The 115,343-nt window shown below is 70.8% G+C and carries 96 protein-coding genes and 1 pseudogene (2 of these 97 cut by a window edge); 40 read left to right on the forward strand and 57 right to left on the reverse strand.

Annotated features, from left to right (window positions below):
• The 4 genes from ACFP2T_RS01780 to ACFP2T_RS01795 form a co-directional block, all read right to left on the reverse strand.
• Positions 1 to 315, reverse strand: the 5' end (the start) of a protein-coding gene (locus ACFP2T_RS01780) for an isoprenyl transferase (RefSeq protein ID WP_377416513.1). Its footprint begins 456 nt before the window's first position; only the first 315 of its 771 coding nucleotides appear in the window; the start codon lies at positions 313 to 315; the stop codon falls past the left edge of the window.
• Between the two features lie 17 nt (positions 316 to 332).
• Complete coding sequence (locus ACFP2T_RS01785) at positions 333 to 1,481, reverse strand: geranylgeranyl reductase family protein (protein WP_377416515.1); 1,149 nt, start codon at positions 1,479 to 1,481, stop codon at positions 333 to 335.
• A gap of 11 nt (positions 1,482 to 1,492) precedes the next feature.
• Complete coding sequence (locus tag ACFP2T_RS01790; RefSeq protein WP_377416517.1) at positions 1,493 to 2,461, reverse strand: hypothetical protein; 969 nt, start codon at positions 2,459 to 2,461, stop codon at positions 1,493 to 1,495.
• Positions 2,462 to 2,558: 97 nt separating this feature from the next.
• A complete protein-coding gene (locus ACFP2T_RS01795; protein ID WP_377416519.1) occupies positions 2,559 to 4,418 on the reverse strand; it encodes a phosphoenolpyruvate carboxykinase (GTP) in 1,860 nt (619 codons plus the stop codon).
• Positions 4,419 to 4,855: 437 nt separating this feature from the next.
• Between ACFP2T_RS01795 and ACFP2T_RS01800 the strand changes: the two genes are divergently transcribed.
• The 3 genes from ACFP2T_RS01800 to ACFP2T_RS01810 all read left to right on the forward strand — a co-directional run bounded on the left by ACFP2T_RS01800 (position 4,856) and on the right by ACFP2T_RS01810 (position 6,833).
• Positions 4,856 to 5,404, forward strand: a complete 549-nt coding sequence (locus tag ACFP2T_RS01800) for a GtrA family protein (protein WP_377416521.1) — start codon at positions 4,856 to 4,858, stop codon at positions 5,402 to 5,404.
• Positions 5,405 to 5,466: 62 nt separating this feature from the next.
• Entirely contained in the window at positions 5,467 to 6,324 is an 858-nt protein-coding gene (locus tag ACFP2T_RS01805; RefSeq protein ID WP_377416523.1) for a GtrA family protein, read from the forward strand.
• A gap of 8 nt (positions 6,325 to 6,332) precedes the next feature.
• A complete protein-coding gene (locus ACFP2T_RS01810; RefSeq protein ID WP_377416525.1) occupies positions 6,333 to 6,833 on the forward strand; it encodes a MaoC/PaaZ C-terminal domain-containing protein in 501 nt (166 codons plus the stop codon).
• Between the two features lie 65 nt (positions 6,834 to 6,898).
• Here ACFP2T_RS01810 and ACFP2T_RS01815 read toward each other — a convergent pair whose 3' ends face one another.
• Both ACFP2T_RS01815 and ACFP2T_RS01820 read right to left on the reverse strand, forming a co-directional pair.
• On the reverse strand, positions 6,899 to 7,492 hold the full coding sequence (locus ACFP2T_RS01815; protein ID WP_377416527.1) for a PH domain-containing protein: 594 nt from the start codon (positions 7,490 to 7,492) through the stop codon (positions 6,899 to 6,901).
• Between the two features lie 166 nt (positions 7,493 to 7,658).
• Positions 7,659 to 8,573, reverse strand: a complete 915-nt coding sequence (locus ACFP2T_RS01820) for a biotin--[acetyl-CoA-carboxylase] ligase (protein WP_377416529.1) — start codon at positions 8,571 to 8,573, stop codon at positions 7,659 to 7,661.
• A 114-nt stretch (positions 8,574 to 8,687) separates the two neighbouring features.
• Between ACFP2T_RS01820 and ACFP2T_RS01825 the strand changes: the two genes are divergently transcribed.
• Complete coding sequence (locus ACFP2T_RS01825) at positions 8,688 to 10,280, forward strand: acyl-CoA carboxylase subunit beta (RefSeq protein WP_377416531.1); 1,593 nt, start codon at positions 8,688 to 8,690, stop codon at positions 10,278 to 10,280.
• A gap of 418 nt (positions 10,281 to 10,698) precedes the next feature.
• Complete coding sequence (locus tag ACFP2T_RS01830; protein WP_377416533.1) at positions 10,699 to 11,784, forward strand: FG-GAP repeat domain-containing protein; 1,086 nt, start codon at positions 10,699 to 10,701, stop codon at positions 11,782 to 11,784.
• A gap of 67 nt (positions 11,785 to 11,851) precedes the next feature.
• Here ACFP2T_RS01830 and ACFP2T_RS01835 read toward each other — a convergent pair whose 3' ends face one another.
• The 5 genes from ACFP2T_RS01835 to ACFP2T_RS01855 form a co-directional block, all read right to left on the reverse strand.
• Positions 11,852 to 12,928, reverse strand: coding sequence for a ketopantoate reductase family protein (locus ACFP2T_RS01835; RefSeq protein WP_377416535.1), 1,077 nt, complete (start codon positions 12,926 to 12,928; stop codon positions 11,852 to 11,854).
• A 34-nt stretch (positions 12,929 to 12,962) separates the two neighbouring features.
• Positions 12,963 to 13,697: a M50 family metallopeptidase gene (locus ACFP2T_RS01840; RefSeq protein ID WP_377416537.1), complete on the reverse strand. Its 735-nt coding sequence runs from the start codon at positions 13,695 to 13,697 to the stop codon at positions 12,963 to 12,965.
• A 175-nt stretch (positions 13,698 to 13,872) separates the two neighbouring features.
• Positions 13,873 to 14,043: a hypothetical protein gene (locus ACFP2T_RS01845; protein WP_377416539.1), complete on the reverse strand. Its 171-nt coding sequence runs from the start codon at positions 14,041 to 14,043 to the stop codon at positions 13,873 to 13,875.
• 184 nt (positions 14,044 to 14,227) lie between these two features.
• Positions 14,228 to 14,488 (reverse strand): hypothetical protein, encoded by a 261-nt coding sequence (locus ACFP2T_RS01850; RefSeq protein WP_377416541.1) that lies wholly within the window; start codon positions 14,486 to 14,488, stop codon positions 14,228 to 14,230.
• Between the two features lie 59 nt (positions 14,489 to 14,547).
• Positions 14,548 to 16,590 carry a protein kinase domain-containing protein gene (locus tag ACFP2T_RS01855; protein WP_377416543.1) on the reverse strand — a complete coding sequence of 681 codons (2,043 nt, stop codon included), beginning with the start codon at positions 16,588 to 16,590 and terminating at the stop codon, positions 14,548 to 14,550.
• A gap of 91 nt (positions 16,591 to 16,681) precedes the next feature.
• Between ACFP2T_RS01855 and ACFP2T_RS01860 the strand changes: the two genes are divergently transcribed.
• The 6 genes from ACFP2T_RS01860 to ACFP2T_RS01885 all read left to right on the forward strand — a co-directional run bounded on the left by ACFP2T_RS01860 (position 16,682) and on the right by ACFP2T_RS01885 (position 21,477).
• The gene (locus ACFP2T_RS01860) at positions 16,682 to 16,903 is read left to right on the forward strand and encodes an acyl-CoA carboxylase subunit epsilon (RefSeq protein WP_377416545.1); all 222 of its coding nucleotides are present in this window, start codon (positions 16,682 to 16,684) and stop codon (positions 16,901 to 16,903) included.
• A gap of 92 nt (positions 16,904 to 16,995) precedes the next feature.
• Positions 16,996 to 17,448: a hypothetical protein gene (locus ACFP2T_RS01865; RefSeq protein ID WP_377416547.1), complete on the forward strand. Its 453-nt coding sequence runs from the start codon at positions 16,996 to 16,998 to the stop codon at positions 17,446 to 17,448.
• Positions 17,441 to 18,814 carry a hypothetical protein gene (locus ACFP2T_RS01870; RefSeq protein WP_377416549.1) on the forward strand — a complete coding sequence of 458 codons (1,374 nt, stop codon included), beginning with the start codon at positions 17,441 to 17,443 and terminating at the stop codon, positions 18,812 to 18,814. Before ACFP2T_RS01865 ends, ACFP2T_RS01870 begins: the two co-directional genes overlap by 8 nt.
• Positions 18,811 to 19,962: a type VII secretion-associated serine protease mycosin gene (mycP, locus tag ACFP2T_RS01875; protein ID WP_377416551.1), complete on the forward strand. Its 1,152-nt coding sequence runs from the start codon at positions 18,811 to 18,813 to the stop codon at positions 19,960 to 19,962. Before ACFP2T_RS01870 ends, mycP begins: the two co-directional genes overlap by 4 nt.
• Positions 19,963 to 20,036: 74 nt before the next feature.
• Entirely contained in the window at positions 20,037 to 20,708 is a 672-nt protein-coding gene (locus tag ACFP2T_RS01880; protein WP_377416553.1) for a Maf family protein, read from the forward strand.
• A 115-nt stretch (positions 20,709 to 20,823) separates the two neighbouring features.
• Complete coding sequence (locus tag ACFP2T_RS01885; protein ID WP_377416555.1) at positions 20,824 to 21,477, forward strand: O-methyltransferase; 654 nt, start codon at positions 20,824 to 20,826, stop codon at positions 21,475 to 21,477.
• 146 nt (positions 21,478 to 21,623) lie between these two features.
• Here ACFP2T_RS01885 and ACFP2T_RS01890 read toward each other — a convergent pair whose 3' ends face one another.
• The 3 genes from ACFP2T_RS01890 to ACFP2T_RS01900 form a co-directional block, all read right to left on the reverse strand.
• A complete protein-coding gene (locus tag ACFP2T_RS01890) occupies positions 21,624 to 22,379 on the reverse strand; it encodes an ABC transporter permease (protein ID WP_377416557.1) in 756 nt (251 codons plus the stop codon).
• A gap of 38 nt (positions 22,380 to 22,417) precedes the next feature.
• Positions 22,418 to 23,374, reverse strand: coding sequence for an ATP-binding cassette domain-containing protein (locus tag ACFP2T_RS01895; RefSeq protein WP_377416559.1), 957 nt, complete (start codon positions 23,372 to 23,374; stop codon positions 22,418 to 22,420).
• A gap of 124 nt (positions 23,375 to 23,498) precedes the next feature.
• A complete protein-coding gene (locus tag ACFP2T_RS01900) occupies positions 23,499 to 24,194 on the reverse strand; it encodes a PadR family transcriptional regulator (protein ID WP_377416561.1) in 696 nt (231 codons plus the stop codon).
• A 380-nt stretch (positions 24,195 to 24,574) separates the two neighbouring features.
• Here ACFP2T_RS01900 and ACFP2T_RS01905 point away from each other — a divergent pair, with 380 nt between their 5' ends.
• A complete protein-coding gene (locus ACFP2T_RS01905; protein WP_377416563.1) occupies positions 24,575 to 26,356 on the forward strand; it encodes an acetyl/propionyl/methylcrotonyl-CoA carboxylase subunit alpha in 1,782 nt (593 codons plus the stop codon).
• Between the two features lie 147 nt (positions 26,357 to 26,503).
• Positions 26,504 to 27,943: a GuaB1 family IMP dehydrogenase-related protein gene (locus ACFP2T_RS01910; protein WP_377416565.1), complete on the forward strand. Its 1,440-nt coding sequence runs from the start codon at positions 26,504 to 26,506 to the stop codon at positions 27,941 to 27,943.
• 13 nt (positions 27,944 to 27,956) lie between these two features.
• Here ACFP2T_RS01910 and ACFP2T_RS01915 read toward each other — a convergent pair whose 3' ends face one another.
• The gene (locus ACFP2T_RS01915) at positions 27,957 to 28,553 is read right to left on the reverse strand and encodes a TetR/AcrR family transcriptional regulator (RefSeq protein ID WP_377416567.1); all 597 of its coding nucleotides are present in this window, start codon (positions 28,551 to 28,553) and stop codon (positions 27,957 to 27,959) included.
• 97 nt (positions 28,554 to 28,650) lie between these two features.
• Here ACFP2T_RS01915 and ACFP2T_RS01920 point away from each other — a divergent pair, with 97 nt between their 5' ends.
• A complete protein-coding gene (locus ACFP2T_RS01920; protein WP_377416569.1) occupies positions 28,651 to 29,100 on the forward strand; it encodes a DoxX family protein in 450 nt (149 codons plus the stop codon).
• 130 nt (positions 29,101 to 29,230) lie between these two features.
• Here the strand turns inward: ACFP2T_RS01920 and thrS are convergent, their stop codons facing one another.
• From thrS to ACFP2T_RS01970, 10 genes are all read right to left on the reverse strand, one after another.
• A complete protein-coding gene (thrS, locus tag ACFP2T_RS01925) occupies positions 29,231 to 30,442 on the reverse strand; it encodes a threonine--tRNA ligase (protein ID WP_377416571.1) in 1,212 nt (403 codons plus the stop codon).
• A 268-nt stretch (positions 30,443 to 30,710) separates the two neighbouring features.
• Positions 30,711 to 31,574: a transglutaminase family protein gene (locus ACFP2T_RS01930; RefSeq protein WP_377416573.1), complete on the reverse strand. Its 864-nt coding sequence runs from the start codon at positions 31,572 to 31,574 to the stop codon at positions 30,711 to 30,713.
• A 52-nt stretch (positions 31,575 to 31,626) separates the two neighbouring features.
• Positions 31,627 to 32,580: an alpha-E domain-containing protein gene (locus ACFP2T_RS01935; protein ID WP_377416575.1), complete on the reverse strand. Its 954-nt coding sequence runs from the start codon at positions 32,578 to 32,580 to the stop codon at positions 31,627 to 31,629.
• Positions 32,574 to 34,217 carry a circularly permuted type 2 ATP-grasp protein gene (locus ACFP2T_RS01940; protein ID WP_377416577.1) on the reverse strand — a complete coding sequence of 548 codons (1,644 nt, stop codon included), beginning with the start codon at positions 34,215 to 34,217 and terminating at the stop codon, positions 32,574 to 32,576. The genes ACFP2T_RS01935 and ACFP2T_RS01940 overlap by 7 nt, the downstream gene beginning before the upstream one ends.
• A gap of 81 nt (positions 34,218 to 34,298) precedes the next feature.
• Positions 34,299 to 35,369 carry a hypothetical protein gene (locus tag ACFP2T_RS01945; RefSeq protein ID WP_377416579.1) on the reverse strand — a complete coding sequence of 357 codons (1,071 nt, stop codon included), beginning with the start codon at positions 35,367 to 35,369 and terminating at the stop codon, positions 34,299 to 34,301.
• The gene (locus ACFP2T_RS01950; protein ID WP_377416581.1) at positions 35,366 to 35,710 is read right to left on the reverse strand and encodes a PadR family transcriptional regulator; all 345 of its coding nucleotides are present in this window, start codon (positions 35,708 to 35,710) and stop codon (positions 35,366 to 35,368) included. Before ACFP2T_RS01950 ends, ACFP2T_RS01945 begins: the two co-directional genes overlap by 4 nt.
• 74 nt (positions 35,711 to 35,784) lie before the next feature.
• Entirely contained in the window at positions 35,785 to 36,870 is a 1,086-nt protein-coding gene (locus ACFP2T_RS01955) for a hypothetical protein (RefSeq protein WP_377416583.1), read from the reverse strand.
• Entirely contained in the window at positions 36,867 to 37,211 is a 345-nt protein-coding gene (locus ACFP2T_RS01960; RefSeq protein ID WP_377416585.1) for a PadR family transcriptional regulator, read from the reverse strand. The genes ACFP2T_RS01955 and ACFP2T_RS01960 overlap by 4 nt, the downstream gene beginning before the upstream one ends.
• Positions 37,212 to 37,251: 40 nt before the next feature.
• Entirely contained in the window at positions 37,252 to 37,488 is a 237-nt protein-coding gene (locus tag ACFP2T_RS01965; RefSeq protein ID WP_377416587.1) for a hypothetical protein, read from the reverse strand.
• Between the two features lie 97 nt (positions 37,489 to 37,585).
• On the reverse strand, positions 37,586 to 37,969 hold the full coding sequence (locus ACFP2T_RS01970; RefSeq protein WP_377416589.1) for a hypothetical protein: 384 nt from the start codon (positions 37,967 to 37,969) through the stop codon (positions 37,586 to 37,588).
• 321 nt (positions 37,970 to 38,290) lie between these two features.
• Between ACFP2T_RS01970 and cutA the strand changes: the two genes are divergently transcribed.
• The gene (gene cutA / locus ACFP2T_RS01975) at positions 38,291 to 38,623 is read left to right on the forward strand and encodes a divalent-cation tolerance protein CutA (RefSeq protein ID WP_377416591.1); all 333 of its coding nucleotides are present in this window, start codon (positions 38,291 to 38,293) and stop codon (positions 38,621 to 38,623) included.
• On the opposite strand, the gene ACFP2T_RS01980 is transcribed toward cutA, so the two are convergent.
• Entirely contained in the window at positions 38,568 to 39,791 is a 1,224-nt protein-coding gene (locus ACFP2T_RS01980) for a helix-turn-helix domain-containing protein (protein WP_377416592.1), read from the reverse strand. The two genes, cutA and ACFP2T_RS01980, sit on opposite strands and share 56 nt — an antisense overlap.
• 361 nt (positions 39,792 to 40,152) lie before the next feature.
• Positions 40,153 to 41,556: an NAD(P)H-quinone dehydrogenase gene (locus ACFP2T_RS01985; RefSeq protein ID WP_377416594.1), complete on the reverse strand. Its 1,404-nt coding sequence runs from the start codon at positions 41,554 to 41,556 to the stop codon at positions 40,153 to 40,155.
• Positions 41,557 to 41,662: 106 nt separating this feature from the next.
• On the opposite strand from ACFP2T_RS01985, the gene ACFP2T_RS01990 reads away from it, so the two are divergent.
• Complete coding sequence (locus ACFP2T_RS01990) at positions 41,663 to 42,118, forward strand: gamma-glutamylcyclotransferase (RefSeq protein WP_377416596.1); 456 nt, start codon at positions 41,663 to 41,665, stop codon at positions 42,116 to 42,118.
• Between the two features lie 16 nt (positions 42,119 to 42,134).
• On the opposite strand, the gene ACFP2T_RS01995 is transcribed toward ACFP2T_RS01990, so the two are convergent.
• Positions 42,135 to 44,090, reverse strand: coding sequence for a sensor histidine kinase (locus ACFP2T_RS01995; RefSeq protein ID WP_377416598.1), 1,956 nt, complete (start codon positions 44,088 to 44,090; stop codon positions 42,135 to 42,137).
• Positions 44,091 to 44,221: 131 nt separating this feature from the next.
• On the opposite strand from ACFP2T_RS01995, the gene ACFP2T_RS02000 reads away from it, so the two are divergent.
• Together ACFP2T_RS02000 and ACFP2T_RS02005 are read left to right on the forward strand one after the other, a co-directional pair.
• Positions 44,222 to 44,959, forward strand: coding sequence for an ABC transporter ATP-binding protein (locus ACFP2T_RS02000; protein ID WP_377416600.1), 738 nt, complete (start codon positions 44,222 to 44,224; stop codon positions 44,957 to 44,959).
• A gap of 48 nt (positions 44,960 to 45,007) precedes the next feature.
• Positions 45,008 to 45,823, forward strand: a complete 816-nt coding sequence (locus ACFP2T_RS02005; protein WP_377416602.1) for an ABC transporter permease — start codon at positions 45,008 to 45,010, stop codon at positions 45,821 to 45,823.
• Between the two features lie 110 nt (positions 45,824 to 45,933).
• On the opposite strand, the gene ACFP2T_RS02010 is transcribed toward ACFP2T_RS02005, so the two are convergent.
• The 3 genes from ACFP2T_RS02010 to ACFP2T_RS02020 all read right to left on the reverse strand — a co-directional run bounded on the left by ACFP2T_RS02010 (position 45,934) and on the right by ACFP2T_RS02020 (position 48,520).
• The gene (locus ACFP2T_RS02010) at positions 45,934 to 46,692 is read right to left on the reverse strand and encodes an SCO6745 family protein (RefSeq protein ID WP_377416604.1); all 759 of its coding nucleotides are present in this window, start codon (positions 46,690 to 46,692) and stop codon (positions 45,934 to 45,936) included.
• Between the two features lie 99 nt (positions 46,693 to 46,791).
• On the reverse strand, positions 46,792 to 47,871 hold the full coding sequence (locus ACFP2T_RS02015) for a coiled-coil domain-containing protein (protein ID WP_377416606.1): 1,080 nt from the start codon (positions 47,869 to 47,871) through the stop codon (positions 46,792 to 46,794).
• Between the two features lie 19 nt (positions 47,872 to 47,890).
• Entirely contained in the window at positions 47,891 to 48,520 is a 630-nt protein-coding gene (locus ACFP2T_RS02020; RefSeq protein WP_377416608.1) for an MBL fold metallo-hydrolase, read from the reverse strand.
• Between the two features lie 135 nt (positions 48,521 to 48,655).
• Here ACFP2T_RS02020 and ACFP2T_RS02025 point away from each other — a divergent pair, with 135 nt between their 5' ends.
• Entirely contained in the window at positions 48,656 to 49,609 is a 954-nt protein-coding gene (locus ACFP2T_RS02025; RefSeq protein WP_377416610.1) for a DUF4349 domain-containing protein, read from the forward strand.
• A gap of 83 nt (positions 49,610 to 49,692) precedes the next feature.
• Here the strand turns inward: ACFP2T_RS02025 and ACFP2T_RS02030 are convergent, their stop codons facing one another.
• The gene (locus ACFP2T_RS02030; protein ID WP_377416612.1) at positions 49,693 to 50,946 is read right to left on the reverse strand and encodes an amidohydrolase; all 1,254 of its coding nucleotides are present in this window, start codon (positions 50,944 to 50,946) and stop codon (positions 49,693 to 49,695) included.
• A gap of 461 nt (positions 50,947 to 51,407) precedes the next feature.
• Positions 51,408 to 52,991, reverse strand: coding sequence for an acyl-CoA mutase large subunit family protein (locus tag ACFP2T_RS02035; RefSeq protein WP_377416614.1), 1,584 nt, complete (start codon positions 52,989 to 52,991; stop codon positions 51,408 to 51,410).
• Positions 52,992 to 53,239: 248 nt separating this feature from the next.
• On the opposite strand from ACFP2T_RS02035, the gene ACFP2T_RS02040 reads away from it, so the two are divergent.
• Positions 53,240 to 55,210, forward strand: a complete 1,971-nt coding sequence (locus ACFP2T_RS02040) for a protein kinase domain-containing protein (protein ID WP_377416616.1) — start codon at positions 53,240 to 53,242, stop codon at positions 55,208 to 55,210.
• Positions 55,211 to 55,275: 65 nt separating this feature from the next.
• Positions 55,276 to 56,970, forward strand: a complete 1,695-nt coding sequence (locus ACFP2T_RS02045; RefSeq protein ID WP_377416618.1) for a phospho-sugar mutase — start codon at positions 55,276 to 55,278, stop codon at positions 56,968 to 56,970.
• A gap of 52 nt (positions 56,971 to 57,022) precedes the next feature.
• On the opposite strand, the gene ACFP2T_RS02050 is transcribed toward ACFP2T_RS02045, so the two are convergent.
• Complete coding sequence (locus tag ACFP2T_RS02050; protein WP_377416620.1) at positions 57,023 to 57,700, reverse strand: GOLPH3/VPS74 family protein; 678 nt, start codon at positions 57,698 to 57,700, stop codon at positions 57,023 to 57,025.
• Between the two features lie 157 nt (positions 57,701 to 57,857).
• Positions 57,858 to 58,490 carry a uracil phosphoribosyltransferase gene (gene upp, locus ACFP2T_RS02055; protein ID WP_377416622.1) on the reverse strand — a complete coding sequence of 211 codons (633 nt, stop codon included), beginning with the start codon at positions 58,488 to 58,490 and terminating at the stop codon, positions 57,858 to 57,860.
• Between the two features lie 130 nt (positions 58,491 to 58,620).
• Between upp and deoC the strand changes: the two genes are divergently transcribed.
• The 5 genes from deoC to ACFP2T_RS02080 all read left to right on the forward strand — a co-directional run bounded on the left by deoC (position 58,621) and on the right by ACFP2T_RS02080 (position 64,720).
• Complete coding sequence (gene deoC / locus ACFP2T_RS02060; RefSeq protein WP_377416624.1) at positions 58,621 to 59,691, forward strand: deoxyribose-phosphate aldolase; 1,071 nt, start codon at positions 58,621 to 58,623, stop codon at positions 59,689 to 59,691.
• A 2-nt stretch (positions 59,692 to 59,693) separates the two neighbouring features.
• Positions 59,694 to 61,124, forward strand: a complete 1,431-nt coding sequence (locus ACFP2T_RS02065; RefSeq protein ID WP_377416626.1) for an aldehyde dehydrogenase family protein — start codon at positions 59,694 to 59,696, stop codon at positions 61,122 to 61,124.
• 16 nt (positions 61,125 to 61,140) lie between these two features.
• Complete coding sequence (locus ACFP2T_RS02070) at positions 61,141 to 61,983, forward strand: aldehyde dehydrogenase family protein (RefSeq protein WP_377417837.1); 843 nt, start codon at positions 61,141 to 61,143, stop codon at positions 61,981 to 61,983.
• A 33-nt stretch (positions 61,984 to 62,016) separates the two neighbouring features.
• Positions 62,017 to 62,817: an AAC(3) family N-acetyltransferase gene (locus ACFP2T_RS02075; RefSeq protein WP_377416628.1), complete on the forward strand. Its 801-nt coding sequence runs from the start codon at positions 62,017 to 62,019 to the stop codon at positions 62,815 to 62,817.
• A gap of 85 nt (positions 62,818 to 62,902) precedes the next feature.
• Positions 62,903 to 64,720: an HEXXH motif domain-containing protein gene (locus ACFP2T_RS02080; RefSeq protein WP_377416630.1), complete on the forward strand. Its 1,818-nt coding sequence runs from the start codon at positions 62,903 to 62,905 to the stop codon at positions 64,718 to 64,720.
• Here ACFP2T_RS02080 and fxsT (ACFP2T_RS02085) read toward each other — a convergent pair.
• The 3 genes from fxsT (ACFP2T_RS02085) to fsxC all read right to left on the reverse strand — a co-directional run bounded on the left by fxsT (ACFP2T_RS02085) (position 64,717) and on the right by fsxC (position 70,874).
• Positions 64,717 to 68,640 carry an FxSxx-COOH system tetratricopeptide repeat protein gene (gene fxsT, locus ACFP2T_RS02085; RefSeq protein WP_377416632.1) on the reverse strand — a complete coding sequence of 1,308 codons (3,924 nt, stop codon included), beginning with the start codon at positions 68,638 to 68,640 and terminating at the stop codon, positions 64,717 to 64,719. The two genes, ACFP2T_RS02080 and fxsT (ACFP2T_RS02085), sit on opposite strands and share 4 nt — an antisense overlap.
• Positions 68,627 to 69,463, reverse strand: a complete 837-nt coding sequence (locus ACFP2T_RS02090) for a TIR-like protein FxsC (protein WP_377416634.1) — start codon at positions 69,461 to 69,463, stop codon at positions 68,627 to 68,629. Before ACFP2T_RS02090 ends, fxsT (ACFP2T_RS02085) begins: the two co-directional genes overlap by 14 nt.
• 223 nt (positions 69,464 to 69,686) lie before the next feature.
• Positions 69,687 to 70,874 (reverse strand): FxsC protein, encoded by a 1,188-nt coding sequence (gene fsxC, locus ACFP2T_RS02095; RefSeq protein WP_377416636.1) that lies wholly within the window; start codon positions 70,872 to 70,874, stop codon positions 69,687 to 69,689.
• 472 nt (positions 70,875 to 71,346) lie between these two features.
• Between fsxC and ACFP2T_RS02100 the strand changes: the two genes are divergently transcribed.
• Together ACFP2T_RS02100 and fxsT (ACFP2T_RS02105) are read left to right on the forward strand one after the other, a co-directional pair.
• The gene (locus tag ACFP2T_RS02100) at positions 71,347 to 72,609 is read left to right on the forward strand and encodes a TIR-like protein FxsC (RefSeq protein WP_377416638.1); all 1,263 of its coding nucleotides are present in this window, start codon (positions 71,347 to 71,349) and stop codon (positions 72,607 to 72,609) included.
• 13 nt (positions 72,610 to 72,622) lie between these two features.
• Positions 72,623 to 76,537, forward strand: coding sequence for an FxSxx-COOH system tetratricopeptide repeat protein (gene fxsT / locus ACFP2T_RS02105; protein ID WP_377416640.1), 3,915 nt, complete (start codon positions 72,623 to 72,625; stop codon positions 76,535 to 76,537).
• Between the two features lie 4 nt (positions 76,538 to 76,541).
• Here fxsT (ACFP2T_RS02105) and ACFP2T_RS02110 read toward each other — a convergent pair whose 3' ends face one another.
• From ACFP2T_RS02110 to ACFP2T_RS02125, 4 genes are all read right to left on the reverse strand, one after another.
• On the reverse strand, positions 76,542 to 77,675 hold the full coding sequence (locus ACFP2T_RS02110; protein WP_377416642.1) for an FxsB family cyclophane-forming radical SAM/SPASM peptide maturase: 1,134 nt from the start codon (positions 77,673 to 77,675) through the stop codon (positions 76,542 to 76,544).
• Between the two features lie 73 nt (positions 77,676 to 77,748).
• Complete coding sequence (fxsA, locus tag ACFP2T_RS02115) at positions 77,749 to 77,928, reverse strand: FxSxx-COOH cyclophane-containing RiPP peptide (RefSeq protein ID WP_192766891.1); 180 nt, start codon at positions 77,926 to 77,928, stop codon at positions 77,749 to 77,751.
• 210 nt (positions 77,929 to 78,138) lie between these two features.
• Complete coding sequence (locus tag ACFP2T_RS02120) at positions 78,139 to 79,728, reverse strand: alkaline phosphatase D family protein (protein ID WP_377416645.1); 1,590 nt, start codon at positions 79,726 to 79,728, stop codon at positions 78,139 to 78,141.
• 117 nt (positions 79,729 to 79,845) lie between these two features.
• On the reverse strand, positions 79,846 to 80,943 hold the full coding sequence (locus ACFP2T_RS02125; RefSeq protein ID WP_377416647.1) for an aldo/keto reductase: 1,098 nt from the start codon (positions 80,941 to 80,943) through the stop codon (positions 79,846 to 79,848).
• Positions 80,944 to 81,032: 89 nt separating this feature from the next.
• Between ACFP2T_RS02125 and ACFP2T_RS02130 the strand changes: the two genes are divergently transcribed.
• The 7 genes and pseudogenes from ACFP2T_RS02130 to cydC all read left to right on the forward strand — a co-directional run.
• Positions 81,033 to 81,695, forward strand: coding sequence for a TetR/AcrR family transcriptional regulator (locus tag ACFP2T_RS02130; protein ID WP_377416649.1), 663 nt, complete (start codon positions 81,033 to 81,035; stop codon positions 81,693 to 81,695).
• A gap of 58 nt (positions 81,696 to 81,753) precedes the next feature.
• A complete protein-coding gene (locus tag ACFP2T_RS02135; protein ID WP_377416651.1) occupies positions 81,754 to 82,149 on the forward strand; it encodes a BlaI/MecI/CopY family transcriptional regulator in 396 nt (131 codons plus the stop codon).
• A gap of 4 nt (positions 82,150 to 82,153) precedes the next feature.
• Positions 82,154 to 83,074 (forward strand): M56 family metallopeptidase, encoded by a 921-nt coding sequence (locus ACFP2T_RS02140; RefSeq protein ID WP_377416653.1) that lies wholly within the window; start codon positions 82,154 to 82,156, stop codon positions 83,072 to 83,074.
• Between the two features lie 142 nt (positions 83,075 to 83,216).
• Entirely contained in the window at positions 83,217 to 84,476 is a 1,260-nt protein-coding gene (locus ACFP2T_RS02145; RefSeq protein ID WP_377416655.1) for a cytochrome ubiquinol oxidase subunit I, read from the forward strand.
• A gap of 12 nt (positions 84,477 to 84,488) precedes the next feature.
• Complete coding sequence (locus ACFP2T_RS02150) at positions 84,489 to 85,538, forward strand: cytochrome d ubiquinol oxidase subunit II (protein WP_377416657.1); 1,050 nt, start codon at positions 84,489 to 84,491, stop codon at positions 85,536 to 85,538.
• On the forward strand, positions 85,490 to 87,292 hold the full coding sequence (gene cydD, locus ACFP2T_RS02155) for a thiol reductant ABC exporter subunit CydD (protein ID WP_377416659.1): 1,803 nt from the start codon (positions 85,490 to 85,492) through the stop codon (positions 87,290 to 87,292). The genes ACFP2T_RS02150 and cydD overlap by 49 nt, the downstream gene beginning before the upstream one ends.
• Positions 87,211 to 89,061 (forward strand): annotated as a pseudogene (gene cydC / locus ACFP2T_RS02160) (thiol reductant ABC exporter subunit CydC); the annotation flags it as partial. The gene cydD and the pseudogene cydC, both read left to right, overlap by 82 nt.
• A gap of 29 nt (positions 89,062 to 89,090) precedes the next feature.
• Here cydC and ACFP2T_RS02165 read toward each other — a convergent pair.
• Entirely contained in the window at positions 89,091 to 89,432 is a 342-nt protein-coding gene (locus ACFP2T_RS02165) for a PadR family transcriptional regulator (protein ID WP_377416661.1), read from the reverse strand.
• Between the two features lie 154 nt (positions 89,433 to 89,586).
• On the opposite strand from ACFP2T_RS02165, the gene ACFP2T_RS02170 reads away from it, so the two are divergent.
• The 3 genes from ACFP2T_RS02170 (at position 89,587) to ACFP2T_RS02180 (ending at position 94,566) form a co-directional block, all read left to right on the forward strand.
• Positions 89,587 to 90,561 (forward strand): DNA primase, encoded by a 975-nt coding sequence (locus ACFP2T_RS02170; protein WP_377416663.1) that lies wholly within the window; start codon positions 89,587 to 89,589, stop codon positions 90,559 to 90,561.
• A 37-nt stretch (positions 90,562 to 90,598) separates the two neighbouring features.
• Entirely contained in the window at positions 90,599 to 92,971 is a 2,373-nt protein-coding gene (locus ACFP2T_RS02175) for a transposase (RefSeq protein WP_377416665.1), read from the forward strand.
• 383 nt (positions 92,972 to 93,354) lie between these two features.
• Positions 93,355 to 94,566 (forward strand): ABC transporter substrate-binding protein, encoded by a 1,212-nt coding sequence (locus ACFP2T_RS02180; RefSeq protein WP_377416667.1) that lies wholly within the window; start codon positions 93,355 to 93,357, stop codon positions 94,564 to 94,566.
• A 396-nt stretch (positions 94,567 to 94,962) separates the two neighbouring features.
• Here the strand turns inward: ACFP2T_RS02180 and ACFP2T_RS02185 are convergent, their stop codons facing one another.
• From ACFP2T_RS02185 to ACFP2T_RS02215, 7 genes are all read right to left on the reverse strand, one after another.
• On the reverse strand, positions 94,963 to 95,550 hold the full coding sequence (locus ACFP2T_RS02185) for a GTP-binding protein (protein ID WP_203864376.1): 588 nt from the start codon (positions 95,548 to 95,550) through the stop codon (positions 94,963 to 94,965).
• Position 95,551: 1 nt separating this feature from the next.
• Entirely contained in the window at positions 95,552 to 95,929 is a 378-nt protein-coding gene (locus tag ACFP2T_RS02190) for a DUF742 domain-containing protein (RefSeq protein ID WP_192772060.1), read from the reverse strand.
• 106 nt (positions 95,930 to 96,035) lie between these two features.
• Positions 96,036 to 96,440, reverse strand: coding sequence for a roadblock/LC7 domain-containing protein (locus ACFP2T_RS02195; protein ID WP_130465005.1), 405 nt, complete (start codon positions 96,438 to 96,440; stop codon positions 96,036 to 96,038).
• On the reverse strand, positions 96,437 to 99,883 hold the full coding sequence (locus ACFP2T_RS02200) for a sensor histidine kinase (RefSeq protein WP_377416669.1): 3,447 nt from the start codon (positions 99,881 to 99,883) through the stop codon (positions 96,437 to 96,439). The genes ACFP2T_RS02195 and ACFP2T_RS02200 overlap by 4 nt, the downstream gene beginning before the upstream one ends.
• 534 nt (positions 99,884 to 100,417) lie before the next feature.
• The gene (locus ACFP2T_RS02205) at positions 100,418 to 101,494 is read right to left on the reverse strand and encodes an adenosine deaminase (RefSeq protein ID WP_377416671.1); all 1,077 of its coding nucleotides are present in this window, start codon (positions 101,492 to 101,494) and stop codon (positions 100,418 to 100,420) included.
• Between the two features lie 68 nt (positions 101,495 to 101,562).
• Positions 101,563 to 102,255, reverse strand: coding sequence for a response regulator (locus ACFP2T_RS02210; protein WP_377416673.1), 693 nt, complete (start codon positions 102,253 to 102,255; stop codon positions 101,563 to 101,565).
• A complete protein-coding gene (locus ACFP2T_RS02215; RefSeq protein ID WP_377416675.1) occupies positions 102,252 to 103,505 on the reverse strand; it encodes a sensor histidine kinase in 1,254 nt (417 codons plus the stop codon). Before ACFP2T_RS02215 ends, ACFP2T_RS02210 begins: the two co-directional genes overlap by 4 nt.
• Positions 103,506 to 103,707: 202 nt before the next feature.
• Here ACFP2T_RS02215 and ACFP2T_RS02220 point away from each other — a divergent pair, with 202 nt between their 5' ends.
• Together ACFP2T_RS02220 and ACFP2T_RS02225 are read left to right on the forward strand one after the other, a co-directional pair.
• The gene (locus ACFP2T_RS02220) at positions 103,708 to 105,846 is read left to right on the forward strand and encodes an MMPL family transporter (protein ID WP_377416677.1); all 2,139 of its coding nucleotides are present in this window, start codon (positions 103,708 to 103,710) and stop codon (positions 105,844 to 105,846) included.
• 65 nt (positions 105,847 to 105,911) lie between these two features.
• Positions 105,912 to 106,796, forward strand: coding sequence for a putative RNA methyltransferase (locus ACFP2T_RS02225; protein WP_377416679.1), 885 nt, complete (start codon positions 105,912 to 105,914; stop codon positions 106,794 to 106,796).
• 25 nt (positions 106,797 to 106,821) lie between these two features.
• On the opposite strand, the gene ACFP2T_RS02230 is transcribed toward ACFP2T_RS02225, so the two are convergent.
• From ACFP2T_RS02230 to ACFP2T_RS02260, 7 genes are all read right to left on the reverse strand, one after another.
• Complete coding sequence (locus tag ACFP2T_RS02230; RefSeq protein WP_377416681.1) at positions 106,822 to 107,502, reverse strand: DUF4272 domain-containing protein; 681 nt, start codon at positions 107,500 to 107,502, stop codon at positions 106,822 to 106,824.
• 197 nt (positions 107,503 to 107,699) lie between these two features.
• Entirely contained in the window at positions 107,700 to 108,980 is a 1,281-nt protein-coding gene (locus tag ACFP2T_RS02235) for a thymidine phosphorylase (protein WP_377416683.1), read from the reverse strand.
• Positions 108,981 to 109,175: 195 nt separating this feature from the next.
• Positions 109,176 to 109,880 carry a cytidine deaminase gene (locus tag ACFP2T_RS02240; RefSeq protein WP_377417839.1) on the reverse strand — a complete coding sequence of 235 codons (705 nt, stop codon included), beginning with the start codon at positions 109,878 to 109,880 and terminating at the stop codon, positions 109,176 to 109,178.
• A 30-nt stretch (positions 109,881 to 109,910) separates the two neighbouring features.
• Positions 109,911 to 111,191, reverse strand: a complete 1,281-nt coding sequence (locus tag ACFP2T_RS02245) for an ABC transporter permease (RefSeq protein ID WP_377416685.1) — start codon at positions 111,189 to 111,191, stop codon at positions 109,911 to 109,913.
• A 5-nt stretch (positions 111,192 to 111,196) separates the two neighbouring features.
• Entirely contained in the window at positions 111,197 to 112,438 is a 1,242-nt protein-coding gene (locus tag ACFP2T_RS02250; protein ID WP_377417841.1) for an ABC transporter permease, read from the reverse strand.
• Between the two features lie 257 nt (positions 112,439 to 112,695).
• Entirely contained in the window at positions 112,696 to 114,291 is a 1,596-nt protein-coding gene (locus ACFP2T_RS02255) for an ABC transporter ATP-binding protein (protein WP_377417843.1), read from the reverse strand.
• A 180-nt stretch (positions 114,292 to 114,471) separates the two neighbouring features.
• Positions 114,472 to 115,343: the 3' portion of a BMP family lipoprotein gene (locus tag ACFP2T_RS02260; protein WP_377417845.1), read on the reverse strand. 193 nt of this gene lie beyond the right edge of the window; 872 of the gene's 1,065 nt are visible here — the last part of the coding sequence; the start codon falls outside the window, past its right edge; its stop codon occupies positions 114,472 to 114,474.

The raw sequence follows: 115,343 nt of genomic DNA on the forward strand, positions 1-115,343 counted from the left end.
GGCCAGCTCGACGACCAGATCCTCGATGATCTGCACCAGCGGATCCAGCTCACTGGCCGGCCGGCGCAGATTGTCGGTGGCGAGCAGGTAGAGCGTGACGTGCCCGATGCCGGCCTGGTCACACCAGCCCAGCACGTCTTTGATCTTGGCTGCGCCGACCCGGTGCCCGTCGTTGGGGTCGACGAACCCCATCTCCCTGGCCCACCGCCGATTGCCGTCGCACATCACCCCGACGTGCTTCGGCACGGGCTTACCGGCGAGCGTCGCCGTCAGACGTCGCTCATACACCGAGTAGATAAGGTCCCGGAGACTCATCCCCTGCAGCGTACCGATCAAATTCGCTGACGGAAGTGCCGGGAGACCGAGCCGGCCGCGACACCGGCGATCCTGGTCAATGTCCGGACGTCCAGCCGGCCGTCGCCGAGCCCCAACTCGACCAGGACCCGGAAGACCCGGGCGTCCCGTTCCGCGGATCGGACCACCGCGTCGACGACCGGTCGTCGACGGGCCAGCGAGGCCACCGCCGAACTGTGCCGCAGGTGCCGGCCCAGCCGCTGGCGCAGCGCGCTGGCGTACCGGTCGGCCGCCGTGTCCGGAAAGCCCGCGGCGGCCGCACCGGCCAGGGAGCCGGACAGGACCGCGTAGAAGATTCCCTCCCCGGTGAACGGGTTGATCAGTGACAGCGCGTCCCCGGCCAGGAGGATCCGACCCCGGCCCGGCGCCGGACGATGGGTCGACAGCGGTAGGTGGTGTGCCCGCAGTTGGGTGACGGTGTCCGGTTCCACCTCGGGCAGTAGGGCGGTCAGCCGGTCCAGCAGTTGTGCCCGGCGCAGCGGCCGACCGGCCAACACCTCGCCGTAGCCGACGTTCGCCCGCCCGTCGCCGATCGGGAACGACCAGGCGTAGCCCGGCCAGTGCGCCGCCGACGTGATGATCCGCTGCTCCATCGGGCCGCCAGCCGTCGGCGCGTACCCCCGGATGGCCAGCGCCAGATGCCCGTCCGGGTTCGCGCCGTGGCCCAGCGCCCGGCGGACCACCGAGCCGGCACCGTCGGCGCCGACCACGGCGCGGGCCGCCAGCGTGCCGTCGAGCACCACCAGACCGGCCTGGCACTCGATCCGGCGTACCGTGTGCCGGCGCAACCGGGCCCCGGCCGCCAGCGCCGCCGCCACCAGCCGGGCGTCGAAGACCCGCCGGGGCACCGTGTACGCCGGGCGGGGCAGCGCCCGCGCCACCTGGCCGCCGCCGGGCGCGACCAGCCGCAGTGCCGGCACCGGCCGGTAGCCGGCCACCGCGTCGGAAACCCCCAGTTCCGCCAGTACGTCGAGCGCGTGCGCGGCGATGCCGTCCCCGCACGCCTTGTCCCGGGGAAAGTCGGCCCGGTCCAGCACCAGCACGTCCGCCCCGGCCCGCCGGGCCGCCAGTGCGGCGCTGGCTCCGGCCGGACCCGCACCGACCACCGCGACGTCGACCGTCTCCACGGTCGCTCACCTCATCCGGGCCGGGCGGCGACCGGCGAACCCGTCGGCGCCGCGCCGGCATCCGGCGGACCCGTACCCGTCGAGCCCGTACCCGGTGAGCCGCCCGCGGTGCCGTCCGCCTCGGCGGCCCTGCCGGCCTGGTTGGCCCGGTTGGCCCGGTGCAGCGCGTACAGCGTCAGCGCCGCTGCCGCCACCAACGGTCCACCGTCCCGGACCAGCCCGTCGACGCCCAGTAGCGCCCAGCACAGCGGCAGATCGACCAGCAGCACCAGTACGGTGATCAGCACCAGCAGCCCGCCAGCCCATCGCTTGCCCCGGAGCAGGAAGAACGTGCTGAACAGCACCGCGTAGCTGACCCCGATGCCGACGACGAACCACAGCACCACCGTAGGCGCGGCGACCAGCCGGCCGTCGAGGATCGTGCCGATTGCCACCAGAGCGGGCACCAGGGTCAGCGGGGCGTAGGTGAAAGCCGCGACCCGAGCGGTGAGCAGCCAGCCCGCGACCGGGGGCCGACGCGGGGCGACCTCCTGCCACGAGACGCCGCGCCGGTCCACCACCAGCCGGTTGGGGTGCCGGACCAGGTACTCCCGTACCGACGCCGACCGGTACAGCAACCACACCACCCCGGCGCAGAGCGCGGTCAGTGCGGCGAAGCCGAGCAGTCCCGGCAGGGCGGGCACACCGGCCCGGGGAACGATCAACCGGCCGACCGCGAACACCGTGGTCACCGCCAGGATCAGCCCGAGCGGGCGAGCCCCGGCCCGGGCCCGCCGGACGTGCCAGATCAGGATCAGGAAGCCGAGCGTACGCAGCAGGGCCCAGCCGCTGCGTACCGCCAGACCGAAGCCGCGGTCCGGGGCGTACCACCAGTTGATCAGGTCGACCACGACGGTGGCCGCGGCGGTCGCCGCGAGCAGCCAGGTCAGGACGCGAACGGCGGACGGCCGCCGGACGGTGGTCTCGGCGGCCGTCGTCATGCCCTCGATGATGCCCGGTACGGGCGAGCCGCACACCCGGGCGACGTGTTAGGAAGGGGCCCTTCTACAACCGAAAACGATAATAGGGGGCCCTTCCTTACCTCTGGTCCACTCCGACGCGGATGGCTTCGTCGTCCAGGCGGGCGCGGAGGGCGTCCAGTTCGGCCCAGAGGACGCCCGGCAGTTTGTCACCGAACTTCTCGAACCACTCGTTGATCATGGGCAGTTCGTCGCGCCACTCCTCGACGTCGACCCGCATGGCGATCCGGAGGTTCTCCATGTCCATGTCGAGCCCGTTGACGTCCAACGCGTCGACCGTGGGTACGAAACCGATCGGCGTCTCGACCGCGTCGCCCCGGCCCTCCAGTCGCTCGACGATCCACTTGAGTACCCGCGAGTTCTCACCGAAGCCGGGCCAGATGAAGTCGCCGTCGGCGTTCTTGCGGAACCAGTTGACGTAGTAGATTTTCGGCAGCTTGGCCTCGTCGCCGTCGGTGCCCTTGCCCATCTCGATCCAGTGCCGGAAGTAGTCCCCGGCGTGGTAGCCGATGAACGGCAGCATCGCCATCGGGTCCCGGCGGACCACGCCGACCTCGCCGGAGGCCGCGGCGGTGGTCTCCGAGGAGAGCGTCGCTCCCATGTAGACGCCGTGCACCCAGTCCCGGGCCTCGGTGATCAGCGGGATGGTGTCCTTACGCCGCCCGCCGAACAGGATCGCGTCGATCGGTACGCCGTGCGGGTCGTTGAACTCGTCGGCCACGATCGGGCACTGCAGCAGCGGGGTGCAGAATCGGCTGTTCGCGTGCGAGGAGAGTTCGCCGCTCTCCGGCGTCCAGTCCCGACCCTTCCAGTCGACGAGGTGGGCCGGCGGCTCGCTCATGCCCTCCCACCAGATGTCACCGTCGGGGGTCAGACCCACGTTGGTGAAGATGGAGTTGCCCAGGTCGATGGTGCGCATCGCGTTGGCGTTGGTCTTCCAGCCGGTGCCCGGCGCGACGCCGAACAATCCGAACTCGGGGTTGACCGCGTAGAGCCGGCCGTCCTCGCCGAACCGCATCCAGGCGATGTCGTCGCCGATGGTCTCGACCTTCCAGCCGGGGATGGTCGGTTCCAGCATGGCCAGGTTGGTCTTGCCACAGGCGGACGGGAACGCCCCCGCGATGTAGTGCACCCGGCCTTCGGGCGAGGTGAGCTTCATGATCAGCATGTGCTCGGCCAGCCAGCCCTCGTCCCGGGCCATCACGCTGGCGATCCGCAGCGAGTAGCACTTCTTGCCGAGCAGCGAGTTCCCGCCGTAGCCGGAACCGAAGGACCAGATCTCCCGGCTCTCCGGGAAGTGCGAGATGTACTTGGTGTCGTTGCAGGGCCATGCCACGTCCGCCTGGCCCGGCTCCAGCGGGGCACCGATCGAATGCAGCGCCTGGACGAAGTCCGCGTTGTCCCCCATCCCGGTCAGCACCTTCGTGCCCATCCGGGTCATGATGCGCATGGACGCGACCACGTACGGGCTGTCGGTGATTTCCACCCCGAACATGGGCTTCTCCGCCTCCAGCGGGCCCATGCAGAACGGAATGACGTACATCGTGCGGCCGCGCATCGAGCCTCGGTAGAGGTCCGTCATGACGCGCTTCATCTCGGCCGGCGCCATCCAGTTGTTGGTGGGGCCGGCGTCCGCCTCGTCCACCGAGCAGATGAACGTCCGGTCTTCCGCCCGGGCCACATCGGAGGGATCGGTACGTCCCCAGAAGGAGTTGGGCTTGCGGGCCGGGTCGAGTCGTACCAGGGTGCCGGCGTCGACCAGTTCGTCGGTCAGCCGCTTCCATTCCGCTTCCGAGCCGTCGACCCAGACGACCTGGTCGGGGCTGGTGAGTTCGGCGACCTCTTTGACCCAGGCGAGTAGTTTCGAGTGCCTTGTCGGAGCTTGATCGAGACCCCGGATGGTAGCCGGAGCGGCCATGAGATATCTCCTTTGGTCGACGCTGACCGATTACAGGGCGCGCGGTGCCTGCGGGCCGGCGACCGCGTCGCCGTCGAAAGCCTGGGATTTCCGTCAGCGTAAACCGAATGGAGGTTGACGGCAGCGAGACTGGTTGTGAAGAACTGCACAAGATGCGGGTGCGCTGCGGCAATTCGATTTTTTCCCCGCTCCCACGCGCAGTTTCACGCAAATCCTTCAGGGTCATTGCATTGCGTCACGACATCCTCACGGTGTTTCCGCGGCGCCAACCGACCCTGGTGTCACACCCGAAACTCCCGCGCGGCCCGGGCGTCGTCCGTGGACGGACCCGGATCGCCACTACTGCCCGTACGGGCGGTTCGTCCGGTGGGGCGGCCCCGCCCGCGAGTCGCCCGTAGCGGGCCGTGAGGAGGACCCTCAACCGGTAGGCTCAACCCGTGTCCTCGACCGCCACCGGCGAACAACCTTCCCCTCCGGGCGCACGGCACGGCTTCTTTCGGACCCTGTTGGACCGTTTCGGCCACCTCATCCACGAGGTGGGCAAGTTCGGGATGGTCGGCGGCGTGGCCTTCGCGGTGGACTTCGTGCTGTTCAACTACGCCAACGCGAGTCTCGGCTGGGAGACGCTGACCGCGAAGACGTTCTCCACCGTCATCGCGGCGACCGTCGCCTTCGTCGGCAACCGGTTCTGGACCTGGCGACACCGGGAACGGTCCGGGATGGCCCGCGAGTACTCGTTGTACTTCCTCTTCAACGCCGTCGGTCTGGGGATCGGCCTGGCCTGCCTGGCCATCAGCCACTACGGGCTGGGCAGCATCTGGCCCGGCGTGTTCAAGTCACTGGTCGCCGACAACATCGCGGCGAACTTCGTCGGCGCCGCGCTGGGCACGTTCTTCCGGTTCTGGTCGTACCGGCGGTTCGTCTTCGTCGGCCCGGCGGCGTCGGACGCGCCCGAGGTGATCACGCAGAGTCACAAAAGGCCGTGACCGGGGACCCACCGTCGAACGGTCGGCGCACCCGGCCCGCCCGTCTGCCCTAAGGTGTTCGAATGCGTTTCGTCCGTCTGTTGCCTGAACGCTGGCAGAGGCTCCTCCGTGAGGTGCTGAAATTCGGCGCCGTGGGCGGCGTGAACGCCGTCATCAACTACGCGGTGTTCAACGCTCTCGCGCTCACCGTGTTCGCCGACGGGCAGCTGAAGGCGAACGTCATCGCCACCGTCGTCGCCGCCTGCTCGTCCTATTTGCTGAATCGGCACTGGACGTACCGCGACCGGCCGAAATCGGCGATGCGGCGCGAATACTTCCTCTTCTTCGTGTTCAACGCCACCGGCCTGGCCATCGAGCTGGGAGTGTTGGCGGTCGCGAAGTACGGGCTCGGGATCAGCGGACTCCTCGCGCTCAACGTCGCGAAGACCGTCGGTGTGGGGCTGGCCACGATCTTCCGGTTCTGGTCGTACCGCACCTTCGTCTTCCGGAGCACGCCGCCCACGTCGCTCGACCCCAGCTCGAACGCGACGGCGGTGAAGACGACGACCTGGCCCGACTCGGACAAGCGGCCGGACGGGGAGTTCCTGGCCGAGCTGGACCCGGTGGCCGAACTGGTCGAGGCGGTAACCGAGCTGACCGAGTCCGACGACAGCCACGACCGGGAACGGAAGACGGCGACCGGCCAGGCTGGAGCCGGCGTACCGGCCGTCAACGGCGTACCGGCCGTCAACGGCGTACCGGCCGTCAACGGCGTACCGGCCGTGAACGGCGTACCGGCGGGAGCGGGATCCGGGACCGGACCGGCCGCCGATGCCGGACAGCCACTCGAAGTCCAGTTCGCCGAGACGATCGATGTCGCGCTGGAGACGGAACTCGCCGCCGAGCTGAACGCCGCCCCTCGGCGTTCCTCGGCTCGTTGAGCCTCACCGTGTCGCGCTCGGGAACCGGTGCGACCGCCGAGTTGTTCTTCGAGGACCTGCCCCCGGGCCGGTCGTTCGACCTCGGCGTCACCGTCGTCGACCGGCAGGAGATGCTCGACTTCGCCCGGCGCTTCGACCCGCAGTGGTACCACGTCGACGAGGAGATGGCCCGGCAGAGCCACCACGGCGGCCTCATCGCCAGCGGCTTCTTCACCGTGAGCCTGTTCATGCGCGCCTACGTCGACCACGTGCTGTCCCGGGCCGCCGGCGACGCCTCACCGGGCCTGGAGGAGTTGCGCTGGCTGGCCCCGGTACGCCCCGGCGACCGGCTCGCGGTCCGGCTCGTCGTACTGGCCAACAAGCCGTCCACGGCCCGGCCCGGGTTCGGCACGGTCACGTTCAGCGCCAGCATGGATCGGTTGGGCGCGATGAACCAGGCGGAACGTGAGGTACTGCGGACCCGCTTCCGTGGCTGGTTCGTCATGCGGGAGCCCGGCACCGCCAGCTGAGCAGGTACCCGTCCACGCCGGCCCGATCGCTCGGGCCGGCGTCCGGAACGCCACCTGGGCGGTGCCTACTTCGACTGCTGCGCCTGCTTCGACTGCTGCTCGCGCAGCGGCTTGCCCTCGCTCATGTCGGCGAGCATCTCGCGCATCTCGCCGTCGCCGAGCGAGTGCTTGTCGTGGTTGGCATCCACCAGCTCGTACAGGGTGGTCTGCACCTTCTCCACGTCCGGGATGTCGACCAGCACCGACTGCCCACGCTCGCCGGCCGACTCGATCGTCAGCGTGCCACAGCCGAGCAGCCGCTCAAGGAAGCGCTGGTTCATCGAGTGGTCGTTGATCCGGCCCAACGGGATGTCCCGGCGGTCGCGGGAGAAGACGCCGTGCTGCAACAGCACCCGCTCGTTCGTGAACAAATAGTGTGTGGTCCGCCACACCAGGTACGGCCAGACGCTGAACACCACCACCAGCACCAGCGCGATCGCCGCGATCACCCAGCCGCCGATGGTCCCCGCACCGGTCGACGGCAGGAAGACGAGGCCGGCGACCACGGCGGCGATGGCCAGGACCAGCACCACGACCGGCCGGATCAGCGCCTTCCAGTGTGGGTGCAGGTGCGATACGACATGCTCGTCCTGGGTGAGCACGTCCTCAGGGAAAGCCACCCCAACCTCCTCGTCCAAACACGAATGTCCGCCGGTGACCGTAGCGGTTGCACGCTACGAAAGCGGCATCCGGTATCGACTCTTTACCGGCCGGTCATGCCAATCTTCACCCAGCGGTCGTGCCGACCGCCTCTGTCGTGGGGTCGTGGGGTGGCGGGGTGGACGGTCAGCGCAGGTGCAGGACGTCACCGGCGGCGATCCGGCGCTCTCCGGCCCCGGCGTCGAGCACCAGTTGACCGTCCGGGTCGATCGTGCGCGCCGTGCCGACCAGGTCGGTTCCGCCCGGCAACAGGACCCGCACCTCCCGACCGAGGGTCGCGCAGTGCCGCAGGTAGGCCTCGTGCAGCCCACACGCCTGGGCGTCGCCACCGGCGCTACGCCAGCGGTCGTACCAGCGGGCGGTCCCGCGCAGCAGTGCCCGCAGCAGCGGGTCCCGGTCGGTGGCCGCCGCACCGGCCAGTTGCAGCGAGGTGGCGGGCAGGCCGGTCGGGTTGACCGGCAGTTCGTCGGCCCGCAGCGTCACGTTCAACCCCACTCCGAGCACCACCGCTGGTGGCTCTCCGGCGGTCCCGGCCACCCCCTCGGCCAGGATGCCGGCGCATTTCGCCTCGCTCGGAACCGAATCCGGCACGCTGTCCGGTTTCGGGTTCGACCAGACCAGTAGGTCGTTGGGCCACTTGAGTGCTGAATCCAGCTCGGCGAGCAGGTCGACCGTCTCCACCAGCGCGACACCGGCCAGCAACGGCAGCCAGCCGTACCGGTGCGGTGGCGCCGCCGGCCAGCCGCGCTCCGGGTCGGCCAGGCCCGGTCGGAGCAGCACGCTGACCGCGATTCCGGCCCGCGCCGGGGACTCCCAGGATCGCCCGCGCCGCCCGCGCCCGGCGGTCTGCCGCTCCGCGACCATCACCAGGCCCTCCGGTTCGCCGGATCGCGCCGCCTCCGCCGCGTCCGCGTTGGTGGACCCGGTCTCCACGCGCAGGACCAACCGCTTCCACAGGCCGTCCGGGGTGATCAGGGCCCGTTCCAGCCGCCGCGCGTCGAGCGGCGGGCGGTCCAGATCGGTGTACGGCGACCCTGGCATCCGCCCAGCGTACGGGCTCGGCACCGGCGTACCGACAACCCCGCCGGGTGGTACGCCACTCCCCGTACGCCACCGGCGGCGCCGAGGTCACCGGCCGTCGTTACGATCGCGGACGTGACTGGGCAGGAGAGCAGCACCGAGGTCAACCCCCACAGCACCGCCGGTCGCCTGGCGGACCTGGACCGGCGGGTGGACGAGGCGGTGCACGCCGGATCGGCGCGGGGTGTGGAGAAGCAGCACGCCCGGGGCAAGAAGACCGCGCGCGAGCGGATCGACCTGCTCCTCGATCCCGGCTCCTTCGTCGAACTGGACGAACTCGCCCGGCACCGGTCGACCAGCTTCGGGCTGGAGCGCACCCGCCCGTACGGGGACGGGGTGGTGACCGGGTACGGCACGGTCGACGGCCGGCAGGTGTGCGTCTTCGCCCAGGACTTCACGGTCTTCGGCGGCTCCCTCGGCGAGGTCTTCGGCGAGAAGATCGTCAAGGTGATGGACCTGGCGATGAAGATCGGCTGCCCGGTGATCGGCATCAACGACTCCGGCGGGGCCCGGATCCAGGAGGGTGTGGTCAGTCTCGGCCTCTACGGCGAGATCTTCTTCCGAAATGTCCGTGCTTCTGGCGTGATCCCGCAGATCTCGCTGGTGATGGGCCCCTGCGCGGGCGGCGCGGTCTACTCTCCCGCGGTAACCGACTTCACCGTGATGGTCGACCAGACCTCGCACATGTTCATCACCGGGCCCGACGTGATCAAGACGGTGACCGGCGAGGACGTGGCGATGGAGGAGTTGGGCGGGGCCCGGACCCACAACACCAAGAGCGGCAACGCGCACTACCTCGCCACCGACGAGGACGACGCGATCGACTACGTCAAGGCGCTGCTGTCGTACCTGCCGGCGAACAATCTCGACGAGCCACCGGTGCTCGACGCTCCGGCCGATCTCGCGATAAGTGACGCGGATCGTCAGTTGGACACCCTGATTCCGGATTCGGCGAACCAGCCGTACGACATGCACCAGGTGATCGAGCACGTGCTCGACGACGGCGACTTCCTCGAGGTGCAGCCGCTCTACGCGCAGAACATCGTGGTGGGCTACGGTCGGGTCGAGGGTCGGCCGGTCGGGGTGGTGGCCAACCAGCCGATGCACTTCGCGGGCTGCCTGGACATCGCCGCATCGGAGAAGGCGGCCCGGTTCGTCCGCACCTGCGACGCCTTCAACATTCCGGTACTCACCTTTGTGGACGTTCCGGGGTTCCTGCCCGGCACCGGACAGGAGTGGGACGGCATCATCCGGCGCGGCGCGAAGCTGATCTACGCGTACGCCGAGGCCACCGTTCCGAAGGTCACCGTGATCACCCGGAAGGCGTACGGCGGAGCGTACGACGTGATGGGCTCCAAACACCTCGGCGCGGACCTCAACTTCGCGTGGCCAACTGCGCAAATCGCGGTCATGGGCGCACAGGGTGCGGTGAACATCCTCTACCGCGGCGAGCTGGCCGCCGCCGAGAATCCGGCCGCCGTCCGGGCGGAGAAGATCGAGGAGTACGAGGACGCCCTGGCCAACCCCTACATCGCGGCCGAGCGGGGCTACGTCGACTCGGTGATCCGGCCGTCGGAGACCCGTGGCCAGATCGTCCGGGCCCTGCGGGTGCTGCGTACCAAGCGGGAGACGCTGCCGCCGAAGAAGCACGGCAACATCCCGCTCTGAGCGTGCCGGCAGGTTCTCGCTGACGGCGGTCGGCGGCGGGACGCTGACCTGCCCCGCCGCCAATCCGTGATTTCAACGCGACGGTATCGGCGATCTGCTCCAGATCCGCCCCAATGGTGACGTCGTCGTCTTCTGGAACACGGCCAGCACCCGAACTATTCTTGCCGGAACAACCGGCTCGTCCTCGGTGGCGCCAACGACCCTGGGCAATGGCGGGTCGGACACATCGTCGTCGCTTGGAACTCGGGCCAGAACCCCACCTTCTCCTGGCAAAGACAACCGCCTCGGGCGCTCCCCCAACCCCCGCGCCCCCTGGCCACGCCCGTCACACGGAGCACGCACGCGTTCGAGTCGCCGGATACCGCCGAGTTCCTCCGGCACCCCTCACCCCTTCGCCGGGATTGAACGGACGGAACACATGACAGCAGCACCTGTTGGCCGTTCGACTCGTACGATCATCAGCCTCGGTCTGGCCGTCGCGTTCGTCACAGCCGGTACGACGGCCCTGACCGACTCGCCGGCCGCCGCCGCGCCCCCACCGACTCCCTCCTTCGGCCGGGCCATCGAAGCGCACGCCGCACTCGTCAGTCAGAGCACCTGCGACCCCTCGAACAAGCCGGGCGTCGTCGGCTTCAAGGACCTGCTGAACAGCCACTATGGACAGCACACCTGGGGTATCGGCCGGGCGTGCAGTTCCGGCGGCGTCAGCGAGCACAAGGAGGGCCGGGCCCTCGACTTCCACCTGAACGTCAACAACGCCACCCAGCGCGCCCGCGCCGACGAGATCACCAACTGGCTCCTCGCCACCGACGGCTACGGCAACACCAACGCACTGGCCCGGCGTTTCGGCATCATGTACATCATCTGGAACAAGCGGATCTGGACTGCCAGCCGGGCGTCCGAGGGCTGGCGGACGTACCCGTGTGACGGCAGCCCGGGTGACTGCCACACGGACCACATCCACTTCAGCTTCAGTTGGGCGGGCGCTCGTAAGGAGACCAGTTGGTGGACCGGAGGCACCGGTGCGGCGGATGCGGGGCGGGTGCAGTTCGGTGACTTCAACGGCGACGGCATCGACGATCTGCTCCAGATCCGTCCCAACGGTGACGTCGTCGTCTTCTGGAACAACGGCCAGAACCCCAACTTCTCCTGGCAGAACAACCGCCTCGTCCTCGGCGGCGCCAACGATCCCACCGAGTGGCGAGTCGGTGACTTCAACAGCGACGGCAGCGACGACCTCGTACAGGTACGCGACAACGGCGACGTCGTCGTCTTCTGGAACTCGGGCCAGAACCCCAACTACTCCTGGCAGAACAACCGCCTCGTCCTCGGCGGGATGGACGACACCTCCGAAGTCCGCGTCGGCGACCTCAACAACGACGGCAACGACGACCTCGTACAGATACGCGACAACGGCGACGTCGTCGTCTTCTGGAACTCAGGCCAGAACCCCAACTACTCCTGGCAGAACAACCGCCTCGTCCTCGGCGGCATGTACCTCTGACCCCGGACAGCATCGAACCCGGGGCACGGGTTGAGCTTCCGTGCTCCGGGTTCGTTGCGCCGAACCGTCAACCGAGCAGTGCGTCAAGCTCCGCCCTGGGGAAGCCACCGGCCGGTATCCGCTCACGTACGGCCCGGCGCATCGCCCGCTGCACCGCCGCGTTGACCGGCGTCGGCACCCTGTGCAGCCGGCCCAGCAGCACGATCTCGCCATTGAGGTAGTCCGTCTCGGCCGAGCCCGCGTCCCGGGCCAGGCTCTGCCACGTCGAGCCGCCCTGCCGCTGCCCCCCGCCCACCGGGACCGCCTGGACCTGGTCGCCGCGTTCGGCCGCCTCCTCGGCGCCCGAGGTGTACGAGATGCCGGCCGCCGTCAGCACGGCCTCGCCCTCCACCCGTACCGCCTCGAAGAGGTCGGCGTGCGGCGCCGGGCCGGCGCCGGTCGACCGGCCGAACAGCGCCTCGATCCCGTTGCCGAGGTTGCGGAGCAGTTTTCCGTACTTCCATCGCATCGCATCGGCCCGGACCGGCGCGAGGATCCGGCTGGCCACCAGGTCCGCACCGATCTTGTCGGCGGTTTCGTCCGTACCGGACGGAAAGACCCCGAGATGCAACATGCCGGAGTACGGGTGCCCGCTGGCGACGACCCGCCCCGGTTCCAGGTGCGTCGCCGGCAGCCAGACGGTGACCGGATAGACGCGGTCGAAGAGTCGCGCGGCGGCCCGCTCGTTCGCCACTCCGTTCTGCGCCGTCAACAGCGGTAGCCGCTGTCCGGCCGTCCCGCCCCCGACCACGGGCAGGTCTGCCCAGCTCCGCAGCGCCGCCTCGGTGTCCTGCGACTTCACGGCGAGGATCAGCACGGTGTCCGGAGTCAGCCGTAGTCCCGGCTGCCCGTTCCAGGAGGCGTCACCAGCCGCCGGTTCAGGCGCTGCCGCGCTGGTGGATCCCGTCCCAACGGACGCCGGGTCTCCGATGGCGGGCAGCCGGGCGGTGTACTCCCCGTCGGGCGTGGTCAGGGTCAGCCCGTGCGCGCGGATAGCGTCCAGGTGCGGTCCACGGGCCACCAGGGTCACGTCGTGGCCGGCCTCGCTCAGCCGTACGCCGATGGTGCCGCCGACCGCGCCGGCGCCGATGATCACGTAACGCATGCTGTCCCCCGCAGTCCCCGCTCTTTCCCGCTGCTCACCCGGGCAGGTTCGCGCTATTGAGTATCGGTCCGGTGAGCAGGGCCGCGCCGGCCAGTAGCGCGATCAGGTTGATCGCTCCGAACAGCCCGACCCAGACCAGACCCGGTACCCGGGTGAGCCAGGCGAGCTGGTCGGCATCCGACTGCGGCAGTTGTCCGCGGCGACGCAGCGTCTGCAGCTCGCCCACGGGCCGTACCCCACCGAGCAGCAGGAACCACACCCCGGTGTACGCGAACGCGGCCTGAACCTGCGGCGACGCCGCCCACGAGACCCCGAGTACGACCGCGGTGGTGACGACGATCGAAATGATCCCGAAGACGTTGCGGATCATCACCAGCATGGCGAGCAGCAGCGCGACGGCCACCCAGAGCAGCAGGGTGATCCGGTTTCCGCCGAGCACCCAGGCGCCGGCAAGCCCGATCAACGATGGGGCGAGATAGCCCGCCAGCAGCGTGAACACCATCCCGGGACCGGTCGGCCGGCCCGCCGAGAGGGTCAGCCCGGAGGTGTCCGAGTGCAGCCGGATGCCCTGTAGCCGGCGACCGGTGAGCAGCGCCGCCAGTGCGTGTCCGCCCTCATGGGCGATCGTGATGGCGTTCCGCCCGATCCGCCACGGCAGCCGGGTCAGCACCACGGTCAGCGCCACCAGCCCGGTGATCAGGACCAGCAGCGGAGGTGGATCCGGTTGCGCCCCGAGAAGCCGGTCCCAGAGGTCTATCAGTCCATCCATCGACACAGCGAGCGAGCCTAGCCCACGTCAGGCTGGTCGCCGACGTCCCGGAAGGTCAGCAGTCCGGGCAAGGCCCGGCGGTACGCCGACCGTCAGGGGCGGCCGGCGTACGGATGCCGACGTCAGCGAGCCGGATCACCGGCTCGGACGGGTCCGGTGGGAGGACGGGCCGGCATCAGGGCTGGACGGTGAGGTCCGGGCCGATCACGATGCAGATCCGCTGGATCGGATCCCACTCCGTACCGGGCGGGCACGGTGCCGCCGACGACGGCGCGACCAGTGGCCCGGCCAGCAGTCCGAAGCCGATGGCCAGAACGGCGACGCCTCTCGACGCACGTCGAATCATCATTTCTCCCCCGCTTGGAGTGATCGTGGTAGATATCGTAGAGCGACCCCTCGATCACGTCCACGCACCGCCAGCGACCATCCACCATGACGCGATGGGGGGTGGACGAGTTAGCGGCAGCGGGGCCCGTCGTCACCTACGCGGCTGATGACTGACCCGGCTGCCGCTAACGTCGCAAGCTGGTTCACCGATACTGGCGTGCGGCTCCGGTCCTCGGTCGGGCCGATACCGGCACCGCCATCCGGGCCGGCACCATGTTCCGGTTCGCCATGCCTCGTCGCAGCAACAGCCACCCGCCGACCGTACCGACGGCCACGATAACGACGCTAGCGAGCGCGACCAGCGCGACCATGCCAACGCTCGCGACGAGCAGGGCCAGGTCGCCGATGGCGACCACCATCCACAGTGCAATGCTCGGCTTCGTCGCGTGATGCCGGGAACGCATCAGTCGTACCTCCTTCCGTCGAGATCACCACTACCCCGACGGATGGCGGGTCATGCGTGTCAACTCCGGGCGGGTTGGAAGCCGTCCGCGATGAGCTGGAAGTTGGGAAGGTTGGCGTCCCATTCGTCCTCGGCGGTGTCCCAGCGGATCGCGTACGCCTTGTCAGGAGCGGTGACGAAGCCCCGGTTCCGGACGTGGACCCGTACGCCGTCCACGGTCTCCAGCCAGTCCCAGTCCGCGCACTTGTCCCAGTAGTCCACTGCGCGAATCTGCCCGACCCGCTTGTAGTCGACGGTGTTCGCCTTTCGGTGGTCTTCCTTGCTCTTCCAGTCCTTTACGGGATCGGCCTCGGGTGTGTTCGTCTGGTCGATGAGCAACTGTCCCGGACCGTTCGGGTCACGGAACCAGACCCGGACCTGATCCGCCGACTCTCCCGTCTTTTCCCGAGTCATCTTCCAATCTGCGGGAACCGGCACAGAGAACTTGGTCGGATCCTTGTGCATGATCCAGCCGGCGGGTAGCGGCAAGGCAGGTTGACCAGTGGGGGTGGCAGAAGGCTGGGCCGTCGCGGCGGTCGTCGGAGCCGGTGTGGGCGACGGGGCGCCGGTGGTGGCAGGCGGCGGGGTGCCCGCAGGCTGGCTGGTGGGGTTGTTGCCCGGAGCGGCTCCGGGGTCGTTGTCCGAGCCGCCGTTGGCCAGGGGCACGATCACGACGAGAGCGATCAGGAGCAGGACGACCACCCCGCCGATCAACCACACTCTGCGGTTGCCGGCGGTGAGTGCGGCCAGTGGTCCACTTCCGGGCTGGTCATCGTCGTGCCCAGTGTCCCGTTCGGCGGGGACCGTCGCCCGACCCGCCGGCTGTACCGCGGGCACGACCAGTTCGGTCGGCGCCGCGCCAGGCGTCGACTGCACCGCCGTCGGCTCCAGAGCCGGCGTCGGCTCGGCGTCTTCGTCACCATCACCGGGTACGACGACGACAGTCGGCTCGGCCGGCGCAGGAGCGACGTCCGGAGTTGCGGATTCGGCCACAGACTCCGTCGGCGTCGACTCCGGTGCTGCCGGTGCCTCGGCGTCGCTGGTCGACGAGCTGGGCAACTTCGTCGTCTCCGCCGCTGGCGGAGCAGCCGGAGACGGCGTCGGCTGGGTAACCGGAGGCTGCTCCTGAGCGGGGCGGGGCGCCGGCAACGGCACGATCCTCGTGCGCGGCTCTCCCGGTTCGCGCGGGCCGTTCGGCCCGGGTCGCCGTACGCCGTCAAGCAGTGACATCCCGGGGCTTCGACGCCGGCCGGACGCGCGGCGGAGTAGTCGCTCCGCTACATCCGCAGTGATCCGCTGCGCCGGGTCCTTGCGCAACAGTCCGGCGAGCACCGCCTTCATCGGCCCGGCCCGGCGCGACACGGGCGGAGGCTCGGTAGCCAGCGCGGCCAAGGTCGCGATCGCGGACGGCCGGGCGAAGGGCGACTGCCCCTCCACGGCGGCATAGAGCGTCGCGCCCAGCGACCAGAGGTCACCCTCGGGCCCGGCGGTACCGTCCCGCGCCCGCTCGGGTGCGATGTAGGCGGGCGAACCAAGCACCAGGCCGGTACGGGTCACGTTCGGGTCACCCGGCACGGTCGCCAAGCCGAAGTCGGTCAGTACGACCCGACCGTCGTCGCCGAGGAGCACGTTGCCAGGCTTCACGTCCCGATGCATCACGCCGGCCCGGTGCGCAGAGTTCAACGCGCCGAGTACCCCGAGCCCGATCTCGGCCGCCCGGGTTGCGGAAACCGGCCCGTCAGATGCCAGTACATCCTGTAGCGAACGCGAGGGGATGTACTCCATGACGATCCAGGGATCACCGTCCGTACGCAGCACGTCGAAGACGCGGACCACGTTCGCGTGATTGAGCCGGGCAATCGCCCGGGCCTCGCGCAGCGAACGCTCGCGCATTTCGCGACGCTCGTCCTCGGTCAGGCCTGGCGGCGGGACCAACTCCTTGATCGCAACGTCCCGGTGCAGGACTTCGTCGCGTGCTTTCCAGACACGACCCATCCCGCCCTGGCCTAGCGGCTCAACAAGCCGGTATCGGTCAGCGATGAGTTGTGGGGGCGCACTGGACACCCGTGGACGGTACCCAACGGCAACCTGAGTCACACCTGCGGCACGCCTATCTGAGACGTCCGCCAACCGATGACGACGTACCCTCGAGCCCATGGCTGACGAAGAGAGGCTGCTCCGGGTGGTCCGAGGTGCTCCGACCCCGGAAGAGTTGGCCGCGCTGGTCGGGGCCATCTTCCTTCGCGCCCGACCGGCCACTTCGGCCCGACCGGCTCCCGTGTCAACCTGGGCACAACGCGCCCGGCCCGGTTCGGTGTCCGGCATGCTGGCCCGAAGTGGCCGTGACGGCTGGCGGGTCTCCGGCCTTCCCCACTGACCCGCCCTAAAGGCCACCAAACGGGGCTGCCCACGCGGGCCCGGACCCACTAACCTTGACGTGGGGCAGTACGTAGTACCTGGGGAGAAGACGTGATACCTGAGGAAGACCGCGGCCCTGCGTGGCTGCGTGACTATGGCGGCTCCATCGAGGCCGACATCCAGCGGATGGAAGAGTTCGCCAAGCAGCTGACGGCTGAGGTGCAGAAGAACTACGTCCCGCACATGGAGGAAGTCCAGTCGGACATGCTGCCCGACCTGCCTGGGCCGGTTGACTATCCGGAGTTGTTCGAGTTCATGAAGGCACACCGGACCGTGCAACAGGACACCTCCACTCGGGTTTGGGAGGTCGGCGACGGCACGGGCGGCCTCGCGACCGCCGCCGAGACCGTCAGCAAGAACTACGGCCAGGCTGACGCGTTCTCCCAGGCTCGGGTACGCGACGTCGAGAACGCCTTGAACCAGACCAACGCGGCGCCACCGCCGCCAGCCGGGACGCAGACTCCGCAGGGCGGCACGGACAACTCGGGGGGTTCGGATGCTTGACGGAGGCGGGACCGGCGGAGTCTCCGGCACGACCAACTGGGTCGGGCAGAACGTCGACCAGATGTGGCCGAAGCTCGCGAACCAGCAGACCGACACGCACTGGCAGCATGTCAGCGGCTGGCAGAAGACGTCGGAACTGAGCTCGATGCACCTGTGGCGCCTCAAGCAGTACCGCGAGGGCCTGATCGAGGCATGGCCCCCAGAAAAGAGCGAGGCTTCGCGGGCGTACGTTGCGCGGCTCGATTTCCTCATCGAGACCGTGCAGGGCGTCCACGACACGGCGGTCGCCAACCACCAGACCTTCAAGAGCGTCACTCAGGCGATCTGGGAATCGCGTAGAAACCTCGAGAAGGTCTACAACGACTACCAGGTCAAGAAGCAAGCCAAGCAGCGGTACGACGCCGATGTCGCGGCGAACAACGGACGCCCGCCGTCCGGTCAGACGCCGACGACTGACGCCGATCTCGAGGATCTGAACTGGCAGGCCCGCCACATCATGTACGGGCTCAGCAGCGAGCTTGCCACGGCCCAGATGCAACTCCGGCAACCACCGAAGTACCGGAACGAGAAAGGGGGAATCGACGATCCCCCGGGAGGTGGCGGCGGGAGCGAGGCGATGGGCGGTTCCACTCCACCCGTCCTTTCGCCGGTCGTGCCGATCTCGACCGGCGGTGGCGGCCCGAGCTACACGGCCTCGCCAACCCCAGCCATCCACACCGTCGTCCCGACGACGTCCCCGTCTGGTGTCGGTCCGATCCTCGGCAGTACGGCGCCGATAGCGCCTCCGCCAGTCACGCCGACGCCTCCAAGCGTCATACCGCCCGCGCCTCCGCCTACCACCGGCCCTGGCCTGCCGCCCCCGATTGCACCCCCCGGATTGCCGCCCGCAGCCAAGCCTCCGGTCGGGGGCTATCCCATTTCATCAACTAACACCGGCCTCAACAAGGCGACAGGATTTGGACCCCACGCTGGCATGACGCCACGGGCGATGCCTCCAGGCGGAATGATCGGGGGTGCTCCTGGCGGTGGATTGGGGCAGCCGGGCGCCGGAGCCGGAGCAGCCCGGCGGATCAATCCGGTAGGCGGCGTCATCGGCGGTGCTGGTGGAAACGCGGGCACGACGCCACTTGGCGGCGCCGGACAGCGACCAGGCTCCGGAATGGGTCGGGGTCCAATGGGTAGTGGCCAGACCCTCGGGATGGGACCGGGCGGACGCGGTGGCAATCAGAGCAAGGATGAGCAGGGCGTCCAGCACTGGGATCCGGACAACCCCTGGGAGACCGACGAGGGAGTTGCACCGGTCATGATGCCGGGCCGTGACAATCGTCGGATCGATCCTGGCCCGGCGATTGGCTACAACCGGTGACTTCTCGCACGACCCGCGCGGCCGTGGCGCTCCTGTGTGCCACGGCCGTCGCCGTTCTACCTGCGGTCCCGGCGCATGCTGATCAGGCTCGTGATAACCAATGGCACCTGCGCTTCCTCAAGGTCACCGAAGCCCACAAGATCAGCCAAGGTGCTGGCGTGACCGTCGCGGTCATTGACACCGGGGTCGATCCCCACCCCGACCTACGCAACAATCTCTTGACAGGTACCGTCACTTATACCGGCGGATCTGGCAACGGACGACAGGACGGCGATCCAAACGGCCACGGAACCGGAATGGCCGGCCTCATCGCCGCACATGGTCGAGGCGCGAACGGAGCCCTCGGCATCGCACCACAAGCCAAGATCGTTCCCATTCAGGACGAGAAGGGCAGTGGAGGCAGTGCTGACGACCTAGCTGAGGGAATCGAATGGGCAACGTCTAAGGGCGTAGACGTAATAAGCATCTCCTCCAACGCTGGCGGCACCGCTCGCCTACGAGCAGCGGTAGAGGCTGCGATCGAGGCGAATATTATCGTCGTCGCTGGCGTCGGTAACCGACCCCGCAGCTTCTTAGTAGGATTCCCTGCGGGATTCCCTGGGGTTCTAGCGGTTGGAGCAACTGACCGCAAAGGAGAGCATGCCGAGATCTCGGTAACAGGCGATAGAGTGGCTATAACCGCGCCAGGTGTTGACATCTATAGCACGTCAGTCGATGGACGTTATCGCAAGGGGACCGGAACTTCAGATTCAACGGCCATCGTTGCCGGGGCGGCTGCGTTGGTACGGAGTAAGTTCCCGGATCTGTCTGCGGAGGAAGTCGTACATCGGCTCACGGCGACCGCTGTCGACAAGGGTGCTCCCGGACGGGACGAGGAGTACGGCTATGGCGTAGTCGACCTCGTCGCCGCGCTGACGGCAGACGTACCGCCGTTGGAGGGGAGTGCCGGCGCGAGCACAGGGGCCACGCCCAGTTCTACAGCGACCGGGCCTGACGCCGACGCAGCACCGGACCCGGACGACAGGTCGAACGTCGGCTCGACGGTCCTGGTGATCGCCCTCACCGCGCTCGTCGCCCTCGGGCTTCTGGTCACCCTGCTGGTGCTGCTGCTGGTGCGCAAACGTCGACGTCAACCGGGTGCCTACTGAGCCGGACGAGCCGGGCCGCTGAGGCGACACCCGGGCACGGCTGGCCGCTCCCACGGCGGGTAGCGTAGGTCGCCGTGCGTACGACAAAGCGACTGCGCCTAGTGCTCGCCTCGGCAAGCCCCGCCCGCCGTAAGCTGCTCCGGGCTGCGGGGATCGAGCCGGAGGTGCTGGTCAGCGGCGTTGACGAGTCGACGGTGGACCACTCGACACCGGAGGCACTCAGCCTCACGCTGGCCCAGATGAAGGCACGGACGGTAACCGAACGCCTCGGCCAACCAACCGGCAACGGGTCGGTGCCCGAGTCGACCGATCTCCAGACTCTCGTGCTCGGTTGCGATTCCGTACTCGCCTTCGACGGGAAGATCCTGGGCAAGCCGGTCGACGCCGACGAGGCAACCCGCCGCTGGCGGGAGATGCGGGGCCGGAGCGGGGTCCTGCACACCGGGCACTGCCTGATCGACCTGTCCAGCGGGCGCGAGGTGGGTGCGGTCGCCCACACGGCCGTGCACTTCGCGGCCATCACCGACGAAGAGATCGCCGCGTACGTCGCGACGGGTGAACCCATGCAGGTGGCCGGCGCCTTCACGATCGACGGTCTGGGTGGCCCGTTCGTCGACCGGGTCGACGGCGATCCCGGCACGGTGATCGGACTGTCCCTGCCGCTGTTGCGTGCTCTGCTCGGCGAACTCGGCCTGCGGATCACCGATCTCTGGACAGCGGCCCCTGCCTCGTCGACCAGCAACTGACCGCCCCGAGCGATAGGGCGAGGTGCCGTCGACGGCATCCGAGCCCGGGCGGCGACTGCTCGGGCACATTGATGAACTACCAGGTCCGGTGACCATGATGGGCTAGCGTCTGGACGTGTCCACAAAATCGATTCCGCTCACCGAAGACCTGTACGCGTACGTCCTGGCGCACGGTTCCCCGCCGGACGAGCTCGTCCGCGAACTGATCGACGAGACGTTGTCAGTCCTGCCGGCGGACGCCGAGATGCAGATCGCCCCGGAGCAGGCCGGACTGCTCACCTTCCTGACCCGACTGGTGAATGCCCGGCAGGCGGTCGAAGTCGGCACCTTCACCGGCCTGTCCTCGTTGGCCATTGCCCGTGGCTTGCCGGCGGACGGCCGGCTGACCTGCTTCGACATCTCGGAGGAGTACACCGCGATCGCCCGACGGTACTGGGCGCGGGCCGGGGTCGACGGCAGGATCGATCTGCGCATCGGTCCGGCCGCCGAGATGCTGCGGTCGTTGCCGACGGAACCGCATCTCGACCTGGCGTTCATCGACGCCGACAAGACGGGTTACCTGACCTACTGGGCCGAGTTGGTGCCGAGGATGCGTACCGGCGGCCTGATCCTGGTGGACAACGTGCTGCGGGTTGGTCGGGTCCTGGCGCCGGAGAACCCGGGCGACCGGGCGATCGTCGAGTTCAACGAGGCCGTTCTCGAGGATGACCGGGTCGACCTGGTGATGCTGCCGATCGCGGATGGGCTGACCCTGGCCCGCCGCCGCTGAGTGCAAACGTCCCGCCCGGGCGGGCGGGACGTCGTACTGGAAACGAGACCGCGCGGCGGGCGGGCGCCGGATCGCCTCTGGCGGCAGGCAGACGGCCCGCCGCTGCTGGTCGATGCCGACCCCCGCCCGTCCCCGTCGGGCACCCGTCAGCGGACGCTGCGGGCGAATTCGCGGGCCGCCCAGGTCACCGCCAGCGCGGTGATGACCGCCATCACGGACAGCCCCTGCCAGACGGCGTCGTTGCCCAGGTCTCCGGCGAAGAGCGCCCGAGCACCGTCCACGGCCCAGGAGAAGGGGTTCCAGTCGGCGATTCCCTGCAGCCAGCCCGGCGCGAAGGTCAGCGGCAGCAGGATCCCGGAGAGCAGCAGCACCGGCTGGGCGATCGTGTTCATCAGCGGCGCGAGCGCGTCCTCGCTCTTCACGACCAGTGCGATGCCGTACGACAGCGCGGACGTCATCAGCGCGATGAGTGCCAGCAGCAGGTACGCGAGCAGCAGGTCCCCGATGAACACGGACAGCCCGAAGGCCAGCGCGAGCAGGGTGATGATGATCGCCTGGGCGATCAGCGACACCACGTCCCGCAGTGACCGGCCGAGTAGCAGAGCGAGCCGGCTGACCGGGGTGACCCGGGACCGTTCGATCACCCCGGCACGGAGCTCGGCGATCAGGCCGAAGCCCTGGAACAGGCCGCCGAAGATGGCGAGCAGCACCAGCAGGCCGGGGACGAAGATGCGGTACGCCTCGGCGTTGCTCGACGCCTGCAACGCGGGTTTGAGCAGCGGCGCGAAGAGCAGTAGGTACATCACCGGCTGGAAGATGCCGACGAAGAGCCAGACGGGCTGGCGGACCAGCAGCATGAACTGCCGCTGGAAGATCAGCCAGGTGTCGCGGGCGAATTTCATTGCAAGGTCTCCTGTTCGGCGGACGCGGCGGGGGGCGGTCAGGACTCGCGCAGCGAGCGGCCGGTCTTGGTGAGGAACACGTCGTCGAGGCTGGGGCGGTGCAGCTCGATGGAGCTGAGCGCGATGCCGGCGGTGTCGAGGGCGCGCAGGATCTGGGGCATGTCCCGGGCACCGTCGTTGACGTAGAGCCGTAGCCCGCTCTCGTCCGAGGTTTCCAGCCTGGTGACGTACGGCTCGGTTTCCAGCACCTTGGCGGCGTCCTGTGCCGATCCTTCGATGGTGACCTGCACCACGTCTCCGGAGATCTCCCGCTTCAGTTCGGCCGGGGTGCCCTCGGCCACGATCTCGCCGTGATCCATGATCGCGATCCGGTCGCAGAGCGCGTCGGCCTCGTCGAGGTAGTGCGTGGTGATGAAGACGGTCATGCCCTCGGCGCGCAGCCGGCGGATCTCGTCCCACATGTGTGCCCGGCTCTGCGGGTCGAGGCCGGTGGTCGGCTCGTCCAGGAAGACGATCTTCGGTCCGTGGATGATGCCGAGCGCGATGTCCACCCGACGGCGTTGGCCGCCGGAGTACGTCTTGCACTTGCGGTCGGCGTACTCGGTGAGCTGGAACGCCTCCAGGGCGCGTTCGGCACGCTGCTTCGCCTCCGCCTTGCTGATGCCGTACATCCGGGCGTGCAGTACGAGTTCCTCCCGGGCGGTCGACTCGTCCCAGGTGCTGCCGCCCTGGGCCACGTAGCCGATGCGGCGCCGTACCTCGCCGGGGTTGGTCCGGAGGTCGGCGCCGGCGAGGTTCGCTTCACCACCGTCCGGCTCGATGAGGGTGGCGAGCATCCGCAGGGTCGTGGTCTTGCCCGCGCCGTTCGGACCGAGGAATCCGAAGATCTCCCCCTCGGCGACGACGAGGTCGACGCCGCGGACCGCGTCGACGGCCTTCTTACTTCTGCCCTGTCGGGAGCGGAACGACTTCCGCAGCCCTTTTGTCTCGATCATGCCTGCTCCTGGTCTGCCGGGTCGGCATCCCCACCGACCCATCCCCCGGGGCCCGCCAGAAGGCGCCCACCCCAACGCTTCCGGGAGGCTAACGCGATATAGCTCATCTAGTCAACGTTGATTATTACTCGTTGGACGAAGACTCCTCGGCGGCCTCGGGCGGCTCCATCCGCTCCGGCCGACCCAGCTGCTCCGGCCACCCGCCCTCCGCACCCCTGTCGATCAGCGTGCCGAACTGGTCCCATCCGGGCATCTGCGCGAACTCCTCCGGTATGTACGGCACGCCCGCGTCGATCAGATCGGCGATCCGCTCGCACCAGGCGATCTCGCCCTCCGCACGGGCGATCGACAACTGCCACATCCAGGCCACGTGGGTGGGCTTGCCCTGCTTCATCCATCCGGATTCCATCGCCGCCCGCAGGCTGTCGTTGGTGGAGCGCAGCAGGCGAGCTCGGTTACGCAGCGCCGCCGACGCCTCGTCCCGAGGTAGTGCCGGCAGGAACGAGAAGGCGGCGAAGAAGGGGTCGACCACCTCGCCGAGGTTCCACCAGAGGCCACGGAGCAGGTTCTGGAACTCGTCCTCGCCCTTCGGCGTGATCTCGTACGTGATCCGCGCCGGGCGCGCACCGACCTGCTCGGTGGCCACCTCCCGCAGCTGTCCCTCCTCGGCCAGTTTGCGCAGCGCGTGGTAGATCGACCCGGGCTGGACGTTCGCCCACTTGTCGGCGCTCCAGCTCAACAGCTCACGACGTACGTCGTAGCCGTGAACCGGTTGCATCCACCGGACCAGGCCGAGAATCATCATTCGGGTAGCTGACACAGATGAAGCGTAATAACCAAAATTGACTAACGCCCAACGGCACCCCGTAGCGCGGGCGGGTCCGCCGGGCCGCAACGCCCGCCCGCTGGCCCGGCCCGGTGCCGTCGTCGGGCTCGGCCATCACCGCCCACCGGGACAAACCGCTCCCGGTCGGTCGGCAGGACCCGGGACGAAGCACCCCCGCCAGTCGGCAGGGCAGCAGGACAGACCGCACCCGCCCGTCGGCGGGACCACCGCCGTCGTCGACAATGTTCCTGCAAGAACGCCGGCCGATCGACGGGCGGTGGGCGTGTCGGGTCCCCGGTGAGCGTGCCGGCCGGTCCCGACAGCCGTACCGGCGCCCACCGCTGGCGGGGAGCAACCTGAGGAGGAGCAGCCGCGTGCGCAAGGTACTGATCGCCAACCGGGGCGAGATCGCCGTCCGGGTCGTCCGCGCCTGCCGGGATGCCGGACTGGCCAGCGTCGCCGTGTACGCCGACTCCGACCGCGACGCGCTGCACGTCACCCTCGCCGACGAGGCGTACGCGCTCGGCGGACAGACCGCGACCGAGACGTACCTGCGGATCGACAAACTGCTCGACGTCGCCGCCCGGTCCGGGGCCGACGCCGTACATCCGGGTTACGGGTTTCTGTCCGAGAACGCGGACTTCGCGGCGGCCGTGATCGACGCGGGGCTGACCTGGATCGGGCCGACCCCGCAGGCGATCCGCGACCTGGGTGACAAGGTCACCGCCCGGCACATCGCGCAGCGCGCCGGTGCTCCCCTGGTGCCCGGCACCCCCGACCCGGTGAACGGACCGGACGAGGTGCTGGCGTTCGCCGTCGACCACGGGCTGCCGGTAGCGATCAAGGCAGCGTTCGGCGGCGGCGGCCGTGGCCTCAAGGTGGCCCGGACGATGGAGGAGATCCCCGCGCTCTTCGAGTCGGCCACCCGGGAGGCGCTCGCGGCCTTCGGCCGGGGCGAGTGTTTCGTCGAGCGGTACCTGGACCGGCCCCGGCACGTCGAGGCGCAGGTCCTGGCAGACCAGCACGGCAACGTCGTGGTCGTCGGCACCCGGGACTGCTCGCTGCAACGCCGGCACCAGAAGTTGGTCGAGGAGGCACCGGCGCCGTTCCTGACCGAGGCACAGCGGGCACAGATCCACTCCAGCGCCAAGGCGATCTGCCGGGAGGCCGACTACCACGGTGCCGGCACCGTCGAGTACCTGGTCGGCGCCGATGGCACGATCTCGTTCCTGGAGGTCAACACGAGGCTTCAGGTCGAGCATCCGGTGACCGAGGAGACCGCCGGCATCGACCTGGTCCGCGAGCAGTTCCGGATCGCGGCCGGGGAGAAGCTCCGGCTCGAGGCCGATCCGGTACCGCGCGGACACTCGATCGAGTTCCGGATCAACGGCGAGGACCCGGGCCGGAACTTCCTGCCGGCGCCCGGCACGGTGACCGCGCTGCGGCTACCGAGCGGCCCTGGCGTACGGGTGGACACCGGGATCTCCGCAGGTGACGTGATCGGCGGCAACTTCGACTCCCTGCTCGCCAAGGTGATCATCACCGGTGAGACCCGTACCGAGGCGTTGGAGCGCGCCCGTCGGGCCCTCGACGAGATGGTGGTCGACGGGATGGCCACCGCGCTGCCGTTCCACCGCCTGGTCGTCCGGGATCCGGCGTTCACGAGCGCCCCGTTCGCCGTACACACCCGGTGGATCGAGACCGAGTTCGACAACACGGTCCCGCCGTACACCGTGCCCGCGGACTCAGACGCGGAGCCGGGCGGCGGCGAGCGGGAGACCGTCGTGGTCGAGGTGGCCGGCAAGCGGCTGGAGGTCAGCCTTCCGGCCGGCTACGGCCCGGGTGCGGCCGGCGGTGGCCCGGGTACGCCGGGTGCAGGCGTCCGGCGTCCGACCCGGCGCGGCTCCCGGGCCGGCGCGACGGCCGGGGCCGGCGGTGCCGGTGGCGACGCGCTGACCTCGCCGATGCAGGGCACGATCGTCAAGATCGCGATCTCAGACGGGGACACCGTCGCCGAGGGTGACCTGGTCCTGGTGATGGAGGCGATGAAGATGGAGCAGCCGCTGCACGCGCACAAGGCCGGGGTGGTGACTGGGCTCTCCGCCGAGGTCGGCGGGGTGCTCACGGCCGGCGCCGTCATCTGCGTCATCAGCTGACCCGGCCGGCGCCGTCATCTGCGTCATCAGCTGACCCGGCCGGGTCGGACAACGGCGCCCGCCCGCCCGGCCTGGCCTCGGCTGGTCGGTCGGTCGTCCCGGGCGCGACTGCCGGCCGGGCGGATCTTCGTCGGGCATGATGGCCAGGTGCAGTTCATCACCGGTACGACACCCGCGCAGGACCTGACCTACAACGACGTCTTCCTGGCCCCGGCCCGGTCCGCCGTGGAGTCCCGGCTCGACGTCGACCTTTCCAGCAGCGACGGTACCGGCACCACGATCCCGATCGTGGTCTCCAACATGACCGCCGTGGCGGGCCGCCGGATGGCCGAGACGGCGGCCCGGCGCGGCGCGCTCACCGTACTGCCGCAGGACATCCCGATCGACGTGGTGACCGAGGTCGTCTCCTGGGTCAAGCAGCGGCACCTGGTACACGACACCGCGATCACGCTCGGCCCCACCGACACCGTCGGCGACGCCATCCACCTGCTGCCGAAGCGGTCCCACGGGGCGGTGATCGTCGTCGACGCCGAGCGACGACCAGTCGGCGTGGTGACCGAGGCGGACACCCTCGGGGTGGACCGGTTCGCGCAGTTGCGGCATGTGATGTCCACCGAACTGCACACGGTGCCCGCCGAGGCGGATCCCCGGACCGGATTCGACCGGCTCTCCCGGGGTCGCCGCCGGCTCGCTCCCGTGGTCGACGTCGACGGGCGGCTGGTCGGGGTGCTGACCCGGCAGGGAGCGCTGCGGGCCACCCTCTACCGGCCGGCGCTGGACGCCAAGGGCCGGCTGCGGATCGCCGCCGCGATCGGCATCAACGGCGATGTCGCCCGGAAGGCCGCCGCGCTCTTCGACGCCGGGGTGGACACCCTGGTGGTGGACACCGCGCACGGCCACCAGGAGCGGATGATCAGGGCACTGCGCGCGGTACGGGCACTCGACCCGCCCGTACCGGTGGTCGCCGGGAATGTGGTCACCGCCGAGGGCGTACGGGATCTGGTCGAGGCCGGAGCGGACATCGTCAAGGTCGGCGTCGGCCCGGGGGCGATGTGCACCACCCGGATGATGACCGGGGTGGGTCGGCCGCAGTTCTCCGCCGTCCTCGACTGCGCGAGCGCCGCCGCCCGGCTGGGTCGGCACGTCTGGGCCGACGGCGGGGTACGTCATCCGCGCGACGTCGCGCTCGCCCTCGCCGCCGGGGCGTCCAACGTCATGATCGGTACCTGGTTCGCCGGCACGTACGAGTCACCGGGGGACCTCTACACCGACGCCGACGGTCGCCGTTACAAGGAGAGCTTCGGCATGGCGTCGGCGCGTGCGGTCAGTGCCCGTACCGCCGAGGACAGCCCGTACGACCAGGCCCGGAAGGCGGTGTTCGAGGAGGGCATCTCCAGTGCGCGGATGTACCTCGACGGAGCCCGGCCCGGCGTCGAGGACCTGATCGACGAGATCGTGGCGGGCGTACGCAGTGCGTGCACGTACGCGGGCGCGGCCGACCTGGCGGAGTTCCACGCGAACGCGGTGGTCGGGGTACAGAGCGCCGCCGGTTACACCGAGGGGATGCCGTTGCCGACGAGTTGGTGACGGGCACGCGGCGTTAGCCGTCCTGGCCCGGGGTGAAGAGCAGCCGGATCACCGCTCTGGATGCCGCCTCGGGGTCGGTGCCGACCTCGGGCGGGAGCGCCCCACCGAGCCACAGCGTGGCGAAGCCGTGCACGATGGACCAGGCGGCCAGTTGGGCGTTCGCCGCCTCCGGCCCGGCCGTCGTGTCGGGCAGCGTGGCGACGCCGGCCCGGAGTGCGTCGGAGGCCCGCCGCTTCGCCGCCGCCAGTGCCGGGTCCTCCGGGCCGAAGAGTTCGGGCCGGAACATCACCTCGAAGTGGGCCCGGTGCGCGACGGCGAATCCGACGTAGCCGACCCCGAGTTCCAGCAGGCTGTCGGTTTCGGCCCGGATCCGGTTCAGGCTGTCCGCCAGCATTTCGAAGCCCTCGGTGGCGAACGCGGTGAGCAGGCCGGCCTTGTCGCCGAAATGATGTGCGGGTGCGGCGTGGGAGACGCCGGCCCGGCGGGCCAGGTCGCGCAGACTGAGCGCCGTCGGTCCGGACTCCTCGATCGCCTCGGCGGCGGCGGTCAGCAGCGCACGCCTGAGATCTCCGTGATGGTACGGCCGCCCTGCGGCACTCTCCTCGATCATGCAACCAGCATAACTTGTCATTGACAAGATGTCCTGTCGGCGTGCAGTCTTGACGACGTCAAGTTCCCCCCTCTCATCTCATCGAACGGACACCGACATGATTCCGCTGATCGCCCTGCTCGCCGGCACGTTCGTCGCCCGGATCGTCGGCTTCCTCGGCGTCGACGCCCTGGACGGCTGGCACCCCGCACTCCGGATCGGGCTGGCCATGATGTTCCTGCTCACCGGCTACGCGCACTTCGCCGCCACGCACCGCCGCGATCTCATCGCGATGGTCCCGCCGGCACTGCCGCGACCGGATCTGCTGGTGACGGTGACCGGTGTGCTGGAACTGGTCGGCGCGGTCGGTCTGCTCGTCCCGGCCACCGCCCGCTGGGCGGCGGCCGGGCTCGCGCTGATGATGCTCGCCATGTTCCCGGCCAACATCCACGCCGCGCGTCGGGAACTGGCCCTGGCCGGCCGTCCGGTGGAGCCACTCGGCATCCGGACCGCCATCCAGGTGGTCTTCGTCACCGCCGCCCTCGTGGTGCTCCTCCTTCCGGCGTGAACGGAGCCGAACCTCCTTCCGGCGTGAACGGAGCCGAACCTCCTCCCGGCGTGAACGGAGCCGAACCCGAACCGCCGCGCGGAACCCACTCGGGCGGCCGGCCCGGAACTCCTGCCCGCACCGTCGGGGATCAGGGCAGGAGTTCCGCCGAGTGGGCAGCCACGATCCCGGCGATCATCCGCAGCGCGTCCGGCGCCGCCATCGGCTCCACCGCCCGACCGTCCCGCAGCCGCAGCGCCACCTGACCTGCCGCCACCTCCCGGGCACCCAGCACGGCCGCGTACGGAACCCGGCGCTGGGCGGCAACCCGGACCCGGGCGCCCAACGAGCCGTCGCCGACCAGTTCCGCCCGCAGCCCGGCCCGTACGCAGTCCCGCCGGAACGCCTCCGCCGCGTCGAACTGCTCCGGGCCGACCGGAAGGACCTGCACCTGCACCGGCGCGTACCAGGCCGGGAAGGCACCGGAGTGCACCTCGATCAGGTACGCGAACAGCCGTTCCATGCTGCCGACCAGGCTCCGGTGCACCATCACCGGTCGGCTGCGCCCGCCGGAGGAGTCGGTGTAGGAGAGGTCGAACCGGGCCGGTTTGTCGAAGTCGAGCTGGATGGTGGAGATGGTCGACTCCCGACCGGCCCCGTCCAGGATCTGGATATCGATCTTCGGACCGTAGAACGCCGCCTCGCCGGCCGCCTCGACGTACGGCAGTCCGGACAGCGCCTCCCGGAGCAGGTTCTCGGCGCGGTTCCACATCTCGTCGTCGCCGACGTACTTCTCTCCCGGACCGCGCAGGGAGAGCCGGAACCCGGCCGGTCGTACGCCGAGCGCCGCGTGTGCGGTCCGGATCAGGTCGAGGATCTCGGCGACCTCGGCTCCGACCTGCTCGACGGCGCAGAAGTTGTGTGCGTCGTTGAGCGAGATCGCCCGGACCCGGCTGAGTCCGCCGAGCACGCCGGACCGCTCGGGCCGGTACATCCCGCCCAGTTCGGCGATCCGCAGCGGCAGTTCCCGGTAGGACCGTCCCCGGGCCCGGTAGACGAGGGCGTGGTGCGGACAGAGTGCCGGGCGGAGCACGAATTCGTCGTCGGCGGAGAGCCGCAGCACCGGGAACATGTCGTCGGCGAAGTAGCCGAGGTGCCCGGAGAGTTCGAACAGCTCGCGCTTGCCCAGCGGGGGCGAGTAGACGTGCTGGTAGCCGGCCTGGCGCTCCAGCTCACGGACGTATTCCTCGACGCTGTGCCGGGCGGCGGCACCGGCCGGTAGCCAGATCGGCAGGCCGGCACCGGACAGCGGATCGGCGTGGAACAGCTCAAGCTCGCGGCCGAGCCTGCGGTGGTCAACCATGTCGTTCTCCTGAAGATCGGGAACCCGCGGCGACGATTCCGGTCCCGGAGTACGACGAAGCCCCGGAGCGGATCGCCCCGGGGCCTGTCGACGAAGTGTTCGCGTCAGTGCGGCACGCCGGGGTCTCCCGGCGTGGTCGTCACGTTCGCGCTGTACATGGCGGCCACCGTACGCCGCCGCCCCCGATCCACGCACCGCATTTCCGTACCGGCTCCGTGCCTGCCCGCTCCGTAGCGGCTGCACCCCGGTTCCGCGCCCCTGGTCGGGGTCAGCGCAGCCGGGTGATGGTCACCTCGACACCCTGTCCGGTGTTGGCGGGCCCGGCGTAGACGCCCTTCAACGGCGGTACGTCGCCGTACTCCCGGCCACGGCCGACCACGACGTGCCGCTCGCCGACCGGTACGCCGTTGGTCGGGTCGAAGGCCGTCCACCGGCCGACCCACCACTCGACCCAGGCGTGGCTCTGCCCGACGACGCTGTCCCCGATCCTCGCGTCCCGGACCGGGTGCAGGTATCCGGAGACGTACCGGGCGGGAATGCCGATGCTGCGCAGCAGTCCGACCGTCAGGTGGCTGATGTCCTGGCAGACGCCCTTGCGCTGCCGCCAGGCCTGTACGGCGTCGGTCTGCACCCCGGTCGCGCCAGAGGTGTACGCGACCTCGTCGCGCACCTGCTCGCACAGCGCCATCGCGGCCGCGTACGGGGTCGGCTGTGCGGCCCGGACGGACTCGGCCAGTTCGGTCAACTCCTCGTCGAGCGCGGTACGTGGGGTGGGTAGCAGCAGTTCGTACCAGCGGTCCCGGCTCTCCGGCCCGCGCAGGTCCGCCCAGCCGGCCCCGTCGGTCGCGGCCAACTGGTCGCCGGGGCCCAGGGTCTCCACCGTGGAGGACGCCGTGACCCGCAGCGACTCGTGCGCCTCGTGCAGGTCGAAGGCGGTCACCACGGTCCCCCAGTAGTCCTCGTACCGGTAGGTCCGGGCCGACGGCCACACCTCCACCCGCGCCTCCAGCACCGCCTGGCGGGCATCGTTGCGCGGCGACATCCGCGCCTCGTTGTAGGACCCGGCGACCGTTCCGGCGTAGGTGAAGCCGGTCTGGTGTTTGATCTTCAGCCGCCAACTGCCGACCGTCATCGGAACCTCCCACCGGCCCGGGATCGAGGGCAGGTCCGGGGCCAGGGCCCGGTCACGCGACCGCCTCCGGCACCCAGGCGACGGCGGACGTCTGCCGGAAGTACCGGCGGGAGACCGCGTCGTTCACCTGCGAGCAGGTCCGTTCGAGGCCGGCGAGGACCGCGCCGAGGTCGCCGATCAGCTCGTCCGCGGCCCGGAACTCCAGGCCCGTCCGGGCGCGGCCGATGATCCGCTGCGCGTCGGTGGCGACTCCGGTCCGGCCGGGCTGACCCGGGCCGCCGTACGGCTCCAGCTCGGCGAGGCAGCCTTCGGCCCGGGACAGCGCGGCGAAGACCGAGCGTGGGAATAGCCGGTCGAGCAGCAGGAACTCCGCCGAGTGCCGGTCGTCGAGCGAGCCTCGATACGTCCGCAGGAACGTCTCCCAGGCGCCGCAGGAGCGCAGCAGCGTCAGCCAGGACGGGATGCTGCCGCCCGCGCGTTCGTGCGTGGAGAGCAGCCGGGCGGTCATGTCGACCCGTTCCACGCTGCGGCCCAGCACCAGGAACAGCCAGCCCTCGTCCCGGCTCATGGTGGCGTCGGTCAGACCGGCCATCACCGCGCAGCGTTCCCGGACCCAGCGGAAGAAGGCGTGTACGCCCTGCTCCTCGGCTCGCCGCCGGGCGCCCGGCAGGCCGTGCCAGGTCGAGTTGATGCACTCCCACATGTCGGCCGAGATGGTCTCCCGGGCGCCCCGGGCGTTCTCCCGGGCGGCGGCCAGGGCACCGACCACGGAACTCGGATTCTCCTCGTCGAGGCCGAGCACCCCGACGACCCGAGCCGCGGTGACCGGCTGCTCCAGTGGTCCGACTCCCATCACGCCGAGCAGCGACCGGCAGGCCGTCGCCTCGTCGACCCACGGGTCGGCAAGCATCCGGTGCAGGTGTACGTCGAGGATCCGCGCGGTGTCCTCGGCGCGTTCGACGTACCGCCCGATCCAGTAGAGCGACTCCGCGATCCGGCTCAGCATGCCGACCGCCCCTCACCGGCACCGGCGTCCCGGGTGGACTGTTGCTGCTGTTGCTGCTGTTCCGCGACGGGACCGGCACCCGGCCCCGGATCCGGGCTGCGCGGCGTGGGTACCCGGGGCAGCACCGGGACGTCGAGGTCGGCCGGGTCGCCCGGATCGGCCGGATCGATGCCCGTGCTCAGGTCCACCGGGCTGAGTTCGGACGGCGGTTCGGCGAGGATCCAGGTGTCCTTGGACCCGCCGCCCTGGCTGGAGTTGACCACCAGCGCCCCCTCGGGCAACGCGACCCGGGTCAGCCCGCCCGGCAGCACGGTGACCCGTTGGCCGTCGTTGACCGCGAACGGGCGCAGGTCGACGTGCCGGGGCCGCAGCCGGTTGCCGATCAGCGTCGGCACCATGGAGAGTGCCACCTCGCGCTGGGCGATCCAGCCGCGCGGGTCGGCGGTGAGCCGGGCCCGTAGCTCGGCCAGTTCGGAGTCGGATGCCTGGGAGCCGATCACGATGCCGGCACCGCCGGACCCGTCGACCGGCTTGCACACCAGCCGGTCCAACTGGTCGAGGACGTGTTCGAGCACCTCCGGATCCTCCAGCCGGTACGTCTCGACATTGGACAGGGTCGGCTCCTCGTTCAGGTAGTAGCGGATCAGGTCCGGGACGTACGAGTAGAGGAGTTTGTCGTCCGCGACGCCGTTGCCGACGGCGTTGGCGATGGTGACCCGGCCGGCGCGGGCCGCGTTCAGCAGCCCGGCCACCCCGATCACCGAGTCGGCCCGGAAGTGCACCGGGTCGAGGAACTCGTCGTCGATCCGCCGGTAGATGACGTCGACCCGCTGCTCGCCGCCGGTGGTCCGCATGGCGACCTCGTTACCCACGCAGACCAGGTCCCGACCCTCGACCAGTTCGACGCCCATTTCGCGGGCCAGCAGGGCGTGCTCGAAGTAGGCCGAGTTGTGCACGCCGGGGGTCAACACCACCACCGTGGGGTCGGTGATCCCGATCGGCGCCGCCGCGCGCAGCGCCCGCAACAACTGCCCCGGGTACGACTCGACGGGCTGGATCCGGGTCGCGGCGAAGACCTCCGGCAGGACGTGGGCCATCGCCCGGCGGTTCTCCATCACGTAGCTGACACCGGAGGGCACCCGGACGTTGTCCTCCAGGACCCGGAATGCACCCTCCTCGTCGCGGACCAGGTCGACTCCGGCGACGTGGATGCGTACACCGTTGTGTGGGCTGATTCCGGCGGCTTCGCGGTGGAAGTGCGCGCTGGTGACCACCACCCGCCGGGGTACCACACCGTCGGCGAGCACCTGGCCGGCGCCGTAGATGTCGGCGAGGAACGCCTCCAGGGCCTTTACCCGCTGGGCGACTCCGGCCTCGACCACCCGCCACTCGCTGGCGGCGATGATCCGGGGCACGATGTCGAGCGGGAACGGCCCCTCGACGCCCTTGAGCGCGAAGGTGATCCCCTGGTCGAGGAACGCCCGGGCCAGTACCTCCGCCCGGACCCGGAGTTCGACGCTGGACAACGGTTGCAGGGTGGCATGCAGCGCTTCGTACGTCTCCCGGGGCATGCCCGGCGCGCCGAACATCTCGTCCCAGCCTGGGCCGAGGCGGTAGTCCTCGAACAAGTCCGCCATGACCTGACGTTACGCCGAGCTCGTTGCGCCCGCGTAACACGACGACGTCGCATGATCGCGAAAGGCGGTCCCGTTGCCTGGTCAGCGAGCCGGCGCTGGCGGATCAGGACGATGTCGGTCGATGTCCCGACCCAGGGCCACCAGTCGGAGCGTCTGCTCCCGCCAGCGCACCACCACCAGCCCGAGGGCGAAGGTGAGCAGCGGGACGACGACCAGCAGCGTCCACTGGATCGGCACCAGGTACACCGGATGTCCCATGTGCCCGTTGGAGTACATCCAGCCGGCCAGCCCGACGCGTACCACGAAGTAGACCGCGACCACCGGGCCGAGCAGGACGAAACCGCGGCGCCGGATCGGCGCCGGCACGCCCAGCGCGGCCGCGAGCAGCCCGGCGGCAGCAGTCAGGTAGAGCAGCAGCGTGGAGAATCCCACCAGCAGGTAGACCGTTTCTTCGAACCTGCGGTACACCCGCCAGGCCATGGCGATCGGAAACAGCACGGAACAACCGGCGATGAACAGGAAGCGGGCCCGACCGAGGATCTCCAGCGCCCTTCCTCGGGGCGCCGGTACGGTCAGCGCGACCGCGCAGACGATTCCGAGCGCGGCCGGCCAGAGCATGTTCGCCACCGCGACCGACTCCGTGCCGTAGAGAGAGCCAAGGACGACGGCATCCGCCAGTACCGCCACCCAGGCGGCCGAGGCGGCCCAGCGCGGGAAGCCGACCAGCACCGCCGTGACCACCACACACCACAGCCCGAGCCGCACCCACTGGGTCGGATGGGCGTACCAGTCGCTGATGCCCAACTCCGGAAAGCCCGCCGCCCAGGCGGCCTGGACGAGGATCGGTGCCACCTGCCAGGCCAGCAGCAGGAGTGCCGCCAACAGGCCGAATACCGCCGAGGCGTCGACCCAACTCCGGTCTACGACCTGTCGGACGGTGAGCCCGAACCTCGCCCGTACGGCGGCGAAGACCAGGTTGGCCGTGTCCCCGGGCGCCGGCCAGCGTTGCCCGGGGCGGGCGTCGGTCAGCAACGCGCCCAGCATCTCGTCCTCGTACGTCCGGCGGTGCTCCCACGGATACCAGGCCAGCAGCCACCGGTACCGACGCTCCAGGGCGCTCTCGCCCAGGTCCTCCGGTTCGTCGCCGCTCATGCCGGGCCTCCCTCGATGACGAGTCCGCTCTTGCGCAGTCGGGCCGAGGCTGCGCTGGCGTTGCGGCGCAGCCGGGTCACCTCGTCGGCGAGACGCTGCGCCCCGAGCCCGGTGATCCGGTAGTAACGCCGCAGTCGCGACTGGACGATCTCCTCCCGGTCCACCTCGACAAGTCCCTCGACGCGGAGCCGGTCCAGCACCGCGTAGAGGGTGCCGGCCCGCAGCCGTACCCGTCCCTCGGAGATGCGGCGGACGTCCTCCATCACGCCGTAGCCGTGCTGTGGCTGCTCGGCAAGCGCGGTGAGCACGAGGAACGTGGGTTCCCGAAGCGCCTCCGTCATGACATCAGGATATACCGATCTTCGGTACATATGAGCCCCTGTCGCGGGCTTGCGGAAGCCGTCCTGTCCCCAGGTCAGTGGGCCGGGGACTGCGAACCAGGACGATGCCGATCGGTGTCTCGGCCCAGGGCCACCAGGCGGAGCGTCTGCTCCCGTCGGCGAAGCAGCACCAGCCCGAGAGCGAAGGTCAGCAGCGGGACGACGGCCAGCAACGTCCACTGAATCGGCACCAGGTACACCGGATGCCCCATGTTCCAGTTCGAGTACGTCCAGCCAGCGAGCCCGAGGCGTACCACCAGGTAGGCCGCAACCACCGGGGCGAGCAGGACCGCGCACCGTCGTCGGACCGGCGCGGGTACGACCCAGACGACGACCGCCCCCATGACTGCCCCCAGGCTGAACAGCGCTGCGGGGGGCGAGAGGGTCACCATCCGGTCGAGGAACCACACCGGCCCGACCGCGCGAAACTCGTACTCCCGCCACACCACCGCGACCAGCAGCAACACGGGACAGGCGGCGATGAACAGGAACCGGCGCCAACCGAGGATCGCGATTCCCGCCCGGCGTGACGCCGGTGCGGTCAGCACGCCCGCACAGACCGCACCGAACAGCACTGGCCACAGCGCGTGAACCGCCGTGACGGGTTCGACGGTGTAGATGGCGCCCAGCATGACGACGTCCAGCAGCACCGCCGCCCAGGCCAGCGACGCGGCCAGCCAGCGGATGCCGATCAGCACCGCCGCGAGGACCAGGGACCAGATGCCGATCCGCACCCACTGGACGGGATCGTCCAGCCACGGGCTGGAGTCATGCCCCAGTTCGTAAGCGACCCACGCCCAGGCGGTGTGACTGACGGCCGGCACCAGCTGCCAGGCCAGGAGCAGGAGCGCGGCAAGCAGGCCGAAGACCGCTGCCGCGTCGAGCCAGGCCCGGTCCACGCCCGGCCGGACGGTGAGACTGATCCGGGCCCGCACGGCGGCGAAGGTGAGGTTGACGGCGTCGGCCGCCGCCGGCCAGCGTTGCCCGGGACGGGAGCCGGCCAGCAGCGTCCCCAGCATCTCGTCCTCGTACGTCCGGCGGTGCTCCCACGGATACCAGGCCAGCAGCCACCGGTACCGGCGCTCCAGTTCGGTGTCGTGCTGCGGCTCGTCGCCGGTCATGCCGTGCCTCCCTCGATGGCGAATCCACTCTTGCGCAGTCGAGCCGAGGCGGCCGTCGCGTTGCGGCGCAGTCGGGCCACCTCGTCGACGAGGCGCTGCGCCCCCTGCTCGGTGATCCGGTAGTACCGCCGCAGCCGGGACTGCACGATTTCCTCCCGGTCCACCTCGACCAGTCCTTCGACGCGGAGCCGATCCAGCACCGCGTAGAGGGTGCCGGCGCGCAGCCGTACCCGTCCTTCGGAGATGCGGAGAACGTCCTCCATCACGCCGTAGCCATGCTGCGGCTGCTCGGCAAGCGCGGTGAGCACAAGGAACGTGGGTTCCCGAAGCGCTTCGGTCATGAGAACAGCATATACAGACCATCGGTATATGTGGGGGCGGTCAGCGGATCCGGTCGAGAGCCTCATGGAGATCGTCGATCGTGGCGCTCGCCGGCAGCTTGCCGCCGCGCAGTACGGCGATCACCCGCTCCCGGCGGTGTACCTCCACCGCCCAGTCCCACACCGCACAGCCGTCCGGGTCGCAGTCGACACATCGGCGTAGGGCGTGAAAACGCAGGATCCAGCGGGCGGCGGCGTGCTCGACCGCCAGGGACCAGTGTCGAACGGGTCGGCTCACCGGTACGGTCCCCGGACCCGCCGCCACCGCCGGCCGTCCCACCAGTACTCACGGAGCCGGGGACGGCGGAGTCGGCGCCAGAGGCATACCAGCGCTCTCATTGCGCCGCCCGGAGGATCGCGTCCACCCGGGCCAGCACCACAAGACACGGCGGATGCCCATCGTCGTCCCGCCACGCGCACTCCAGGAGGTGCCCGGCCCCCTCGACCCACGCCGCCCCGTCGTAGACGATGATTCGCTCGTCGAGTCGCGACACCCGTACGTCGACGTAGGCGCTGGGTGGGACGTCCGGCGGGGTTCGCCACTCGCCGGCCCGCAGGTAGAGCGCGGTACCGGCAGTGACGCGTTGCAGGTTCGCGGTGACGAGAAGTCGGTCGCGAGCCCGGGTCGCCTCCTCCGCCTCGTCGGCGGCAGCCGCCGCGAGAATCCGCTCCCGGCGTGTCGCCCGCCAACCGGCCCGCCACCTCGCCAGTACGCCCACTGCTGTCCTCCCTGCCCGGCTGAGTGGGACGTGACGACCGGGCCCTCCGGCACCGACCGCCACGTCCCGGTCCAGGGCCGCGACCGGCGCGCGGGGGACGGCACCGGTCCGGCTGATTGAACGAACACCCGGGCCCGGATCCCTGCAGATCCGGCCGGGCACGGGCGCGAACCTGCGGCTCGGGATCGCAGCTCGTGTCGTCGCGCCTGGCTCGTAGCCTCTCCGTCGTTCAGCGTCAGCGGCAGAGTTTGGGCGTCCCCTGGCTGTCCGCAGCGATTTGGCCCCGGCGTCCGCGGACACCTGGGCGGTTAGGCTCGACTCGTGAGCGACTTCCTCCAGGTAGCCACGGCGACCGAAACCCGAGAGGCCGCAGTGGCACTCGCCGAGCACCTCGTTGAGGCGCGACTGGCCGGCAACGCACAGGTGATCGGGCCCGTGACGAGCGTCTTCTGGCACCTGGGCCAACAGGGAACCGGCGAAGAGTGGCGCCTGCTGCTCTACACGACGGCGGACCGGTACCCCGAACTGGAGGCGGCGCTACTGGAGCGGCACCCCTGGGACAACCCTCAGGTGACAGCTACCCCGATCGTGGCAGGGTCTACTGGGTGCCTGGGCTGGCTACGCGAGTCGGTCGCCGACGCGCCTGGTCCTTGACCAACCCTCGCAGTTCGGCGACACAGGGCAGCAACGCGTACGGGCCGAGTCGGCTGACGAATGCCTCGATCCGTTGACCGGGCCGGTTCGATCCAACTCCGGCCGACAGCCGAACGGCCCGCGCGGCGGTGGCACAACTCTGCTCGACCTCGTTCACGTCCAGGTAGGCGTCCGCAAGCCAGGACAGGTAGAGCGCCTTGTCGCGAGCGTGGGTGTCCTCGTACCGGGTTAGGGCCGCTTCGAGGACCGCGATGGCCCGTAGTGGACGGCGCAGCACCGTCCAGCACCTACCGGTCATGATCTCCGCCTCCCGATGATCTACCCAGTAGACCCAGTCGGGTTCAGGTCGGTCGTCGGGCTCGGTCAGGCAGGCCACCCCGATCCCCAGGTGCCGCTCGACATCGTCGGGCTGCCCGTTCACCGCATGTGTCCAGGCGCAGCGCATGTGCAGCAGTGCCCGGACCCCAGGCGTCACGGCCGAGTCGGCCGCGTCGCAGGCGGCTGTGGCCGTATCCGTGGCGGGGCGTCCGAGGGCCAGTTCCTGGTAGGCGAGGAACGCCATGGCGTTGCCAACCAACGCCTGGTCCTCGGCGTCGCAAGCTGCCGCGAGGCTCATCCGGTACAGACGCTCGGCGTCGCCGTGGCGGCCAGCGTCGAACGCCGCCCAGCCGGCCAGCTGCGCCTGTTCGGACAGGACCGCCACCAGGGCTCGGCCGGTGGTACCCGAGTACTTGCCCTCCCTGATAAGCCGCGCGGTCGAGTTCAGTTCTGTCGTGTACAGATCGTAGGTGTCGGCCCCACCGAGGTAGTCGTCGATCCGCCGGAGCCGGGCGGTCCGTTGGATGATCTGCTGTGGCACCCCGGCGCCGACCTGACGTCCGTACGACAGGATCGTCTGTGGAAGTGCCACGGCTATGCCGGCTCGGGCGATGACTTCCCGACGTCGCATTCCGGTGGACGCCAATGCCACCAGTTCGCCACCTGCTCCGAGGGCATCGTCGATCCGCTGGGCTGCCTGCTGCGTCGGTTCCTTCATCCCGGTCTCCAGCTCGTGCAGATAGCTCTTGCCGTAGATCGCAATCCTGGCCAACTCGCGGAGGGAGATTCCACGCTCAAGGCGTAGCTCACGCATTCGTGCCGCGAATTTCGATTCCGAGCTGTCGGGCATCGAGGCTCCCAGAAGCAGACTGCTTGGCGCCTAGGGGGTCACCACTCCGGACGGTACACCGGATGCGTCATCCCTTGGTCACTCTCGGCGCCGGATCGTTAACCAACCCTCGCCGTGTAGCGGGTAACTGTCCGGACCGGACAACGGCGCCGAATCAAGAAGGAGTAGCCGGGCCGCCGGCGAATCCGTGCGGCGGGCCGCCGGCGCGGGACCCGCCGGCGGCCCTGGTGGCGAGCCGCTTCACCGCCGGGAACGGGGGACCCGGGGGTGCGGCTCGCGCGCCGACAACGGTACGCCGGCCGCTATCGGGCTGCCGCCCCCGGACGTAATGCCCAACCCCGTACCATTTTCGGTAGCGGGACTACTCCAATCCGTGCAGCATCAACTGCCGGGCCGCCTCCGTGATCGATCCGGACAGCGATGGGTAGATGGTGAAGGTCAGGGCCAACTGGTCGACGGTGAGATTGTTCTCCACCGCCATCGTGATCGGCAGGATCAGCTCGCTGGCCTTCGGCGCCACCACCACACCGCCGACGACCTGGCCGCTGGCGGGCCGGCAGAACAGCTTGATGAAGCCGTCCCGGAGGTCGGCCATCTTGGCGCGGGCGTTGCCGGCCAGCGGCAGCATCACCTGGCGGGCCGGAACCTTGCCGGAGTCCACCTCGTTCTGCGACACCCCGACGGTGGCCAGTTCCGGGTCGGTGAAGACGTTGGCGGCGACGGTACGCAGCCGCAGCGGCGACACCGCCTCGCCCAGGGCGTGCCACATGGCGATCCGGCCCTGCATGGCAGCCACGCTGGCCAGGGGAAGTACGCCGGTGCAGTCACCGGCGGCGTAGATGCCGGGCACATTGGTCCGGGAGACCCGGTCGGTGCTGACGTAGCCGCCGGGGGCGACCGCCACGCCGTACTCGGTCAGGCCGAGGTCGGCGGTGTTCGGCACCGAGCCGACCGCCATCAGCGCGTGCGAGCCGTGCACGATCCGGCCGTCGGAGAGTTCGACCTCGACCCCGTCGCCGGACCGGCGGACGCTGTTGGCCCGGCTGTTGTTCAGGATGGTCATGCCCCGGGACCGGAACACCTGCTCGATCGCCATCGCGGCGTCGGGGTCCTCGTGCGGCATGACCCGGTCCCGGCTGGAGACCAGGGTCACCTTCACGCCCATCGCCAGGTAGGCGCTGGCGAACTCGGCGCCGGTGACACCGGAGCCGATCACGATCAACTGTTCGGGCAGTTCCGGCAGGTCGTACACCTGGCGCCAGTCCAGGATCCGCTCGCCGTCCGGTACGGCGGTGGGCAGCACCCGGGGGGTGGCGCCGGTCGCGATCAGGACCGTCGAGGCATCCATCGAGTACGTGGAGTCACCGTCCGACGGCGTCACCAGCACCCGGTGGGTGTGACCGAGCGTGTCCTCGCCCAGCTTGGCCCGGCCGGAGACGAACGTCACGCCAGCTTTGATCAACTTGGCCTGGATGTCGGCCGACTGGGCGAGTGCGAGGCGCTTGACCCGCCCGTACACCGTCGTTGCGTCGACGGTGATCGCGTCCAGACCGTCGGAGTGCACCCCGAACTCCTCGGTGTCGCGGTACCCGGTGACGACCTCGGAACTCGCGATGAAGGTCTTGGAGGGGACGCAGTCGTGCAGCACGCAGGCTCCCCCGGCGCCATCGGTCTCGACGACCGTGACGTCGGCGTCCAACTGGGCGGCGACCAGGGCCGCCTCGTAGCCGGCCGGCCCCCCGCCGATGATCACTATCCGGCTCACAGCTCTCGTCCTCCGTAGGTGCTCACAGTGACAATCTTGCGCCGAACCCGTCCGACACGCACGGTCGTATTCTCCACCACCCCTCCGCCGGGCTATCGTCATCGCCGTGCGTCATTACGCCGCGTACGGCTCAAACCTCGATCCCGCCCGGATGCGTGCCTACTGCCCGCACTCGCCGATGGTCGGTACCGGCTGGCTGGAAGGCTGGCGCCTCACCTTCGCCGGGGAGGGGGTGATCGGTTGGGAGGGCGCGGTCACCACCATCGTCGAATCTCCTGGTGATCGGGTCTTCGTCGCACTCTACGACGTGCACTCCTGGGACGCCGCCCAACTCGACGAGGTCGAGGGCGTCGTCTCCGGCACCTACCGGAAGCTGCACGTCCGGGTGGTCACTCTGGACGGCGAGGTTACCGCCTGGGTATACGTTTTCGCCGGCTACGAGGGCGGCCTGCCGACCGCCTGGTACCTGTCGGAGATCGCCAACGCGGCGGAGAAGGCCGGCGCCCCGGACGACTACGTGGCCGAACTGCGCTCCCGACCCACCGGCACCGCGTCCGCCTGAGCCGGAAGCCCAGGGATCAGCCCGGCATCGGGCACGGGATCTCCACGGTCACCAGCGTCGGGCCGCCGACCGGGCTGTCCAGCGTGAGTACGCCGTCGAAGGTGCCGAGCCGACGCCGGACGCCCCGCAGTCCACTGCCCCGGGCCGGATCGGCGCCGCCCTGGCCGTCGTCGGCGACCGTGATCCGGAGCACCGTGCCGGTGTACGTGATGTCGATCTCCACCGTGCTCGCACCGCCGTGCCGGGTCGCGTTGGCCAGCGCCTCCAACGCGCAGAAGTACGCCGCCGACTCCACCGGTGGTTCGAGCCGGCCGGGCAGGTGGCCCGTCACCCGTACCGGGACCGGGTTGTCCAGCGCCACCGCCCGCAGCGCGTCCGGCAGCCCTCGTTCGGCGAGCACCGGCGGATGGATGCCGCGTACCAGGTCACGCAGTTCGGTCAGGGCGGTGGCCGACGCCTGCCGGGCCTGTGCGACCAGCGCCCGCGCGGTGGCCGGATCCTCCTCGATCAACCGCTCGACCCCGGCCAGGCTGAGCCCGACCGCGATCAGCCGGGCCTGCGCCCCGTCGTGCAGGTCCCGCTCGATCCGGCGCAGCTCGGCCGCCTGGTTGTCGAGGGCGTCGGCCCGGGTCTCGGTGAGCTGGTCCACCCGCTGCGCCAGCGAGGCCGACCGGGTCGGGGTGAGCAGGAGCCGGTCGTACCGGACGCGGAGCCGCAGCAGCGCGGGGCCGAGCAGCGTCCCGAGGCCCGCCATCGCCAGACCGAGGAGCGCGCTCACCCACCCCGGAATTCCGCCGAGGTCGGGTGCGAGATAGGTGACGCCGTACCAGATGTACCAGGGGGTTATCCACTCCCCGCTGAACACGCCGATCGGCACGGCCCACGGTGCCCACCACAGCGGTTGCCCGACCAGTCCGAACAGGCCCAGCCCGACCAGGACGGCCGGGATCAGCCCGAGCACTCCGAGCAGCGGGTTCGTGACCATCCAGAGCTGGTCCCGCCAGGTCGCCGGATCGGTGAACAACCACCCGTACCCCTGGGCGCGGACCGCCGCCGCACGGTCGGTGTAGAGGGTACGTCCGACCCGGTACCGACCGTCGGAGTCCGGCGTCGGCGGTGCGGGGTACGGCCGGTACGGCTCCGCAACGGTCACCCCGGTCCACTTCCCGGCGTATCTGCGGTACTGGCTGACCAGGGGTCGGGTCAGGCGCGACACCTGCGGCGAGAGCGCGCTCCAGGCGACCAGCAACGCCAGCAGGTTGAGCAGGAAACCACCGAAGGCGGCGAACCCCAGACCGGTGAGCCCGGCGCCGTGCCAGGTGTCGTGGTACCCCTTCCGCAGCCATCGGACCGGTCTCGACCGGTGCCACCACCATCGGGTCGGCGGCCCGAGCAGCAGCCGGGTCCACCGGGCGTGCAGGCGCAGCGCCATCGGTGCGAGCCCGAAACCGAGCACGACCAGCACCAGTCCGACCGGTACGGCCAGGGCCGGCGGCAACGCCCCGACGACCGGGGCCGCACCACCGGAGAGCCCGAGCGTGCCCAGCCCGACCCCGGCCGTGACCAGCCCCGACGGGACCAGCACGGCGAGCCCGCCGACGAACGGCGTGAGATGCAGCCACAACCACTCGCGCATCGCCGCCGGGTCCTCCGACCGCCAGGTCAGCTCCAGGAAGTACGCCGGCAGCCGGGGCGACCGGTACAACTGGTTCTCGTAGAGGTACCACCCGTCGGCCCGGCGCTCCGGGACCGGCGGACCGGGACGTCGATCGGCCTCCACCGGGATCCCGCCCCACTGCCCGGCCAGCCGCCGGCCGAGTTCCGTCATCCGCTTGGCGACCCGCGCGGTGTGCAGGAACGGCACGACCGCGGTGGCCGCCGCTATCAGCAGCAGGGACATTGCCAGGCCGATGAGGCCCAGCCCGAGTTGGGCGAGGGTCCGAACGAAGGCGATCACGTGCCGGCGCAACATCCGTTCAGTGTGGCCGGCCGGCGTTCCCGGCGGACTGCTGCTGGACGCCGGACCGGGGTGTAGTTTCCCCCACCCCGGCCGGGTACGTGGACGCATTCCGGCGACCGGCCGGAATTTCTAGCGTTTTCCCCATGACAGTCATCGAGGTCAGCAAGCTCCAGAAGCGTTACGGCGACCAGGTCGCGGTCCGGGACGTCTCGTTCGAGGTACGTGCCGGTGAGATCTTCGGAATCGTCGGCCCGAACGGCTCCGGCAAGACCACCACGGTGGAGTGCCTGACCGGACTGCGCCGAGCCGACGGCGGAACGATCCGGGTACTCGGCCTGGACCCCGACCTGGCTCGCGCCGAACTGCGCCGTCAGGTCGGCATCCAACTCCAGGAGAGCCAGCTGCCCGACCGGTTGAAGGTCTGGGAGGCGCTCGACCTGTACAGCTCGTTCTACGCCGAGCCGGCGGACTGGCGGGCCCTGATGGCCGACATGGGGCTCAGCGCGAAGCGGAACACCGTGTTCGCCAAGCTCTCCGGTGGGCAGAAGCAGCGACTGTCGATCGCGCTCGCCCTGGTCGGCAACCCCCGGATCGCGGTGCTCGACGAGCTGACCACCGGGCTCGACCCGCAGGCCCGCCGGGACACCTGGCAGCTCGTCCGGGACGTCCGGGACCGGGGCGTCACGGTCGTACTCGTCACGCACTTCATGGACGAGGCCGAGCGGCTCTGTGACCGGCTGGCCGTCATCCGGGCCGGTGAGGTCGTCGCGATCGACACCCCGGCCAACCTGGTCGCCAAGGCCGAGCTGCCCGGGATCGCGCGTCCCACCCTGGAGGACGCGGTCCTCGCCCTGACCAATCCGACCCGCGCCGCCGCCTGAGCACCGACCGTCGCCCTTCCCAGACTTGACGAGGATCGAGGACACATCATGAACGCCACCGCCTCCCGCGAGACCGACCGGCCCGGCGCCAGCATCCGGGCGACACCGCGTCGGGTCGCCGTACGGAGCACCACGAAGCTGATCGTCACCGAGGCGAAGCTGTTCGTCCGGGAGCCCCTCGGCGCGTTCTTCGGGATCATCTTCCCGGCCGCCCTGATCCTGATCCTGGGTAGCGCCATGCCCGGCTTCAACGAGCCGAGCGCGGACGTCGGCGGGCGGATACCGGTCGAGGTCTACCTACCGATCACCCTGGCCATGGCGATCGGCACCGTCGCGTTGGTGAACCTGCTGAACGTGCTGGCCGCCAATCGCGAGAAGGGGATTCTGCGCCGGCTCTCCACCACCCCCGTCCCGCCGATCAGGCTGCTGGTGGCCCAACTCGTGGTCAACGTGGTCGCGCTGATCGTCGGTAGTGGACTGGCCGTGCTCGCGGCCTGGGCCGCCTTCCGGATCACCGCCCACCCGAACGTGCCCGGACTGCTGATCGCCTTCGTGCTCGGCGCGGCCTCGATGGTGGCGCTCGCCCTGCTCGTCGCCGCCTTCACCCCCACCAGTCGCGCCGCGGTCGGACTCGGCAGCCTGATCTACTACCCGATGCTGTTCGCGGCCGGGGTCTGGACGCCCGGCCCGCTGATGCCGGACGCGGTACGCCGGGTCGCCGACTTCACCCCGCTCGGCGCGGCCTCCCAGGCCCTCCAAGACACCTGGGCCGGCGACTGGCCCCAACCGCTGCACCTGGTGGTGATGGTCGGGTTCACCGTGGTTCTCGGCGGGCTGGCGACGAAACTGTTCCGCTGGAGCTGAGCCCGGACGCCGAGGGCGTCCCACTCGAAGCCGTGGTCCCGCCGCAGCTCGGCGGGACCACGGCGGCGTATGTCCGGGGTGGTACTGACCGTCCGGGACGGGCGGCGATCTCAGTCCGGGACGGGCGGCGCCATCCGGACGCCGGTCGACGCCGTACCCAACAGGCTGGCCAGTTCCGACCGCTCCGCCGGGGCGAGTACCCCGAACGCCTGCGCCACGATCCGGTCACCCACCGACTCGGCCCACAGTCGCCGTCGTACCAGCGGGCCGACCGGCGGGTACGGCGGCGACCAGCCGTACGCCACCGCACCGGACTCACCCTCGGGGCCGGCGAGGATGATCTCCATCGGGGACATGCCGGCGGCCCGCGCCGCCATCAGGCCCGCACCGGAGTAGTACTCGAAGAGCAGATGCAGCAGCACCGCCGCCCGGGAGGCCGGAGCGGCGTCGGCCGGCACCGGCATGCTCCGCCAGGCGGCGAAGAGCGGCATCCCGGTCACGTCGGCGGCGGCCACCACGGGCTCGATCAGCTCGATCAGGCGCCCCACCGGCGGGAACTTGGCCAGGTAGTCGATGCCCCAGCGGCAGCATTCGGCGCGGGCGACCTCGGCCACCTGGCACGGGGACGCCACCCGGACGGCACTCTCCCAGCCGTCGGCCACGGCGTCCGGCGCGAGGATGCCGATCGCGGCGGCCACCGTCTCGGTCCGTACGTCGCCGAGCACCGCGCCGCGACCCGTCACGAAGAACGCCCAGCCGGAGATGCCCATCTGACGGGCCCGGCGTAACGTCCGGGGGCACTCGATGAAGGCGCCGCCCAACTGCAACACGCTCGGCCTGGCCGCACCAGCGGCCTGCTCGGGGGTCAACGACACCGCCTTCCGATCCGGGGTCGCGGGGACAGGTCCCGCGTCACCCGTTTGAGTCTGCCTGGCGTGCCGCCCTTTCGGCAGCCCCACCTCCTGCCGCTACGGTCCACTCTCCGCCGCCATCGCCTCCACGGCGGCCTCCACGTCGCCGACCCGTCGCCGGGCGGCAACCGCGCCGCGCTCGGCGGTCTTCCGGGCCAGCTTGCGCCGGCCGACCTCCCGCTCGGCGGCGGCACGCCGCCGCTCCAGATCGGCCAGCGTGGTTTCGATCTCGGCCAGTGTGGCGGCGCCGTCCCGCTCGGCCTCGGTGGCCCGGGCAAGCTCCGCCTCGGCCCGCTCCTGCCGGGTACGCGCGTCGGCCAGCGCCCGGTCGAGTGCCCGGCGCCGAGCGGCGCGGGCGGACTCCTCGGCCCGGACCGCCCGCTCGCTCCGTCCACCGCCCTTCGGTTCCGCGCCCCGCTCGCCAGGCTCCGCCGCCACCCGCTCGCCAGGCTCCGCCGCCACCCGTGCGCCAGGCTCCGCTGCCGGCCGCTCGCCAGGCTCCGCTGCCGGCCCCTTCCGCCCGGCCCGGCCCGGCGCGGTCACGCCCGGCCCGGCTCCGCCACCCTCGTCCGGCGCGACCTCGTCCAGCGCGGTTTCGTCGGGAGCGGCCTCGTCCGGGCCGCCGACGATCAACCGCAGGTTCGGGCGGGGCACCTCCCCGAACCCGGCGTAGCTGGCCGCCCGGACCAACCGGCCGGACCGGGCCTGCTCGGCGACGTCGACGTCGGAGAGCGCGGCGTTCAGCGTGGCCTCCACCTCGGCCAGCGGCAACTTCCCGGCCGCCAGCCGCGGATCCGCGGCCTGGGCCAACTCCCGGGCCTGGCCGACCAGTGCGGTCACCACGCCACGCCGCTGGGCGGACAACTCGCGCAGTCGCGGCCCGCGCAACTCCCGCTGGGCGGAGCGGAGCGCCGCGGAGAGTTCGACCAGCTCGGCCATCAGGTCCGGGCGCCGCAGGGCCAGCAGGTTCACCAGCCAGGCCGCCACGGTCGGCTTGCGTAGTTTGGCGATCTCCCGGGCTCCGGCGGCGTCACCGGCCGCCCGGGCCGCCCGGGCCGCCTCGGCACGGGCCGCGACGAATCCGTCCGGTGGTGCCGAGTAGAGCCGTTCGACGAGATCACGGGGCATGCCTGCCATCTTCGCGTCGCCGGTGCGCTCAGTCGACGGCTGTCCCGGGCGCCAGGCGGGCGTACTCGCAGTTGGCCAGGCGGGCCAGGCTTCCGTCGTACACCGCGAGTCCGGGGGCGGCGAGCAGTCCGTCGTGCAGGGCGTACGCCCGGCGCGGGTTCACCGCCCTTACGAAGTCGACGGACTCGGAGAGCTTGAGCCAGGGGCCGGAGATCGGCACGAACAGCGTGTCCACCTGCGCGCCCTCCGGTACGTCGAACGAGTCGCCGGGGTGGTACATCGAGTCGTTCACCAGGAAGCCGAGGTTGACCACCCGTGGCACCTCCGGATGGATCTCCGCGTGCCACCCCCCGTACGCGCGTACGGCGAACCCGGCCGCCTCGAAGGAGTCACCGGACTGGACGGTCCGCACCACGCCCTCCAGCGCGTCCAGTTTGGATGCCACGTCGGGGTGGGTGTACACGGTCACCGACGGGCGCTTGCCGAGCGCCTCGGCGAGGGCGTCCACGTCGAGATGGTCCACGTGCTCGTGGGTGATGAGTACCGCGTCCACGCCGTCCAGGGCGCCGCGCTCGGTGAGCGTACCGGGATCGATGACCAGCACCGCGCCGTCGTCCTCCACCCGTACGCAGGCATGGCCGTACTTGGTCAGTCGCATCGAGACTCCTCGGCTACCGAATCGTGATGTCCCAAGCGCAGTCTGCCGGAACCGGGACGACTTCGCGGCACGTCTGACGGAACGCCTCGACGGGGCAGGGAGAGCGGAGGGGACATGAGCGGGCGGAGCGGAACCATGACCAGGTCCGGACGGTCCATCGCGGGACTTCTCGGCGCGGTGGCGGTGACGGCCGGGCTGGCGCTGGCCGGCTGTGGCGCCGACGACAGCGGCGACACGCAGAGCACGTCGAACGGTGCGGCGGCCCCGGCGGCGGAGGAACCGGCGGTGGCGAAGGACGAGTCCGCTGCGCAGCAGGGCGTGGGGCTGCTCGGCCAGCCGGTCCAGGATCCGGCGACCGACCCGGGGCTCGGCCAACGGGCCATCGTCTACACCGGCTCCATCACCGTGCGGGTGGAGGACGTCGACGGGAAGGCCGCCGAGGCGGCGAGGATCGCGACCGGCGCGGGAGGATTCGTCGGCGGCGACAACCGGAGCAGCGACGAGTCGGCCGCCGAGGCGACCCTGCAACTGCGGGTCCCGGCCGACCGGTTCGCCGCCGTGGTGGACCAGCTCGCCGGGCTGGGCGACACGGTGCGACGGGACATCAAGACCGACGACGTCACCGAGGAGACCCTGGACCTGGACGCCCGGATCGCCACCCAGAAGGCCAGGGTGGACAGCGGCCGGCGGCTGCTGGCCCAGGCGAAGTCCCTGACCGACCTGGTGATGCTGGAGGGCGAACTGGCCAAGCGGGAGGCGGACCTGGCCTCGTTGGAGGCGAAGAAGCGCCGGCTGGCCGACCTGACCGCGCTGTCGACCATCACCGCCATCCTGCTCGGCCCGAACGCGCAGGAGGACGACGAGCCGGCGACCGGGTTCCTGGCCGGTCTGAAGGGCGGTTGGGAGGCGTTCGTCGCCTCGCTGCGGGTCCTGCTGACCGTACTGGGCGCGCTGCTGCCCTGGGCCATCGCGATGGGTCTGCCGGTGCTCGGGGTGTTCTGGCTGGTCCGGCGGCTACGCGCACGGCGGTCCGGGCCGGTCCCGACCGCGCCCTCGGTCCCGGCCCAGGTCCCGGCCTCGACCCGCTGACCGGGGCGCCGCGCCGCGCGCGGATGCCGGTGTCGGGTGGCCCACCACCCGGCACCGGCCCACGTCCACTGGTCGGCCGGACGCTACTCGGCCAGCGCCTTGAGCGCGGTCTGCAGCAGGACCCGTACCCCCACCGGAATGGCCCGCTCGTCGACGTCGAACGCCGCCCGGTGCAGGTCGACGTTGGCCGCCGTCCGGCCCACGCCGAGCCGGGCCAGCGCCCCGGGTACGTGTTCCAGGTACCAGGAGAAGTCCTCGCCCCCCATGCTCTGCGGGGTTTCCGCGATCCCGGCGGGGCCGGCGGCGCCCGCCGTGGCGGCCGTCAGCACCCGGATGGCCCGGGCGTCGTTGACCACCGGCGGTCGCCCCCGCAGGTATTCGACGTCGACGGTGGCACCGGTCGGTGCGATCACGTCCCGGACCACCTGGGCCACGATCTTGGGCGCCAGTTCCCAGGTGTCGCGGTCGAGCACCCGGAGTGTTCCGGCCGCCATCGCCTCGTTCGGGATCACGTTGTACTGGGTACCGGCCGACGCCTGTCCGAAGACGAGCAGCAGCCCGCTGTTCGCCGGCACCCGCCGGTTGACCAGCGCCGGCACCTCGGTGACCAACCGGCCCAGCGCGTCGACCAGGTCGACGGTCAGGTGTGGGCGGGCGGTGTGGCCGCCCGGACCGGTCAGCCGGACGGTGATGTTGTCCGCCGCCGCCGTGATCGGCCCGACCCGCAGCCCGACCTGCCCGACCGGCAGGTTGGGGTCGCAGTGCAGGGCGAAGATCTGGGTGACGTCGGTCAGGCCGCCGGCCTCGATGACCTCCAGCGAGCCGCAGGGCAGGATCTCCTCGGCCGGCTGGAAGATCAGCCGGACCCGACCGTCCAACTGACCACGTTGGGCAAGTTGGGCAAGCAGCAGACCGACACCGAGCACGATCGTGGTGTGTACGTCGTGCCCACAGGCGTGGCAGACTCCCTCCACAGTGGACCGGTACGGGACGTCCTTGGCATCGGTCAGCGGAAGCGCGTCGAGATCGGCGCGGAGCGCGACCACCGGACCGTCGGGCCGCCCGTCGATGTCGCAGATCACCCCGTTCCCCTTGGGCAGCAGGCGCGGCACGAGACCGGCGACCGCGAGTTCCCGGGCGATCAGCTCGGCGGTGTTGAACTCCTGCCCGGACAGTTCCGGATGGGCGTGCAGGAACCGGCGGGTCGCGATGAGCTCGGGCAGCCGGAAGTCCAGTGCCTGGTCGAGCCCGAAGGGCAGGGGCTCCGCCCCGGGCGCCGCCTCGGATTCCGACGACGCCGGCTCGCTGCCGGTCGGCAGTTGCAACGCACTCGTCACGTCGATTTCTCGATCACTGTGGATGGGATGGGACTCGGACAGCCTAGACCGACGACGGTGACGCTGCGCAACCTCGTTCTGGTAGCGGTCAGACAGCACAGCGTCACGTAATCCCAGGTAGGAGCGTTCGGCAGCGTACGGAGCGCTACCTACCCCACCATCAGACGCCGCCATCTGTCCCACACCTCCTACAACGCGTGACGGTTTCGCCGGTCACGATCGCGGCTCCCAGCAGCGGCGCCGCCAGCCCGAATGGTCGCATCATCCGGCCACCTTCGGGTCTGAACGGCAATCGATCACCTTCGTGCGGGGTGGCGGGGATCCCAGGGTGACAGAAGGTGTCAGATCGACCACGCACAGCGTGTCCGTCGGCGTACCAGTCGAACCCATCTGTTTCCGATACCCGGAAACCGCTCCGACATTCCCGACCACCGGCAGCCGCCCGGGTCGTCGAAGCGACCTCAGAACCGGTCGCTCGGCCGGTACGTCCCCCAGACCTCCCGCAGCACGCCGCAGACCTCCCCTACGGTGGCCCGGGCCCGCAGCGCCTCCCGCATCGGGTAGAGCACGTTCTCCGTACCCGACGCCGCGGTCCGCAGGTCGGTCAGGGCGCGCTCGACGGCGCCCGCGTCCCGATCGGCCCGCAGCCGCGCCAACCGAGCCGCCTGGGCCGCCTCGATGGCCGGATCGACCCGCAGCGGCTCGTACGGCTCCTCCTCGTCGACGGTGAAGCGGTTGAGCCCGACCACCACCCGGTCGCCGGAGTCGATCTCCTGCGCGATCCGGTACGCCGAGGTCTCGATCTCGCGCTTCTGGAAGCCCGCCTCGATCGCGTCGACCGCCGAGCCGTACCCGGCGACGCGGTCCATCAGCTCCCGTACCCCTGCCTCGATCTCGTCGGTCATCGCCTCCACGACGTACGAGCCGGCGAACGGGTCGACCGTGGCGGTCAGGTCCGTCTCGTACGCGAGCACCTGCTGGGTACGCAGGGCCAGCCGGGCCGCCTTCTCGGTGGGCAGCGCGATCGCCTCGTCGAAGCTGTTCGTGTGCAGCGACTGGGTTCCGCCGAGCACGGCGGCCAGACCCTGCACGGCGACCCGGACCAGGTTCACCTCGGGCTGCTGGGCGGTGAGCTGCACCCCGGCCGTCTGGGTGTGGAAGCGCAGCATCAGCGACTTCGGATTCTCGGCACCGAACTCGTCCCGCATCAGGTTGGCCCAGATCCGGCGGGCGGCCCGGAACTTCGCCACCTCCTCCAGCAGGGTGGTCCGGGCCACGAAGAAGAACGACAGCCGGGGCGCGAAGTCGTCGACCGCGAGCCCGGCGGCGAGCGCGGCGCGGACGTAGGAGATGCCGTTGGCCAGGGTGAAGGCGATCTCCTGCACCGGAGTCGCCCCCGCCTCAGCCATGTGGTAACCGGAGATGGAGATGGTGTTCCACCTCGGCACCTCCTTGCGGCAGTACGCGAAGGTGTCCGCCACCAACCGCAGCGAAGGCTTGGGCGGGAAGATGTACGTGCCCCGGGCGATGTACTCCTTGAGGATGTCGTTCTGGATGGTGCCGTTGAGCGCCGTACCGGCCACCCCGGACTCCTCCGCCACGAGTTGGTACAGCAGCAGCAGGACCGATCCCGGCGCGTTGATGGTCATCGAGGTGGAGACCCGGTCCAACGGAATGCCGTCGAAGAGCGTGCGCATGTCCTCGACGGAGTCGATCGCGACACCCACCTTGCCGACCTCGCCGTGCGCGATCGGGTGGTCGGAGTCGTACCCCATCTGGGTGGGCAGGTCGAAGGCGACGGAGAGTCCCATGGTGCCGGCGGCGAGCAGTTGGTGGTAGCGCGCGTTGGACTCGGCGGCGGTGCCGAACCCGGCGTACTGGCGCATGGTCCACGGCCGGGAGGTGTACATCGTCGGGTAGACGCCCCGGGCGTACGGGAACGTCCCCGGCGCACCGAGGCGGGCGTCCAGGCCCTCCGGTACGTCGGCGGCGTCGTAGACCGCCTTGATCGGGAAACCCGACTCGCTCGACCGACCTTCACTCATGACCCGCATGGTAGATCCCAGCATCTGGATCGCCGACGGATGCCGGTTCCCGGAGCGCGGAGCGGGTTCGCGGACGAGTGAGTGAGCCGGCACTGGGCGTCGAGAAAACCCCCACTACCAGTGAGCAGGCAGACACGTACGGTCGAGTTCTGTGAGACTCTGGCGGTTGTCTTTCCCTTCTGCGGTCGGAACCCGCAATATAGGGGGGTTCTGTCCTGTGCCCCCTCGATTCTCTCGGTGGCTTTTCTGTGACTCAGATCCCGACGTGGAGTGGCGGACCGGCCAATCCCACCAACGGACGTGCGGCACCCGGCATCACCATCGGCGGTCGGTACTCGTTGCGGGCGGCGGTCGGCCACGGCGGCATGGGCACGGTGTGGCGCGCGGCCGACACCCTGCTGCGCCGCGACGTGGCCGTGAAGGAGGTCGTGCTCCCACCCGGGCTGGCCCCGACCGACCGCGACGCGATGTACGAGCGCACGCTCCGCGAGGCCCGGGCCGCAGCCGCCCTCCAGCACCCGGCGGTGGTGCAGGTCTACGACGTGGTGACCGAGGGCGGGCGGCCCTGGATCGTGATGGAGCTGCTCGACGCGCGCAGCCTCGCCGACATGGTCATCGAGGACGGGCCGCTGGCTCCGCGCGCCGTCGCCAAGATCGGAATCGCCCTGCTCGGCGCCCTGGAGGTGGCCCACGCGATCGGGGTGCTGCACCGGGACGTGAAACCGGCGAACGTGTTGATCTGCTCCGACGGGCGGTGCGTGCTCACCGACTTCGGCGTGGCCCGGATGCCGACCGACGTCCAGCTCACCACTCCCGGCATGGTGCTCGGCTCGCCACACTTCATCTCGCCGGAGCGGGCCATGGGCCACGACTTCGGCCCGCCCAGTGACCTCTTCTCGCTCGGCGTGACGCTCTACACGGCGGTGGAGGGCCGACCGCCGTTCGACAAGGGCGACCCGATCGAGACGATGCACGCGGTGGTCGAGGACCCGCCCGCGCCACCGGTCCGGTCCGGGGCACTGACCGGGGTCCTGCTCGGTCTCCTGGAGAAGGACCCGTCCCGCCGGCTCGACGTCAACCGGTCCCGCACCATGCTGCGGGAACTCCTGGCCGGTCCGTTGGCGAGCAACCCGGCCGGGCACCTGATGACCGACCCGTACGCGGTGGTCCCGCCCCAGCGCTCCCCGTGGCAGCAGCCGGCGGCTTCGCAGCAGCAGGCCACGCAGCAGCAGGCGGCCGCGCAGCAGGCGAACCGGTCCCAACCCGCGACCAACGGGGAGATCGGCGGGCGGGCCATGCTCGCTCCCGGCGAGTCGTTGGCCGACCGGCTGGCCCGGAACGCCCGCGACGCCGCCGCCTCGGCCCGACCGCCGGTGGGCGGCCCGAACCCGATGGACACGCCGACCGGCGCCATGCCACACGCCGCCGGCGGCCGACGTGGCGGCCAGACCCACGGCGGACACGGCGGCCCACTCGACACGCCGACCGGCGCCATGCCCGGCCAGGGTGGCCGGGCCGGCACCGTGCACACGGCCAGCGGCGGCGGCGTGGGCCGCACCTTCTCCGGGGCCCGCCAGGCCAGCGGCAGCCTGGTGCAGACGGTCAAGGGCTGGCCCCGCAAGGTGCAGCTCGCGGCGGCGGGCGGGGTGGCGGCAGTGCTGCTGATCAGCATCGTGGCGCTCTCGCTGGGCGGTGGCGACGACCCCGAGGGCACGACGACGCCGCCTCCGCAGGCCGGTAGCAGCCCCGGAGCGGCGGTACCGGCGGCGTTCGCCACAAAGCCACACGCCGAACGCGGCGTCTCGATCAACGTTCCGAAGGACTGGAGGAAGGCGACCCCGAAGAAGGCCGTCTATATCGACTACACCGACCCGGACGGCAGCGGTCGACGGGTACGGGTCCTGGTCGAGGACTTCAAGGGCGACGAGTCGCGCCGCTGGGCGGAGATCGCCGAGAACGGGTTGAGGTCGAGCAAGACCTGCGCCAAGCCCTATCAGCAACTGGGACTGACCGACGAGGAACTGGGCGGCAAACCCGCCGCCCAACTGGAGTACACCTGCGGTCCCGACGGTCAGCAACGGCACGGCATCTGGCGGGGAACCGTCCAGGGCGGCAAGGTGTACTCGTTCTACCTCACCACCCCCAGTGACCGGTTCGACGAGAGCAAGGCGATCTTCGACGAGATGGTCCGGTCCTTCAAGCTCACCTCCACCAGCTGACCGCAGCCGGCCGAGGCCGGGGGCCGGGGGGCGGTGCCGTCCGGTCGGCGTGCTATCACAGTCCGATGGCGGCAGAACCAAACCAGCGGCAGGCACCCCCCGACGAGCTGGCCGAATTGCGTGGCCGGGCCCAGGCCTGGCTCGACGACGACCCCGACCCGGCGACCCGGGACGAACTGCGGGGCGTACTCGACCGGTTGCCGGCGAGCGCGGCCGAACTGGCGGACCGGTTCGCCGGGCCACTGACCTTCGGCACCGCCGGGCTCCGTGGACCGATGCGGGCCGGGCCCAACGGGATGAACCTGGCCGTGGTCACCCAGGCCGCGGCCGGGCTGGTCGGCTGGCTCGCCGCCCAGGACGCCGCCGGCCCACTGCTGATCGGGTACGACGCCCGGCACGGCTCGAAGGCGTTCGCCGAGCGGACCGCCCGGGTGGCCACCGGGGCGGGACGGCCGGCGCTGGTGCTCCCCCGGCCCCTGCCCACCCCGATCCTCGCGTACGCCGTCCGGGCCCTCAAGGCAGTCGCCGGGGTGATGGTCACCGCCAGCCACAACCCGCCACAGGACAACGGCTACAAGGTCTATCTCGGTGCCGAACTCGGCGGTCCCCTGGGCGCGGGCGCCCAGATCGTGCCGCCGGTCGACGCCGAGATCGAGCAGGCGATCCGAGCGGTCGGGCCGCTGGCGGCGGTGCCGCTGGCTCACCCCGGCGAGGTGCTCGGTGACGAGGTCGTGACGGCCTACGTCCAGGAGACCGCGGCACTGGTCGACCAGCGGTCGTCCCGCGATCTCCGCATCGCGTACACGCCGCTGCACGGGGTGGGCGCGGCGGTGTTCACCTCGGTATTCGCCCGAGCCGGCTTCGCCATCCCCGGGGTGGTGCCAGAGCAGGCCGAACCCGATCCGAACTTCCCGACCGTCCCGTTCCCGAACCCGGAGGAACCGGGCGCCACCGACCGGCTGCTCGCGCTGGCCCGGACCATCGACGCCGACATCGCGATCGCGAACGACCCGGACGCCGACCGGTGCGCCGTGGCGATCCCCGACCCGGCGCGCGGCTGGCGGATGCTGCACGGCGACGAGGTGGGCGTACTGCTGGCCGACCATCTCATCTCCCGGGGACAGGCCGGACTCTTCGCCACCACGATCGTCTCCTCGTCCATGCTGCGTGCCGTCTGCGAGGCGGACGGCCTGCCGTACGCGGAGACGCTCACCGGGTTCAAGTGGATCGTCCGGGCCGAGGCGGCCGACGGCGAGCCCCTGCGGTACGGCTACGAGGAGGCCCTGGGCTACTGCGTCTCCCCCGAACATGTCCGGGACAAGGACGGGATCAGCGCGGCACTCATGTTCGCCGAACTCGCGGCGGGGCTGAAGGCGCGGGGGCTCACCGTGGCACACCGGCTCGACGAACTGGCCCGCGCGCTCGGCGTGTACCTGACCGACCAGCTCTCGGTCCGGGTCGACGACCTGAGCGAGATCGGGACCACGATGGCGTACATCCGGTCCAAGACCCCGAAGACCCTGCTCGACGAGCCGGTGACCTCGGTGGAGGACCTCGCCCCGACGGCGGACGTGCTGATCCTGCGTACCGGCTCGGCCCGGGTGGTGGTCCGGCCGTCCGGAACCGAGCCCAAGCTGAAGGCGTACCTCGAAGTGGTGGAACCGGTCGTCGACGACGACGTGGCGGCGGCCCGGGAACGCGCCGCCGCGTCGGTCCGCGCGCTGCGGACCGAGACCGCCGCAGCCCTGGGCATCTGGTAGCCCCTCGCGCCGGCCCGTCCGACGGACGGGCCGGTACGTGGTTCGGCGGCGGTCAGGCCCGGGTGCCCAGGGCTGTCTGGATGGCCCGGGAGAGCGCCGCGATCACCAGCGCCACGGACGGCCGGATCGTGGACTCCTCCAGGCCGCCCCCGTCGGTGAAGCCCGCACCCCGGGCGATCTCCGCCAGCCGCTTCTGGGCGTCCTCGGCCGCCGGCCCGGTCAGTCCCAGGTTCGGCTGCACCCGGATCGCCGCCATCACGGCCGCGAGCGCGGCGGTCCGCTCGTCCGGCACCCGCTCCCCGGTCAACGCGTCGGCAAGCCGACCACGGATCTCGGCCTCCACTGACGGGTCGAGCACCGGATAGCGGTGGATGTGGATGTAGCCGAGTTCGGTCTCGTCGACGTCGCTGATCACCCCTCGCTCACAGAGCCCGCCGAGGATCCGGTCGCGCAGCCCGTGACGCAGCCGCTGCACCCACGACGCCGGGGTGTGTGGGGTGTCGGCGGCGATCCGGGCGAGGACGGCGTCGGCGATCGGATCGCCGATCGGCGTGGCGTCGGTGGCCACGATCGAGCCGTCGGAGAAGGCGACCCGGCCGGCGAGCGCCAGATCGACCAGCACGGCCGCGGCCATTCCCAGGTCGAGTCCGATCCGTGACCCGGTCGCCTTGCCGGATTTATCGTCGTAGCCGAGTAGCAGCAACTCCTCGGCCAACCCAACACCAGTCATGGCCGGAGACGGTAGCCGTTTCGCGCCAGTCGCGCATGCGTCCCGGCCGGCGGTGTCACGTCCGTGGTTGATCCGGCCGTTCGGGCCACCCCGGAAGAGGTTGATGTCGATCACCGGGTGACCGCCGACGAGTCGGTCGGTCGTCCCCGTTGGTTGGTCAGAACCGGGGCATTCCGCCGAACTGCCGGTCACCCGCGTCGCCGAGCCCCGGCACGATGAACATCTTGTCGTTGAGCTGCTCGTCGATCGCGGCGGTCACCAGGCGCAGCGGCAGCCCGGAGCGCTCCAGCCGGGCGATGCCGTCCGGCGCGGCCAGTACGCAGAGCACGGTGATGTCGGTGCAGCCCCGGTCGGCGAGCAGCCGGCAGCAGTGCTCCAGCGATCCGCCGGTGGCCAGCATCGGGTCCAGCACCAGCACCGGTCGACCGGTCAGATCGGTGGGCAGCGACTCCATGTAGGCGCGCGGCTCGTACGTGTGCTCGTCGCGGGCCAGCCCGACGAAGCCCATCGACGACTCGGGCAGCAGGGCCAACGCCGAGTCGGCCATGCCCAGCCCGGCCCGGAGCACCGGGACCAGCAGCGGCGGGTTCGCCAGCCGGATCCCCTCGGTGGGCGCCACCGGAGTGTCGATCGGGAAGCGTTCGACCGGCAGCGACCGCGCGGCCTCGTACACCAGCATGGTGGTGAGTTCGTGCAGTGCGGCCCGGAACGACGCCGAGTCGGTCCGGGCATCACGCATCACGGTCAGCCGCGTCTGGGCCACGGGATGGTCTACGACGAGTACGTCCACGGTCGCTCAACCTACTAGCAACCGTCGCCCGGCCGAATCCGGCGGTCGCCACCCGGCTACCGACGGGCACCGGCCGGCACCCGACTATGGCCAAGATCACACGGGCGTACCGGTGCGTAGACTTGCCGGCATGACGGCGACAACGACGTCGGCCCGGTCCGACCTGTCCGAGGTGGGGCGTTCCGAGGCGACCCTGCGGACCTTCCTGCACGGCCTGCCCGGGGTGGACCAGGTCGGCGCGGAGCAGCGGGCGGCGATGCTCGGCACCCGCTCCATCAAGACCACCGCCAAGGCGTGGGCGATCGATCTGGCGATCCGGATGGTCGACCTGACGACGTTGGAGGGCGCCGACACGCCGGGCAAGGTCCGCGCGCTGGCCGCCAAGGCGCTGCGTCCGGACCCGGCAGACCCGTCGTGCCCGGCCGTCGCCGCGCTCTGCGTCTATCCGACGATGGTTCCGGTGGCCGCATCCGCGCTCTGGGGTGCCGCGAGCGGTCTGGGCCGCCCGACCACCGGTGGGAGCCGGATGGGCCTGCTCGGCGAGCCCGTCGACGGCGGGGGCCCGGCGGCCGGTGGGCCTCCGGTCGGCGGCACCGGCCGGGTGCACCTGGCCAGCGTCGCGACGGCGTTCCCGTCCGGACAGGCGCCACTGGAGGTCAGGCTCGCCGACACCCGGGCCGCGGTGGCCGGCGGGGCGGACGAGATCGACATGGTGATCAGCCGGGGTGCCTTCCTCTCCGGCCGCTACCAGCAGGTCTACGACGAGATCGTCGCGGTGAAGGCGGCCTGTGGCGACGCCCACCTCAAGGTCATCCTGGAGACCGGCGAGCTGGCCACCTACGACAACGTCCGGCGGGCCTCCTGGCTGGCGATGCTGGCCGGCGCCGACTTCATCAAGACCTCGACCGGCAAGGTGCCGGTGGCGGCCACCCTGCCGGTGACCCTGGTGATGCTGGAGGCGGTACGCGACTTCCGGGAGGCCACCGGCCGGCAGGTCGGGGTCAAGCCGGCGGGCGGCATCAAGACCACCAAGGACGCCGTCAAGTACCTGGTGCTGGTGAACGAGACCGCAGGCGAGGACTGGCTGCACCCGGACTGGTTCCGGTTCGGCGCCTCCAGCCTGCTCAACGACCTGCTGATGCAGCGCACCAAGCTGACCACCGGCGTCTACTCCGGTCCCGACTACTTCACCCTGGACTGACGATGTTCGAATACGCTCCCGCCCCTGAGTCCCGCTCGGTGGTCGACCTCAAACCGTCGTACGGGCTGTTCATCGGCGGTGACTTCGTCGAGCCCGGCGACGGCGGTTCGTTCAAGTCGATCAACCCCGCCTCCGAGGAGGTGCTGGCCGAGGTCGCCGAGGCCGGACCCGGCGACGTCGACCGGGCGGTCCGGGCCGCGCGGCGGGCGTACGACGAGGTGTGGGGGCCGATGCCCGGACGGGACCGGGCGAAGTACCTGTTCCGGATCGCCCGGATCATCCAGGAGCGCGCCCGCGAACTGGCCGTACTGGAGTCGCTGGACAACGGCAAGCCGATCCGGGAATCCCGGGACGTCGACATTCCGCTGGTCGCGGCGCACTTCTTCTACTACGCCGGCTGGGCCGACAAGCTCGGCCACGCCGGCCTGGGCAGCGACCCCCGCCCGCTGGGCGTGGCCGGTCAGGTCATCCCGTGGAACTTCCCGCTGCTGATGCTCGCCTGGAAGATCGCCCCGGCGCTGGCCACCGGCAACACCGTGGTGCTCAAGCCGGCCGAGACCACGCCGCTCACCGCGCTGCTCTTCGCGGAGATCTGCCAGCAGGCCGACCTGCCGCCCGGAGTGGTCAACATCGTCACCGGGGCCGGCGCGACCGGGCAGGCGCTGGTCGAGCACGACGGCGTGGCCAAGGTCGCGTTCACCGGCTCCACCGACGTCGGCCGGCAGATCGCCCGGTCGGTGGCCGGCACGCGCAAGAGGCTCACCCTCGAACTCGGCGGTAAGGCGGCGAACATCGTCTTCGACGACGCGCCGGTCGACCAGGCCGTCGAGGGCATCGTCAACGGCATCTTCTTCAACCAGGGCCACGTCTGCTGCGCCGGCTCCCGGCTGCTGGTCCAGGAATCGGTGTACGACGAGGTGCTCGCCGGGCTCAAGCGGCGGATGGCCCAGCTACGGGTCGGTGACCCGCTGGACAAGAACACCGACGTCGGCGCGATCAACTCGGCCGCCCAACTCGAGCGGATCCGCACGCTGACCGAGATCGGGTCGGCCGAGGGCGCCGAACGGTGGTCCCCGCCGTGTGAACTGCCGGACCGGGGGTTCTGGTTCGCCCCGACGATCTTCACCGGAGTCAGCCAGACCCACCGGATCGCCCGGGACGAGATCTTCGGACCGGTGCTGTCGGTACTGACCTTCCGGACCCCCGCCGAGGCGGTGGAGAAGGCCAACAACACCCCGTACGGGCTGTCGGCCGGGATCTGGACCGACAAGGGCTCCCGGATCCTGTGGATGGCCGACCGGCTCCGGGCCGGCGTGGTGTGGGCCAACACGTTCAACAAGTTCGACCCCACCTCGCCGTTCGGCGGGTTCAAGGAGTCGGGCTACGGCCGGGAGGGCGGCCGGCACGGGCTGGAGGCGTACCTCGATGTCTGACGGTGGCGGTGGCGGGATGGTTGACGGCGGCGGTCGGCCGGAGCGGGTCGACGTGCGGAAGACGTACAAGCTCTTCATCGGCGGGAAGTTCCCGCGCAGCGAGTCGGGACGGTCGTATCCGGTGCAGAACTCGAACGTGGCGCTCGCCTCCCGCAAGGACGTCCGGGACGCGGTGCTGGCGGCCCGGGCGGCTGTCAAGGGCTGGTCGGGCACGACCGCGTACAACCGGGGTCAGGTCCTCTACCGGGTCGCGGAGATGCTGGAGGGGCGACGGGACCAGTTCGTCGGGCTCGGTGTGCCGGCCGCCGAGGTGGACGAGGCGATCGACCGCTGGGTCTGGTACGCCGGCTGGTCCGACAAGATCACCCAGGTGTACGGCAACGCGAACCCGGTCGCCGGCCCCTACTTCAATCTGTCCGCGCCGGAGCCGACCGGAGTGGTCGGGGTGCTCGCCCCCGCCGAACCGGCGCTGCTCGGGCTGGTCAGCGTCGTGGCACCGGCAATCGTCACCGGCAACACCGTGGTGGTGCTGGTCGCCGACACCAGCCCGCTGCCGGCGATCACCCTGTCCGAGGTGCTCGCCACCTCGGACCTGCCCGGCGGGGTGGTCAACCTGCTGACCGGCCGCCCGACCGAGACCGGGTCCTGGCTGGCCGGGCACATGGACGTGAACGCGCTCGACCTGACCGGCGTCACCGACCCGGAGTTCGGCGCCGAACTGGAGCGGGCCGCCGCCGGAAACCTCAAGCGCGTCCTTCGGCCCCCGGCCGGGCCGGTCGACTGGGCCGCCGACCCCGGCATCGGCCGGATGACCGCCTTCCTGGAGACCAAGACGGTCTGGCACCCCAAGGGCATCTGACGGTCAGTGTCGTTTCTGGCACACTCCGGTCGCATGACCGAGCCGGTGCCACAGACCCGGAGCAGTCTCGTCCGGGACCTTCGCGCCCTGGGCGTACGCCCGGGGGCCACCCTCCTGCTGCACGCGTCGCTCCGATCCCTCGGCTGGGTCTGCGGCGGCGCCCCGACGGTGGTCCGGGCCCTGCTCGACGTGCTGGGTGACGGCGGGACGCTGGTCGTACCGGCGTTCAGCCGGGAAAACCGCGACCCGTCCCGGTGGTCCCACAACCGGGTACCGGAGGTGTGGTGGCCGGCGATCCGCGCCGAGCTTCCGGCGTTCGACCCGGCCGTGACACCCTGCCGCGAGCTGGGACTGATCGCCGAGACGGTCCGGACCTGGCCTGGCGCCTTCCGCAGCGGCCATCCGCAGACCTCGTTCGCCGCGGTCGGCGCCCGGGCCCGGGAGTTGACCGCCCGGCATCCGATCACCTCGGAACTCGGCCCGGAGTCGCCGCTGGGCGCGATCGAGGCGGCCGGGGGTGACACGTTGCTGCTCGGCGTTGGATACGACAAGTGCACCGCGTTCCATTTGGCGGAGTACCGCCTGCCCGGGCTGGGGCGGCGGCCGAACCGGTGCGTGGTGCTGGCGCCAGAGGGCCGGCGGTGGACGACATACCAGGCGGCCACCCTGGACGACGGCGACTTCATGGAGCTCGGACAGACTTTCGAATCGACCTCGGCGAAAATCGTGCGGATCGGCGGCGTGGGCGGTGGGGAGGCCCGGCTGTTCTCCGTCAACGCGGCGGTCGCGTTCGCGGCCACCTGGCTAGCCCTCCATCGCGGCGTCGCCGGATAGGTGATCTCCGTTGACGGGGCGGCGCGCCGATGGACCGCTTGGAGATCAAGGAAGTACCCTCGGGATCCGTGCAAAGGGCGCGCCGATGACGTCGTATTACGGGCACGTGCATGATGGGCCGGTTCGGCCTCATCGGCTGACCATCGAGCAGTTCGTCGCACTGGGGCAGGGGGATGGCGACCGACACGCCATCGGGGTCCTCTCCGCCAGCCAGCGCTCCAAACGGAGACTGCAACTGCGTGCGGTGGTACAACGGGCGGCGAAACTGGGCGACGACATCGCCGCGATCGTGGCCGAGGCAACGCGACTGCTCGGCGAGGCCGAGGCCGCCCGGCCGGAGTCCGTCCACTCGGTACTGGCTCACCCGTACCTCGACAACTGGGCCAGCTCCTGTCTGCGTCGGCTGCTCCCGGTCGACGGGTCCGGACTGTCCAGGCCGCCGGGAATCGAGGACGAACTCGGGTACCTGACCGCTCTCGCCGCCGCAGCCGCGGCAAAGGCCGGGCTGCCCTTCGAGATCACGCTGCCGGTCCGGGACGGCGTGGCGGCCCTTCCCACGCTCGGTGCGGTGGTGGGGCTGGGTGGCCGCCGGATTCACGTGGTCGGCGAGGGGGCGACACTGACCTTCGTCGGCGAGCTACACACCGTCGTGGTGGCCAGTCCGTTCCGGCGGGAGTCGGCGCACTGGCTCCCGGTCCGGCGAATCCTGGTCGACGGTCCTCGACGCCGCTACGCGGTACGGATCGAGGACCTCGATCCCTACCGGGACTGCCACCAGTGGCCTCCGGCGGCACGGCTCGACGGGTCGGCGGCGCTTCACTTCGACCGCCTGTGCCGGGAGGCATGGTCCGTGCTGGACACGGAATACTCCGACCATGCGCAGGGGATGCGCGCGGCGCTCGTCTCCCTCGTGCCGCTCGCGCCGTCGGATGGCGGTAGGAGCCAGGGTGCCACGTCGTTCCACGCGTACGGGTCACTGGCGGTGTCGACGAGTTCCACACCGGAAGCGCTGGCGTTGTCCCTGATCCACGAATTCCAGCACATGAAACTGGTAGCGATCCTCGACCTGTACACCCTCTACGAATCGGACGGTGTCGCCCGGTACATCGCTCCGTGGCGCTCCGATCCTCGCCCAATTTCCGCCGCACTCCACGGCGCCTACGCCCACCTCGGTGTCTGCGACTTCTGGCGACGGCGCCGTCTGTTGTCGGCGGATCCGAGAGCCGCTCGGACCGCACACTTCGAATTCGCCCTCTGGCGCCGACTCACGCTGCTCGCGGTACACGATCTCCTGAACGCGGGCGAACTGACCGAACTCGGCAAAGGGTTCGTCACGCCGTTGCGGGACCGGTTGGAAGCCTGGGCCGGGGAACCGTTGCCGCCGGACATCGACCGGGCCGCCACCGACGCCGCGCTCGGGTACGCGGTGCGATGGCGTCTGCTGAACGCGACACCGGATCCGTCGACCCTCGCCCGGCTGGCGGCAGCGCCCCGGCCGGCCTGGCTGGCCGACTCGGCCGAACCGGTCGACGCACTGGTGTCCGGGAGGTCGCCTTTTCCGGCACCGGCCACGTCCGAGCCGACCCTCGCCACCCTGATCCGGTCGAGCATGCACACGACCACCGCACAGGCTGCCGTGTCCACTCCGCATCAGGGGGACGTCGCCTACCTTGCCGGCCGGTACGACGACGCCGTCCAGGCGTACATGGCAGGGATCCGCCCCGACGACCTGGACGCTTGGGTCCGACTGGTCGTAGCGACAGCGCGAGCCACCACCCACCCGACCGTCGTATCCAGATCCCTGATCGACCATCCTGGACTGGTTAACAGGTTGTACCTCGCCGCCGGCGGTCGGGTCCCGCCGGTGACGGTTGCCGAGTGGCTGACCACGGCATTGCGCTAGACCGGCTCCAATTCGATGTCGATGTTGATGCGCCGGCCATCACGGATCGCGGCCGTGTTGGGATGTTCCTCGCCGAGTACCTGCAGGGACAACTCGAGCGCCTTCTGGGTCTGTTGCCGCGCGTCGTGCAGCGCACCGGTGTCCCGGAGACTGATCGCCAGGTTGGCGGTCGCCGCGATCGTGGTCGGGTGTTTCCGGCCGAGCCGCTCCACCAGCTTGCCCTGGGTACGCTCGTCGAGGCGCCGGGCGTCGGCCTGGCTGCCGGTGACGTGGCGGGCGTTCGCCAGGTTGAGCCGGCAGGCCAGTGTGAACGGATGGTCGTCGCCGAGGGCGTCGGCGAACTGCTCGGCGGTCTCCTCGAGGGTCGGCAACGCGGCCTCGGGGTCACCGGCCCGGAGCAGGATCATGCCGAGATCGTTCGCCGCACCCAGCGCGAGCGGGTTGTCGGCACCGTACTCGTCGCGGAAGTACGCCAACGCGTCCTCCACCTGTACCCGAGCCAGGGCCTGGTCGCCGAGCGCGGAGTGGAGGCAGGCGGACTCCAGCAGGCACTGCATGGAGTCTGGATGCCGCTCCCCGAGTGCCTTCTGCGACCGACGGAGGCTGTCGTCGAGCAGCGCGACGGCCTCCCGGGGTCGCCCCATCCGGCGCAGCGTGACCGCCAGGCTCTTGGCCGCCCACAGGCTGACCCGGTCGTCGTCGCCGAGTTGGGCCTGGCAGTCCTGCAGGGCAGCCGCCAGCAGTTCCTGAGATGCCCCCAGGTCACCCTGCGCACGCGTGTCACGACCGAGCGCCACGGCGGAGAAAAGCGTCCAGTAGTCGCGCTCTCCCAGCACCTTGCGCCGGCGGCGCAGCGTGTCCGTATCGATCTGCGCGGCCTCGCGGTAGTTCCCGTTGACCCGCTCGGCCAGAGCGGCGTTGTTCGCCGCCATCAGCGTCCGGAAATGGTCGTCGCCGTAGGCGCTCCGCCAGCTCACCCAACTCTGCCGGGTCAGCGCCGCCGCTTCCCGATAGCGTCCGAAGTTCAGGAGATCCGCGGCTAGTCCGCCGGCCGCTTCGAGGGTGTAGAAGTGGTCCGCCCCCAGCATGTCCGTCAGGCGGGGCAACACCTCTTCGCTGATCGCGAGGGATTGGCGGGAGCGACCGGCGTCCCGCAGCGCGTTGGCGAGCTGGACGCGCATCCGCAGGACCAGGGCGTCCTCCGCGTCGAACGTCGCGGACCACTGTTTCAGGGCGGCCTCGGCCAGTTCCTCGCTGCCGGCGAGGTCGCCACGGAGGCGGAGGTACCGCACCATGTCGAGGACCAGTTGCCGGATGGCGTCGTCCCGGGACTCCAGCGCACCGGACGGTTCGAGGTGCGGGCGCAGTTCCTCGTAGGTCGACCAGTTGTCCCGGTCGTCCACCCCGCCCTGCCTCGCCGCCGACGTGGCCGCGAGGATCTCCTGGACCTGCACCCGGCTCTCCGCCCTCGCCTCGACGCTCATCGCGTCCCTGATCACCGTTTGTACCAGCCGATGAACCCGAATCGCGTTGATTGCCGGATCTACCCGGGCGAGCGCGTACCGTCCGATATCCTGGATCAACGCACCGTGCAGCAACGGGTCCCGCATCGCACGGTCGACCTTCGCGAGTTCCTCGACCATCCGAGGCGTCGACAGCAGCCAGGTCGGAATCGGTTCCGGCGAGAAGAACGAGAAGAGTTCCAGCAGGCGGGCGGCGGCGGGCCGGCTCTTGCGGAGTCGTTCCATCGACAGGCTCCAGGTCACCGCGGCCGAGTGCGGATAGCCCTGTGGTGGCTTCTCCGCAAGCATCTCGGGCAGCCGGGTGTCCAACAGGTTCAGGTAGCTCCGTACCGGCATCGCGGTGGTGGCCAGCCAGGCCGCCGCCTGCTCCACCACCAGCGGCAGGTCGCCCAGCCGCTCGGCGACGGCCTCGGCGTCGCTCGGCATCAGGGTCTGTACCCGACGGGAGATCAGCTGGACGCTCTCGGCCCGCTCGAAGACCCCGATCTCGAGGTACTCGGCGACATGGGTCCAGCTCTGGTTGCGGGTCGTGACGATCACGTCGCCGGGACCGTCGGGCAGGAACTCCCGGATCTGCTCCGGTTCCTCCGGGTTGTCGAAGATGATCAACCATCGGGGGAACCGGCTGCCCTGGCGCAACGCCTGCAGGACGGCCTCGACCTGCTCGTTGACGGTCGACCCGGCGAGCTTGAGCTGACCGGCGAGTTTGGCCAGTTCGGCGCGGACGATCTGCGGCTGGTCCGCGGAGATCCACCAGACGATGTCGTAGTAGGCGGCGAACCGGTGCGCGTACTCCAGGGCGATCTGGGTCTTGCCGACCCCACCCAGTCCGAGCAGTGCCAGGGGTTGGGCGGTCGGGTGCCGGTGCAGCCGGTTCCGCAGCTTCTCCACGATCGCGTCCCGGCCGGTGAACGCCGGGTTCCGCGCCGGTACCCGCCAGATCGGCGGCAGCGCGGCCGGGAACCGTGGCCAGGTCCGGCTCTCGCCCGCCCCCGGAGACGACACGTCCATCAGGTCGAGGGCGGCCAGCAGGGCCTCCCGGGCGCGTGTCCCCGACACCCCGTGCAGGTCGACCACGTCCCGCTCCTCGAACATCGCGGGCGTGGGCGTGGTGTCGAACCGGATCGGCACGAGGAAACGGCCCGGTCCGTCGTACTCCCTTTCCTGGCCGCGCCGCCATAGTCGGGCCGCCTCCCGCGAACGCGCGTACTCCTCCGACAGCAGCACGAGAATCCGCTCGGCCCGGTCGACCTCCTCCACCGACACACGCTGCTCGACCAGGCGGCTCTGCTGGCTGACCCGGGACAGCTCGGCGGCCACCCACTCCGCCCAGATCCGGTCCCGTGGGGCGTAACTGATCACCAGCTCCCCAGGGCTGAGCGGGGCACGCCGCTCGAAGTCCGCGAGCCACCGCAGTCGCCGGGTCTCGGGCATGGTGATCGGCAGTTCGACCGGCGTCCCGACCACTATCCCGGTCAGCCGCTCGTACGCCGCGAGTAACGTCCCCTCCTGCCGGGGGCGGTCACCGAACGCCGCCAGGATCTCCTCGTAGGCGTAGTAGACCTTGTAGGGGATCTCCACCGAGCCCCAGTACTTGTCGGAGTCCTGCCGGTCCAACGCCCGGACGAACGGCTCGAACAACTGCCGCGCGTGGGTACGGCTGCGTTCCAGCTTCGTCTGCTCACCGTCCTCGACCCGGGTCGGCACCGGAAAGATCCGGATCGGCTGCCCGTGTCGTAGGTTGCGGATCGACCGGGCCACCGATACCGCACCCTGGATGCTCTGCGTGCTCATCGTGAAGCAGTTGATCAGCACGTCCGGCAGCAGCACCGTGCAGATGCCGGCGGTGTCGCTCAACCCGGTCCGGCTGTCGATCAGCACGTAGTCGTAGTGGTTGCGCAGGTCCTCGCGAAGCGCGGTGAGGAAGACAGCCCCGCCGAGCCGGTCGTAGAAGTCGTCCCAGTTGAACGTGCTGACCCGGGTCGAATACTCCGGACCCTGCCGCCCCGCGGGCACCAGGTCGATCCCGCCGTCGTTGGGGAACGGGAACTCGAGGGAACTGGCGTAGCGCTGGATCTGGGCCAGGTTGGACACCTCGACGGGGTTCAGCACCTCCGAGCTGCCCTCGGCCGGCCGGGTGGCCGCCCTGGCGTACTCACGTACCAGGTCGATCACGCCGTGCGAGCCACGCAGTTCCTTGTCCACCAGGAACGGGTGGAAGTAGCGGTGCAGGCCGGGCGATTCGAGATCCCAGTCGACGGTGAGCACGCGATGGCCGTTGTTGGCGAGCAGCCAGGCGACGTTGGCCAGCGCCATGGTGCGGCCGGTACCACCCTTGTACGAGTAGAAGGTGATGATCCTGCCGGCGTGCTGCCGGGCACCCTCAGGGTCGCTCATGACCACCACCCCTCATGTTGTGCGGTGCGGCACCCGTGCTCTCCCCGGCCCAGTCGCCCGGCTCGGGCTGCTCCTGGTTCTCCGCGACCTCGAGACTGAGAATCGGCCGGGGTGGTGGCCCCTTCGGCACGTCGACGTGCCGTCGAGGCCCGATCAACGTCGAGGGCTCCGGCGCGGGTGCGGGCTCGGCTGACCCGACCGGTCGGACGGAGTCGGTCGACGGATGGAATGCGCTGCCCACCGCCCGCAGATCGGACGGGAACTCCGAGCGGGGATCGGACTCGGGCAGCGGAGTGCCGTCGACGGCGATCTCCGTGATCATCAGGGCGAGGGCGCTGACGAACCGCTCGTACTCGCCGCTGTGCCCGCGCGCGTGCTCCCGGAGCAGCTCGCGCAGGTCCTCCCGGTCGTACGTGTCACCGAACCGCGCGTCGCGGTGCTGAAGGTGTTCGAGGGCATCCGGAACCCGGGTCCGCCGCACCCAGAAGATCGGAATGAGCCGGGCCTGGCGACTCCCGCCGCGCTGCTGCCAGCGACGGACCCTGGTACTGAACACCGCCCATTCCTTCCCGCAGAATTCACTGCGGAAGTAACGCGGCGAGAATAATGCGATCATGGTTTGGGCGCGGCAGAGCGCCTCGACCAATTCCCGTGGCCAGTCGTCCCCGATGCGCAGCGCACCGTCGTCATGGAAGCCGACGGCCGTACCACCGTCCTCACCGGTCAGTACGCGGATCTCCGTACTCAGGTCGTTGAAGAACTGCTGTACGCGCACCTTGTCATCGCGCTCCCCGTGCGCGTAACTCAAGAAAAAGTACAGCACCGGCCCTCCCCGGACCCCACGTCGTACGCAACGGGATATCCGATCAACACCGGAGTGGGGGATCGCCGTACGACGAGGAGTTCCCAGTATGCGCAACATACGCGAGTCACGCTCATTGTAGAAAGGCCGCGCACTGCCCGTCCGGACGGGTCCGGGCCGACGGTGTCGTCGGACCACGGACGGCGAATTGCGGATCATCGTGGACGCAGACATCAGTGATCCGTTACGGACCCTGCAGAATGGGTCGGTCGGCTGGCGCGTCCTGGACCGGCCTGCGAAACACCCGTCCACGGCTGAAGATGCGATTCTGCGCCTCCTCCAGCGCCGACACCAGGTCGATCTCGAACGATTCGGGGCTGTCGATCTCGATACGGACCAGTTGGTCCCCACGCGCGAGATTGTGCGGAAAGGTCTGGGCCAGTCCGGCCCGAAGCTCCCCGCTGTGTCGGACCGTCTCCGCGTCCGTCCCGCTGGCCGGCGCCAGCACCGCGACACTCGGATCCATCCGGCCGTCGAACTCGGCGAGTATCCGCCGGTAGGCGGCGAGCTTCGTGATCCACGCGTCGACCAGCAGGACGACGATCTCGTTGTTCCTGCGGGCCTGGTCAAGACGCGCGGACAGATCGTCGAGGTCGAGGACGTCCGACCGGAAGAGACGCTCGGCGGCCAGCGCACGGGCGTGCGCGACGAGTGGGCCCGGCACCGCCGGCCGGTACGCGGCCCAGTCCTGTCCCCGGTCACCGTAGAAACGGATGTCGTCGCGGACCGCGCCCATCTCGGCACGCGTGCCTGCCGCCACTATGAAGTGCACCTGCTGCGTGGCGGCCTCGGCCAGATCCTTGGCCGAGGGCGTCTGGATCGCGGACTCCACGCCCGCGTAGTCGAAGGCGCTCGGCACGCTTTCGGGATCGAAGTTGGGACTCGTCGGCGGGATGCGGTGCTCCTCGACGGTGCGGACGATCTGGGTGGCCAGTGTGGTCAGCAGCGCCTCGTATCGCGGCCGGTGGCTGCGCAGCCGGATAAGCTGGCGAACCGCCTCACCGCCGTCGCCGGGTGTGCCCTCCATGCCGCTGCCACCGGACCAGAGCACCGACAGCAGCGCCGGAGGGTGCTGGCCGGTCTGCTTCGCGTACCGCTCAAGCCGATCAGCGAAGATCCACCACTCGCGTCCGCAGCGCTCGCTGAGAAAGTAGCGCGGCGAGCAGAGCGCGACGAACGCCTGGCAGCTGGCGAGAGCGTTGCGGACCGGTGCGGACCAGGATGAACGGCTGCCACTGTCAGCCGATTCGACGAATCCGACCTCGCCGTCCACACCCGAGATTTCCCTGACCTTGGCCGACAGATCCCGGAAGAAGCGAATCGCGTAGCTGTCGTCGTCGCCCGCAGCACGGCTCAGGAAGAACTGCGTCAACAGCTCCTCCTCCCGCAGGGGCGGATCATGCGGTCGAGCTTCCTGGATCGCGTTGCGCAAAGAGGCCCCGTCGGGACAGAGGTCCCATTCTGGGGGTACGAACGGGCCGGCCGCAAGGTACCGCGGCTGCGTGTCACCACATCCGGCCGGTGCGCGCAGGTCAGCGCGCAATGGAAGATTGTGCGTTGTCCACAGCGCACGCTGCCCTCCGTTGACTCCGGACGCATCGCCTCAGGCGTCAACCTCCTTACTACCGCACGGCCGCTCGTAACTGATCAACTCAACTGCACAATACGAATCGTGCCAGGTCAGCGCCGCTTTATCCGGTCTGGTGTGATCGCACCAATCTATCCCGTAACCCAATCACTACGCAATCGTGCCCGAAGCGTGCATCATGTCTGTGCGGATGTTCGGTCGCCAGCCGTCGCATCCGCCTCGTGATTCTTCCGCCGGCGAGACGGGGGTTGTTCGGGTGACCGCGCCGCAACAGCCCGGGGGCCCTCGCCGCCTGCATTTCTTCCTCAGCTACGCGCGCAGCGACGACGACCCGTACGTCGAGCGGTTCTACAAGGATCTGTGCGCCGAGGTCCGGGTCCGCGCGGGCCTGGCGAGCGGCGCCGAGGTCGGCTTCTTCGACAAGACCAGCATCGAGATCGGCGCGACCTGGTCGGCGGACCTGGTCGACGCCCTCTCCACCGCCTGCTCCTTCCTGGCGCTCTTCTCACCCCGCTACTTCGCCAGCGAACCCTGTGGCCGGGAATGGCAGTTGTTCGCCGAACGCGTGCGCCAGCACGAGGAGACGAACGAGACCCGCTCGGCCGCGCTGCTGCCGGTCCTGTGGCTGCCGCCCCGCCGGATACCCGACGCGGTGCAGGACGTGCAGTACGACCGCGACGTGTTCAGCGACGCCTACCGGCGGGACGGACTGCGCCAGCTGATGCGGCTGCGCCGCAACGAGGACGAGTACATCGATGCGATCAGCATCCTCGCCGACCGCATCGTGGAGAACGCCGCCACCAACCCGCTGGAACCACTGCCGAACAACCCTCGGATCGACTTCCACGGCCTCAGGAGCGCGTTTCACGGCACCGCCGGGACCGGCCCTCCGCCGGCGGACGAGCCCCGAATCCGTCCTCGATCCGACCACGTCCATTTCGTGATCGCCGCGCCCAGCCAGCAGGAGGCCAGTGCGATCCGCCGGGATTTGCACTTCTACGGCGCGGCCTCGGTCGACTGGGCGCCCTACCTGCCGGCACTTCCGGAGTCCCTGGCCAGTTTCGCCCGTGCGGTAGCCGGTAGGCGCGGCCTGAGTTCGGACGTGTCATCCCTGCCGTTGCTACCCGGAACCGGCACGCCCCCGGGCGGCGACTCGATCGTGGTGCTCCTCGTCGACGCCTGGGTGACACAACTCGACGACTACCGGCAGGCCCTGGCCGAACAGGAGACCCAGCAGGCTCCCGCCACCGCCGCGATGGTCCCCCGGAACCACGAGGATCACGAGACGCACCGGAACTGGCGACGACTCTCCGACGGGCTGCGCAGTGTGATGTTGCACCGGGTGGCGAGCGGAGAGCCACTCGCCTACCGGGCTGACATCCTGACCCACCGGTCCTTCGACGAGGATCTGCAGGTGGTCCTGGAGGTTGCCCGCAACCGGGTCTTCGCCCGCGCCGCCGCACCCGACACCGAGACCTCGATACCGAGGCTTACCCGACCAATTCTCGAGGGACCCTGAGCAGGAGGCTGGGATGGTGTCCACACCCGGTTCGGGACGATCTTCCGGGCATATCATCACTTTCTACTCCTACAAGGGCGGCACCGGACGCACGATGGCGCTGGCCAACGTCGCCTGGATCCTGGCCAGCAGCGGGCACCGGGTACTCGCCGTCGACTGGGACCTGGAGTCGCCCGGATTGCACCGCTTCTTCCACCCCCTGCTCACCGACGACCCGCAACTGCACGCCTCGGACGGCGTCATCGACCTCGTCCGGGACTTCGCCGCCACGGTCGTCCAGGGTTCCGGCCAGTCGACGACCACGACCAGGATGGGCCCGGACGTCCGTCGCTACGCGGTCTCCCTCGGCTGGCGGTTCAGCGGCGGCGAACTCGACCTCCTGCCCGCCGGGCGTCAGGGGCCCACGTACTCGGCGACGGTGAGCACCTTCGACTGGCCGAGTTTCTACGATCGGCTGGGCGGTGCCGCCTTCCTGGCCGAACTGCGGCAGAACCTGCGTGACCACTACGACTTCATCCTGATCGACAGCCGCACCGGACTCAGCGACAGCGCCGGCATCTGCACCGTCCTGCTGCCGGACACGGTGCTGAACTGTTTCACCCTCAGCACCCAGAGCATCGACGGCGCGGTGGCGGTCGCCCGGTCCATCCGCAACCTGCGGGCCAACGAACCGGTACGGATCCTGCCCGTGCCGATGCGGGTCGAGGATGGCGAGCAGAGCAAGCTCGAAGCCGGGCGGGACTACGCCTGGCTCCGGTTCGCGCCGTTCCTCGAACACCTGAGCCCGGACGACCAAGCGCGGTACTGGGCCGATGTGGAGATCCCGTACAAGCTGTTCTACGCGTACGAGGAGATCCTGGCGGTGTTCGGTGACCGGGCCCGGCAGCCGACAACGCTGCTGGCCGCGTACGAACGGTTGGCCACGGTCGTCGGCGGTGACCTCGTGCGGCCGCTCGCCCCGTTGGAGGAGGGGACCCGGCGGCACTGGCTGACCCGGTTCGAGCGGACCCGTCCCCGGGCGATGACCCAGGCGCTGGTCAGTTACGCGGCCAGGGACCGGATCTGGGCCGAGTGGGTCGCCGGGGTGATGGCGGAGGTCGGACTGCCGACGATCCTGCGGGAGGTCACCGAACCGGGACCGGGCGGACCGGCCGAGCCGGCACCGGCCGAGGCCGCCGACCTGGTCACCGTGCTGCTCTCCGCGTCCTACCACCTGCCGACCGAAGTAACGGAATGGATCCTGCGCTCGACGGCCGCACCCGAACGCGGCCGGTCGAACGTGCTCACCATCTCGCTGGACGGCACCCCGCCCCCGGAACAGCTCGAACGGTTCGGGGTGCTGGAGTTGTCCGGGATGTCGGCGGAGGGTGCCCGCGCCGGCCTGTTGGCCACGCTCAACCGGCCGGTCGCCGAGCCCGATGGCGCCGGAAGACTCGTCTCGCCACGGTTTCCCACCCCGCCCCAGATCTCCCGGCTACCGCTGCGCAACGCCCGCTTCACCGGCCGACGCCACCTGCTGTCCCAGATCCGCGACCATCTGTCGTCCGCTCCGACCCCGGCCTCGACGTTGACTCTCACCGGCATCGCGGGTGTCGGCAAGAGCCAGATCGCCGTCGAGTACGCGCACCGCTTCGCCGCCGACTACGACGCGGTGTGGTGGATCTCGGCGGCACAGGCCAGCATGGCCCGAGCCGGCCTGGTCGACCTGGCCGACGAGCTGCGGGTACCGGACACCGAGACGGCCGACGACCGGATCAGGCTGCTGCTCGACGTCCTGGAGCGGTCTACCGCGGACCGGCGGTGGTTGCTCGTCTTCGACAACGCCGGAGATCCAGGCGATCTGGCCGGGATCCTGCCCGGCCGAGCGGTGCACGTCCTGGTCACCTCGCGGGGTGCGGGTTGGGACAGTCAGGGAAAGCTCATCGAGGTCGGCCCGTTCGACCGGAACGAGAGCGTCGAACTGCTCCGGCTCCGGATTCCGGCGCTGACCCCGCAGGATGCCGAGCAGGTCGCCCGGCGCCTCGGTGACCTGCCCCTCGCCGTCGAACAGGCGGGTTCGTGGCTCGCGGCGACCAGGATGCCGGTCGACCGGTACCTCACGCTGCTCGACAGCCAGCTGACCCGGCTGCTCGGCGAGAACCTGCCCGCAGGGTACGAACGGGCCGGGCCGGCGACCTGGCTACTCTCCCTCGACCGGCTCCGCGACGAGAAACCGGCGGGAGCCCGGCTCATGGAGTTGCTGGCCTTCTTCGGACCGGAACCGATCCCCGCCTCGCTGCTCTACAGCCGACGGCTGATCGAGATCGTGGCCGGCGAAGACGCGACGCTGCGGGACGTCACCAACTTCGCCGGCGTGGTCGAGCAGGCCCAGCGCTACGCCCTCGCGACCTTCGACCCGAGACACGGCGCCCAACTGCACCGGCTCATGTCGGAGGTCATCCGGCACAGCCTGTCGGACGAACTCGCCGAGCAGCATCGGCGACACGTGCACGAGATTCTGGCCGCCGCCAACCCCGGCGACCCCCACTTGCCCGGCAACTGGCCGGCCTTCGCGGGGCTGTGGCCGCACGTCGTCCCCGTCCAGGCCCATGAGTCGACCGACGACGGCGTCCGCCAGCTCGTTCTCGACATCGGGCGATACCTCTACCGCCGGGGCGACTTCGCCACGAGCGCTGAACTGCTGAGGTCGGCGCTCGATGTCTGGAAGGACAGATTCCCGGAGGACGACCTGAGAGTGCTGGCCGCGAAGGTCTTCCTCGCCAACGTCCTACGCCCGCAGGCCAGATACGAGGAGGCCCTGCGGTTGAGCGAGGATGCCTACGAAGGACTCCTTCGGACCGTGGGCCTTCGGCATGAGTACGCCCTGCTGTCCGTGGCCGGGCTCGCCGCCGACCTGTTCAGCACGGGTGGGTTCAGCCGAGCCCGCGACCTCAACGCGGAGGGCCTGCGGCAGTCGATCGAGCTGTTCGGTCCAGAACACCGCCGGACGTTGCGGGCCAGGAACAACCTGGCCGTCGCACTTGAGAATCTGGGTGACTTCCAGGAGGCACAGCGCCTGCACGAGCAGGCGTACCAGGAGCGCCGCCGGGTGCTCGGTGAACGTTTTCCGGACACCCTCTTCTCGGCGACGAGCTACGGTCGGGTGCTCCGGCTCTCCGGTGACCTACGCGCCTCTCGCCGCGTCCTGGAGGCGGCCGTGGCTGGGCACCGCGAGGTGCACGGCGACAATCACGCGTCGACCCTGCGCAACCTGGTCGAGCTTGCCGCCACCCTCCGGCGGCTGGGCCAGCTGGACGCCGCACTGGATCTGGCCCGGAGCACCCACGCGACCTACGAGGCGACCCGCTCGGCAACCAGCCCGGACCGGCTCGCCTGCGCCAACACCCTCGCGCTGACCCTGTCCGCACTGGGCAATCAGGTGGAGGCACTGGAACTCGGCTGGGACAGCGTCGACAGGCAGCAGGACGTTCTTTCCGGAAGTCACCCGTACGTGCTGGCCCTGCGGGAAAACCTCGCCATCTACCTGCGCCGCAACGGTGAACTGGACACCGCGAGCCGAGAGGCCGACGTCGCGCTCGACGGGATGCGGGCCGCTCTGGGCGACGAACACCCGTACACCCTGCAGTGCCTGGTCATCACCGCGAACGTCCGGTTCGCCCTCGGCGATCCGGGGGCGGCGCGGGAATTGGAGCGAGCGGCTTACAACGGGATGGCACGGATTTTCCGCGATACCCATCCGGACCTGTTGACCGCCGGATGCAACCTGGCGGCGAGTCGAGCGGCGGTGGGCGACCTCGGCGGGTTGGCGGACTTCCGCGCCGACCTGGTCGCACGGGCAACCCGTGGCATCGGCCGGGAACACCCGCTCACCGCGACGATCCTGGCCAAGGACCGGGCGGAGTGCGAGATCGACCTTCTGCAGTCCTGAGCCCTCAGCCAGTCTGACGAACACTCCTCAGAACGGCCAGCTCCGCGTTCAGCCGGCCGCGGATGTGCATGATCAGTGCTGTCAGGTCGGGGCAGTAGACCGACGGATTGTCGAACCCGTTCGCGGCCCGGTAACGGTGGGCGTACAGGCCGCCGCCACAGACCTGGACCAGCGGACATGTCCGGCAGGTGGCCGCGAGTCCCGCCAGGCCGGTTTGGCGCGCCCGGAAGGCGGGTTGGGCGATCGCCTCGTCGAAGGTGGACGACCGGACGTGCAGGCCGGTGGCTGCCATTCCCTCCTCCGTGGTCTTCAACGCGTCGCCCTGCTCGATCGCGCCGTCGGTCTCCACCGTGATCAGGTCACTCGGGCTGAGCCCCACCACCTCGCTACCGCTCGACCCGCCGAGCAGCAGATCGATCAACGACTCGAACAGTCGGATTCCGGTCCGTTGCGGCCGGGTGGCGTACCACTCGTCGAAGATCGGGAGGAGCCAGTCCGCGTACGGCGTGTCCGCGCTGTCGGTCCGCCGGCCGGGCGGCGGTGTCGTCCAGTTGCCGTGCGGCAGCAGGAAGTCCATCCGGGGCGGTGCGAAGGTCAGCAGGCTCCGGTACACGTCGAGCGGGTCGTTCTCCAGGTTGATCGTGCAGAGGATTCCGCCGTAGAGGTGCCGGTACTGGTGCTGGTTCAGCCGCTCCAACGCCTGCGCGACCGCTCGGTGGCTGCCCTGTCCACCGCTGAAGACCCGGTGTCGGTCGTTGGCCGCCTCCGGCCCGTCCAGGCTGACCCCGACCCGGATGTCGTACCGGTCGAATACGTCGAGGAACGTCTCGTCGAGCAGTACCCCGTTCGTCTGGACCCGCAAATCGACCACGGTGCTGGCCGGGACGGCCGCGCGGATGCTCCGCGCGACGTGACCGACGAGTTCCCGACCGGCCAGGAGTGGTTCGCCGCCGTGCAGGATGACCGTCACCCGGCCGATCCGATGCTGCCGCGCGTGCTCGCCGATCCGGGTGGCCGCCAGCTCGACGACGGCCCGGGACATGGTCCTGGGCCGGTCCCGCCAGCTCTGGTCGACGTGCTGGTAGACGTAGCAGTAGTCGCAGGCCAGGTTGCACCGACTGTGGATTTTGAGCAGCACCTGCCGAACCGGCGTGCCGACCGCAGTGTCGGAACCGTTCGCACCGTTCCCGTCTGGCTGTGCCGGCAGCGTGTCAGATGTAGTTGTTGAACGCCGCCACGGTGTCCCGGGGATGCCGCTGGGCCGCATCGATGACCCTCCGGATCGAGTTGGCCAGGACGGACTCATCCTCGTCCATCTGCAGCACCTGGGCCAGCGGGATGTCATCGAGATCGACCAGGTGCCCCTCGACGTCGGGCCCGACTCTCTTCATGCCGCACTCGTCCTCCGCCGCCGCGAAATGTTAGACAGAGGTTACCGTGCGCGGCGAGAGGGGCGGCTATTCACGACTCGGCTCCGACACGTCGGCGGCATCCCCGACCTGGCCACCCTGTGGATCGTGTTTCCGCTCGCGACCTGTCCAGGAGACTTCCAGGTGGTCGAACGGCTCCGATCAGCCAACGGGTCTGGCCCCGTTCCGGGCTCAGACTCGACGCGCCCCCGGCCGGCCGTTCTCGACGACGAACGAGGCGTACGTGGACTCCGGGGCGTCCGGCCGGCTGACCGTACTGACCATTCGCAGGTCCGCGCGCAGCTCGGATCGGTCGAGCTGGCAGCGCACGTACCCGCGCCGGTCGCCGTCGAAGAACCGGATGTGCGGATTGAACTTGATCATCGGTCCGTAGTAGGGCCCGTACACGTCTCCGTCACCGTTGCTGGAGATGGACGTGCCGACGATCTCCGACGCGACGACCGGCGAGGACGGGTCGTCGAAGTCGCGGAGGATGTCGTTGACGAACGTCGAGTGCCAGTCTCCGGTGACCACCACCGGATTGCTGACGTCGTGCCGTACCCAGGCCTCGGTGAGCCGGTTGCGGGCCGCCGGGTAGCCGTCCCAGGCGTCGTGCCAGAGCCGCTCGCCGGCCGCGCCGTCGTGGTCGAGCCGGGCCAGCATCACGTTGCTGCCCAGGATGTTCCAGCGGGCGGACGAGGAGGCCAGGCCGGCGTAGAGCCAGCGTTCCTGCTCGGCGCCGAGCATCGTCACCGCCGGGTCGTACGCGTCGGCGCAGGCGTCGGCCTCGCCCCAGCCGCAGGGTGGAACGGAGCGGTACTGCCGTCCGTCGACCAGGTCGAGCTGGGCCAGGCGTCCCCAGCGCAGCCGGCGGTAGATCCGGGGGCCCCGTACGCCCGGCATCGCCTGCGTCCGGACCGGCTGGTGCTCGTACCACGCCTGGTAGGCGGCGGCCCGGAGCGCGCCGATGTCCCCCTCGTACTGCGACTGCGTGTTGGCGTAGTCGTTCTGCACCTCGTGGTCGTCCCAGGTGACCATCCAGGGAAACCGGGCGTGCGCTGCCTGCAGGTCGGGGTCGCTCTTGTAGAGCGCGTACTGCATCCGCCAGCGCGTCACGTCACGCGGGGCGGCCCGGAGCACCTCCGGGGTCGCGGTACGCCGGTAGCCACCGTCGGCGGGGATCCCACCCTCGTAGACGTAGTCGCCGAGGTGCAGTACGAGATCGAGATCCTCCTCGGCCATATGCCGGTACGACGGGTAGTACCCGCTGTCCCAGGACTGGCACGAGGCGAACGCGTACGCCAGCGAGCCCCCTGCGGCCTGGGCCGAGGGTGCCGTCCGGGTGCGGCCGGTCGGCGACACGTCGTGGCGGTAGCGGAACCGGTAGAAGAACTCGCCGTCCGGCCGCAGCCCGTCCACCTCGACGTGGACGGAGTGCGCCAACTGCGGCAGTGCCCACGCCGTGCCCTCGCGTACCAGATGTCGGAACCGCTCGTCCCGGGCCACCTGCCACTGCACCGGCACCCCCTGTCCCGGCATGCCCCCGCCGGGCTCGAACGGTCGTGGCACGAGCCGGGTCCACAGCACCACACCGGTCGCGGTCGGGTCGCCGCTGGCGACGCCGAGCGTGAACGGATAGTTTCCGCCGCCCGGTCGAGGTGTGGCCACCGCCCGGTCCACCGGGAGCTGGGCCAGGGCGGCGGCTCCGGCGACACCCGCAACGCCGGCCAGGAAGCGTCGGCGATCGATCCAGGTACGGGCGGCGAGCGTTTTGTCGATCATGAACGTCAGGTTTATCGACCTCAGATGGCCGGCGGATGGCGTCCGGATGTGTCGAGCCGGTGGGGCAACGGAATCGCACCTGAACGCCGGGTGTCGACACCCGCCCCTGCGTCGTCGTCAGGCTGCGGTGGCCCGCCCGGCGTCCTGTTCGCGCGCGGTCGCACCGCCGTGCCGTCCGGCGCCCACGACCGGCGGATTGAGCCGGCCGAAGCCCTCCTGACGGTGGTACGGGAAGTACGGATAGGGCGGCGTCCGGGCGCTCGCACTGTCGAGTCTGGCCACCTGGTCGGGGGTGAGGGTCCAGCCGACCGCGCCCAGGTTCTGGCGTAGCTGCGTCTCGTTGCGGGCGCCAATGATGACCGATGCCACCGTCGGTCGCCGGAGAAGCCAGTTGAGGGCGATCTGCGGAACGGCCCGGCCGGTCTCCCGCGCCACCTCGTCGAGGGCGTCGACCACCCGGAACAGGTACTCGTCCCGTACCGGTGGGCCGTAGTCGGCCGTCCGGTGCAGCCGGCTTCCGGCCGGCAGTGGCCGGTCGCGCCGGACCTTGCCGGTGAGCCGCCCCCACCCCAGTGGACTCCAGACCACCGCACCGACGCCCTGGTCGAGCCCGAGCGGCATCAGCTCCCACTCGTAGTCGCGGCCGACGAGCGAGTAGTACACCTGGTGGGCGACGTAGCGGGGATAGCCGTGCCGGGCCGCCACCCCGAGCGACTTCATCAGCTCCCAGCCGGCGAAGTTGGAGACCCCGACGTAGCGCAGTTTGCCGGCCCGGACCAGGTCGTCGAGGGTGGACAGTACCTCTTCGATCGGCGTTCCGGCGTCGAAGGCGTGTAGCTGGAAGAGGTCGATATGGTCGGTGCCGAGCCGACGGAGCGCCTGCTCGCAGGCCGCGATCAGGCGGGCCCGGGACGAGCCGGCGTCGTTGGGTCCGGCACCCGTCGGCAGGCTGGTCTTGGTCGAGAGGAGCACCCGGTCGCGGCGGCCCTTGATGGCCTCTCCCAGCACCTCCTCCGAGGCGCCGTCGGAGTAGACGTCCGCGGTGTCGAACATCGTGACACCGGCGTCCAGGCAGATGTCCACGAGCCGGCGGGCCTCCCGGGCGTCCGAGTTCCCCCACGCGCCGAACAACTCCCCCGCGCCGCCGAAGGTGCCGGCCCCGAAGCTCAGCGCCGGCACGTGCAGGCCGGACGCGCCCAGTCTCCTGAATTCCACGTCGTGCTCCGATCTAATGGATCCACAGTCCCGTTAAGCTGTCGCCAACGTAGCACGCGTCGGGCCGCTAATGGAACTGGAGACCCGTTATGACCGTTGAACAGGCCGGGCCGGGAACCACCCGCCCGGGTGGTCGTACCGCCCGGATCCGGGCTGCCGTGTTGCGGGCAACCGGTGATCTACTGGCGGAACACGGTTTCGCCCGCCTGGATCTCGCCGACGTCGCGAGCCGCGCGGAGGTGGGCAAGACGACCGTCTACCGCCGATGGGGCAACCCCGCCGGCCTCGTCGCCGATCTCCTGACGGAGATGGCCGAGCAGTCGCTCCCCCGCACCGAGACCGGCACGCTGCTCGGGGACCTGACGGCCAACGCCCGGCTCGTACAGCGGACGCTCTCCGACGCTCGCCAGGGCGCACTGTTCCGGGCGGTGATCGCGGCGGCCGTCTGGGACGACCGGACGGACGGGGCCCTGCGCCGCTTCTACGACGTACGAATCGGGGAATGGGCGCCCTGCGTGCAACAGGCCATCGCCCGGGGCGAGGTGCCCGAGGGCACCGACGGACGCGAAGTGATCAAGGCTGTCTCCGCTCCGCTCTACTACCGCCTGCTCGCCAGCCGGGAACCGATCGACGAGGCCGCCGCGGACCGCGCCGCCGGGGCGGCGGCGATCGCCGCCCGAGCCGGGGCGTACCTGCGGCCCGACGTGCGGCAGGCGGCACGACCGGAGCGGGCCGACGAGCCGGGGATGTGACCGGGGACGTAGCCGTCGCCGTAACCAGGTATACGACGACGGGTAGTAGAATTGCCGCGTGACGCGACTCGGTGACCTCGAACGTGCCGTGATGGACGTGCTCTGGGACCGGGGCGCGAGCGCCGGTTCCGGGGTGACCGTGCGCGAGGTGGCCGAGGGGCTCCGGAATCGCGAGCTGGCGTACACCACCGTGATGACCGTGCTGGACCGACTGGCCGGCAAGGGCATGGTCGAACGCGAGCGGGCGGGCCGGGCCTGGCGGTACCGGCCGGCGGCCAGCCGGGAGGCACACATCGCCCGGCTGATGCTCGACGCCCTGGACCTGGCCGGCAGCCGGGACGCGGCACTGGTCCGGTTCGCCCGGTCGGTGACCGGGACCGAGGCCGACGTGCTGCGGGCCGCCCTCGCCGAGGAGGCCGCCGAAGAGCCGCCCGCGTCGAGCGCGGCGAGGTGACGGCGTGACCTACGCCGCCCACTTCGCGATCGCCGTCCTGGCCTGCTATGTGGCGGCCCGGGTGCTCACCGGTACGGGTCGGCTCGGCGCGGCGTGGGCCTGGCACAGCCCTCGGGTCGCGATCATCTGCTGGCAGGCGGTCGGCCTGGCCCTGGGGCTCTCCGCGATCGGCCTGCCGGTCTCGATCGGGCTGGCCCCGTACGGGCAGAGCACCGGTTCGGCGCTGCGTTCCCTCGTCGGTGACCTGTTCGGCGGCGCCCTGCCCCGGGGCATGGGGGTGACCCACCTCGGGCTCGTCGGCGTCGGTCTCGGCGTGGCTGTCGTACTGCTCTGGTCGACGGCTCGCAGCCTGCTCAGCGCGCTGCGCGCCCAGCGCCGGCACCGCGACCTGCTCACCCTCGTCGCCCGGGACGATCCGGCCGCGCCCGGCGCGCTGGTACTCGACCATCCCAGTGCCGCCGCCTACTGCCTGCCCGGGGTACGTCCGCAGGTGGTGGTCAGCGCCGGCACCCTGAGCCTGCTCGACCAGCCACAGCTCGCGGCGGTACTGAGCCACGAGCGGGCGCACGCCGACGAGCGGCACGACCTGGTGCTGCTGCCGTTCACCGCGCTCTGCCGGGCGCTGCCCGGGGTGCGTTGGGTGCGTACGGCGCACGAGGCGGTCGCGCTGCTGGTGGAGATGCGGGCCGACGACAAGGCCCGACGCCTGCACGCCGACGCCCCACTCGCGGCCGCGCTGCTGCGGTTCGCCAGCGCGGGTTCCCGGGTCACCCCGACCGGTGCGCTCGGTGCCGCCGACGGCGAGCTCGACGCCCGGGTCGCCCGGCTACTGGTGGCGGAACGGCCGAACCGGCTGCGCGGGATTGCCGCGCTGACGCTCGCGATGGCCCTGGTCAGCCTGCCGGTGTCGCTCTTCCTGCGCTGAGGTTCCAGCATCTACTACAACTGGTAGTAGTATGGAGCTACTGCGAAAGCAGTACGAAAAGATACTTCGTGCGCCGTATGCGTAGGTAGGTTGCCTATCCATAGGCTGACTACCAGAGCGACGCCAACGCCGAAGGGTTGCCATGGACCCGCTTCTGATCGCACGCCTACAGTTCGCCAGCACGGCATCGATCCACTTCCTCTTCGTCGCCGTGACACTGGGCCTGGTCACCCTGCTCGTCTACCTGCAAACCGCCGGATTCGTCACGAAGAAGCCCAGGTACGAGCGGCTGACCCGCTACTGGGGCACGCTCTACGTCATCAACTACGTGCTGGGCATCGCCACCGGCATCGTGATGGAGTTCCAGTTCGGGCTGAACTGGAGCGGGCTGTCCCGCTACGTCGGCAACGTCTTCGGTGCCCCGCTGGCGATCGAGACGCTCGTCGCGTTTTTCCTGGAGTCGACCTTCCTCGGCATGTGGATCTTCGGCTGGCACCGGCTGCGCCGGGGCGTACACCTCGCGTTGCTCTGGGGCGTGGCGGTCACCGCGTACGCCTCGGCGTACTGGGTGATGGTGGCCAACTCGTGGCTACAGAACCCGGTCGGCTACGAGGTACGCGATGGCGTCGCCCACCTGACCGACTTCGCCGCGCTGCTGACCAACCCCACGCTCACCTACGCCCTCCCGCACGTGCTCGGGGCGGCCCTGATGGCGGGTGGACTGCTGATGGCCGGGGTGAGTTCCTGGCACCTCATCCGGCGCACCGCCGACCACGCCCTGTTCCGTACGTCACTGCGGCTCGGCCTGGTCGCCGGGCTGCTGGGCACCACGCTCACGATGGGCTCCGGCTTTCCGCAGTTCGGCGCGGTCGGCGCGGTACAGCCCACCAAGTTCGGCGCCGACGTCGCCGAGGCTGGGCTGCTCGAACGGTGGGCCGGCCAGTTCGGTCCCGGCGACTACACCCCGCCGGAGTGGACCGGTGTGCCGCTGGAGCTGATGATGATGATCGCCTTCGTACTGTCCTGGGGGATCTTCCTGCTCCCGCTCTTCTACCGCGACTGGATCATCCGGCTGCGCTTCCCGCTGTACCTGGTGCTGCTGACCACCCCGCTGCCGTTCGTCGCCCTGATCTCCGGCTGGCTGGTCCGGGAGGTGGGCCGGCAACCCTGGGCGGTGTACGGCCTGCTGCCGGTCTCCGAGGCGGTCAGCCCGGTCGGCAGCGGTACGCTGCTCAGCTCGTACGTCGGTTTCACGCTGCTGCTCGGCACCCTCGCCGTCGTCAACTGGGTGCTGATGGCCCGGCACGCCGCCCGAGGTGCCGATGATCTCGCCCTGGGCCGCCCGCCCGAGCCGCCACCGGCGGAGCTGCCCGAGCCCGCCCCCGTACCGGTCCACGCGTGAGGAGGTAGATCCGTGCATACCGCCTGGTACGTCCTGCTCGGCCTCTTCTTCGCCACCTACCTGGTGCTCGGCGGCTACGACTACGGCGTCGGCATGCTGCTCGCCCGCCCCGACCGGGAGCGATCCGACGGCGGACGGGAACGAGCCGACGGCGGACGGCCGGACCGGCGCCGGGACGCCCTCACCGCGCTCGGCCCGTACTTCCTCGGCAACGAGGTCTGGCTGGTGGCCGCCGTCGGCATCCTGTTCGGCGCGTTCCCGATGTTGGAGGGGGAACTGCTCTCCGGGCTCTATCCGGCCGTGCTGCTCGCGCTCGGCGGCGTGGTCGTGGTGACCGTCGCCGTACAGCTGCGCAGCCGCCCGTCCAGCCCCGGATGGCGGCGCCGCTGGGATCGCGCCGTGGTCGCCGGCAGCGTCCTCGCCGCCGGTGGCTGGGGAGTCGTCCTCGCCGGGTTGCTCCAGGGCGTACCGGTCGCCGCCGACGGTCACGTCGACGGGCCCGGCCAGGTCTTCACGCCGTTCACCGTGGCGGGCGGGCTGCTGCTGGTCGCGCTGGTGTCCGTACACGGCGCCGCCTTCCTGGCGCTCCGGCTGCCCGGGGACGCCGGGCGCCGGCTCGCCGGGGTGGGTCGCCGGCTGGTCCTCCCCGCCCTGGCCGCGATCGCCGCCGCCACCGCGCTGGGCCTGCTCTCCGACCGGGTACGCGACACGGTGCGGCAGCCGGTCGCCGGAGTCCTGCTGCCGGTCGTACTCGGGCTGGCCCTGCTCCTCGCCCACCGGGCGCTCGGCCGGCAGCGGCCCGGACTCGCGTTCACCGCCACGTCGCTGGCGCTGGCCGCCCCGGTGCTGCTGATCGGCGCGACGACCTGGCCGTACGCCCTGGTGTCCAGCGTCGATCCGGCGGCCAGCCTGACGGTGGGCGCGGCGGCGGCCAGCGAGCCGACCCTGCGGCTGTTGAGCTGGCTGATCGTGCCACTGCTGCCCGCGCTGCTCGGCTTCCAACTGGTGTCCTGGTGGATCTTCCGTGGCCGGCTCGACGCCAGGACGCCGGTGTACTGGTGAGTCGTCGCCGCCCCTTCGATCCACGGCTGCTGCACCGGGTGCCCGGTGCGCGGCGCCCGCTGGCCGCCCTCGGCGTCCTGGGCGTGGCCGCCGCCGGGCTGGTACTCGCCCAGGCCACCACGCTCGCCATGGTGCTGGCCTCGGCGGCGGGTGGACGCCTGGACCGGGTCGCCCTCGCCGGTTTCGTGGCCAGCGTCGCCGGTCGGGCGGCACTGGTCTGGGCCCAGGGAACGATGGCGGCGCGGGCCGCCGCGACGGTCAAGGCGGCGCTCCGCGCCGACCTGCTCGACGCCGTCGGCCGGCGCGGACCGGGTTGGCTGTCCGGGCAGCGTGCCGGCCAGCTCGCCACCCTGGCCGGGCGCGGTCTGGACGCGCTCGACGCGTACTTCACCGGCTATCTGCCACAGCTCGTGCTGAGCCTCACGGTGCCGCTGGCCGTACTCGCCCGGCTGGCGTTCGCCGACTGGAGTTCCGCCGTGATCATCGCGCTGACACTGCCGCTGATCCCGGTCTTCGGCGCGCTGCTGGGCTGGCAGGCGCAGGCCGCGACGGAACGCCAGTGGCGCCGGCTGACGCTGCTCGGCGGCCACTTCCTGGACATGGTGACCGGCCTGCCCACCCTGCGGGTGTTCGGGCGGGCGCGCGGCCAGGTGGGTGTGGTCCGGCGGATGGCCGACCAGCACCGGCTGGCGACCATGAAGACGCTGCGGATCGCGTTCCTCTCCGCGCTGGTGCTGGAACTGGTCGCCACCCTCTCGGTGGCGTTGGTCGCGGTGCCGATCGGCCTCCGGCTGCTCGGCGGCGGGCTCGCCCTGCAGACGGCGCTGCTGGTGCTGCTGCTCGCGCCCGAGGCGTTCCTGCCGCTCCGCGCCGCCGGCAGCCAGTTCCATGCCAGCCAGGAGGGACTGACGGCGCTCGACGAGGCGCTCACCCTGCTGGCTCCCCCACCGACGGCCGTCCGGTCCGATCCGGCCGCGAGCCGGCCGCCGGCCGAGACCCGGCCGTCGGATCTCACCCGGCCGCCGGCCGAGACCCGGCTGCCGGGGGAGATCCGGTTCGAGTCCGTCACCGTCGCGTACGACCGCACCACCGCGCTGCGGGACGTCTCCCTCACCATCCGGCCGGGCGAGCGGATCGCCATCGTCGGCCCCAGCGGTGCCGGCAAGAGCACCCTGCTCAACCTGCTGCTCGGCTTCGTCACACCGACCAGCGGGCGGATCACGGTGGACGGCACCGACCTCGCCGAGGTGAACCTCGACGACTGGCGCCGGGAACTGGCCTGGGTGCCGCAGCGGGCGCATCTGTTCGGCACCTCCCTGGCCGAGAACATCCGGCTCGGCGCACCGGACGCGACGGCGGAGTCGGTACGCGCGGCGGTGCGGGCCGCCGGGCTGGCCGAGGTCGTCGCCGCGCTGCCGGAGGGCCTCGACACCCGGCTCGGCGAGCGCGGCCACGGCCTGTCCAGCGGGCAACGCCAGCGGGTGGCGCTGGCCCGGGCCTTCCTGCGGGACGCCCCGCTCGTACTGCTCGACGAGCCCACCGCCCGGCTCGACGGCGCCTCGGAGGCCGCCGTCCTCGCCGGCACCCGGCGGCTCGTCGCCGGCCGTACCGCCCTGCTCGTCGCGCACCGGCCGGCGCTGCTGACCGACGCGGACCGGGTGCTGCGGGTCGAGGACGGTCGGGTGATCGACACGACGCCGGCCCCCTTCGGCCCGCCGGCCGACACCGGTACGCCCCGGGAGGTGACGGTGTGAGGCTCCACGCCGAGCGCACGATCTGGCGACTGACCCGGCCGTACCTGGGTCGGCTGCTCGGCGCCGGCCTGCTCGCGGCCGGCACCGAACTCGCCGGGCTCGTCCTGATGGCGACCGCGACCTGGCTGCTGATCACCGCGGCCGGGCGGCCACCCCTCGACGCGCTCACCGTCGCGATCGTCGCGGTGCGGGCCCTGGCCATCGGCCGGGGGGTGCTGCGCTACACCGAGCGGCTGGCCGGCCATGACGCCACCCTCCGCGTCGTCACCGAGGTCCGGGCCCGGGTCTTCGCCACCCTGGCGGCCCGCAGGGGCGGCGACGGGGAACGCTCCGGCGACGTCCTCAGCCGGCTCGTCTCCGACGTGGAGGCGGTGCAGGACCTGCTGCTCAGAGTGCTGGTCCCCGGGGTCGCGGCCACCGTCGTGGGCCTGCTCGCCGTGGTCGGCGCGTCCGCCGTCGCACCCGCTGCCGGGCTGGTCGTGGCCGGCGGGCTGCTGCTGGCCGCCGTCGCCCTTCCGGCCCTGGCGACGGCGTTGACCCGGCGTACCGCCGCCCGGGTGGCGCCGTTGCGCGGCGCACTCGCCGCCGACGCCGTGGACCTGACCCATGGCGCCGCGGACCTCGCCGCCTTCGGTGCGACCCGGGCGGCGCTGGACCGGGCGGACGCCCGCGCCCGCGAGGTCGCCCGGCTGGAACGCCGGACGGCGGCGCTGGGCTGGGCGGTCGACGGCCTGGGGGTGCTGGTGGCCGGCGCGACCAGTGCCGTGGTGGTGACGGTGGCGCTCCAGGCGGATGTGAACGGGGTCCTGGTCGGCGTGCTCGGCGTCGGCACGCTCGCCGCTGTCGAGTCGACGCTGGCGTTGGTCGGCGCGGCCCGGCAGTGGACCCGGCTGCGGACCGGCCTGGGCCGGGTGGCCGAGTTGCTGTCCGAGTCCGACGGGCTGGCGGCGCCCGATGCGGGCGGTGGCCCGGCGGCCACACCGGACCCTCCCCGTCGGTCGCACTGCCGGCTGGCGCAGGTGAGCGTGCGGTACCACCCGGAGGCCGCGCCGGCCCTCGACCGGGTGAGCCTCGACCTCCCGCCGGGCAGCCGGATCGCGGTCGTCGGTCCGAGCGGCGCGGGCAAGAGCAGCCTGCTCGCCGTGCTGACCGGCGCCGTACGGCCGAGCAGCGGCCACGTGACGTTCGACGGTACCGACCTGCGCGACCACGCGGCCGAACGGCTGCCCGGGATGGTCAGCGGGCTGCTGGCCGAGGCGCACGTCTTCCACGCGTCGGTCCGGGAGAACCTGCTACTCGGCCGCCCCGGGGCGACCGACGACGAGTTGGCCGGAGCGGCCGAGGCAGCCGGCCTGCTGGACTGGGTACGGCGGCAGCCGGCCGGCTGGGACACGATGGTGGGCGAGGACGGTGGACAGCTCTCCGGTGGACAGCGGCAGCGGCTGGCCCTGGCCCGGGCCCTGCTCGCGGCGCCGGCCGGCGTGCTGGTGCTGGACGAGCCGACCGAGGGTCTCGATCCCGGTGCCGCCGACCGGGTCCTCGCCTCCGCGACCGCCTACGCCGGCCCGGACCGCACGGTGCTGTTGGTCACCCACCGGCTGTCCGGATTGGACCGGTACGACGAGATTGTGGTGCTCGACTCGGGCCGGATCACCCACCGGGGCCCGCACGCCGAACTGGTCGAGCAGCCCGGCTGGTACCGGGAGCAGTGGCTGCGTCAGGCAGCCGTGGAACAGGGCTACCTGGCCCTTGGCGTCGCGACGAACTGACCGGCCCGAACGAACCGACCGACCTGCACTCAGGCGGGCGCACCCGGCGACGGCACGACACCCAGGAACTGGCCCACCGTCGAACTGAACTGCTGCCAACTGGTGCGCTCGCCCGCCAGGGCGCGGTGGCCCGCGCCGGTGAGCTCGTACGTCCGCCGCTCCCGGCCGTTGACCGTACTCCAGGCGCTGCTCACGTAGCCTGCCCGCTCCAGCCGACGCAGGGCCGGGTAGATGGTTCCGGTGGGAAGGTTGAGCGCGCCGCCGCTGCGCGCCCGGAGCGCCTCGATGATGGCGTACCCGTGCAGCGCGCCCTGTTCGAGCACCGCGAGCAGCAGCGCATCGAGATGGCCGTGCAGCGCCTGCGCGTTCATAGGTAGCAAGCCTACTAATAGATGCGGCGAACTCCAACGGGGTGCCGGCATCCACGCCCGCCGCCGGCCTACTAGGGTGTGTGCGCAGAGTCACCGATCCGCCGGCACCCTCGCCGCGTCGGGTGCCCCATATCGAGCGCACACGGAGGTCAGCGTGGCCCGCCAGTCGTCCCACCGGCCCGACACCGACGAGCCCGGCAACGAGCCCGCCGGAAGCGACGGGGCTGCCGACCCCGGGCAGACCGACGCCGAATCCCCGGAAACCGCCGCCGAAGGCGACACCGGCGACGCGACGGTCGGCACCGCCGACCGCTCGCTCTGGGAAGAGGTCCGGATCGATCCGGTGGAGATCGCGCTGCCCTCCGGCGCCGGCTTCACCCTGCGGACCTACCGCCAGTCCACCGCGCTGACCCCGACCGACATCGAGGACCGCGAGCAGGACGACCTCTTCGCCCACCGGTCCCGGCAGGCCGACGTCGACGACGAGGACGACGAGGACGGGCCCGTCGTGATCCTCGACGAGGAACTCGCCGAGCAGTTCGCCGACGAGGCAGACGAGGACGAATCGACCGACCGCAAGGGCGAGAAGGACAAGGACGCCGACGAGACCGACGCCGAGGCGGAGGCCGACGAGGACGAGGCCGAGGACGTGCCGGCGTTCCTCACCCACCGGGGCAAGCTCCTGCTGTTCAAGAGCCCTGAGGCGCTTGTCACATTCGTCCGGTCCGGCGCACCGCACGATCTGGACCAGTTGGACACCTGGGACCAGTTCGTGGAACGGGTCGAGCCGGCCGACATCGCACCCCTGGACGAGGACTCCTACGAGCTCGATCTCGTCGTGGAAAACCTTCGCGGCGGGCACGACGTATGGGACGCCACGCTCCTCATCGAGGCTGGTGAGGTGGCCCGCGACCTGGCGTACGCGCTTCGGCTCCCCGCCGTACTGGACATGTTGTCGCCCGGCTCCAGCCTGGACGATCTCGACGAGGCTCTCCGGGCTACCGTGAACGGCGGCCTGGGTGGTTTCCGGGGTCGGCGGCGGCTCAAGAAAATCGGGGCACAAACGGCAAGTCTCGGGTGGCGCACGATTATCGGCAAGATCTCTGCCGCCGTAGACTGGCGCGATTGACCCCTTACCAGGGAGCATCAGTCTTTGGCACACCCTTGTGTCTCGGGAGGAGGACGACGCCGTGGCGCTCGTGCGGGTGTACTGCGGTCTGGCCTCGGCGGATTCAGCGGGTCGGCCGGCTTCGGCCGCGACGACACTGACCTCTGCGGTGGTCGACGACGCAGGCAGGCTGCTCCATGTCTGCGAGATCACCGATGACCCTGCCGGCTACGCCCGGCTCGGTACGGTGCTCGTCGAACGGGGCAGCGGTCCGAGCGGCGTGGCCGTGGCGGCGGACAGCGACGACCACATGGTGACGTCGTTGCTGAGCGCGGCCGGCCGTCCACTGGCGATCGCGGACGACGACTCGGTCGACGACTTCGCCGAACGGTTCGCCGACGACGAGTCGTTGGAGGAGCGGGAGTCCGCCCCGGCCGAACGCCGTGCCGTCGGGCTCGCCCGCGCGTTGCAGGCCGGCGCGCTGTCCGCGGCCACCCTGCCCGCGCCGCGTGACCTCATCAGCTTCAAGCCGGTGCTCGCCGCGCACGCTGCGCTCGCCAACGGCCGGCACGCCGCCGCCGTGGCCCTGCGCGAGGTGCTACGCGAGCTCTACCCGGCCGCGCTGCGGGCCTACCCCGACCCGGCCGAGCCGGTGTCGCTCGCCGTCCTGGACGCGCTCCCCGAGCCCGGCATGCTGGGTGGCACCAGTGCGCGTGGCCGGGACACCTCGGTCGCCACCGACGCCATCGCCGCGCACCTCGCCGCGGATGGCGTCGCCGAGGCGGCCATCATCACCGAGGCCGTCACCGCGCTCCGGGTCGCCATCGCGGAGACGCCTCGGCGGGGCACCACCAGCAAGGCACTCACCTCCGCCGCGGCGGAGACCGTACGCCAGGCCGTGGCGGCCGTACGCGCCTGCGACGCCGGCTGCGACGCGCTGGTCGCCACCCTGTCCTCCCGGGCATCGACACCGAACCCGACCCGCCGAACCGGTCGACGGGCCGCACCCGTCGATCCGCCGACCGTGGTGCCGTCGTCCTCGGGGCTGCCTCCGGCTCCGCCCCCGTCCCGGGAGCCGCTGCCCAGCGGCGGCCGCCGGAACCGGCACCAGCCGGCAGCGGCCAGCGGCGCTCCGGTCACTCCCGCGCCGATGGGCCCGCCCCCGGTCGCGCCGGCACCGATCGCGCCACCGCCGATGGCCCCGCCGCCGGTCACCCCCGCCGCCGCGCCGCCGATGGCACCCGCCGCGACGCTCTCCATGCCGGTCGTGCCGGTCTCCGGCCCGCCCCGGGAGTCCCGATCGACGGCTCCCTCCTCCGCGCCGCCGGCCTACCACCACGACGCGCCGGCCAACCGACCGGTCTCCGCGCCGCCACCGCCGCCGCCCGGGATCACGCCCATGTCGTCGGGACGCGGGGCGATCCCGCCGGCCGAGGCGGGCGAACCGTTCCGGGCCACCCTCACCACCGCGGCGATCAACAACGCCCGGAACGAGCGGCAGCGACCCACGCCGATCACACCCCGACCGAAGACCAATGGGGACTCGCCGTCCCGCCAGGGGACGTTCTCCGCGGCCGGGCTCACCGTTCCGGTGCCGGCCGTCCGTCCCGAGCCGACCCCACCGCCGGGGTCCCGGGCGAACTGGCCACTGGTCAACTCCGGCGACGAGCAGGACGACCGGGCGGCCGGGCAAGCCCCGTCGGCGTACTCGGCGTACCACGGTGGCCCACCGACCGACCGGGACGCACCGGTCAGCCCGGCCCCCGCGGACGGGCGGGTGACCCCGCCGTGGCAGGCGGACGACCTGCCGCCGGAGCCACCGACGCTGCGGCTGGTCGAGCCCCCGCCGCTCGCCGACCGGGCGCTACACAACGGACTGCCCGCGGACAACCCGCCGCTACGACTGGTGGAACAGGGCAACGCGGCCCCGCCGGAGCCGGCTCCGCTGCCCCGCCGCAATGTCGAGGCCAGCGCGCCTCCGGTCTCCGACGAGGGCGACGGCGATCTGTTGATCTTCGCGGCCGCCCGGTCGGCCTGGTTCACCGGCCACTCCGACGAGGAGGAGGCCGCCGAGGTGGAGTGGTCGTCGACGGCCGACACCGGATGGCGGGCCGCCGAGCAGGCAGCTCGACCGTCGGTGGGCGCCTCGACCGGTGCCGGCCTGCCCAAGCGGGTGCCCCAGGCGAATCTGGTGCCCGGTTCTCCGCTGCGCGACGAGCGGCCGCTGCGGATCGTCCGGGACGCGGCGCGGATCGCCGAACACACCACCGGGTACTTCCGGGGCTGGCGACGCGGCCAGGAGATCGGCGGCTACGCCGTCGGCGGTCGTCCGGGCCGGGAGGCCGCTGGTGGCTGGGACTTCAGCCGGGACCCTGACGAGCGGGCCGAGAACCTGGACTACGAGTACCGCTCCGCGGGCTATCGCTCCTGACGGGCGTACGCCCGACTGTCGCGCTCGCCGAGGGAACCGGCGCCCCACGGGGTGGCTGGGCGTCTCGGCGGGCGCGATGACGCGTTCCGGGACGGGCGGGCGAGCACGCCCCACCGATTCCACCAGCGACGAACGGAAGCGGCCGACCGCGCGGCCGGCGGGTCCCGGCCGCCCCGGGTACGCGCGCGGGCCGACCGCCGGACGGATCAGCCCGGCCGTTCGGCCGAACCTGATCAACTGACCGGCCAGTCAGCCCCAGGCACACCCTGGCCTGCGTGTTTCTCACCACAGCCCCAAGAGTTGACGGCGGACCACGCCGGCCGCGACCATACCGGCGGAACCGTAGGCAACGCCCGTGAGCAGGGCACGAAGGGTGGCGACGGATGGCCGGACCGGCAGTCGAGGCGTGGACCCTGAGTCGACGTGGCCTCCTGGCGGCGGCGGCCACCACCCTGCTCGCCGCCTGCGGCCGGGACGAGGAGCAGACCGGGCCGTCCGGCTCCGGGACCAAGGAACTGGTGATCGGCGCCAGCCTCGAACTCAGCGGCGTCGGCAAGGCCCTGGGGGCGCAACAGGAACGCGCGCTACAGATCACGACCGCCACCCTCAACGAGGTGGGCGTGCCCGTCGGCAACCTCCGCCGCAACATCCGACTCGTCGTGCGGGACAACGCCAGCGACCCGCGCATCGCCGCCCGGCACACCGTCGAACTCGCCAGTCGCGACAACGTGCACGCGCTGATCGGGGGTTGCCTCGCCGAGACCTCGCTGGCGATCGCCCCCGTCGCACAGCAGCAGCAGTTGCCGTTCATCTCCTTCGCCAGCGCCGACAACATCACCGTTCCGCTGGCCCAGCGGACCTTCGTCTTCAAGCTGACCCCGGACGCCCGCGACGTGGCCCGGGCGCTGGCCCAGCTGATTCGCACGCAGCGGCACGAACGGGTCGGGCTGCTTGCCGCCAGTGGCGCCCACGGTGATTCGGGCGTACGGGCCGTCACAGCGGCTCTGACGGGTGTGAACAGCGATCTCGTCCGGACCGTCCGGCTGCCTCGCGCCGAGGACGCCGACCTCGGCCCCGCCGCGGAACGGATCGCCGCGAAGAACCCCGAGGCAGTCATCGTCTGGGCGACCGCGCCCTTCTCCGGCGCCGCCGCCCGGGCGCTGCGGAAGGCCGACTACACCGGACCGATCCTCTTCGACCCCGGCGCCGTCGCCGAGGAGACCCTCTCCGAGGAGAACATCCCGGCGGTCGAGGGGGCGTACGCCGTGCATCCGATCTCGCTGGGCGGCTCGTCACTGACGAACACCACCACCGCCGGGCTGGCCCGTCGGGACTTCGTCTACCGCTACGTCCACCAGCACGGCTCGTTCAGCGGTTTCGCCCCGTACGCCTCGGACGCGGTGCAGCTCGTCGTCAACGCCGCCCGGCTCGCGAAGAGCGTCGACCGGGGTCGGCTGCGGGCCTACCTGGGCAACCAGATCACCGAGGGTATCGCCGGGGCGTACTCGTTCGCACCGATCCGGCACGGCGGGATGGACGCGGACTCGCTCGGCATCTTCACGGTCTCCTCGGGTGCCTGGAGCCGGGTCTCCTGACCACCTGCTCCACCGCGCCGTACCGGGACCGGACGACCCGTTCGCGGGGTCCGTGGCCTCGACGGGTCGACTCTGGCCGCTGAACGAGAATGCGCCGCGGGTCGGGAAAGATGACCCGGAATGCGCCGCCGTCCGGAGCGAAGATCCCCAGCTGCGCCGACCGTCCGGAGCGGCGAACCGGAATGCGCGCGGATGGCGGCGTGGGATACGCCGCTCCACAGCCAGGTCGACACGACGACGCACGGGCCGGCAGCAGGCCGCCGGGGCCGGACCCGCACCAGGCCTCGGCTGCCGGATGAGATCGGGGCAGCCGGCAGCGCGACACGAACCGACGGCATCGCCCGACAGGAACGACACCGACGAGCGGCGTGCTCCCGCCGACCGACGTACGGTCGGTCAGGCGGGGGCGACGGCGCGTGAACGCCGCATCGTCAGCACGTACTCGACCAGCGAGATCAGCACGTGCTTGGTCGACTCCCGGTTCCGGGCATCGCAGGCCACGACCGGAACGTCGCTGGAGATGGCCAGCGCGTCCCGCACATCCTGCGGGTCGTGGTACTGCATACCGTCGAAGCAGTTGATCGCCACGAGGTACGGCAGCCGCCGATGCTCGAAGAAGTCGATGGCCGCGAAGCAGTCGGCCAATCGGCGGGTGTCCACGAGGACCACCGCCCCGATCGCCCCTCGCACCAGTTCGTCCCACATGAACCAGAACCGCGTCTGGCCCGGCGTGCCGAACAGGTACAGGATCAGGTCCCGGTCGATCGAGATTCGACCGAAGTCCATGGCGACCGTGGTGGTCGTCTTTCCCGGCACCTGGCGCGTGTCATCGACACCTACACCAGCCGACGTCATGATCGCCTCGGTGGTCAGCGGCGTGATCTCCGAGACCGAGCCGACCAGCGTCGTCTTGCCGACGCCAAAGCCACCGGCGATGACGATCTTCGCCGATGTCACGCGACCGGCCGTTGGGCGGTGCGACATGTCAGAGCCTGCGAAGTCCACTCAGCACCCTCTCCAGCAGTTCAGTGCCCACCGCGTCGTTTGAGTCGTCCAGAATTGTCGGTTCGTGCACCGCCACCATGCCATCGGCAGCCATGTCGGCGATCAGGACCCGAGCCACTCCGAGCGGCAACTGCATCCGCGCCGCGATCTCCGCGAGCGACTGCAGCCGACCATCACACAGCGCGGCGATGTATTGATGCTCCCGGCCCTGGCCGCCATTGCCGTTCCCGGCGGACCGACCGCGCACCGTCGTCTCGACGAGCGCTTCCAGGGCAATGTCGAGCCTCGGCCTGGTACGACCGCGGGTTACGGCGTATGGCCGCACCAGCGCGCCGGTCGGCTCGTCGCGTTCGGCCATCATCGCCGTTCACCCCCTTCTCGCCGTGCCCGAGACTCAAACCCTGGAGTTCGTCATTGTTCCATTGTCGTCGCACCGGCTGTCGTCTGGCGTCAGCCGGGTACCACTAGCTGAGCATTCCCGCGGCGGCCCGGGTCGGCGGCGTCAGCGCGTCACCTACCCGATCGACGAGGAGTGCCATTTCGTACCCCACCTGTCCGACGTCACAGCTGCGCGCGGCGAGTACCGCGAACGACGATCCGTCCGAGATGGACATCAGGAACAGAAAACCATTGTCCATCTCGACCACTGTCTGCAACACGGCGCCACCCTCGAAGCAGCGCGCCGCCCCCTGGGTGAGGCTGACCAGGCCGGACGCGATCGCGGCGAGCTGATCCGCCCGGTCGCGCGGAAGGTCTCGTGACGACGCCAGGAGCAGACCGTCCGCGGAAACGGCGATCGCGTGGGCGACGCCGGGCACACGATCGGCGAAGTTGGCCAGCAGCCAACCGAGATCCTGCGTAGATGTCATCCTTCATGCTCCTTCTGGCCGCTAGCGGCCGCGGGGCCCACATCGGCCTGCGGGGATTGCTGCCCTGCCGGAGTCGCCTCCGGGTTGGTCGACTGGTCGTCTGTGGGGTTCGTGCGGCCACGCTGCACCCCACGGTGGTACGCGGACAGGAGCCCACGTACCGCCTCCGGTGTACGACGCTGTGCCGAGATGGCTGGCTTCTCCACGGCTCCGGGCACCAACTGGGCCATCGGCACCCGCTTGGGGAGGCCGGTCTGAGTCGTTTCGGTGGCGGCCGGTGCCGTGGCGGCCGTGGTGGCCGCCATGGCCGCCCGCCAGCCGTCGTCGGCGGCCGTACGCCAGCCTCCCGGCGCCTCGGTCGGCCGCCCGCCGCCGTTGCCACCGGCCGGAGACCCACCCATGCCGGCGGGACCGGCGGGCGGATTCTGGCCGACGGACACCGGGTTGTTCACCATTGCCGCGTTACTCGTCGGTGAGGATGCGGCCTGGAGCGTCTCGGGGACAGCGGTGTCCACCGCGCCGGCCCGACTGGCCGGCTGGGTGGCCGTGGCGGCCCCCTGCGGACGTACGCCGGCTTCCTCCGGCGTACGCCGGGTCCGGAACCAGGCCGACTCCAGCTCGCGGAAGATCGGCAGTTCCATGGTCTCGTCGGCGAACTTCGGCCGGGCCTCCGCGTTGGCCGGAGCCTCGGCGGTCGCCCGGGCCATCCGGGGCAGTTCGGCGGTCATGTCCAGCGCGGCGGCCAACCGCTCGGGGACCGGCGGTGCGGCGGCCTCCCGGTCGGGCGTGTTCACCGGCGGCCACGCCGGCGGTGCCCCGGCGGGAGCCGGCGTCGGCGCGGGTGCGGGTGGCTGCGCAAGGGGGGCCGGTGGCGGCAACTGCGCCGGCGGCGGGACGGCCGCCGGCCCCGAGGGGCCACCGAACGGGGACGACCCCGGAGTGCGGAACGGGGAGGTCGACGCGGGCGGCGCGGAGACCGGTGGTACCGGTGGAGCGGACACCGGAGGTGGTGCGTTGAACCCGCCGGGCTGGGGGTCCGGTGTGGTCGGCCGCTGCCGGGGGATGGTGAAGCCCGACATCGTGTCGTTCGGCCCCAGCGCCTCGGCGTCCTGCTCCGAGGCCCGCCGCTGCGGCAGTGGCTCGATGTCGTGTCCGTTGGGGATCCGCGGGGTGAACGGGTCACCGCCGTTGAGCCCGGCCCGTGCCCCGGTCAGATCGGACCAGGCCGGCATTCCCCGCACCTCGCCGGGCGGAGGGCCGGAATGTCCGCCGCCGCCGTTGGTGGCCGGACTGAACGGCCGCCCCGTCGGCGCGATGTCGTGCTCGGCGGTGCGCGGTGCCGGCGCGGACGGACCGCTCTCCAGGGCCAGCGGGGCGCCGAACGCCGGGCGCTGGGGCGGGGCCGCCGGCTGCTGCGGCACGGGCGGCAGGCCTCCCGGCTGCTGCAGCCGGCCGGACAGCGCACGTGGGATCAGTACCGAGGTGGGCAGCGTGACGTCGGCGACGGTGCCCCGGTCGGACCCGGGCCGCAGTTCGACCTGGACCCCGTGCCGGGACGCCAGTCGGGCGACCACGACCAGACCCATCATCCGGGACACGGTCACGTCGACCGCAGGAGGCGTGGCGAGGCGCTCGTTGAGGTCCTGCAACTGCTCGGCGGTGATGCCGATGCCACGGTCCTCGACGTACAGCGTCGCACGGTCGCCCACCCGGCGGGCCTCCACCATCACCTGGGAGTCCGGCGGTGAGAAGGCGGTCGCGTTGTCGAACAGCTCCGCCACCAGGTGCACCAGGTCGTTGACGGCCTGCGCCTGGACCTCGATGTCCCGGTCGACCATGCCGAAGTCGATCCGGGTGTAGTGCTCGACCTCGGACTGGGCGGCCCGCAGCACGTCGATCAGTGCCGCCGGCTCGCGCTGCACACGGGTCGAGTCGGCACCGGCGAGCACCAGTAGGTTCTCGTCGTTCCGCCTCATTCGGGTGGCCAGGTGGTCGAGCTGGAACAGCTCGGCGAGCCGGTCCGGGTCCTCCTCGCCACGCTCCAGCCGGTCCAGGTGGCCGATCAGGCGGTCGACCAGGATCTGCGAACGACGGGCGAGGTTGACGAACATCGTCGCGACCGACGCCCGCAGCGCGGCCTGCTCCGCGGCGGTCCGGACCGCTTCGAGGTGGACCGCGTTGAACGCCTCGGTGACCTGGCCGAACTCGTCCTTGCTCCGGACCGGCAACGGCTCGGCGATCTGGTTGGCGACCTGCACGGGCGACATCTGCGCGGTGAACTGCGGGTCACGCAGCCGGGACACGGCGTGCGGCAGGCCGTGCTGCGCGATGGAGAGCGCACCGTGCCGCAGCTCCCGCAGTGAACGGGCCATCGAGCGGGCGACCAGGTAGGCGAAGAGGATGGCCACCAGCAGCATGCTGAGCAGCAGACCGGTCTCCAGGAAAACCTGCCGCTGCACGTCGCTGCGCAGCTTGCTGGCCTGGGCGAGTACGTCGGCGTCGAGCTTGACCTCGACCGCGCGGATGAGCCCGGCGTTGCCGACCATCGCGGCGTCCCAGTCATCGGCGTTGAAGTTCGCGTCCGACATGCTCTCGTCGGTCTTGCTCCGGATGTAGCCGCTGTAGCCGTCGACCTCGCGCTGGTCCGCACCGGCGACGGTCTGGTTGTAGAACTCGAACTCGGCGCGGCTGGCGACCGCCTGGAAGCTCTGCAACGCCTGCTGCTGGCCGGTCTCGGTCGCGATGTAGTCGGTCCGGAGCGCCGGGGTCAGCCGATTGTCGATCAGGGCGCGGTGCACCACGACCCGGCGCATCGACAGGAACTCCTTGCCGCGCGCGGTCAACGCGCCGGCCCGCATCCGGTCGCTCAGCGAGGTGTCGCCGGCCAGCTGCGAGGCGAGGTCGCGGATGTCCAGCAGTTCGTTGATCAGGCCCTCGTACTGCTGTACGGCGGTCGTGAGCTGAAGCTTGAGGTTGATGACCTGGCTGCGGAGTCCGGGCAGGTCGGCGAGGCTCTGGTCGATGCGGCCGAGCAGGGCGTCAAAGTTGGCCGGAAGCTCGTCGAGCTGGGCGCGGCGCTCGGAGTACGGGCCTTTGGCGCCGTCCACCCGCCCGTGCACCTTGTTGTACAGCTCCAGGTATTCCTTGCGTCGCGTGGCATTGGTCGTGCCGAGCAGCAGCACCGCGTTGGCCCGCTCGTCCTGGAGGTCGTGCACCAGTTGCCCGGACGCCTCGGAGAGGGTGGCCAGGGTATGGGCCCGATTGGCGTCATCCAGCGTTTCCATGTGGTCGACGATGCCGGTCGTGCCGACCACGACGACCGCGATCGTCGGCGCGATCATGATCAGACCGAGCTTCGACCAGATCGGCATGTCGCGTAGCCGACCGCCCGGCCAACGGAGACGCGACAGGAACGGGCTTGCTGTCTTCGGCCGCTTGCTCACGTCACCGCCTTCCCATCCAGCACCCCACCGATGGCTCAGGGCACCGCTGATCGACCGACCCGGGTGGGTCGGACCTCCGAGATTCCATCACGCCGCAACTCAAGAAGAAAGCCCAGGTTGTCGCCGACCGTAAGCGCAGCGGGAGGTTCCCGCGATTTGACAGCGGTCCGTCTTTCTGGAGTTACCCAGAGTAGTCACGCATCCTGTCCACACTCTTCCTGCGCACCAACCGTCCGAATCCGGAAAGTCGGTGCTCGGCCCCGAACCGGGGATCCCGCGCCGCAACGTATCGAACGTTACCGGAACGTGGAAACCCTACGCCCCCGCGCCGGGCGGGCGCGATCGGCTCCGGTGTCATCCGCGAGCCTGGCACTCCCACGGCGGACAAGACCATTGCCCGACCGGTCCGCTACGGCAAGGTCGAAGTGCCGGATTACGCGATCCGTGCGGACCGCCGGATGGCCGGCCGGACATCCGGGTCGACCGGCCCGGCAGTTTTCCCGACCGAAGAGATTCCCGACCGAGTCCGGAGAGTCAGGACAGGAGCTTGCCGTACGCCGGCTTGATCACCTCGTTGATGATGGCCAGCCGCTCGTCGAACGGGATGAACGCGCTCTTCATCGCGTTGATGGTGAACCACTGCAACTCGGCGTAGCCGTAGCCGAACGCCTCGACCAGCAGCGCCATCTCCCGGGACATCGAGGTCCCGCTCATCAGCCGGTTGTCGGTGTTGACGGTGACCCGGAAGCGCAGGTCGCGCAGCAGCCCGATGGGATGCTCCACGATCGAGGGGGCCGCACCGGTCTGCACGTTGGACGACGGACAGAGTTCGAGCGGGATGCGCTTGTCCCGGACGTACGCGGCGAGCCGGCCGAGCACCGGCCGGGCCCCCGGGATGATGTCGTCGACGATCCGTACGCCGTGCCCGAGCCGGTCCGCACCGCACCACTGGATCGCCTGCCAGATCGAGGGCAGGCCGAACGCCTCGCCGGCGTGGATGGTGAAGTGGAAGTTCTCCCGTTGGAGGTACTCGAACGCGTCCAGGTGCCGGGTGGGTGGGAATCCCGCCTCCGCCCCGGCGATGTCGAAGCCCACCACCCCGGTGTCCCGGTGCCGTACCGCGAGTTCGGCGATCTCCTGCGAGCGCGCGGCGTGCCGCATGGCGGTGAGCAGCGTACCGATCCGGATCGGTCGTCCGGCCGAGGCCGCCTCGGCCGCCCCCTCGGCGAAGCCGACCAGCACCGCCTCGACCACCTCGTCGAGGCGCAGACCCCGCTCCAGATGCTGCTCCGGGGCGAACCGGACCTCGGCGTACACCACGCCGTCCTCGGCCAGGTCGAGCGCGCACTCGGCGGCGACCCGGCGCAGCCCCTCGATCGTCTGCATCACGGCGACGGTGTGCGCGAACGTCTCCAGGTAGCGTTCCAGCGATCCGGAGTCGGCCGCGGCCACGAACCAGCGACCGAGTTCGGTGGGATCGGTGGTGGGTAACGGATGCCCCACCGCGTCGGCCAGCTCGACGACCGTCGCCGGGCGCAGCCCGCCGTCGAGGTGGTCGTGGAGTAACGCCTTCGGAACTTTGACGATGTCTTCGTAGCCGATTGCCGCCATGAACCGACATTAGTGGCCCGGCCACCGCCCCTCCCGGTGACCCGGCCGTGACGAGGCCGGCGCCACGTTCAGGGCCTCGGCACCCCTCGCACGGGTGCCTCGCCCGGCCGGACCAGACCCGTCTCGTACGCGAGGATCACGGCCTGTACCCGGTCGCGCAGTTCTAGCTTGGCCATGATCCGCTTCAGGTGGGTCTTCACGGTCGACTCCTCGACCACCAGCGTCGCCGCGATCTCGGCGTTGGCCAGGCCACGGGCGACGAGTCCCAGCACCTCCCGCTCGCGTGGGGTGAGCGAGTGCAGTCGCCGGCCACGGGCCGGATCGGGCTGCGGAGAACGCGCCATCCGCTCGATCACCGTACGGGTCACCGAGGGCGAGAGCAGCGAGTCGCCCTCGGCGACCGCGTGGATGGCGGCGATCAGTTGCTCGGGGCGGGTGCGTTTGAGCAGGAAACCCGACGCGCCCGCGTGCAGCGCGCCGAAGATGTAGTCCTCGTCCTCGAACGTGGTGAGGATCAGGATCCGGGCCTGCGACGCGGTGGCGGTGATCTCCCTGGTCGCGGCGATCCCGTCCAGACGCGGCATCCGGACGTCCATCAGCACCACGTCCGGCCTGGCGTCCCGGACCCGCGCCACGGCCTGCGCGCCGTCCGCGGCCTCGTCCACCACATGGATCGTCTCGTCGCTGGAGAGCACGGCCCGCAGACCGGCCCGCATCAGGTCGTCGTCGTCGACGATCAGCACCCGCAGCGGTGCCGTCACGGCGCCCGCTCCGACCCGGCCGGCGGGGGCCGACCGGTCGCCGCGACATCGGCGGGCCACTCCACCGGATCATCCGCCCGCATCAGCGAATGGTACGGAAGCCGGGCGTGCAGCCGGAACGTTCCCCCGCCATCGGCGGTGTCCAGGCTGCCGCCGAGCAGGGTGGCCCGCTCCCGCATTCCGACGATGCCGTGCCCACCGGCCACGGGCGCCCCGCCCCCGCCGTCCCGGGCCACCGGATTCGCCACGGTGATCTCCATCGCCTCGTCGCCGAAGAGCATCCCGACCTCGGCACTCCCCCGACCGTGCCGGGCCGCGTTGGTCAACGCCTCCTGCAGGATCCGGTACGCCGACCAGGCGACACTCGGCGGCAACGCCCGGCGTACCCCTCGTTCGGTGGCCACGATCCGCAGCCCGCTCTCCTCGTGCCGGGCGAGCAGTTCGTCGAGCGCGGCCGGACCGGCGGGCACGCCCAACTCGGCGGTCCCGTCGTCGCGCAGCGCCCGGACCAGCCGGTCGATCTCGCCGATCAGCCCCCGGGCCACCTCCTCGACGGTGCCGATCGCCTGCCGGGAACGCTCCGGGTCCCGCTGGTGCAGCAGCCGGGCGGCACCGGCCTGGACCAGGATCACGTTGATCGCGTGGCCGGCGGAGTCGTGCAGGTCCCGGGCGATCCGGGCCCGTTCCTGCACGGCGGCCAGGGTCCGTTCCCGCAGCATCTCGCGTTCGGCCCGCCGGGCCTGCTCCTCCAGCGCGCCGATCCGTTCCTGACGCAGCCGGATACGGTCTCCGACCAGCCACAGCGACACGAAGATCGCCCCGGTGGTGACCATCTCGGTGCCGATCCCGGCCAACCGGACCCCGAGCACGGCGTACAGCACCGTCATCGAGGGCACGAACGCCGCCACCGCGAGCAGCGCGACCCAGCGCCGTACCGGCCGGCGGTCCCCGCCGTGGGCCACCGCGACGGAGTAGGCGGCGACCGCCGTACCGATCGCCAGGTCGAGCGTGTAGCCGAACGCCAGCAGCACCAGGCTGGCCGTCGCGGTGGCCAGGTAGACCGCGAGCGGCCACCGGCGGCGGGCCACGAGCGGCAGGGTGGCCGCGGCGGCGAGCAGCACGCCGAGCAGGTCCAGCCGGCGGTCGTCCGGGGTCGCGGCACCCAGCCCACCGTCGGCCAGGATCGCGAGGGTGAGCCAGAAGACCAGTCCGGCCACGCCCACGTCGATCGCCACATCCCGCCGCCGCATACGACGGACGGTATCCGGTAGGGCGGCGCGGCCGGATCACCCCACGGGAGCAGTCCGGCTACCCCGCCGGGGGTACGCCCGGATCGCCCCGCCGGGTGTTCCGGCGAAGTGTCCGTTCTTCCTAGCCTCGGCCCGGAAACGGTCGTGGCCGCGCCTAGCGCGCCGGTCACGACCCAGGAACGGCTCTGGAGGACGGACAGCCATGGTGGAGTTACACCCACCCCGCACCACGACGCGACCCAGCGGGTTCGAACGGCTCGCCGGCTGGTCGTACCGGCACCGGCGCTGGGCACTGGTGCTCTGGGTCGTGGTGCTCGGGGCCGTCACGGTCGCGGCCCAGGGCGTCGGCGACGCGTACCGCAACGACTTCTCGCTGCCGGGTACGGAGTCGCAACGGACCCTGGACACGCTCCGGGAACGGGCCCCGGCCCGAGCCGGCGAGACCGTGCAGGTCGTGCTCTCCGACCCCGCCGGGCTGACCCCGGCACCGACCCGGACCCGGGTGGACGGACTGCTGGACCGGATCGGCGCGCTGCCGCACGTGGCGGACGTCCGCAGCCCGTACGAGGACGAGGGCGCGATCTCCCGCGACGGGACGATCGGCTACGCCACGGTCACCCTGGACGGGACGACCGAGGAGGTGCCGGCCGAAGCCGTCCGGGAGCTCGTCGACACCGCCCTGGCGGCCCAGGAGGGCGATCTGCGGGTCGAGGTGGGCGGCGACCCGGTCCGCGAGGTCCAGGAGGACGAGGGCGGGCCCGCGGAGGGCATCGGCATGCTCGCCGCGCTGATCATCCTGGTGCTGCTGTTCCGGTCGCTGCTCGCCGCGAGCCTTCCGCTGGTGATCGCGATCTTCGCCGTCGGCGCCGCGATCGGGCTGATCACGATCGCCTCACACGTGGCGACCGTGGCCGATTTCACCGTGCCGTTGATGATCCTGGTCGGACTGGGTGTCGGCATCGACTACGCGCTGCTGGTCTTCTCCCGGTTCCGGGCCGAACTGATCGCCGGCGCCGAGCCCGAGGCGGCCACCCGCCGGGCGATGGACACCGCCGGCCGGACCGTCCTGTTCGCCGGTTGCACCGTGATCATCGCACTGCTCGGGCTGGTCACCCTCGGCCTCGGCTCGCTACAGGGCGTCGCCGTCGCGATCGCGCTCACCGTGCTGGCCACCATGCTCGCGTCGCTGACCCTGCTGCCCGCCCTGCTCGGAATGCTCGGTCACCGCGTCGAACGGGCCGTACGGCGCCGGGCCGAGCGGCCGGACCGGGCCGCCGAGGGGACCGCCTGGCGTCGCTGGGCGACGCTGGTGCGGCGGCACCGCTGGCCGGCCCTGCTGATTCCGGTCGCCGCGCTGCTCGCCCTCGCCGCTCCCGCGCTGGACCTCCGGCTGGGCTTCGCCGACGCCGGCAACGACTCCGCGGCGAAAACCAGCCGCCAGGCGTACGACCTGCTGGCCGAGGGCTTCGGCCCCGGGTTCAACGGTCCGCTGGTGGTGGTCGTGGAGGGCGGCCAGCCGGCGGCCGAGGCCGCGCACCGAACCCTGGCAAGCACCCCGGGGGTGGCCACCGCCGTGCCACCCGTCCCGGTGTCGGCGGACCTGTCGACGATGATCGTCTTCCCGGACACCAAACCGCAGGCCGCCGAGACCGCCGAGCTGGTCACCCGGCTCCGGCAGGAGGTGCTGCCCCCGGTGGCCCGGGACACCGGCGCGACGTTCCTGGTCGGTGGCTCCACCGCGGCAGCGGAGGACTTCGCCGACGCCGTCGCCGGCCGGCTGCCGCTGTTCGTCGCGATCGTGGTCGGGCTCTCCGCGCTGCTCCTGATGGTGGTGTTCCGCTCGCTGCTCATCCCGGTCAAGGCCGCGGTGCTGAACCTGCTCAGCGTCGCGGCGTCGATGGGCGTGATCACCGCGGTCTTCCAGCACGGCGCACTGGGCGTCCAACCCGGCCCGATCGAGGCGTACGTGCCAGTGATGATCTTCGCGATCGTGTTCGGCCTCTCGATGGACTACGAGGTGTTCCTGCTGGCCAGGATGCACGAGGAGTGGGAACGCGACCGGGACGCCGCGCTGGCCGTCCGGGAGGGCCTGGCCAGCACCGGCCGGGTGGTGACCGCCGCGGCGGCCATCATGATCGTGGTCTTCGGCGCCTTCCTGCTCAGTCCGGACCGGATGCTCCAGCAGTTCGGCCTGGGACTCGCGGTGGCGATCCTGCTCGACGCGCTCGTCATCCGCTGCCTCATCCTGCCGGCGGCGATGGGGGTACTCGGGCCCCGGGCGTGGTGGCTGCCGGCCCGGCTCGACCGCTGGCTCCCCCGCGCCCCGCTCGAACGCGGCTGACCCGACCACGCCGCAACGCGGCTGAGCCCCACCGGCTGCCCACCGCCGCCCACTATCGTGGCCAGGTGCTCGCCGAGATCCTCCGTCGCCTCCGCTGCCCGGTCTGTACCCGCCCGCTGGCCGAGGTACCGACCGGGCGGCCGGCCATGGACAGGACCCCGGCGACATCCGCACTACGCTGCCCGGTCGGCCACAACTTCGACCTGGCCCGGCAGGGCTACGTCAATCTGACGACGGGCCGGGTCCCGCACTCCGGAGACACGCCGGCGATGGTGGCCGCCCGGGACGAATTCCTCGGCGCCGGCCACTACGACCTCATCTCGACCGCGCTCGCCCGGCTCGCCACGGCGTCGGCCGGGGACGGGCCGGCGACGTACCCGGAACTGGTGGTGGACGCCGGAGCCGGCACCGGCCGACACCTCGGCGCGGTGCTCGACGCCCTGCCCGGAGCCACCGGGCTGGCCCTGGACGTGTCGAAGCCGGCGCTGCGCCGGGCGGCCCGGGCCCATCCCCGGGCCGGGGCGGCGCTCTGCGACACCTGGCAGGGGCTGCCGCTGGTCGACGGGGCCGCCGGCCTGCTGCTCAACGTCTTCGCCCCGCGCAACGGTGGAGAGTTCCGCCGGGTACTGCGACCGGACGGCGCGCTGCTGGTGGTCACCCCGGACGCCGACCACCTCGGCGAACTCGTCGAACGGCTCGGCCTGCTCCGGGTGGACCCGGCGAAGGAGGCCCGGGTCGCCGGCAGCCTGGCCGAGCACTTCACCGCAACGGACACCACAGTGCACCGCCGGACGCTCCGACTCACCCGGGGCGAGGTCCGCACCCTGGTCGGCATGGGCCCCAGCGCCTGGCACACCGACGCCGCCCGCCGCGACGAACGGATCGACGCACTCCCCGAGCCAATCCCGGTCACCGCCGCAGTACGAGTAACCGCCCACCGTCCCCGCTAGACCGAACCAAGCGGTCCCGCAGGTCTCAGGTGGACAGATCGATCTCCTCCCACCCAGCCGGCGCGTCGTGGAACGGCCCCCGGAAGACCACCGCCCACTCCAAAGCCCAGCGCCGCTGACCGATCGCATTGCTGTCGATCAACCCGGGCAGCCGCATTCCCTCGCGTTCCGCCTCCAGGTAACCCCAGTCCAGGCAGTAGTAGAAGTCGAGAACGGCGGCGACCTCCGCCGCGTCCCGGGGCGCCGCGAGGGTACGCGAGCGCCAGGCGGAGAAGGTCTCTCCCGCCGGCAGGTTGGGCAACTGTTCCATCAGCCGGTCGTCGCTCGGCGCCGTCGGATCGAGGTGCCGACTCAGCCCGAGCACCCAGGCCAACGCGAACACCGCGTCGTGGTGGAGCACGAACGACCGGTGGTCGCCCCCACTCCCCATCACGAACTGCCACTCCGGCGGAGTGACCGCCTCGACCAGGTGCGAGCCGAGCAGCCAGCTCATCCCCGCCTGGGGCGGCATCCCGAAACACCGCGCCAGCACCAGGTGCAGTACGGCGGTACGGGCCTCGATCTCGGCGGTCGGGCGCAACTCGACGGTGTCGCCCGGCTCCCAGACCAGCGGAAACTGGGCCGGGGGCACTGGCAACCCCAACCGGCCCAGTTCGTCCAGGTTGAGGGCGCGGACCGCCTGAGGGTCGGGAGCGGGTACGGTCACAGCCTTGTTTCCCGTCGCGTCGCAGTCGCCTCGGACGCACCAGGCGCCCACGAGCACGGGTGATGCTCGGTCGACTCGACCCAGCACCCGTGGTTTCCCCCCGGCGACGCAGAATAGCCGGTTACGAGCCCGCACACCATGACGTCCGACCTGCCCGCCGACCAACCCGAGCCGTCGTACGCCCCCGACGGCATCGCCTACTCGATCCGGTCGATCACCAACGCCGGTACGGAAGGACGGTCAGTCGAGATCGACACCGCGTCGGCGGCGCTGGACCGGGCCGCCGGGATCCGCTCCGGGTCCTCGGCACGGAGCTCGTAGAGCGGGTCGCCGGCCCGGACCTGATCTCCCGGCTTCCGGTGCAGCACCACGCCGGCCGGGGCACTGACCGGGTCTTCCTTGCGGGCCCGGCCCGCGCCGAGCCGCCACGCCGCCACGCCGATGGCGTACGCGTCGATGCCCGAGACGAAGCCGTCCCGTTCGGCCCGGACGACCTCCACCTCCGGGGCGACCGGCGCCGGGGCGTCCGGATCTCCTCCCTGGGCGCTCACCATGGCCCGCCAGACGTCCATGGCCCGGCCGTCCCGGAGCGCCCGCTCCGGATCGGCGTCCGGCAACCCGGCCGCGGTGAGCATCTCCCGGGCCAACGCGAGGGTCAGCTCCACCACGTCGGCGGGGCCGCCGCCGGCCAGCACCTCGACCGACTCGGCGACCTCGACCGCGTTGCCGACGGTCAGGCCGAGCGGCGTGGACATGTCGGTGAGCAGGGCCACCGTCCGTACCCCGTGCGCACCGCCCAACTCCACCATGGTCCGAGCCAGCTCCCGGGCGTCCGCCTCCGACTTCATGAACGCGCCCGAACCGACCTTCACGTCCAGCACCAGCGCCCCGGTACCCTCGGCGATCTTCTTGCTCATGATCGAACTGGCGATCAGCGGAATCGCCTCCACCGTGCCGGTGACGTCGCGCAGCGCGTACAGCTTGCGGTCGGCCGGTGCCAGCCGCTCACCCGCCGCACAGATCACCGCACCGACCTCACCCAACTGCGCGATGAACTCGTCGCCCGACAGTGCCGCCCGCCACCCCGGGATCGACTCCAGCTTGTCCAGGGTCCCCCCGGTGTGCCCCAGCCCCCGCCCGGAGAGCTGCGGTACGGCGGCCCCACACGCCGCCACCAGCGGAGTCAACGGAAGCGTGATCTTGTCACCGACGCCGCCCGTCGAGTGCTTGTCGACGGTCGGCCGACGTATCCCGGACAGGTCCAGCCGGTCCCCGCTGGCGATCATCGCGGCCGTCCACCGGGCGATCTCCCCCGGGTTCATCCCGCGCAGCAGGATCGCCATCGCCAGCGCCGACATCTGCTCGTCGGCGACCCGCCCCCGGGTGTACCCGTCGACCACCCAGTCGATCTGCTCGTCGGAGAGCACCCCGCCATCCCGCTTGGTCCGGATCACGTCGATCGCGGCGAACCCACTCACAGACTTCCTCTTCCTCACGGTTGTACCCACGACACCGCACCGACCGACGGCCGGCACCACGCAAGGCCGGGGCCTGCCGTGCCCGGCGCAGGGATCAAGCCTGACCGCCCGGAGCCGGGCACGGCAGGCCCCGGCAACCCCCGCGCACGCCGAACCCACCACAGGCCCCGCCCACGACGGACATGGGCAGAACCCTCAGCCCTCCCACCGAAGCGGAATCTCCAACGGCGGCTCACCCTCACCAGCCCAGAAAATCGACCCGGCCGCGTCGACCACCACCACCCGAGGCGTACGGGCCTGTCCCCAGGTCACCGCATCCGCCGGATCGGCCCAGGTCGGCGCCTCCTCCAGTACGCCCGTCGGCGCACCGTCCGAGTCTCCGGCGGACTTCTCCCAGTACCCGGTCCACACCTGCTGCCCGCCCGACACGTCAGGGTGCAGGAACACCGTCCCCCGCCCCCGCCAGACGGCGAGTTCCTCGGGTACCGCCGGCAGCTTCGTCGTACCGGCGATCGCCTCCAGGTCGTCCGGTCCGAACGCGTGCGGCAGCAGCTCGGCCATCCGCAGCGCGACGGGATCCGCCTCGACCAGCATCTCCGGCCCGCCGTGCTCCCAGAGCAGTTGCCGGCAGCGCCCGCACGGCATCAACGGCTCACCGGTGGCGCCGACGCACGACATCGCGACCAGCTTCCCGCCACCGGACGCGTGCAGCGCCGAGACCAGCCCACACTCCGCGCAGAGCGTCACGCCGTACGACGCGTTCTCCACGTTGCAGCCGACCACCACCCGACCGTCGTCGACCAGTGCCGCCGCTCCGACCGGAAAGTTCGAGTATGGCGCGTACGCGTGGCGCATCGCGTCGGTCGCGGCGGCCCGCAGACCAGCCCAGTCAATTTCCATCGTCACGCCCCCATCCTGCCCCGCCGCTGGTCAGCCCTTGATGTAGGGCTTACCGTCGGCGGCCGGCGCGCGTACCTTGCCGACGAGGCCGGCCACGGCCAGCAGCGTGGCGAGGTACGGCAGCATCGCCAGGAACTCGCTCGGGATGCTGCTGTTGATCGCGCTGAGATAGGTGCCGAGCTGGTCGGCGAACCCGAAGAAGAGCGCGGCCAACAGCGCACCGGTGGGACTCCACCGCCCGAAGATCAGCGCCGCCAGCGCGATGAAGCCCTTTCCACCGATCATGTTCTTGCTGAACGTGTACAGCGCCAGCGTGTAGGACGCGCCGCCCACCCCGGCCACCATCCCGGCGAGCAGCACATTCCGGTAGCGCACCGCGAGGACCTTGACCCCGAGGGTGTCGGCGGCGGTCGGGTGTTCACCCACGGCACGGGTCCGCAGTCCCCACCGGGTCCGGAACAGCGCGACGTGGATGACCAGCACCAGGATCAGCGCCAGGTACAGGAAGATGTTGCCCCGGAACAGCGCCGGGCCGAGCACCGGGATGTCGGAGAGCACCGGGATCGGCCACGCCTCGAACCGGGGCGGCTGGTTGTACTTCGCCGCGTCGGTCTGCATCAGCCGCTCGTAGAGGAACCCGGTCAGTCCGAGCGCGAGCAGGTTGAGCACGATCCCCATCACCACCTGGTCGACCAGGTAGCGGATGGTGAAGACCGCGAGCAGCAGCGAGATCAGCGCCCCGCCGAAGGCCGCCGCGACCAGCCCGATCCAGGCGCTGGCGGCGAGCGTGCCGACCAGGGCGCCGAAGAAGGCGCCCATCAGCAGTTGCCCCTCGATCGCGACGTTCACCACACCGGACCGCTCGCAGAGCACCCCGGCGAGAGCGCCGAAGATCAGTGGTAGGGCGAGGATGAAGGTGCCTCGGATGATGTTGACCAGCGGCATGAAGTTCTGCCCGTCCGGCGCCGCCGACACCTGCCAGCAGAGGAAGGAGAGCACGACCCCGACCACCGCCACCCCGAGCAGCGGGACGAACCAGCGGCGGGCGAGCCGGCCGGTCAGCAGGACCGCTCCGGCGGCCGCCGCGACCAGCCCGAACAGGATCGCCCCGACGGTGCCGTTGATGGCCAGTGCCGCGCCGCCGGCGTCCTCGCTGAGCGTGAACCGCGCGTCCGCGCCGGTGGCGAGCGCCCCGAAGAACGCCGCCGCGAGCAGCCCGAGCAGCAGCGCGCCGACACCGACCCTGCGGTCCCGGGTCCAGAAACCCTGTCGTACGACGACCGCGACGTCCTCGACAACCATGGTGGACATCTGGTCTACCAGCCCTTCGCCATGCTCGTCCCCAGCCGGGCGGCCCGGGCGGCCCGGAGCCCGAAGATCGCCTTCACCAGTGCCGGTGCGGCGATGAAGATGACGATCAGCGCCTGCAACACCGTGACCAACTCCAGCGAGATGCTGGCGTACGACTGCATCCGGTTGCCACCGGCCTGTAGCGCGCCGAAGAGCAGGGCGGCCAGCGCGACTCCCCACGGTTTCACCCGGCCGAGCAGCGCCACCAGGATGCCGTCGAACCCGATCTGGGCGATCACCAGCGGGGTGAGCGCGGTGGCCGTGGTGCCGAGCACCATGTTCGCACCGCCGAGGCCGGACAACGCGCCCGCGATCACCATGACCAGGGTGTACGTCCGACCGACACTGATCCCGGCGGTCCGGGCGGCGTCGGGGTTGGCACCGACGGCTCGCAGCTCGAAGCCGAAGGTGGAGCGGTTGAGCAGCCAGGCGACGCCCCAGGTGACCAGCACCGCGAGCAGGATGCCGAGGTGTACCCGCAGGTCGCTGCCGAGCAGCCGGGGAAGTTGGGCCGAGGAGTCGACCGGCCGGCTGATCGAGTCGGTGCGCTCGGGGTCGTGTACGCCGCCCTGCACGATGATCCAGGCCAGGAAGGAGATCGCGACGTAGTTGAGCATGATCGTGGTGATCACCTCGTGTGCGCCGGTCCGGGCCTTCAGGATGCCTGGCACGAAGCCCCAGACACCCCCGCCGACCGCTCCGGCGAGGATCGCCACGATCAGGTGCAGCACCGGCGGCAGCGGGAGCAGGAAGCCGGCCAGCGCGGCCAGGATCACCCCGAGGGTCGCCTGACCCTGCGCACCGATGTTGAACAGGCCGCCCCGGAAGGCCAGGGAGACCGCCAGACCGGTGAAGACCAGTGGGGTGGTGTAGGTCAGCGTCTCCGAGATCGGTGCGAAGACCGGCTGCCACCCGTTGGTTCCGTTGATCCACCCGCTCACCGCGGCCGGGTCGACGACCGCGCCCTTGAACAGGTTCGCGTACGCGTCGCTGACCACCGCCCAACTGGAGTTGAGCGCGTCGGTCGGCTTGGCGGTGATGTACCCGTAGGTGGCGAGCACGTCCGGATCGGAGACGATGATCAGCACCGCGCCGATCAGGCTCGCCAGCACGATCGCGAGCACCGTGACCGTGACGGTGTTGGCCGACCACAGGTTACGGACGAAGAGCCGGAGCAGCAGCGGTCCGCCACCGTCGCGGTCGGTCAGCCCCGCGCCACCGTCGCCCGACGGGGTACCGCCGGATTCCGGCTTCGCCCCGCCCGCCCCGGCGACCGGCTGGTCCGCACCGCTGGACGTGTCGGTGCCGGTGGGCGTGTCGGTGCCGGTCGACGTGCCGGTGCCGGTCGACTCGCCGGGACCGGTGCCGCCGACGGTGCTGATCGTCTCGGTTCGGGTCGGCTCGCCGGCCGGGTCCTTGTCCGGAGAGGGAGACGGGGACGGGGATCCGGGCAGGTTGTCGTCGGTCACGTCGCCTCCTCGCCGCGCTTGTCCTCGGCGGACGTCGCACCGGTGATGCCGGCCATCAGCAGCCCGATCTCCTCGCGTGGGGTGTCCGGCCCGACCAGCCCCAGGATCCGGCCCCGGTACATCACCGCGATCCGGTCGGCCAGCCCGATCACCTCGTCCAGTTCACTGGAGACGAGCAGTACGGCGGTGCCGATGTCCCGCTCGTGGATGATCCGGCGGTGGATGAACTCGATCGAGCCGACGTCCACGCCCCGGGTGGGCTGGGCGGCCACGAATAGCTTCAGCGGTCGGGACATCTCCCGGGCGATGATCACCTTTTGCTGGTTGCCGCCGGAGAGCGTGCCCACGGTCGCCTCCGCCGACGAGGTGCGTACGTCGAACTCGGGAATCCGTTCCCGGGCCGAGGCGGTGATCGCGTCCGGCCGCAGCACCAGGCCGGACCCGAAGGGCGGCTGGTCGTAGATGTCCAGCACCAGGTTCTCCGCGACGCTGAACTCCTTGACCAGCCCGTCGACGCTGCGGTCCTCGGGGACGTAGCCGACGCCGGCCCGCAGCACCCGCTTGGTCGACCAGCCGTTCACGCGCTGGCCGGCCACCGAGACCGACCCGCTGAGCATCGGACGCAGGCCCATCAACGCCTCGATGAGTTCCGTCTGACCGTTGCCCTGTACGCCGGCGATGCCCAGCACCTCTCCGGCCCGCACCGTCAGATCGACCCCGTCGACCGCCCGTACGCCCCGCTCGTCGTCGACGACGAGGCCCTCGATCTCCAGTACCGGCTCGCCCGGTTCGGCGGGAGCCTTGGAGATCAGCAGGTTCACGGTGCGCCCGACCATCAGCGCGGCCAGGTCGTCCTCGCTGGCGTCGGGGCTGGCCGTACCGACGGTCCGGCCCCGGCGGATCACGGTGATCCGGTCGGCGATCGCCTTCACTTCCTTGAGCTTGTGCGTGATGAACACGATCGACTTGCCGGACTCCTTCAGGGACCGCATGACCGCGAGCAGTTCCTCGGTCTCCTGCGGAGTCAGTACGGCGGTCGGCTCGTCCAGGATGAGCAGGTCCACGTCCCGGGTCAGCGCCTTGACGATCTCGACCCGCTGCTGCACGCCGACCGGCAGGTCCTCGACCACCGCGTCCGGGTCGACCCGCAGGTTGTAGCGGGTGGACACCTCGGTCACCTGGCGCCGGGCCCGCCGCCGGTCCAGGAAGCCGGCGATACCGCCCCGGACCTGCTCGGCACCGAGCATCACGTTCTCGGCGACGGTGAAGACGGGTACGAGCATGAAGTGCTGGTGCACCATGCCGATGCCGGCGGCGATGGCGTCGCCGGGGCCGGCGGCCCGCAGCGGCGCCCCGTCGACCAGGATCTCCCCCTCGTCGGGCTGCAACAGCCCGTACAGCACGTTCATCAGGGTCGACTTGCCCGCGCCGTTCTCGCCGAGCAGCGCATGAATCTCTCCGGGCTCCACCGTCAGGTCGATGTGGTCGTTGGCGACCAGTTCACCGAACCGCTTGGTGATGCCGCGCAGTTCGAGTCTCAGCGCAACCTCCTGGGAGTGCGGGCGGATGGTGCAGCCTACTGCCTGGTGGATCGGGTCGACAGGGGTCTGTCCGGTGATCGCGGCGGGCCGTTCGGCCGCTGGGTCGGCGTGAAAACCGGCCGCCCCGAGCGTCGCGGAAAAACGTCCCCGCGGGGTCGGGACGACCGATTTCGTCGACGTCGCCCGTCCGTCCGGCCGTCCCGAAGCGGTGTCGGGACGGCCGATCCGGTGCTACTTCGGCTGTGCGGCGGAGGTGACGGTGACCGTACCGGCGGCGATGTCGCTCTTGAGCTTGTCGACCTCGGCCTTCAGCTCGGCCGGCACCTTGCTGTCGAACTCGTGGTACGGAGCCAGCGAGACGCCGTTGTTGGCCAGGGTGCCGAGGTAGCCGGGGTCGTGCGCCAGCTTGTCGCCCTTGGCCGCCGTGACGACCGCGTCCCGGACGGCGTCCGAGATGTTCTTGACGACGGTGGTGACCAGGGCGGGGCAGTTCGGGGTGCTCTGGCAGCCGTCGGTGTCCACCCAGATCGCCGAGTACTTGCCGGCGGAGGCCTGCGCCGCGGCGGTGGTACCCAGACCGGCGCCACCGGCGACCGGCATGATGATGTCGGCGCCCTGTGCGACCAGCGCGTCGCTGACCTTCTTGCCCTCGTCCTGCTTGACGAAGCTGTTGGTGAACGAGCCGTTCTGGCTGGCCTTGTCCCAGCCGAGGGCCTTCACGTTCTTGCCCTTGGCCTTGTTGTACTGGGCCACGCCGTCGACGAAACCGTCCATGAAGATGGTCACCGGCGGGATCTTCTCACCGCCGTACGTGGCGACGGTGCCGCTCTTGCTCATCCCGGCCGCCAGGTAGCCGGCCAGGAAGGCCGCCTGCGCGGTGTCGAACTGCATCGGGAAGACGTTGCTCTCCGGCAGCTTCGAGTCGACGATCCCGAACTGCTGCTCCGGGTTCGCCTTGGCGATCTTCGAGGTGGCGCCGCTCATCAGCCCGCCGACGGCGAGGATGAAGTTGCACTTCTGGTTGACGTACTGGGTCAGGTTCGGCTCGTAGTCGGCCTCTGCCTTGGAGGAGGTGTTCTTGATGTCGATATTGGGGTTCGCCG

The sequence above is a fragment of the Plantactinospora solaniradicis genome, assembly GCF_042658085.1.
GTDB classification, from domain to species: Bacteria; Actinomycetota; Actinomycetes; order Mycobacteriales; family Micromonosporaceae; genus Plantactinospora; species Plantactinospora solaniradicis.

Excerpts from the sequence above, each read along its gene's own strand:
- ACFP2T_RS01790 (WP_377416517.1), bottom strand. The coding sequence starts at position 2,461 with ATGACGACGGCCGCCGAGACCACCGTCCGGCGGCCGTCCGCCGTTCGC.
- ACFP2T_RS01795 (WP_377416519.1), bottom strand. The coding sequence starts at position 4,418 with ATGGCCGCTCCGGCTACCATCCGGGGTCTCGATCAAGCTCCGACAAGG.
- ACFP2T_RS01805 (WP_377416523.1), top strand. The coding sequence starts at position 5,467 with ATGCGTTTCGTCCGTCTGTTGCCTGAACGCTGGCAGAGGCTCCTCCGT.
- ACFP2T_RS01820 (WP_377416529.1), bottom strand. The coding sequence starts at position 8,573 with ATGCCAGGGTCGCCGTACACCGATCTGGACCGCCCGCCGCTCGACGCG.
- ACFP2T_RS01830 (WP_377416533.1), top strand. The coding sequence starts at position 10,699 with ATGACAGCAGCACCTGTTGGCCGTTCGACTCGTACGATCATCAGCCTC.
- ACFP2T_RS01835 (WP_377416535.1), bottom strand. The coding sequence starts at position 12,928 with ATGCGTTACGTGATCATCGGCGCCGGCGCGGTCGGCGGCACCATCGGC.
- ACFP2T_RS01840 (WP_377416537.1), bottom strand. The coding sequence starts at position 13,697 with ATGGATGGACTGATAGACCTCTGGGACCGGCTTCTCGGGGCGCAACCG.
- ACFP2T_RS01845 (WP_377416539.1), bottom strand. The coding sequence starts at position 14,043 with ATGATTCGACGTGCGTCGAGAGGCGTCGCCGTTCTGGCCATCGGCTTC.
- ACFP2T_RS01850 (WP_377416541.1), bottom strand. The coding sequence starts at position 14,488 with ATGCGTTCCCGGCATCACGCGACGAAGCCGAGCATTGCACTGTGGATG.
- ACFP2T_RS01860 (WP_377416545.1), top strand. The coding sequence starts at position 16,682 with ATGGCTGACGAAGAGAGGCTGCTCCGGGTGGTCCGAGGTGCTCCGACC.
- ACFP2T_RS01870 (WP_377416549.1), top strand. The coding sequence starts at position 17,441 with ATGCTTGACGGAGGCGGGACCGGCGGAGTCTCCGGCACGACCAACTGG.
- ACFP2T_RS01890 (WP_377416557.1), bottom strand. The coding sequence starts at position 22,379 with ATGAAATTCGCCCGCGACACCTGGCTGATCTTCCAGCGGCAGTTCATG.
- ACFP2T_RS01895 (WP_377416559.1), bottom strand. The coding sequence starts at position 23,374 with ATGATCGAGACAAAAGGGCTGCGGAAGTCGTTCCGCTCCCGACAGGGC.
- ACFP2T_RS01915 (WP_377416567.1), bottom strand. The coding sequence starts at position 28,553 with ATGATCGAGGAGAGTGCCGCAGGGCGGCCGTACCATCACGGAGATCTC.
- ACFP2T_RS01920 (WP_377416569.1), top strand. The coding sequence starts at position 28,651 with ATGATTCCGCTGATCGCCCTGCTCGCCGGCACGTTCGTCGCCCGGATC.
- thrS (WP_377416571.1), bottom strand. The coding sequence starts at position 30,442 with ATGGTTGACCACCGCAGGCTCGGCCGCGAGCTTGAGCTGTTCCACGCC.
- ACFP2T_RS01930 (WP_377416573.1), bottom strand. The coding sequence starts at position 31,574 with ATGACGGTCGGCAGTTGGCGGCTGAAGATCAAACACCAGACCGGCTTC.
- ACFP2T_RS01935 (WP_377416575.1), bottom strand. The coding sequence starts at position 32,580 with ATGCTGAGCCGGATCGCGGAGTCGCTCTACTGGATCGGGCGGTACGTC.
- ACFP2T_RS01940 (WP_377416577.1), bottom strand. The coding sequence starts at position 34,217 with ATGGCGGACTTGTTCGAGGACTACCGCCTCGGCCCAGGCTGGGACGAG.
- ACFP2T_RS01945 (WP_377416579.1), bottom strand. The coding sequence starts at position 35,369 with ATGAGCGGCGACGAACCGGAGGACCTGGGCGAGAGCGCCCTGGAGCGT.
- ACFP2T_RS01950 (WP_377416581.1), bottom strand. The coding sequence starts at position 35,710 with ATGACGGAGGCGCTTCGGGAACCCACGTTCCTCGTGCTCACCGCGCTT.
- ACFP2T_RS01955 (WP_377416583.1), bottom strand. The coding sequence starts at position 36,870 with ATGACCGGCGACGAGCCGCAGCACGACACCGAACTGGAGCGCCGGTAC.
- ACFP2T_RS01960 (WP_377416585.1), bottom strand. The coding sequence starts at position 37,211 with ATGACCGAAGCGCTTCGGGAACCCACGTTCCTTGTGCTCACCGCGCTT.
- ACFP2T_RS01980 (WP_377416592.1), bottom strand. The coding sequence starts at position 39,791 with ATGCCCGACAGCTCGGAATCGAAATTCGCGGCACGAATGCGTGAGCTA.
- ACFP2T_RS01995 (WP_377416598.1), bottom strand. The coding sequence starts at position 44,090 with ATGTTGCGCCGGCACGTGATCGCCTTCGTTCGGACCCTCGCCCAACTC.
- ACFP2T_RS02000 (WP_377416600.1), top strand. The coding sequence starts at position 44,222 with ATGACAGTCATCGAGGTCAGCAAGCTCCAGAAGCGTTACGGCGACCAG.
- ACFP2T_RS02005 (WP_377416602.1), top strand. The coding sequence starts at position 45,008 with ATGAACGCCACCGCCTCCCGCGAGACCGACCGGCCCGGCGCCAGCATC.
- ACFP2T_RS02015 (WP_377416606.1), bottom strand. The coding sequence starts at position 47,871 with ATGGCAGGCATGCCCCGTGATCTCGTCGAACGGCTCTACTCGGCACCA.
- ACFP2T_RS02020 (WP_377416608.1), bottom strand. The coding sequence starts at position 48,520 with ATGCGACTGACCAAGTACGGCCATGCCTGCGTACGGGTGGAGGACGAC.
- ACFP2T_RS02025 (WP_377416610.1), top strand. The coding sequence starts at position 48,656 with ATGACCAGGTCCGGACGGTCCATCGCGGGACTTCTCGGCGCGGTGGCG.
- ACFP2T_RS02035 (WP_377416614.1), bottom strand. The coding sequence starts at position 52,991 with ATGAGTGAAGGTCGGTCGAGCGAGTCGGGTTTCCCGATCAAGGCGGTC.
- ACFP2T_RS02045 (WP_377416618.1), top strand. The coding sequence starts at position 55,276 with ATGGCGGCAGAACCAAACCAGCGGCAGGCACCCCCCGACGAGCTGGCC.
- ACFP2T_RS02050 (WP_377416620.1), bottom strand. The coding sequence starts at position 57,700 with ATGACTGGTGTTGGGTTGGCCGAGGAGTTGCTGCTACTCGGCTACGAC.
- deoC (WP_377416624.1), top strand. The coding sequence starts at position 58,621 with ATGACGGCGACAACGACGTCGGCCCGGTCCGACCTGTCCGAGGTGGGG.
- ACFP2T_RS02065 (WP_377416626.1), top strand. The coding sequence starts at position 59,694 with ATGTTCGAATACGCTCCCGCCCCTGAGTCCCGCTCGGTGGTCGACCTC.
- ACFP2T_RS02070 (WP_377417837.1), top strand. The coding sequence starts at position 61,141 with ATGGTTGACGGCGGCGGTCGGCCGGAGCGGGTCGACGTGCGGAAGACG.
- ACFP2T_RS02075 (WP_377416628.1), top strand. The coding sequence starts at position 62,017 with ATGACCGAGCCGGTGCCACAGACCCGGAGCAGTCTCGTCCGGGACCTT.
- ACFP2T_RS02080 (WP_377416630.1), top strand. The coding sequence starts at position 62,903 with ATGACGTCGTATTACGGGCACGTGCATGATGGGCCGGTTCGGCCTCAT.
- fxsT (WP_377416632.1), bottom strand. The coding sequence starts at position 68,640 with ATGAGCGACCCTGAGGGTGCCCGGCAGCACGCCGGCAGGATCATCACC.
- fxsT (WP_377416640.1), top strand. The coding sequence starts at position 72,623 with ATGGTGTCCACACCCGGTTCGGGACGATCTTCCGGGCATATCATCACT.
- fxsA (WP_192766891.1), bottom strand. The coding sequence starts at position 77,928 with ATGAAGAGAGTCGGGCCCGACGTCGAGGGGCACCTGGTCGATCTCGAT.
- ACFP2T_RS02120 (WP_377416645.1), bottom strand. The coding sequence starts at position 79,728 with ATGATCGACAAAACGCTCGCCGCCCGTACCTGGATCGATCGCCGACGC.
- ACFP2T_RS02130 (WP_377416649.1), top strand. The coding sequence starts at position 81,033 with ATGACCGTTGAACAGGCCGGGCCGGGAACCACCCGCCCGGGTGGTCGT.
- ACFP2T_RS02145 (WP_377416655.1), top strand. The coding sequence starts at position 83,217 with ATGGACCCGCTTCTGATCGCACGCCTACAGTTCGCCAGCACGGCATCG.
- ACFP2T_RS02165 (WP_377416661.1), bottom strand. The coding sequence starts at position 89,432 with ATGAACGCGCAGGCGCTGCACGGCCATCTCGATGCGCTGCTGCTCGCG.
- ACFP2T_RS02180 (WP_377416667.1), top strand. The coding sequence starts at position 93,355 with ATGGCCGGACCGGCAGTCGAGGCGTGGACCCTGAGTCGACGTGGCCTC.
- ACFP2T_RS02185 (WP_203864376.1), bottom strand. The coding sequence starts at position 95,550 with ATGTCGCACCGCCCAACGGCCGGTCGCGTGACATCGGCGAAGATCGTC.
- ACFP2T_RS02190 (WP_192772060.1), bottom strand. The coding sequence starts at position 95,929 with ATGGCCGAACGCGACGAGCCGACCGGCGCGCTGGTGCGGCCATACGCC.
- ACFP2T_RS02195 (WP_130465005.1), bottom strand. The coding sequence starts at position 96,440 with ATGACATCTACGCAGGATCTCGGTTGGCTGCTGGCCAACTTCGCCGAT.
- ACFP2T_RS02205 (WP_377416671.1), bottom strand. The coding sequence starts at position 101,494 with ATGGCGGCAATCGGCTACGAAGACATCGTCAAAGTTCCGAAGGCGTTA.
- ACFP2T_RS02215 (WP_377416675.1), bottom strand. The coding sequence starts at position 103,505 with ATGCGGCGGCGGGATGTGGCGATCGACGTGGGCGTGGCCGGACTGGTC.
- ACFP2T_RS02220 (WP_377416677.1), top strand. The coding sequence starts at position 103,708 with ATGGTGGAGTTACACCCACCCCGCACCACGACGCGACCCAGCGGGTTC.
- ACFP2T_RS02240 (WP_377417839.1), bottom strand. The coding sequence starts at position 109,880 with ATGGAAATTGACTGGGCTGGTCTGCGGGCCGCCGCGACCGACGCGATG.
- ACFP2T_RS02245 (WP_377416685.1), bottom strand. The coding sequence starts at position 111,191 with ATGTCCACCATGGTTGTCGAGGACGTCGCGGTCGTCGTACGACAGGGT.